General features: G+C 34.9%; 102 protein-coding genes, 3 tRNA genes, 1 pseudogene and 3 other annotated features (2 of these 109 cut by a window edge). Of the genes and pseudogenes, 85 read left to right on the top strand and 21 right to left on the bottom strand.

Features of this window, described 5'->3' with window-relative positions:
• The 4 genes from AC4BC4_RS12190 to ileS all read left to right on the top strand — a co-directional run.
• On the top strand, positions 1-38 hold the 3' portion of the coding sequence (locus AC4BC4_RS12190; protein WP_438757061.1) for a YggT family protein. Its footprint begins 235 nt before the window's first position; only the last 38 of its 273 coding nucleotides appear in the window; the start codon falls outside the window, past its left edge; its stop codon occupies positions 36-38.
• 22 nt (positions 39-60) lie between these two features.
• Positions 61-843, top strand: coding sequence for a YlmH family RNA-binding protein (locus AC4BC4_RS12185; RefSeq protein WP_438757060.1), 783 nt, complete (start codon positions 61-63; stop codon positions 841-843).
• A 19-nt stretch (positions 844-862) separates the two neighbouring features.
• Positions 863-1,567, top strand: coding sequence for a DivIVA domain-containing protein (locus AC4BC4_RS12180; RefSeq protein ID WP_438757059.1), 705 nt, complete (start codon positions 863-865; stop codon positions 1,565-1,567).
• A 370-nt stretch (positions 1,568-1,937) separates the two neighbouring features.
• On the top strand, positions 1,938-4,727 hold the full coding sequence (gene ileS, locus AC4BC4_RS12175; RefSeq protein WP_490475863.1) for an isoleucine--tRNA ligase: 2,790 nt from the start codon (positions 1,938-1,940) through the stop codon (positions 4,725-4,727).
• A gap of 63 nt (positions 4,728-4,790) precedes the next feature.
• On the opposite strand, the gene zwf is transcribed toward ileS, so the two are convergent.
• Together zwf and efaR are read right to left on the bottom strand one after the other, a co-directional pair.
• Positions 4,791-6,308: a glucose-6-phosphate dehydrogenase gene (gene zwf, locus AC4BC4_RS12170; RefSeq protein ID WP_490475862.1), complete on the bottom strand. Its 1,518-nt coding sequence runs from the start codon at positions 6,306-6,308 to the stop codon at positions 4,791-4,793.
• A gap of 62 nt (positions 6,309-6,370) precedes the next feature.
• Complete coding sequence (gene efaR / locus AC4BC4_RS12165) at positions 6,371-7,018, bottom strand: transcriptional regulator EfaR (RefSeq protein ID WP_438757056.1); 648 nt, start codon at positions 7,016-7,018, stop codon at positions 6,371-6,373.
• Between the two features lie 343 nt (positions 7,019-7,361).
• On the opposite strand from efaR, the gene AC4BC4_RS12160 reads away from it, so the two are divergent.
• The 5 genes from AC4BC4_RS12160 (at position 7,362) to AC4BC4_RS12140 (ending at position 11,009) form a co-directional block, all read left to right on the top strand.
• Positions 7,362-7,757 (top strand): hypothetical protein, encoded by a 396-nt coding sequence (locus AC4BC4_RS12160; RefSeq protein ID WP_490475861.1) that lies wholly within the window; start codon positions 7,362-7,364, stop codon positions 7,755-7,757.
• Between the two features lie 123 nt (positions 7,758-7,880).
• A complete protein-coding gene (gene glpK, locus AC4BC4_RS12155; protein ID WP_490475860.1) occupies positions 7,881-9,386 on the top strand; it encodes a glycerol kinase GlpK in 1,506 nt (501 codons plus the stop codon).
• Between the two features lie 30 nt (positions 9,387-9,416).
• Complete coding sequence (locus AC4BC4_RS12150; protein ID WP_490475859.1) at positions 9,417-10,217, top strand: AraC family transcriptional regulator; 801 nt, start codon at positions 9,417-9,419, stop codon at positions 10,215-10,217.
• A gap of 41 nt (positions 10,218-10,258) precedes the next feature.
• Positions 10,259-10,642, top strand: a complete 384-nt coding sequence (locus AC4BC4_RS12145) for a VOC family protein (protein ID WP_490475858.1) — start codon at positions 10,259-10,261, stop codon at positions 10,640-10,642.
• Positions 10,626-11,009: an MmcQ/YjbR family DNA-binding protein gene (locus AC4BC4_RS12140; RefSeq protein ID WP_490475857.1), complete on the top strand. Its 384-nt coding sequence runs from the start codon at positions 10,626-10,628 to the stop codon at positions 11,007-11,009. The genes AC4BC4_RS12145 and AC4BC4_RS12140 overlap by 17 nt, the downstream gene beginning before the upstream one ends.
• 88 nt (positions 11,010-11,097) lie before the next feature.
• Here AC4BC4_RS12140 and AC4BC4_RS12135 read toward each other — a convergent pair whose 3' ends face one another.
• Both AC4BC4_RS12135 and AC4BC4_RS12130 read right to left on the bottom strand, forming a co-directional pair.
• Positions 11,098-11,844, bottom strand: a complete 747-nt coding sequence (locus tag AC4BC4_RS12135; protein ID WP_490475856.1) for a TraX family protein — start codon at positions 11,842-11,844, stop codon at positions 11,098-11,100.
• A 123-nt stretch (positions 11,845-11,967) separates the two neighbouring features.
• Positions 11,968-12,480, bottom strand: coding sequence for an NUDIX hydrolase (locus AC4BC4_RS12130; RefSeq protein WP_490475855.1), 513 nt, complete (start codon positions 12,478-12,480; stop codon positions 11,968-11,970).
• A 274-nt stretch (positions 12,481-12,754) separates the two neighbouring features.
• Positions 12,755-13,032: a binding site (T-box leader), on the top strand.
• A gap of 156 nt (positions 13,033-13,188) precedes the next feature.
• Between AC4BC4_RS12130 and hisZ the strand changes: the two genes are divergently transcribed.
• The 9 genes from hisZ to hisE are packed head-to-tail and all read left to right on the top strand — an operon-like array spanning position 13,189 to position 19,626.
• Positions 13,189-14,379: an ATP phosphoribosyltransferase regulatory subunit gene (gene hisZ / locus AC4BC4_RS12125; RefSeq protein ID WP_490475854.1), complete on the top strand. Its 1,191-nt coding sequence runs from the start codon at positions 13,189-13,191 to the stop codon at positions 14,377-14,379.
• Positions 14,376-15,017, top strand: coding sequence for an ATP phosphoribosyltransferase (gene hisG, locus AC4BC4_RS12120; protein ID WP_490475853.1), 642 nt, complete (start codon positions 14,376-14,378; stop codon positions 15,015-15,017). Before hisZ ends, hisG begins: the two co-directional genes overlap by 4 nt.
• Positions 15,014-16,294 (top strand): histidinol dehydrogenase, encoded by a 1,281-nt coding sequence (gene hisD / locus AC4BC4_RS12115; RefSeq protein ID WP_438757045.1) that lies wholly within the window; start codon positions 15,014-15,016, stop codon positions 16,292-16,294. The genes hisG and hisD overlap by 4 nt, the downstream gene beginning before the upstream one ends.
• 36 nt (positions 16,295-16,330) lie before the next feature.
• Positions 16,331-16,915 carry an imidazoleglycerol-phosphate dehydratase HisB gene (hisB, locus tag AC4BC4_RS12110; RefSeq protein WP_438757044.1) on the top strand — a complete coding sequence of 195 codons (585 nt, stop codon included), beginning with the start codon at positions 16,331-16,333 and terminating at the stop codon, positions 16,913-16,915.
• A complete protein-coding gene (gene hisH / locus AC4BC4_RS12105) occupies positions 16,916-17,542 on the top strand; it encodes an imidazole glycerol phosphate synthase subunit HisH (protein WP_490475852.1) in 627 nt (208 codons plus the stop codon). It begins immediately after the preceding gene.
• Positions 17,520-18,245 carry a 1-(5-phosphoribosyl)-5-[(5-phosphoribosylamino)methylideneamino]imidazole-4-carboxamide isomerase gene (gene hisA / locus AC4BC4_RS12100; protein ID WP_490475851.1) on the top strand — a complete coding sequence of 242 codons (726 nt, stop codon included), beginning with the start codon at positions 17,520-17,522 and terminating at the stop codon, positions 18,243-18,245. Before hisH ends, hisA begins: the two co-directional genes overlap by 23 nt.
• On the top strand, positions 18,235-18,990 hold the full coding sequence (gene hisF, locus AC4BC4_RS12095; protein ID WP_438757041.1) for an imidazole glycerol phosphate synthase subunit HisF: 756 nt from the start codon (positions 18,235-18,237) through the stop codon (positions 18,988-18,990). The genes hisA and hisF overlap by 11 nt, the downstream gene beginning before the upstream one ends.
• Positions 18,987-19,292 carry a phosphoribosyl-AMP cyclohydrolase gene (gene hisI / locus AC4BC4_RS12090; RefSeq protein WP_438757040.1) on the top strand — a complete coding sequence of 102 codons (306 nt, stop codon included), beginning with the start codon at positions 18,987-18,989 and terminating at the stop codon, positions 19,290-19,292. Before hisF ends, hisI begins: the two co-directional genes overlap by 4 nt.
• A gap of 22 nt (positions 19,293-19,314) precedes the next feature.
• Positions 19,315-19,626, top strand: coding sequence for a phosphoribosyl-ATP diphosphatase (gene hisE / locus AC4BC4_RS12085; RefSeq protein ID WP_438757039.1), 312 nt, complete (start codon positions 19,315-19,317; stop codon positions 19,624-19,626).
• 47 nt (positions 19,627-19,673) lie between these two features.
• Here the strand turns inward: hisE and AC4BC4_RS12080 are convergent, their stop codons facing one another.
• Positions 19,674-20,072, bottom strand: coding sequence for a DUF4828 domain-containing protein (locus AC4BC4_RS12080; protein WP_490475850.1), 399 nt, complete (start codon positions 20,070-20,072; stop codon positions 19,674-19,676).
• Between the two features lie 220 nt (positions 20,073-20,292).
• Here AC4BC4_RS12080 and sfsA point away from each other — a divergent pair, with 220 nt between their 5' ends.
• From sfsA to AC4BC4_RS12010, 14 genes are all read left to right on the top strand, one after another.
• Complete coding sequence (sfsA, locus tag AC4BC4_RS12075; RefSeq protein ID WP_438758824.1) at positions 20,293-21,030, top strand: DNA/RNA nuclease SfsA; 738 nt, start codon at positions 20,293-20,295, stop codon at positions 21,028-21,030.
• Positions 21,031-21,038: 8 nt separating this feature from the next.
• A complete protein-coding gene (locus AC4BC4_RS12070) occupies positions 21,039-22,049 on the top strand; it encodes a Gfo/Idh/MocA family protein (protein WP_490475849.1) in 1,011 nt (336 codons plus the stop codon).
• 16 nt (positions 22,050-22,065) lie between these two features.
• The gene (locus AC4BC4_RS12065; RefSeq protein WP_438757036.1) at positions 22,066-23,346 is read left to right on the top strand and encodes a DEAD/DEAH box helicase; all 1,281 of its coding nucleotides are present in this window, start codon (positions 22,066-22,068) and stop codon (positions 23,344-23,346) included.
• 38 nt (positions 23,347-23,384) lie between these two features.
• Positions 23,385-26,099 carry a sigma-54-dependent transcriptional regulator gene (locus AC4BC4_RS12060; RefSeq protein WP_490475848.1) on the top strand — a complete coding sequence of 905 codons (2,715 nt, stop codon included), beginning with the start codon at positions 23,385-23,387 and terminating at the stop codon, positions 26,097-26,099.
• Positions 26,100-26,248: 149 nt separating this feature from the next.
• Entirely contained in the window at positions 26,249-26,569 is a 321-nt protein-coding gene (locus AC4BC4_RS12055) for a PTS sugar transporter subunit IIB (RefSeq protein WP_438757034.1), read from the top strand.
• Positions 26,570-26,605: 36 nt separating this feature from the next.
• Positions 26,606-26,926, top strand: a complete 321-nt coding sequence (locus AC4BC4_RS12050) for a PTS lactose/cellobiose transporter subunit IIA (RefSeq protein ID WP_438757033.1) — start codon at positions 26,606-26,608, stop codon at positions 26,924-26,926.
• Positions 26,927-27,031: 105 nt separating this feature from the next.
• Positions 27,032-28,324, top strand: coding sequence for a PTS sugar transporter subunit IIC (locus AC4BC4_RS12045; RefSeq protein ID WP_490475847.1), 1,293 nt, complete (start codon positions 27,032-27,034; stop codon positions 28,322-28,324).
• Positions 28,325-28,517: 193 nt separating this feature from the next.
• Positions 28,518-29,915: a glycoside hydrolase family 1 protein gene (locus AC4BC4_RS12040; RefSeq protein ID WP_490475846.1), complete on the top strand. Its 1,398-nt coding sequence runs from the start codon at positions 28,518-28,520 to the stop codon at positions 29,913-29,915.
• Positions 29,916-30,137: 222 nt separating this feature from the next.
• Positions 30,138-30,458: a PTS sugar transporter subunit IIB gene (locus tag AC4BC4_RS12035; RefSeq protein WP_438757030.1), complete on the top strand. Its 321-nt coding sequence runs from the start codon at positions 30,138-30,140 to the stop codon at positions 30,456-30,458.
• A 233-nt stretch (positions 30,459-30,691) separates the two neighbouring features.
• Entirely contained in the window at positions 30,692-32,146 is a 1,455-nt protein-coding gene (locus AC4BC4_RS12030; RefSeq protein ID WP_490475845.1) for a PTS sugar transporter subunit IIC, read from the top strand.
• A 76-nt stretch (positions 32,147-32,222) separates the two neighbouring features.
• Positions 32,223-32,441, top strand: a complete 219-nt coding sequence (locus AC4BC4_RS12025) for a hypothetical protein (protein ID WP_490475844.1) — start codon at positions 32,223-32,225, stop codon at positions 32,439-32,441.
• Between the two features lie 23 nt (positions 32,442-32,464).
• Positions 32,465-32,665: a DUF3188 domain-containing protein gene (locus AC4BC4_RS12020; RefSeq protein ID WP_438757027.1), complete on the top strand. Its 201-nt coding sequence runs from the start codon at positions 32,465-32,467 to the stop codon at positions 32,663-32,665.
• Positions 32,665-33,078 carry a DUF3284 domain-containing protein gene (locus AC4BC4_RS12015; RefSeq protein WP_438757026.1) on the top strand — a complete coding sequence of 138 codons (414 nt, stop codon included), beginning with the start codon at positions 32,665-32,667 and terminating at the stop codon, positions 33,076-33,078. The genes AC4BC4_RS12020 and AC4BC4_RS12015 overlap by 1 nt, the downstream gene beginning before the upstream one ends.
• A 174-nt stretch (positions 33,079-33,252) precedes the next feature.
• The gene (locus AC4BC4_RS12010) at positions 33,253-34,446 is read left to right on the top strand and encodes a GNAT family N-acetyltransferase (RefSeq protein ID WP_490475843.1); all 1,194 of its coding nucleotides are present in this window, start codon (positions 33,253-33,255) and stop codon (positions 34,444-34,446) included.
• A gap of 53 nt (positions 34,447-34,499) precedes the next feature.
• On the opposite strand, the gene AC4BC4_RS12005 is transcribed toward AC4BC4_RS12010, so the two are convergent.
• Positions 34,500-34,646 (bottom strand): hypothetical protein, encoded by a 147-nt coding sequence (locus tag AC4BC4_RS12005; protein WP_438757024.1) that lies wholly within the window; start codon positions 34,644-34,646, stop codon positions 34,500-34,502.
• Between the two features lie 177 nt (positions 34,647-34,823).
• Here AC4BC4_RS12005 and AC4BC4_RS12000 point away from each other — a divergent pair, with 177 nt between their 5' ends.
• From AC4BC4_RS12000 to AC4BC4_RS11990, 3 genes are all read left to right on the top strand, one after another.
• The gene (locus AC4BC4_RS12000; protein ID WP_490475842.1) at positions 34,824-34,946 is read left to right on the top strand and encodes a hypothetical protein; all 123 of its coding nucleotides are present in this window, start codon (positions 34,824-34,826) and stop codon (positions 34,944-34,946) included.
• Positions 34,947-35,039: 93 nt separating this feature from the next.
• Positions 35,040-35,113: transfer RNA gene (locus AC4BC4_RS11995), tRNA-Arg, on the top strand.
• 349 nt (positions 35,114-35,462) lie between these two features.
• A complete protein-coding gene (locus AC4BC4_RS11990) occupies positions 35,463-36,317 on the top strand; it encodes a hypothetical protein (RefSeq protein ID WP_490475841.1) in 855 nt (284 codons plus the stop codon).
• Positions 36,318-36,602: 285 nt separating this feature from the next.
• Here the strand turns inward: AC4BC4_RS11990 and AC4BC4_RS11985 are convergent, their stop codons facing one another.
• Positions 36,603-37,841 (bottom strand): aminopeptidase, encoded by a 1,239-nt coding sequence (locus AC4BC4_RS11985; protein WP_490475840.1) that lies wholly within the window; start codon positions 37,839-37,841, stop codon positions 36,603-36,605.
• Positions 37,842-38,096: 255 nt separating this feature from the next.
• On the opposite strand from AC4BC4_RS11985, the gene AC4BC4_RS11980 reads away from it, so the two are divergent.
• On the top strand, positions 38,097-38,666 hold the full coding sequence (locus AC4BC4_RS11980; RefSeq protein WP_438757020.1) for a TetR/AcrR family transcriptional regulator: 570 nt from the start codon (positions 38,097-38,099) through the stop codon (positions 38,664-38,666).
• 87 nt (positions 38,667-38,753) lie between these two features.
• Here the strand turns inward: AC4BC4_RS11980 and AC4BC4_RS11975 are convergent, their stop codons facing one another.
• Positions 38,754-39,197, bottom strand: coding sequence for a flavodoxin (locus AC4BC4_RS11975; protein WP_438757019.1), 444 nt, complete (start codon positions 39,195-39,197; stop codon positions 38,754-38,756).
• Between the two features lie 349 nt (positions 39,198-39,546).
• On the opposite strand from AC4BC4_RS11975, the gene map reads away from it, so the two are divergent.
• The 14 genes from map to AC4BC4_RS11905 all read left to right on the top strand — a co-directional run bounded on the left by map (position 39,547) and on the right by AC4BC4_RS11905 (position 56,308).
• Positions 39,547-40,311, top strand: coding sequence for a type I methionyl aminopeptidase (gene map, locus AC4BC4_RS11970; protein ID WP_438757018.1), 765 nt, complete (start codon positions 39,547-39,549; stop codon positions 40,309-40,311).
• A gap of 18 nt (positions 40,312-40,329) precedes the next feature.
• Positions 40,330-41,244 (top strand): YihY/virulence factor BrkB family protein, encoded by a 915-nt coding sequence (locus tag AC4BC4_RS11965; RefSeq protein ID WP_438757017.1) that lies wholly within the window; start codon positions 40,330-40,332, stop codon positions 41,242-41,244.
• 132 nt (positions 41,245-41,376) lie between these two features.
• Positions 41,377-42,513 (top strand): glycosyltransferase family 4 protein, encoded by a 1,137-nt coding sequence (locus AC4BC4_RS11960; protein WP_438757016.1) that lies wholly within the window; start codon positions 41,377-41,379, stop codon positions 42,511-42,513.
• 283 nt (positions 42,514-42,796) lie between these two features.
• Positions 42,797-43,579, top strand: coding sequence for a glycosyltransferase family 2 protein (locus AC4BC4_RS11955; protein WP_490475839.1), 783 nt, complete (start codon positions 42,797-42,799; stop codon positions 43,577-43,579).
• Complete coding sequence (locus AC4BC4_RS11950; RefSeq protein ID WP_490475838.1) at positions 43,579-44,412, top strand: glycosyltransferase; 834 nt, start codon at positions 43,579-43,581, stop codon at positions 44,410-44,412. Before AC4BC4_RS11955 ends, AC4BC4_RS11950 begins: the two co-directional genes overlap by 1 nt.
• Positions 44,413-45,129 (top strand): glycosyltransferase family 2 protein, encoded by a 717-nt coding sequence (locus AC4BC4_RS11945; RefSeq protein WP_490475837.1) that lies wholly within the window; start codon positions 44,413-44,415, stop codon positions 45,127-45,129. It begins immediately after the preceding gene.
• 120 nt (positions 45,130-45,249) lie between these two features.
• Positions 45,250-46,119 carry a glucose-1-phosphate thymidylyltransferase RfbA gene (rfbA, locus tag AC4BC4_RS11940; RefSeq protein WP_490475836.1) on the top strand — a complete coding sequence of 290 codons (870 nt, stop codon included), beginning with the start codon at positions 45,250-45,252 and terminating at the stop codon, positions 46,117-46,119.
• 13 nt (positions 46,120-46,132) lie between these two features.
• On the top strand, positions 46,133-46,705 hold the full coding sequence (rfbC, locus tag AC4BC4_RS11935) for a dTDP-4-dehydrorhamnose 3,5-epimerase (protein WP_438757011.1): 573 nt from the start codon (positions 46,133-46,135) through the stop codon (positions 46,703-46,705).
• Between the two features lie 21 nt (positions 46,706-46,726).
• On the top strand, positions 46,727-47,755 hold the full coding sequence (gene rfbB, locus AC4BC4_RS11930; protein WP_490475835.1) for a dTDP-glucose 4,6-dehydratase: 1,029 nt from the start codon (positions 46,727-46,729) through the stop codon (positions 47,753-47,755).
• A gap of 77 nt (positions 47,756-47,832) precedes the next feature.
• Positions 47,833-48,669, top strand: coding sequence for a dTDP-4-dehydrorhamnose reductase (gene rfbD, locus AC4BC4_RS11925; protein WP_438757009.1), 837 nt, complete (start codon positions 47,833-47,835; stop codon positions 48,667-48,669).
• Positions 48,670-48,766: 97 nt separating this feature from the next.
• Positions 48,767-50,965 (top strand): GH25 family lysozyme, encoded by a 2,199-nt coding sequence (locus AC4BC4_RS11920; protein ID WP_490475834.1) that lies wholly within the window; start codon positions 48,767-48,769, stop codon positions 50,963-50,965.
• 38 nt (positions 50,966-51,003) lie between these two features.
• Positions 51,004-52,173: a nucleotide sugar dehydrogenase gene (locus tag AC4BC4_RS11915; protein ID WP_490475833.1), complete on the top strand. Its 1,170-nt coding sequence runs from the start codon at positions 51,004-51,006 to the stop codon at positions 52,171-52,173.
• A 553-nt stretch (positions 52,174-52,726) separates the two neighbouring features.
• Positions 52,727-53,677 carry a glycosyltransferase family 2 protein gene (locus AC4BC4_RS11910; RefSeq protein ID WP_438757006.1) on the top strand — a complete coding sequence of 317 codons (951 nt, stop codon included), beginning with the start codon at positions 52,727-52,729 and terminating at the stop codon, positions 53,675-53,677.
• Positions 53,678-53,719: 42 nt separating this feature from the next.
• Positions 53,720-56,308, top strand: coding sequence for a hypothetical protein (locus tag AC4BC4_RS11905; protein ID WP_490475832.1), 2,589 nt, complete (start codon positions 53,720-53,722; stop codon positions 56,306-56,308).
• A gap of 796 nt (positions 56,309-57,104) precedes the next feature.
• Here the strand turns inward: AC4BC4_RS11905 and AC4BC4_RS11900 are convergent.
• The gene (locus AC4BC4_RS11900) at positions 57,105-58,109 is read right to left on the bottom strand and encodes a glycosyltransferase (protein WP_438757004.1); all 1,005 of its coding nucleotides are present in this window, start codon (positions 58,107-58,109) and stop codon (positions 57,105-57,107) included.
• On the bottom strand, positions 58,109-59,083 hold the full coding sequence (locus AC4BC4_RS11895) for a hypothetical protein (RefSeq protein WP_490475831.1): 975 nt from the start codon (positions 59,081-59,083) through the stop codon (positions 58,109-58,111). The genes AC4BC4_RS11900 and AC4BC4_RS11895 overlap by 1 nt, the downstream gene beginning before the upstream one ends.
• Before the next feature lie 285 nt (positions 59,084-59,368).
• On the opposite strand from AC4BC4_RS11895, the gene AC4BC4_RS11890 reads away from it, so the two are divergent.
• From AC4BC4_RS11890 to hflX, 10 genes are all read left to right on the top strand, one after another.
• Complete coding sequence (locus tag AC4BC4_RS11890) at positions 59,369-60,175, top strand: ABC transporter permease (RefSeq protein ID WP_438757002.1); 807 nt, start codon at positions 59,369-59,371, stop codon at positions 60,173-60,175.
• Positions 60,176-60,196: 21 nt separating this feature from the next.
• The gene (locus AC4BC4_RS11885; RefSeq protein WP_438757001.1) at positions 60,197-61,420 is read left to right on the top strand and encodes an ABC transporter ATP-binding protein; all 1,224 of its coding nucleotides are present in this window, start codon (positions 60,197-60,199) and stop codon (positions 61,418-61,420) included.
• Positions 61,410-64,619 (top strand): glycosyltransferase, encoded by a 3,210-nt coding sequence (locus tag AC4BC4_RS11880; RefSeq protein WP_490475830.1) that lies wholly within the window; start codon positions 61,410-61,412, stop codon positions 64,617-64,619. Before AC4BC4_RS11885 ends, AC4BC4_RS11880 begins: the two co-directional genes overlap by 11 nt.
• Before the next feature lie 15 nt (positions 64,620-64,634).
• Complete coding sequence (locus AC4BC4_RS11875) at positions 64,635-66,776, top strand: glycosyltransferase family 2 protein (protein WP_490475829.1); 2,142 nt, start codon at positions 64,635-64,637, stop codon at positions 66,774-66,776.
• Positions 66,777-66,895: 119 nt separating this feature from the next.
• Positions 66,896-68,248, top strand: a complete 1,353-nt coding sequence (locus tag AC4BC4_RS11870; protein WP_438756998.1) for a DUF6056 family protein — start codon at positions 66,896-66,898, stop codon at positions 68,246-68,248.
• 239 nt (positions 68,249-68,487) lie between these two features.
• Positions 68,488-69,792 carry an ISL3 family transposase gene (locus AC4BC4_RS11865; RefSeq protein ID WP_438755906.1) on the top strand — a complete coding sequence of 435 codons (1,305 nt, stop codon included), beginning with the start codon at positions 68,488-68,490 and terminating at the stop codon, positions 69,790-69,792.
• 684 nt (positions 69,793-70,476) lie between these two features.
• Positions 70,477-72,843 (top strand): C39 family peptidase, encoded by a 2,367-nt coding sequence (locus tag AC4BC4_RS11860; RefSeq protein ID WP_490475828.1) that lies wholly within the window; start codon positions 70,477-70,479, stop codon positions 72,841-72,843.
• A 15-nt stretch (positions 72,844-72,858) separates the two neighbouring features.
• Positions 72,859-73,377 carry a hypothetical protein gene (locus AC4BC4_RS11855; protein WP_438756996.1) on the top strand — a complete coding sequence of 173 codons (519 nt, stop codon included), beginning with the start codon at positions 72,859-72,861 and terminating at the stop codon, positions 73,375-73,377.
• 936 nt (positions 73,378-74,313) lie between these two features.
• A complete protein-coding gene (gene miaA / locus AC4BC4_RS11850) occupies positions 74,314-75,234 on the top strand; it encodes a tRNA (adenosine(37)-N6)-dimethylallyltransferase MiaA (protein ID WP_490475827.1) in 921 nt (306 codons plus the stop codon).
• Positions 75,235-75,237: 3 nt separating this feature from the next.
• A complete protein-coding gene (gene hflX / locus AC4BC4_RS11845) occupies positions 75,238-76,467 on the top strand; it encodes a GTPase HflX (protein WP_490475826.1) in 1,230 nt (409 codons plus the stop codon).
• Between the two features lie 107 nt (positions 76,468-76,574).
• On the opposite strand, the gene AC4BC4_RS11840 is transcribed toward hflX, so the two are convergent.
• The 3 genes and pseudogenes from AC4BC4_RS11840 to AC4BC4_RS11830 all read right to left on the bottom strand — a co-directional run bounded on the left by AC4BC4_RS11840 (position 76,575) and on the right by AC4BC4_RS11830 (position 78,694).
• Positions 76,575-78,233: an IS1182 family transposase gene (locus AC4BC4_RS11840; RefSeq protein ID WP_490477378.1), complete on the bottom strand. Its 1,659-nt coding sequence runs from the start codon at positions 78,231-78,233 to the stop codon at positions 76,575-76,577.
• A gap of 117 nt (positions 78,234-78,350) precedes the next feature.
• Positions 78,351-78,495: pseudogene (locus AC4BC4_RS11835) on the bottom strand (transposase); the annotation flags it as partial.
• A complete protein-coding gene (locus tag AC4BC4_RS11830; RefSeq protein WP_490475825.1) occupies positions 78,473-78,694 on the bottom strand; it encodes a hypothetical protein in 222 nt (73 codons plus the stop codon). The gene AC4BC4_RS11830 and the pseudogene AC4BC4_RS11835, both read right to left, overlap by 23 nt.
• Positions 78,695-78,925: 231 nt before the next feature.
• Between AC4BC4_RS11830 and AC4BC4_RS11825 the strand changes: the two genes are divergently transcribed.
• The 13 genes from AC4BC4_RS11825 to glmS all read left to right on the top strand — a co-directional run bounded on the left by AC4BC4_RS11825 (position 78,926) and on the right by glmS (position 96,432).
• A complete protein-coding gene (locus tag AC4BC4_RS11825) occupies positions 78,926-79,309 on the top strand; it encodes a MerR family transcriptional regulator (protein ID WP_438756992.1) in 384 nt (127 codons plus the stop codon).
• Between the two features lie 44 nt (positions 79,310-79,353).
• Positions 79,354-80,694 (top strand): type I glutamate--ammonia ligase, encoded by a 1,341-nt coding sequence (gene glnA, locus AC4BC4_RS11820; RefSeq protein WP_438756991.1) that lies wholly within the window; start codon positions 79,354-79,356, stop codon positions 80,692-80,694.
• Positions 80,695-80,816: 122 nt separating this feature from the next.
• Positions 80,817-81,125: an antibiotic biosynthesis monooxygenase family protein gene (locus tag AC4BC4_RS11815; protein WP_490475824.1), complete on the top strand. Its 309-nt coding sequence runs from the start codon at positions 80,817-80,819 to the stop codon at positions 81,123-81,125.
• A gap of 129 nt (positions 81,126-81,254) precedes the next feature.
• The gene (locus tag AC4BC4_RS11810) at positions 81,255-82,280 is read left to right on the top strand and encodes a DUF3114 domain-containing protein (protein WP_490475823.1); all 1,026 of its coding nucleotides are present in this window, start codon (positions 81,255-81,257) and stop codon (positions 82,278-82,280) included.
• A gap of 203 nt (positions 82,281-82,483) precedes the next feature.
• Positions 82,484-86,167, top strand: coding sequence for a pyruvate:ferredoxin (flavodoxin) oxidoreductase (nifJ, locus tag AC4BC4_RS11805; protein ID WP_490477377.1), 3,684 nt, complete (start codon positions 82,484-82,486; stop codon positions 86,165-86,167).
• Between the two features lie 156 nt (positions 86,168-86,323).
• Entirely contained in the window at positions 86,324-87,211 is an 888-nt protein-coding gene (gene cdaA / locus AC4BC4_RS11800; RefSeq protein ID WP_438756987.1) for a diadenylate cyclase CdaA, read from the top strand.
• Positions 87,208-88,356, top strand: a complete 1,149-nt coding sequence (locus tag AC4BC4_RS11795; RefSeq protein ID WP_490475822.1) for a CdaR family protein — start codon at positions 87,208-87,210, stop codon at positions 88,354-88,356. The genes cdaA and AC4BC4_RS11795 overlap by 4 nt, the downstream gene beginning before the upstream one ends.
• An 87-nt stretch (positions 88,357-88,443) precedes the next feature.
• Positions 88,444-89,799, top strand: a complete 1,356-nt coding sequence (glmM, locus tag AC4BC4_RS11790; RefSeq protein ID WP_490475821.1) for a phosphoglucosamine mutase — start codon at positions 88,444-88,446, stop codon at positions 89,797-89,799.
• A gap of 227 nt (positions 89,800-90,026) precedes the next feature.
• Positions 90,027-90,884 (top strand): SAM hydrolase/SAM-dependent halogenase family protein, encoded by an 858-nt coding sequence (locus AC4BC4_RS11785; RefSeq protein WP_490475820.1) that lies wholly within the window; start codon positions 90,027-90,029, stop codon positions 90,882-90,884.
• 11 nt (positions 90,885-90,895) lie between these two features.
• On the top strand, positions 90,896-91,447 hold the full coding sequence (locus tag AC4BC4_RS11780) for an ECF-type riboflavin transporter substrate-binding protein (protein WP_438756983.1): 552 nt from the start codon (positions 90,896-90,898) through the stop codon (positions 91,445-91,447).
• Positions 91,448-91,571: 124 nt separating this feature from the next.
• Entirely contained in the window at positions 91,572-93,281 is a 1,710-nt protein-coding gene (locus tag AC4BC4_RS11775; RefSeq protein ID WP_490475819.1) for an ABC transporter ATP-binding protein, read from the top strand.
• Positions 93,278-94,111, top strand: coding sequence for an energy-coupling factor transporter transmembrane component T family protein (locus AC4BC4_RS11770; RefSeq protein ID WP_490475818.1), 834 nt, complete (start codon positions 93,278-93,280; stop codon positions 94,109-94,111). Before AC4BC4_RS11775 ends, AC4BC4_RS11770 begins: the two co-directional genes overlap by 4 nt.
• Positions 94,112-94,620: 509 nt before the next feature.
• Positions 94,621-96,432: a glutamine--fructose-6-phosphate transaminase (isomerizing) gene (glmS, locus tag AC4BC4_RS11765; RefSeq protein WP_490475817.1), complete on the top strand. Its 1,812-nt coding sequence runs from the start codon at positions 94,621-94,623 to the stop codon at positions 96,430-96,432.
• A gap of 487 nt (positions 96,433-96,919) precedes the next feature.
• On the opposite strand, the gene AC4BC4_RS11760 is transcribed toward glmS, so the two are convergent.
• The gene (locus AC4BC4_RS11760; protein ID WP_490475816.1) at positions 96,920-97,810 is read right to left on the bottom strand and encodes a C40 family peptidase; all 891 of its coding nucleotides are present in this window, start codon (positions 97,808-97,810) and stop codon (positions 96,920-96,922) included.
• 340 nt (positions 97,811-98,150) lie between these two features.
• On the opposite strand from AC4BC4_RS11760, the gene AC4BC4_RS11755 reads away from it, so the two are divergent.
• The 5 genes from AC4BC4_RS11755 to AC4BC4_RS11735 all read left to right on the top strand — a co-directional run bounded on the left by AC4BC4_RS11755 (position 98,151) and on the right by AC4BC4_RS11735 (position 102,193).
• The gene (locus AC4BC4_RS11755) at positions 98,151-98,732 is read left to right on the top strand and encodes a TetR/AcrR family transcriptional regulator (RefSeq protein ID WP_490475815.1); all 582 of its coding nucleotides are present in this window, start codon (positions 98,151-98,153) and stop codon (positions 98,730-98,732) included.
• 141 nt (positions 98,733-98,873) lie between these two features.
• On the top strand, positions 98,874-99,965 hold the full coding sequence (locus AC4BC4_RS11750; protein WP_490475814.1) for an ABC transporter permease: 1,092 nt from the start codon (positions 98,874-98,876) through the stop codon (positions 99,963-99,965).
• Positions 99,966-99,969: 4 nt separating this feature from the next.
• Positions 99,970-100,644, top strand: a complete 675-nt coding sequence (locus AC4BC4_RS11745; RefSeq protein WP_490475813.1) for an ABC transporter ATP-binding protein — start codon at positions 99,970-99,972, stop codon at positions 100,642-100,644.
• Positions 100,645-100,822: 178 nt separating this feature from the next.
• A complete protein-coding gene (locus AC4BC4_RS11740) occupies positions 100,823-101,113 on the top strand; it encodes a hypothetical protein (RefSeq protein ID WP_490475812.1) in 291 nt (96 codons plus the stop codon).
• A gap of 102 nt (positions 101,114-101,215) precedes the next feature.
• Positions 101,216-102,193, top strand: a complete 978-nt coding sequence (locus tag AC4BC4_RS11735; RefSeq protein WP_438756974.1) for a tetratricopeptide repeat protein — start codon at positions 101,216-101,218, stop codon at positions 102,191-102,193.
• Positions 102,194-102,938: 745 nt separating this feature from the next.
• On the opposite strand, the gene AC4BC4_RS11730 is transcribed toward AC4BC4_RS11735, so the two are convergent.
• Positions 102,939-103,010 (bottom strand) — tRNA-Arg (locus tag AC4BC4_RS11730).
• Positions 103,011-103,069: 59 nt separating this feature from the next.
• On the opposite strand from AC4BC4_RS11730, the gene rpoN reads away from it, so the two are divergent.
• The gene (gene rpoN, locus AC4BC4_RS11725; protein WP_490475811.1) at positions 103,070-104,395 is read left to right on the top strand and encodes an RNA polymerase factor sigma-54; all 1,326 of its coding nucleotides are present in this window, start codon (positions 103,070-103,072) and stop codon (positions 104,393-104,395) included.
• Between the two features lie 65 nt (positions 104,396-104,460).
• Here rpoN and AC4BC4_RS11720 read toward each other — a convergent pair whose 3' ends face one another.
• The 3 genes from AC4BC4_RS11720 to AC4BC4_RS11710 form a co-directional block, all read right to left on the bottom strand.
• Positions 104,461-104,955, bottom strand: a complete 495-nt coding sequence (locus AC4BC4_RS11720; RefSeq protein ID WP_490475810.1) for a GNAT family N-acetyltransferase — start codon at positions 104,953-104,955, stop codon at positions 104,461-104,463.
• A 75-nt stretch (positions 104,956-105,030) separates the two neighbouring features.
• Positions 105,031-105,354, bottom strand: a complete 324-nt coding sequence (locus AC4BC4_RS11715) for a YrdB family protein (RefSeq protein WP_490475809.1) — start codon at positions 105,352-105,354, stop codon at positions 105,031-105,033.
• A 129-nt stretch (positions 105,355-105,483) separates the two neighbouring features.
• Positions 105,484-105,556: transfer RNA gene (locus AC4BC4_RS11710), tRNA-Thr, on the bottom strand.
• A 192-nt stretch (positions 105,557-105,748) separates the two neighbouring features.
• Positions 105,749-105,983 (top strand) — a binding site (T-box leader).
• 97 nt (positions 105,984-106,080) lie between these two features.
• Positions 106,081-106,332 (top strand) — a binding site (T-box leader).
• A gap of 67 nt (positions 106,333-106,399) precedes the next feature.
• Between AC4BC4_RS11710 and AC4BC4_RS11705 the strand changes: the two genes are divergently transcribed.
• The 6 genes from AC4BC4_RS11705 to AC4BC4_RS11680 all read left to right on the top strand — a co-directional run bounded on the left by AC4BC4_RS11705 (position 106,400) and on the right by AC4BC4_RS11680 (position 113,235).
• A complete protein-coding gene (locus AC4BC4_RS11705; RefSeq protein WP_490475808.1) occupies positions 106,400-107,248 on the top strand; it encodes a MetQ/NlpA family ABC transporter substrate-binding protein in 849 nt (282 codons plus the stop codon).
• Entirely contained in the window at positions 107,245-108,315 is a 1,071-nt protein-coding gene (locus tag AC4BC4_RS11700; protein ID WP_490475807.1) for a methionine ABC transporter ATP-binding protein, read from the top strand. Before AC4BC4_RS11705 ends, AC4BC4_RS11700 begins: the two co-directional genes overlap by 4 nt.
• Positions 108,316-108,342: 27 nt before the next feature.
• Entirely contained in the window at positions 108,343-109,023 is a 681-nt protein-coding gene (locus tag AC4BC4_RS11695; RefSeq protein WP_490475806.1) for a methionine ABC transporter permease, read from the top strand.
• A 22-nt stretch (positions 109,024-109,045) separates the two neighbouring features.
• Positions 109,046-109,879 carry a MetQ/NlpA family ABC transporter substrate-binding protein gene (locus AC4BC4_RS11690; protein ID WP_490475805.1) on the top strand — a complete coding sequence of 278 codons (834 nt, stop codon included), beginning with the start codon at positions 109,046-109,048 and terminating at the stop codon, positions 109,877-109,879.
• Between the two features lie 15 nt (positions 109,880-109,894).
• On the top strand, positions 109,895-111,091 hold the full coding sequence (locus tag AC4BC4_RS11685) for an amidohydrolase (protein ID WP_490475804.1): 1,197 nt from the start codon (positions 109,895-109,897) through the stop codon (positions 111,089-111,091).
• Between the two features lie 605 nt (positions 111,092-111,696).
• Positions 111,697-113,235, top strand: a complete 1,539-nt coding sequence (locus AC4BC4_RS11680) for an ABC-F family ATP-binding cassette domain-containing protein (RefSeq protein ID WP_490475803.1) — start codon at positions 111,697-111,699, stop codon at positions 113,233-113,235.
• Between the two features lie 42 nt (positions 113,236-113,277).
• On the opposite strand, the gene efaA is transcribed toward AC4BC4_RS11680, so the two are convergent.
• The 3 genes in view from efaA to AC4BC4_RS11665 are tightly spaced (each overlapping or abutting the next) and all read right to left on the bottom strand, a layout consistent with a single transcriptional unit that may run on beyond the window.
• Positions 113,278-114,207, bottom strand: a complete 930-nt coding sequence (gene efaA, locus AC4BC4_RS11675) for an Mn/Fe ABC transporter substrate-binding lipoprotein EfaA (protein ID WP_490475802.1) — start codon at positions 114,205-114,207, stop codon at positions 113,278-113,280.
• Complete coding sequence (locus tag AC4BC4_RS11670) at positions 114,204-115,061, bottom strand: metal ABC transporter permease (protein WP_438756960.1); 858 nt, start codon at positions 115,059-115,061, stop codon at positions 114,204-114,206. Before AC4BC4_RS11670 ends, efaA begins: the two co-directional genes overlap by 4 nt.
• Positions 115,058-115,343 carry the 3' end of a metal ABC transporter ATP-binding protein gene (locus tag AC4BC4_RS11665; protein ID WP_438756959.1) on the bottom strand. 470 nt of this gene lie beyond the right edge of the window, so 286 of the gene's 756 nt are visible here — the last part of the coding sequence; its start codon lies off the right edge, out of view; the stop codon is at positions 115,058-115,060. The genes AC4BC4_RS11670 and AC4BC4_RS11665 overlap by 4 nt, the downstream gene beginning before the upstream one ends.

The raw sequence follows: 115,343 nt of genomic DNA, 5'->3' as shown, positions 1-115,343 counted from the left end.
GCGGATTAGGACGAATTTTAGAGTCAATCATGTATTAATAAAAGAAAGGATGATTTATCTATGAACGCAAATGTGTATCAACATTTTCGAAAAGATGAGCATCCTTTTATTGATTCTGTTGGTGACTGGTTAGAACAAGTTGAAAGTCAGTACGCTCCATACTTATCGGACTTTTTAGATCCTAGACAGGCGTACATTTTAGAGACGTTGATTCGTCAAAATAGTGAACTTGAATTTCAATTTTATGGTGGGTATGAACAAGCCGAACGAAGACGCTGTCTGATTTTTCCTGATTACTATGAACCAAAACAAGAAGATTTTGAAATAGAGTTACTAGAAATCGTTTATCCTGTAAAATTTTCTACGTTATCTCACGGTAAGGTATTGGGTACCTTAGTCAATACGGGGATCAAGAGAGAATATTTTGGCGATATTATTTCAGATAACGATCGGTGGCAAGTATTTGTTGCAAAAGAGATAGCGAGCTTTGTTTTGAATCAGGTAGAAAAAATCGGGAAAGTCTCAGTAAGACTAGAAAAAAGAAAATATACAGAGATGATTCTTCCAAAAGATGACTGGACACACGAACGAACTACAATAAGTTCGTTACGTCTGGATAATTTGATCTCTAGCGTATATAATATATCTAGACAAAGATCAAAACAGTTAATCGAATCTGGAAAAGTCAAAGTGAATTGGACGGAGAATACAAGACCAGATTTTCTAGTAGATTTGTTGGATATTGTATCTATTAGAGGTTTTGGCCGAATCCAAATTCAGGAGTTAGAGGGGAAGACGAAAAAGGACAAGTTTCGTTTGTTACTGGGAGTACTACGAAAATAATCCAAAGAGGTGAAGGAATATGGCATTAACTCCATTAGATATTCAAAATAAGAACTTCTCTACAAAAATGAGAGGGTACAACCAAGACGATGTCGATGATTTCTTAGATCAAGTAACGAAAGACTATGAAGATTCTCTTCAAAAAACACGTGAACTTGAAAAATCATTAAAACATGCTGAAGAAAAATTACAATATTTTAATGAACTAAAAGATGCGTTGAATCAGTCAATTATTGTAGCACAAGATACGGCAGATAAAGTAAAAACTAGTGCGAATAAAGAATCAGAAGTAATCGTTACTTCTGCAGAAAATACAGCGAACGAGATGATTTCCTCTGCTGAAAAACGTTCAAGTAATCTTATAACATCTGCAGAAGAAAAAGCAAAAGAAATTCTAACAGATGCGACAGATCGTGCACGTCAATTAGCTGCAGAAACAGATGATCTTAAGAAGAAAACCCGCGTTTTCCATCAACGTTTAAGCTTGATGCTAGAAGCGCAATTAGAGCAAGTAAAGAGTGAAGAATGGAATGAATTACTAAAACCATTCTCAAGTTATGTAAGTGATTCACATACAGTGATCAAAGAAGTATTAGCACAAGAACTTGATAAAAGTGATGAAGTTGATACAGAGCCAGTTGCGGCAGTTGAGGAATCAACTCTTGAGCAAGCTGCAATCGATCCAAAAGCAATGCTTGATTTATTAAATAAAGATCCTAAATAATTTTGTAAACAAATAGAACAGAAAAGTCAATTACCATTCTTTTAGCGAGTCAATGATAGTGAAAGTTTGACAGACCCTGGTATTGAAAAGATCCTCTATTTTACTCAAGTTTGAACGTAGTAAAACTTGACGAGTGATTTCGTTATCAATTAACAGAGGAAATAATTGAGTGAATCAATTATTTTAAATTTGGGTGGTAACGCGAGTACTTTCGTCCCTTGGGATGAAGGTACTTTTTGTTTTGTTGTGAATCACTACGATTGGCTTGGCCTAAGTAGTTGATGAACAGGACTAGTACTTCACAATAATTAATTTATCCACAATCAATAGTTCATAATCAATAGCAACAAAAGAAAGCGAGGAAATAATAATGAAAATGAAAGAAACATTACAGTTGGGAAAAACAGCTTTTCCAATGCGTGGGAATTTACCAAATCGTGAGGTAGAATGGCAAAAGGATTGGGAAGAGCAAAAAATCTATGAAAAACGTCAAGAATTAAACGAAGGAAAACCAACTTTTGTTCTTCATGATGGACCACCATATGCGAATGGAAATATCCATTTGGGTCATTCATTAAACAAAATCAGTAAAGATATCATTATCCGTTCAAAATCCATGTCAGGATTCCGTTCACCTTATGTTCCAGGCTGGGATACACATGGCTTGCCTATCGAGCAAGTACTGACAAATAAAGGGATCAAAAGAAAAGAAATGACTTTAGCTGAATATCGTGAAAAATGTGAAGAATATGCACGTTCACAAGTTGATACACAACGTGCGGATTTCAAACGTTTAGGTGTTGCTGGAGATTGGGAAAATCCATATGTTACGCTAGATCCGACTTATGAAGCAGCTGAAATTCGTGTGTTTGGAAAAATGGCTGAAAAAGGCTATATTTATAAAGGCTTAAAACCAATTTACTGGTCTCCATCAAGTGAGTCTTCATTGGCGGAAGCTGAAATTGAATATAAAGATGTTAAATCTGCGTCTATTTATGTAGCATTTAAAGTAGTTGATGGCAAAGGAATTTTAGATACGGATACATCATTTGTAATCTGGACGACAACTCCTTGGACACTTCCTGCAAACTTGGGCATTTCTGTAAATCCTACTTACCAATATGTTGTTGTCAAAGCTTATGGTAAAAAATACGTTGTTGCTAAAGACCTTTTAGACACAGTTAAAGAAGCGATCGGCTGGGATGAAGTTGAAGTTCTTGAGACGATTTCTGGTAAAGACATGGAATACATGACAGCCCAACATCCATTTTACGATCGTACATCTTTAGTTATGTTAGGAGATCATGTAACATTAGATGCTGGTACTGGGCTTGTTCATACAGCTCCAGGACATGGTGAAGATGACTATATCGTAGGTAAAAAATATAATTTAGATGTTCTTTCACCTGTGGATAATCGTGGTGTATTTACGGATGAAGCGCCTGGCTTTGAAGGTGTCTTCTATGATAAAGCGAACCCAATGATCACTGCTCTATTGGATGAAAAAGATGCGTTATTAAAATTGGACTTCTTTACACATAGTTATCCACATGATTGGCGTACAAAGAAACCGGTCATTTTTCGTGCAACACCACAGTGGTTTGCATCAATCGATGATTTCCGCCAAAATATCTTAGATGAAGTTGAAAAAGTTGATTGGATTCTTCCTTGGGGAAAAACACGCCTTTACAATATGATTCGTGACCGTGGTGATTGGGTTATTTCTCGTCAACGCGCTTGGGGTGTACCATTACCTATTTTCTATGCTGAAAATGGTGAAGCAATCATTACACCAGAAACAATTGAACATGTCGCAAATTTATTTGCTGAACATGGATCAAACATCTGGTTCAAACGTGAGGCAAAAGAGTTATTACCAGAAGGATTTACACATCCAGGCTCTCCTAATGGTGCGTTTACAAAAGAAAATGACATTATGGATGTTTGGTTTGATTCTGGTTCATCTCATGAAGCTGTTTTACGTGAGCGCCCAGAACTGACTTTCCCAGCTGATATGTATCTAGAAGGCTCTGATCAGTACCGAGGCTGGTTTAATTCAAGTATTACGACAAGTGTAGCCATCAATGGTGTGGCGCCTTATAAAGCAGTTTTATCTCAAGGATTTACATTGGATGGTGAAGGCCGTAAAATGAGTAAATCATTGGGGAACACAATTTTACCGGATAAAGTGATCAAACAAATGGGTGCAGATATTTTACGTTTGTGGGTAAGTAGTGTGGATTATGAAGCAGATGTACGTGTTTCAATGGATATCTTAAATCAAGTTTCTGAAGTTTACCGTAAAATCCGCAATACGATGCGTTTCTTATTAGCAAATACAAGTGATTTTGAGCCTAAAGAACACACAGTTGCTTATGAAGAGTTGCGTTCTGTAGATAAATATATGGTCGTTCGCTTAAATCAAGTGATTCAAGAAATTCGTGAAAAGGGTTATGAGAAATACAATTTCATGCAAATTTATCGCTCAGTGATGAATTTCTTAACCGTTGATTTATCCTCATTCTATCTAGATTTTGCTAAAGATGTTGTTTACATTGAGGCAGAAAATGACTATCAACGACGTTGCATGCAAACTGTGTTCTACCAAATTGCCGTTGCATTAACAAAACTATTGACTCCAATCATTCCGCATACATCTGAAGAAATCTGGAGCTTCTTAAAAGAAGATGAGGACTATGTCCAATTATCTGAATTTCCAGGTTATGAAGAATTTGCTAATCAACAAGAGTTATTAGACACTTGGGCAGCGTTTATGGACTTTAGAGATAATGTGTTAAAAGCTCTAGAGGAAGCGCGTAATTCTAAATTGATCGGGAAGTCATTGGAAGCCAAAGTAACGGTTTATCCTAATGAACAAATTCATGCATTGCTAAAAGCTGTGGATGCTGATATCGCACAATTATTGATTGTTTCAGACTTTGAGATAGCAGCTTTAACAGCTGTCGTTCCTGAAAATGTTGAAAAATTTGATGATATGTCTATCCTTGTAGAAAAAGCAGCCGGCGAAACATGTGACCGTTGTCGTGCAGTCCGCACGGATGTTGGTAAAGATGAAAAATTACCACACTTATGTGGACGTTGTGCCAAAATTGTTGAAGAAAATTATCCTGATGCAGTGGCTGAGGGGTTCGAAGAATAGTAAAGATAAAAGGTCTCTGGAAAAATTCCGGAGACCTTTTTATACGTATGAATAAAAATACTGTTAAAGTTTTCCACGTTCCCGATACCAAATATCTGGCTGCCAATCCCATGTGAAATTATCTTGTGCGAGTAATTCAAAGGCAGCATCAGGACCCATAGAGCCGGCTGCATAATTAGGAAAGTCAACAGATGTCTTATCCCAAGCGTGGCGAATGATATCAACAATACGCCATGATTGAGCTACTTCATCCCAATGCGAGAAGTTTGTACCATCACCATTCAAACTATCTAATAATAGTTTTTCATAGGCTTCGGGGCTATTTCCTGTTGTTTCTGCGCTATGGCGATAGTCTAATTTTACAGGCGTTGTTGTAAAGCCTTGCCCGATTTCTTTACCGTTTAATGTCATAGAAAAACCTTCTGTTGGTTGGATGTAAATGGTTAGGACATTTGGCGGCAAATCTGTTTTTTCACCACATTTATCGATATCATCTTTAAAGACATTGACTGGTACTTGTTTGAAGACGATATTGATACGTGTTCCTTTTTCTGTTAAACGTTTGCCAGTACGAATGTAAAATGGGACACCTGACCAGCGGAAATTATCGATTAAGAATTTACCAGCAACAAAAGTTTCGGTTTGAGAGAGTTCATCGACATTAGGTTCTTCACGGTAACCAATAAATTCTTGATCATCTAGTTTCCCTGCACCATATTGCCCGCGCACGAAATTTTCCAATGCTTCTTTTTCTGAATAAAGACGGATAGCTTGTAAAGCTTTAACTTTTTCTGCACGAATTTCAGCTTCTGAAAAAGCAACAGGTGGCTCCATCGCTAATAATGCCACAACTTGTAAGATGTGATTTTGGACCATGTCTTTTAATGCACCGCTATGTTCATAATAACCACCACGGTCTTCAACACCAAGGCTTTCAGCAAATGTGATCTGAACATTATCGATGTAACGATTATTCCATTGTGATTCGAAAATGTTATTCGCAAAGCGAATGGCAGAAATATTTTGAATCATTTCTTTTCCTAAGTAGTGATCGATTCTAAAAATATCTTTTTCAGGAAAAACGGCACGAATTTCTTCATTTAATTGATAGGCTGATTTATAATCTGAGCCAAATGGTTTCTCGATGACTAAGCGATCAAAACCTGTGTCTGTTAATATCTCCTGTGATTTTAAGTGTTGTACGATCGTACCGAAAAATTGTGGCGCCATGGCTAAGTAATAAATATGGTTACCACCTAATTCGTATTTATCGTTTAAAGTATCGGATAATTTTTTTAGGGTATCGTAATGCTCAGAGTCATTGACATTATGAGACTGATAATAGAAGTGACTTGAAAATGCTTCAGCTTCTTCAGCTGTTGGATTTAAATCTTGGATCGTCTCACGGACGATCTCACGATAGTGATCGTCAGACCATTCTCTTCTTGCCGTACCGATCACCGCAAAGTGTTCAGCCAAGTTTCCCTTGCGATATAAACGGAACAAAGAAGGATAAAGTTTTCTTTTTGCTAAATCACCAGTGCCGCCAAATATAGTAAATAGAGCGATCTTTTCGTTCATTTCATTTCCCCGCTTTCTTAGTGGAGGCTGGAACAAAATATTTGTACCTGCCTTTTCATTTCTTATAAGATATCAACAAAAATCGTACTTGCTGCTTTATAGCTGATTGCTAACTTTTTGTTTTCACTACTGATACTGATTGGTCCTTCATAAGCGGCAATTTCATCAATAGTGTATTCTTCATGGATTTGCAGATCGATCGAGACTAGATAATCTAGTAATTCTTTTTCATCTAGTACACGAGCAATACGAATCTTAGTTCCAACAGGATAGTCAGTTAAGGTTTGGCGTTTTTCTTCATGTACAGGTTGATCATCATCAGGTATAACACCCCCGTGAGGGCAAAAGTTGGGTTTATTTAAATAGTCAGACAATCGATTTGCTAATGTTTGAGAGGTAACGTGTTCTAAAACTTCAGCTTCATCATGGACTTCATTCCACGAGTAGTTTAAATGTTCAACTAAAAATACTTCCCATAATCGATGTTTGCGAATGAGTGTACTTGCTTTTTTTAACCCTACTTCTGTTAGCTGAACGCCTTGATAAGGTGAATGTTCAACCAGTTTTTCTTTTACCAACTTTGAAATCATCTCGCTGACAGATGCAGCGGAGACATCTAAGCCAGAAACGATTTGTTTATTGTTGATTTTATTTTCATCGCCACCTAATTCAAAAATCAGTTTTAGGTAGTCTTCACGATTCGGGGTCATATAGTTCATCCTTTCAAAGAAGCCATCAAGATAAGTTTATCAGAAAATTGTTTTTTTGACCATTTAATAATTTGTTAATCTTAAAAAAAATGGCTGTTTTATTTTCTGAACCTGAATTAGGCAAACAAACGTACAATTGATAACGTTTTCTGGGAAGTACGACTTTAAAAACGTATGATAAAATCAGGAAATCTATGTTAGTCTAAAATAAATTGTTAAAATAAAATTAGAATTTCTAAATCGCTAAAAAAGGCTTTTTAGCTTAAATACAACAAAATAACTATTGCTTATTTTTTAAATAATCTTTAAACTAATAAGTAAGAAAAAATAAAGGGGTTTTAGAATGAAAGTACCAGGAATATGGAAAGGTTTTGGTTGTTTTTTAATTGTTGTGCCACTGATGGGACTATTTAATTTACTGAAATTGAGTGTGAAATTTGGTTTTGACGATATTTATGCTATTTTAGGTATATTTATGTGGTTCAGTTTACTTAGTGTACTCTTTTCTATCAGTGTCGGTGTATTATTGATTAGAGGAAGTATTTGGGGGTATCATTTAAGTAAAGTTTTACTGGCGATCACAGTCATTAATGGGATTTTTCTGATATTCGATTTTGATCCAGCAACTTTTTATCCGCTACTCCTTAGATTCATCCTTCTCTACAAATTGATTTATTCAAAGACAACCAATTTATATTTGTCAGAGTTAAGATATAATGCGAACAAAATAATGTTATAAATCTATCAAAAGCATGCTGTGACGCTAGACGTCTTAGTATGCTTTTTATTTAAGTTCAGAAGAAGACTTTTGATAGTACTTTGCATTATAATAAAAGTATCATTTTCAAGGAGCGAACAAGACGTGAAACAAACCCACTATATTTTATCAATAGATCAAGGAACAACGAGTTCAAGAGCGATTATTTTTAATCATGAAGGGCAAGAAATTGCTAAAGCGCAAAAAGAATTTACCCAATATTTCCCAAATCCCGGCTGGGTGGAACACGATGCGAATGAGATTTGGAGTTCTGTCCAATCTGTTATCGCAGATGTACTGATCGAGTCAAAACTAAAGCCAATTCAAATCAAAGCAATTGGGATTACAAATCAGCGTGAAACAACGGTTGTTTGGGATAAATATACAGGCGAACCAATTCATCGTGCCATCGTTTGGCAATCAAAGCAAACAAATGAAATAGCCAATGAACTGAAGGAAAAAGGTTATCAAGATTTTATTCAAAAACGAACGGGACTGATCATCGATTCTTATTTTTCTGCAACTAAGGTCAAATGGCTGCTGGAACATGTTGCGGGTGCTAAAGAAAAAGCCCAAACGGGGCAATTATTGTTCGGTACGATCGATACCTGGTTGTTATGGAAATTAACTGGGGGCAAAGTTCATAAGACAGACTACACCAATGCCAGTCGGACGATGTTGTTTAATATCCATTCATTGGATTGGGATCAGGAAATTTTAGATGTTTTGGCTATTCCTCGAATAATGTTGCCAGAAGTTTGCTCAAATGCAGAGATATACGGATTTACTGAAGACTATCATTTTTACGGAGAGAATATTCCGATTGCCGCAATGGCAGGTGATCAGCAAGCTGCGCTTTTTGGTCAGGCTGCTTTTGAAAAAGGAATGGTCAAAAATACGTATGGTACAGGCGCATTCATTGTAATGAACACAGGAGAACAAGCTATTTTGTCTGAGAACGGGTTATTGACAACAATTGGTTATGGCATAGATGGTAAAGTCAATTATGCTTTAGAAGGCAGTATTTTTGTTGCAGGATCAGCTGTTCAGTGGTTGCGAGATGGGTTAAAACTAATCGAAAACGCAGAAGAGTCAGAAGGTCTAGCAAACCAAGTCGTCGATTCGGATGGTGTTTATGTAGTACCAGCATTTACTGGTCTTGGAGCGCCGTATTGGGATCAAGATGCTAGGGGCACAGTCTTTGGTTTAACAAGAGGAACAACAAAGGAACATCTGATTCGCGCGACACTAGAATCGATTGCCTATCAAACTGCAGATGTGATCAAAACGATGGAAAATGATTCTAAAATTGATATCAAATTATTAAGAGCAGATGGTGGCGCGTCAAAGAATGATCTGTTGATGCAATTTCAAGCGGATATCATCAATAAACCAGTTGAAGCAGCAGACTTTTCTGAAACAACAGCTTTGGGTGTAGCCTATTTAGCTGGTTTAGCCGTTGGTTTTTGGAAAGACTTGTCTGAGATAAAAGCATTTATACATCATGGAAAGCACTTTGAGCCTCAAATCAGCGATGAAAAGAGACATGCATTATATAGCGGCTGGAAAAGAGCAGTATACGCCACGATGGCTTTTAAAAATACAGACTGACTCTCAATAAGTGAAGTACGGAGGAAGAGAATGGACTATCGACCCAAAGTTTGGCAAGACTGTGAAACTAATTACCAAGAATTCGCTCCTGATTTACGTTTGCGTTCATATATACAATCTTTTTGGTATAGTTACGTAGCACCCTCAGCTGCACCCAGCAGAATTATTCCAGATTTATGCTCAGATGTAATCATTCAATTAAGTCCTGAATTAGCTATTTTGAGAATTGATATTTGCGGTCCGAGTACACGGTTTTTTTATTCTTATTCAAAACAGCCGACGATTTATTTTGGGATCCGATATTATTTGGGTGGTATGTATCCTTTTTTTGATCAATCATTTAAAGGGTTGAAGGATCAGTCGTTTGACTTAACGTTACTAGAAAAAAGAATGGCCTTTGATTTGATGGATAAACTTTCTGGGAAACATTCTCTCAGTGCATTTATTGAGAGTGCAAATAACTATTTTTTAGAACGTTTGAATCGTTTATCTTCTAAAAAAGTTTCAGTACCCATTCAAACGTTTATTGAAAATCATCATCATGTGGCTACATATGCCGAATACACAAGTAACAATTCTTTATCTGAGCGAAGTTTACAACGACTATTTAGAGAAGAAACGGGTCTTTCTCCCTATGAAGCATTCGATGTCCTACGCTTTCAAAAAATATATTGGGAACTGATCAGTCAGCCAACGGTCAATCATCTGGATTTAGCCTTAAAATATGGATTTTTTGACCAAGCTCATTATACTCGGAAATTAAAAAAAATGACGGGATTAACACCTCAAGCAATTCGTCGGCATGTCGGAATTTTACAAGACAAGAATTGAACAGCTCAGTATAATAGAGAAAAAGAATGGAGGGCATCACGATGAAATTGGATATGATCGGAATCATTGTTGAGTCGATGGACCAAGCAATTTTGTTTTACGAACGTTTAGGATTTAAAGCTGCAGGAGAAAAAAATACTGCGTATGTAGAGCTAAATAATGAAGGAATACGCATTTCATTAAATACTAAAAAAATGATTGAAGGAATTTATGGCTATCTACCAAAAAGTGACGGTGATAAAATTGAATTGGCTTTTCTATGTGATTCTCCTGAAGAAATCGATCAAGTATGTGAAAAAATGGAAGGCTTTGGCTATGAGATTTTTCGAGAACCGTGGCACGCATTTTGGGGGCAGTATTATGCAATCATCAAAGATCCAGATGGGAATTTGTTGAGTTTATTTTGTAATGAGCAGAAAGGATAAAGGAATGAACGATAAAGTCCAGTATTTAAAAAATGAAGCAAAAAAATGGCCAGGAGCAACAGTTGAATATCGGGAAGATTGGGATTGCGATTATTTTGGGGTCGAAAAGAAATGTTTTTGTATGCTTGGAACAAATAAAACGGGTGATTTGGTGATGACAGTCAAAGGGGATCCAGAGGAAAATGAATTATTACGCGAGCAATATTCGGACGTAGTTCCAGGTTATTATGCAAATAAAACACATTGGAATTCTTTCTTATTAAAAAATTCATCATTTACAGAAGAACAGTTAGCTGTTTTCTTAAAAAGATCGTATGAACTAGTATTAAAGAAATTACCGAAAAAAATACAAATGAAGTATAGTTGATTAGCCTCAAGGAATCCGAATAAACGGTGGGAACAGAAGCAACTCTTTCGGAAATAAACGCTTCTGTCCCAACTTCATTTTTCTCGAATTAACCTTGGTGTAGATAAAAATTAAGCAAGGTAATGATCCACAAATGTGCTGGATAGAATACATAAAATAAATATTTAAAGAATGGATTAGCACTTCCTCGTTTACCATTATATAAATGGATAAAAGGAAGTACCGTAATAAATAGAAAATCAGGGTTACCCTCAAGTTGCAATTTAATCGCTTCGAAAGAATAGTTAGATAATCCAAGAATAGGCATTACAAGCAAAAAAATAGCAAAAATCAGATAGGAAATGTCTCGCTTTTTAGCTTTGTCTCTGAAAAAATAACTCAACAACATAAATGGAATAACAACAAATCCTCCTTCAGTAGGTATCAAACCTAGTAAAACGCCTAATGTCAAAATGATAGCTAGAATAATTGTTGAAATTTTAAAGAGAGGCTTTTTCACATTTTTTGAAAAATCAATCAGCAATAAAATAGTCACACCAACAGCAAGCGTTAGAAAAATATTGTTGTATGAAAAATACATCGGATCTTTGATGATCAGTGTGTTGAGCAATGTATTACCGATAAACATGATTGCGGCCCAACCGTAAAGACGAAGCAGATAGTTTTTTCGATTTTTTGTATAATGGACCCCTTCAACTGCCATAAAAGCAAAGAATACAGCAACACAGCGTGTTAGCATGTGAATTGGTACCCTAAATTGTGGTGGTAATAATGGAACAAGATGATCAAGTAGCATCAAGCCCATCATCATTAATTTTAATAGATTTCCGTTCATTTCATTCTCCTAGTAAGTGTTATTTTTGTCACTTTTTACAGTATAAAAAAAATAACGCTTTTTGGCGTGGGATTCAACGAACAAATGCCTTACAAAAGTGAGAGTAAGTGGTAAGGTGATTAGTTAATCGAGATATTCACTTTTGCTACGATAAAAATCAAAAACCGATTTTGCGTAAATATATGGAATGAATTCATTTTGAGCTAGCAGGTTAAAATATTCTTCTTCAGTTACCCATCTCATTTCGCTGACTTCTTCTTTTTGTAAATGCAATTCTTCCAGTTTTATATCTTTTGAAACAACATAAATCTCATCCCAACCTTCTTCAAATGAGACAGTCAAACGACTAGGTATATCGCTTAAATCGATGAGTATCCCAGTCTCTTCTTGCAGTTCACGTTCAGCCGCTTGGTATAATTCTTCTCCTTGTATAACAGCACCACTAGCAGTATAATCCCACCAGTTTGCCCATGATTTTTTGGTAGATTGTCGTTTTTGTATCAGCAATTCATCAGAACGATTAAAGATGAGTACTGTGACGACAAAGCGATAGTGATTATTAGAAAATGGACTGTCACGCAGCTGTTTTTTTCCAGTTCTCTTTTTTGTTGAAGTATAAATATCCATATATTCCATCTAAATTTACCCCCTTTAATGTAATAGTTGACATGAAAAAAAATGGAAATGACAGAAGTTGGATTGTAACATATTTTATATCATCTTATCAATTGGATTTAAATTTGCACCTATTCTCTTTAGTGCGAAGTCAAAATCTAACAATACGTCAGCCACGAGTGTTTCTAAGAGAAAAGTATTAAGTAATCAGATAGATGTATCAAATTTCCTATGAAAACTATTGACTAAATGTCTATTTCATGATAAGTTATTTAGAAATATATGAGAATTAAATGAAAGAACGATGATCAGAATAGTAAATGAACTGATTTATTTTAGAGAGTTTCCGGTAGCTGCAAGGAAATAATGAGTCGTCATTGAACACGCCTGTAAGTTGTTTTTCTGAAATAAGATATTTAGTGTAACGAAGTTTATGTTCGTATTCTAAATAGTAGTAGGAAAAATCGGAGAGCCCGTTATCACTCCTTAGTTTATCTAACTAACAGAGGCTTTTACTGCGAAGTAAAAGTAAATCTGAGGTGGGACCACGTGAAAAAATTTCTCGTCCTCTTGGCTTATTTGCCAAGGGGACGTTTTTTATTCTTTTTTGATTAGAACGGATTAGATTACGCTCCTTCTTTGAAAGATAGTGAGTGGAATGCGCCGACAGTAAAAGTACGAAATGTGTCAAATTGTGATGTTGTTAGTAAAACCCAAGGAGGGAACCTAATGAAATGGAATCGGAGTTTACCATCAGGAACAAAAGATAAGTTATTTAGAGAAGCAAATGGTGCCTATCAGTTAGAAAAGCAAGTCAATTCTATTGTCAATAAAAGAGGCTATCAACGAATCGATACGCCAGTTATAGAGTTTGAAGATGTTTTTTACAGTGAAGACAAAAATGAAAAAGAATTGTATCGTTTTTTTGATAAACAGGGACGATTGCTTGTATTACGTCCTGATATGACGATGCCAATCGGCCGTGTGATTGCAACAACGGGAATTCAACCGCCACTTAAATTATCTTATAGTGGAAAAGTCTTTCGCTCAAACGATGATATGTTAGGAGAACAAAATGAACTGACTCAAGCTGGAATTGAATTGATCGGGTACTCTTCTTTAAAAGCAGAAGTCGAATGTATCACGTGTGCGGTTGAAATTTTAGATGCACTGAATATACCTAACTTTCATTTTGAATTAGGACATGCACAAATTTTCCGACTCATTGTGTCATCACTTGGACTAACTAACGCAGAAAAAGTCGAACTACAACTCTATTTTAATAATAAAAGCTTAACGGATCTCAAACGATTTGTAGCGAAATATCCAAGTGAATTGGATGATTTTATTTGTGCGATTCCAAGGCTATTTGGTGAAGCGGATGAAGTATTACCACAGGCAAAAGCATTATTGCCAAATGACGCGCATATCATGAAAATTATTGATGAATTAGAGACGCTAATGAATAGCATAAAGACATACCATCAAGACGTTTCTTTGACTGTAGACTTAGGCTTAGTAGCTCTGATGGATTATTATACAGGTGTTTTATTCAGTGGCTATGCCGATTTAGTTCCAGATATTTTTTTACGAGGTGGACGATATGATCATTTGGTGGAACAATTTGGTCATCCAATGATTCCAGCTGTGGGATTAGGGATCAATTTAGATACGCTGGTGACTTTACAATATCAGCTCAATAAACTCGCTTCTTTGGATCAGCCATCGACATTGGTTCATAGTACCTTAGCGGACTTGGCAAAAGCAGAATCGCTTGTAAATGAGAATGCTGATTATCAATTGTCCTTATTTGAAACAGTGGAAGAAGCCTTGGAGTATGCAGAAAAATGGCATTATCAGCAGATTATCGAGGTAACAAAAGATAAAAGACGTGTGATAAAGGTAGGGGATAAAACATGACTCAATTGACCATTGCATTGACAAAAGGACGCTTGGAAAAACAAACATTAGCACTATTTGAACAAGCGGGCATTGATGTTTCATTTATGCAGGACAAGCAGCGAAAACTGATTTTTACTAGTCCGGATCATCGGTTTACATTTCTTTTGGTAAAGGCTGCTGATGTGACAACGTATGTACGGCATGGTGTGGCCGACCTTGGAATCGTAGGAAAAGACGTACTGATTGAGCATCCTTTTGGCTATTACGAAATGCTTGATCTGATGATTGGCGTATGTAAATTTTCGGTTGCTTCCACAGAAAATTATCAGCCAGATGATTATAAAAGAAAACGAATTGCAACAAAGTACCCAACCGTTGCATCAGAACATTTTCGTAAAAAAGGTGAAGATGTAGAAATTATCAAAATTGAAGGATCTGTGGAAATTGCTCCTGTTTTAGGGTTGGCGGATGCAATTGTCGATATTGTGGAAACAGGAACAACTTTGAAAGAAAATGGTTTAGAAATTTTTGAAGATATTTGTTCCATTTCAGCGCGAGTAATTGTAAATAAAGCGAGGTTAAAAAGAAAACGTCAAGCAATATTTCAACTGTTTGATGAATTAGAGTCTGTGATTGAAAGGGGAGAAGACACATGAAATGGTTGACAGGAGAAACGTCTGAGATCTTAAAAGCTATAGAAGCTAGTGCTCAAGTGACCCAAGAAGACAATCAGCAAGTAGAAGAACAAGTTCGTAAGATTATTCAACAAGTGATCGAAAATGGGGATCAAGCGTTAAAAGACTATTCTGAAAAATTCGATCAAGTTAAATTACACGAGTTATCACTCTCGAAAGAAACAATCGATTTAGGATACCAACGCGTAGAAAAAGAAGTCATCAAAGCTTTAGAGAAAGCAAAGGAAAACATTGTCAGTTATCATGAAAAACAAAAACAATATGATTTTATGGATACGGAAAAATTAGGTGTGTTACGTGGACAGCTGGTGTTACCATTGGCTCGTGTGGGTGTTTATGTACCAGGTGGGACAGCAGCCTATCCCTCTTCTGTCTTGATGAATGTTCTGCCGGCAAAAATCGCTGGTGTTAGAGAAATTGTTATGGTCACACCACCTTCTATCAATGGTATACCAGATGTAATATTGGCAGCTGCAAAAATTGCAGGAGTGGATAAAATTTTTCAGATAGGTGGAGCGCAAGGCATTGCAGCACTTGCCTATGGCACTGAAACTGTGCCAAAAGTAGACAAGATTGTGGGACCAGGAAATATTTATGTGGCAACAGCTAAAAAACAAGTATTTGGTTCAGTAGGGATCGATATGATCGCAGGGCCTTCTGAGATTGGGATTTTAGCAGATGATGCAGCTGATCCGACTTATATCGCAGCTGATCTATTGTCTCAAGCTGAACATGATACACTTGCTAGAGTGATATTAGTGACCACTTCAGCTAAACTTGCAGAGCAAGTCGAAAAAGAAATTTATCAACAATTACAAACTTTACCGCGTAAAGAAATCGCAGAAAAAGCCATTGAAAACCATGGACTGATCATCATCGCCTCAACAGTTGACGCAATGTTTACAATCATGAATGAGATTGCTCCAGAGCATTTAGAAGTACAAATGGCTAATCCAATCAGTTATCTACATGAAATAAAAAACGCTGGATCGATTTTTTTGGGCGAGTATGCGTCAGAACCTGTAGGAGATTATTTTTCAGGAACGAATCATGTATTGCCGACAAGTGGCACGGCAAAATTTTATTCACCATTGGGCGTTTATGATTTTGTGAAGTATAGTCAAGTAACCTATTATACAAAAGAAGCCTTGGCAGATGCGAAAGAGTCGATCGCTCTTTTAGCAAGAAAAGAAGGACTAGAAGCACATGCTAGAGCAGTTGAATGTCGTTTTGACTAGTGTTATAAAATAGATTTTTTTACAGGAGGGAAAATAATGAGAACAGCCACTTTAAAAAGAAAAACGGCAGAAACAATCATTGAATTAAGCATTGATTTAGATCGACAAGAGCCAGTCACGATTGAAACAGGAGTTGGTTTTTTTGATCATATGCTGATTTTATTTGCGCGTCACAGTCGTATTTCGTTGGAAGTAAAAGTTGAGGGTGATTTGCAAGTAGACAGTCATCATACGGTGGAAGATGTTGGAATCGTGTTAGGTCAATGTATTCGAGAAGCTTTAGGGGATAAAGTCGGAATCAATCGATATGGGACTAGTTTTGTGCCAATGGACGAATCTTTGGGGATGGCTTCACTTGATTTAAGTGGTCGATCTTATTTGGTATTTGATGCAGCATTTGATAATCCTAAGCTTGGCGATTTTGACACAGAGTTGACAGAAGAATTTTTTCAAGCATTTGCGTTTAACGCACAAATGAATCTTCATTTAAAGATTTTACATGGAAAAAATACCCATCATAAAATAGAAGCATTGTTTAAAGCAACGGGACGAGCGCTGAGAGAAGCTATTACTGAAAATCCATTGATTCAAGGGGTCAATTCCACGAAAGGAATTCTGTAGATGATTATTATCATTGATTATGATACTGGAAATACTCGCAATGTCCAAAAGGCATTAGATTATGTAGGTTTAACAAATAAAATTTCGGCTGATCCTACGGAAATTCGAGCGGCAGATGGAGTTATTCTACCAGGTGTAGGGGCTTTTTCCTTAGCGATGAAAGAATTAAATAAACGTGGATTAGTCAAGGTCATCCAAGAAATAGCTCAAAAAGGGACACCCATTTTAGGGGTTTGTCTAGGGATGCAATTACTTTTAGAAGGGAGTATGGAAAATGGCTTTACAGAAGGTTTAGGCTTAATTGAAGGGATTTGTGAAAAATTACCGGATGATCCTGATTTACCCGTTCCTCATATGGGCTGGAACCAACTACTCGTAACAAATGAAACACCACTAACGAAAGCTGTAGATGGAGAGTATGTCTATTTTGTCCATTCTTATTATGTGGATTGTGCACCTGATGTGATTGATGCGCTTGCACAGTATTCTATTAAAATACCCGCAATGATCTCAAAAGGAACTATTTACGGAACGCAGTTTCATCCTGAAAAAAGTAGTGAAACCGGTTTGAAACTATTAAGAGGATTTAAGGAGGTGGTGGAGCATGCACGTTTTACCAGCGATTGATATTAGAGAAGGAAAAGCAGTTCGATTAATTCAAGGTGACTTTCTGCAAAAAACGATTGTCAACAATGATCCAGTGGCACAAGCAAAGGAATTCAAAGAGGCCGGTATTCAGATGATGCACGTCGTTGATTTAGATGGTGCATTGATGGGAAAAGCGTCCAATGCAGAGTTGATCGAGCAGATGAAACAGTCGACTGGCTTAAAAATCGAAGTTGGCGGAGGCATTCGCACATTGGAGCAAATAGATGAGTATGTGGCGCTTGGAATCGATTGGATCATTATCGGTTCAGCAGCTTTGAGAAATCCAGAATTAGTCAAAGAAGCAGTCCGAAAACATGGGGAGAAAATTGCTGTTGGTATTGATGCTAAGAATGGGAAAGTGGCTATTAGCGGCTGGTTGGATGTTAGTGAAACAGACTATTTACAAATGGCTAAGGAAATGGCATTGATTGGAGTCAAGACAATTATTTATACAGATATCGCCAAAGATGGAACCTTGACTGGTCCGACATTTGAAGATTACGTAAGATTATTAGACGTTGTACCAGATGTTCAAATTATTGCTTCTGGCGGCGTCAGTACTAAATCTGACTTAGTAAAATTAGCTGATTTAGGTTTATATGGTGCAATCGTAGGGAAAGCTTTTTATAATGGTGCAATCACTTTAGCAGACATGTTGGAGGTAGAAAAAAATGCTGACTAAACGTATTATTCCATGTTTAGATGTAACCGACGGACGAGTTGTCAAAGGGATTAATTTTATTGATCTACAAGATGTTGGAGATCCAGTAGAAATAGCACGAGCGTACAATGAACAAGGTGCTGATGAGCTGGTTTTCTTAGATATCACCGCTACAAGTGACGATCGTGAGACGATGATCGAAGTCGTCGAACGAACAGCGTCAGAAGTATTCATTCCTTTGACAGTAGGTGGAGGTATTCGGACAGTTTCAGACATAAAAAAAATGCTACAAGCAGGTGCTGATAAAATCTCCCTTAATTCTGCTGCGATAAAACAACCAGAATTGATCAGAGAAGGTGCTGAAAAATTTGGTTCACAGTGTATAGTTATTGCAATCGATGCGAAGCGAACGGGTGACTCTTGGCATGTTTTTGTTAAAGGTGGGCGTGAAGATACTGGATTAGATGCGATAGATTGGGCTGAAAAAGCTGTATCTTTAGGAGCAGGAGAGATTTTGCTGACCAGCATGGACGCGGATGGCACAAAAAATGGTTATGATCTTGCCTTAAATCAAGCAATAAGCACAGCCGTAAATGTTCCTGTAATAGCATCAGGAGGTTGCGGAAGTGCAGCTGATATTGTAGAAGTCTTTGAGCAGACAAAGGTAAGCGCAGCTTTGGCTGCAAGTATTTTCCATTATGGAGAAGTAAAAATCCCAGATCTGAAAAAAGCATTAGCACTCAAAGGAATGGAGGTACGTCAATGAAACCCGATTTTACAAAAGGATTACTGCCAGCAATTATTATAGAAGACAAAACGAATGAAGTTTTGATGCTTGCTTATATGAACGAGCAAAGTTATGAAAAAACACTTAAAACAGGTACTACCTGGTTTTATTCCCGTTCTCGTCAACAATTATGGAATAAAGGCGAAACGAGTGGTAATAGTCAAAAAGTTAAAAGAATTGTCACTGATTGTGACAAAGATACACTCTTAATCACAGTCGAACAAACAGGACACGCATGTCACACTGGTGAACATAGTTGTTTTTTTAATGTAATTATTTGATTGATACAAAGGAGGTAAAGGAATGATCGAAAAACTGTATGAAGAACTATTGGCTCGTAAAGAAGAACCCAAAGAAGGTTCTTATACCACTTACTTGTTTGACCAAGGCTTAGACAAAATTTTAAAAAAAGTCGGAGAAGAGGCTACAGAAGTAATTATTGCAGCTAAAAATGATCAAACAGAACTGATTAGTGAAACTTCTGATCTGATTTATCATATGTTGGTTTTGCTAGTAGAAAAAGATATTTCTTTAGAAGCAATTGAGACTGAATTAAAGAAACGAGAAGGAAAACTCAGTAAAATAACAGGACGTAAAAAAATTGATGAGCTGTAAAAAACAAAAAAAGCGATCCCTTTATAGAAATCGGGGGATCGCTTCTTTTAATTTTCAGTTGGACAGTCTAAAGAATCTGTTGCTTCTAAAACGTAAGTAGCATCATCTGCTTCATCATATAAAGAAGCAGGTTTGCCATTCAGACATTGAACGATCAAATGATACCCATATTCATCTTGAGCTACTAATCGTTTGCTGGTCAATTCGACTAACATATAGCTTAAATTTTTACCGTCAATAATAATTTGTAAATCATCTTCGATTTTTAAAGTATGTTGTGTGGCTTTTAGCTTATTCACGAACCACCAACTACCTAAATAACGTTTATATAAATTAGAAATGTCGATATCAGGCTGCTGCTTTTCCTGTTTCTTTTTCAAAAATAATGATCCAGCAATTCCTGTAATGAGTGATGCACCCAAAAATAATGACCAATGTTTTTTCATACTATCATTCTCCTCTAATTCAATGATAGCACGAAATTAAAAAACAAACTATTCGAAAATCTCATCCTATAAAAAAATTTGATGAACTTAAAACTATTTTTTGTCTAAGTGTATGTTCCACTTGATTTTTCTGTTATGGAAATAGAGTATTGTTTAAAAAGTTTGACGATGCTTTTTAAACCAAAATATGGTATTGTTTTGATGAAAGGGTGTTACAATGATTACATATCCGAACGTGCAGATAGCACATTTTATTGATAGACCTAATCGTTTTATTGCAACGTGTCGCCTGAAAGAAACAGGTGAAATGGTAACGGTTCACGTAAAGAATACTGGGCGATGTAAAGAACTATTATATCCAGAAGTTGAGGTTGCGTTGTCGTATCAACCTTCTCCAAAGAGAAAGACAGCGTATGATCTAATTGCTGTCAAAAAAGGGAGTGCTTGGTTTAACATCGATAGTCAAATTCCAAATACATTAGCGGCTCAAGCAATCCAAAAGGGTACGATTATTTTACCGGGCTTAAAAGGTGAAATACTTTCGGTAAAAAGAGAAAAACGTTTTGCACGATCTCAATTTGATATACTAGTGGAAACGGATAGCGGCACCCAAGCTTTTGTTGAAGTAAAAGGAATGACTTTAGAAAATCATGCAATAGGTGCATTTCCTGACGCCCCAACACTGCGTGGATTGAAGCACGTGACAGAGTTGATTAGTGCGATGAAAGAAGGCTATCAAAGCTACGTGTTATTTATTGTTCAATTTGAAAAAGTTGAACTAGCAACGATCCACACAGTGATGCAACCAGCTTTAGCACAAATGATTTTATCAGGGCAAAAACAAGGATTAAGCGTCATTGCCTACAATTGTTCTGTTACCCCTGATACAATAGCGATAAAACATCAGATACCATTTGATGTCACAAAAACGTTTAAAGAGCCAAATTCAGAAAGGTGAGGGTAAATATGATTCACTTAGGTATAATTGGAACAAACTGGATTAGTCATCAATTTGTCAAGGCAGCATTGGAAACAAATCGCTATGATTTAACGGCGGTCTATTCACGAAAAGTAGAAACAGCTCAAAAATTTGGTAAAAAATATGGTGATGTTGAATATGCAACTGATTTACCTACATTTTTTGGTATTGAACATATGGACACTGTTTATATCGCTTCGCCTAATTCACTTCATTTTGAACAAGCGAAAGAAGGGATTTTAGCAGGAAAAAATATTATTGTTGAAAAACCTGCCTTCTCTACACCAGAAGAAATGGCAGAAATCATTACGTTAGCAGATCAGCAAAAAGTATTCTTTTTTGAAGCAGCCCGTAATATTCATGAGAAAAGCTTTAAAAAAATTCGCGATTTATTGCCTTTGAAAAATCAAATTATTGGTGCAAACTTTACGTATATGAAATATTCATCTCGTTATGATCAAGTACTTGATGGTCAAGAGCCAAATATCTTTTCACCACATTTTTCAGGAGGCGCTATGGCAGATCTAGGTGTGTATTTAATTTATGCAGCCGTGGGTTGGTTTGGTATGCCAAATGAAAGCCATTATTTTGCAAGAAAAATCCCAACAGACGTAGACGGAATTGGTACGGCGATCTTAAGATATGATTTATTTGATGTAACATTACAGACTGGAAAAAACGCGGATTCTTTCTTAGATTCTGAAATTTATTTTGATGGTGGAACGTTGATTCTAGATAGTGTAAATGCAATTTCCAAAGCAGAATTTCATGATCGCAATCATCAAGAACTTGATATCATTGAACTTACAACGGAAGAAAATCCAATGATCGAAGAAGCCAATGATTTTGCAGATGTACTTGAAAATCCTAATGACCCAACTAATGGTTTACGTTACGAAGAATGGGTAGAATTATCCCGTAATGTAAATAAAGTTGTAACAACATTAAGAAAAAGTGCCGGTATCATTTTTGATGCGGATAAAGATAAACAGGTTTAATGAGGAAAGGACTATTATGACAATAATCAACCATTTACCAGAAGCTTGGCAAAAACATTGGCAAGCTTCTGGTTTTAGCGAGCCATCAATGATTCAGCAAAAAAGTTTTCAGCCTTTAAAGGAAAAAGAAAATGTTTTAGGTATCTCGCCAACAGGTTCAGGTAAAACGTTGGCTTATGTATTACCATTACTTTTAAATATAGAAAAAAATCAGGGCAGTCAGTTATTGATTTTGGCACCTTCACAAGAATTAGCAGTTCAAATCAGCCAAGTTGTTCGGGATTGGTCAGCATTACTTGAATTGAAGACCCAAAGCTTGATTGGGGGCGCAAACGTCGGTCGTCAAATCGAAAAATTAAAAAAGAAACCAGAAATTTTGGTAGGAACACCAGGTCGTGTATTAGAATTGATCAAAACAAAGAAAATAAAAAGCCATTTATTACAGACTATTGTCATGGACGAAGTCGATCAACTGTTTCATGAAAAAGAATTAAATTTAACGAAGCAGATCCTAGCAAGTGCACCAACAGATTTTCAATTAGTTTTTTATTCAGCAACGGCCGATCGAGTAGTAGAAGAAGCGCAAAAATTAATCGATCAGTTGACAATAATCGATGTAACGGATGAAGATCAGTCTGGTGGCGTTGTACAGCATTATTACATGGCTCTGTCCCCTAGAAAAAAAAGTGAGTATTTAAGAAGTTTAGCTTATACACCAAATTTTCGGGCGATGGTTTTCTTTAATCAAGTCGTTGATTTAGGTTCAGTAGAAGAAAAATTAATTTATGAAAAATTGAATGTGGTCGGATTAGCCTCAGATCAGAATAAAACTTTACGCAAATTAGCCATTGATCAATTCTCTAAAAAAAGAGCAGTTATGCTTTTAACAACAGATATTGCTGCAAGAGGATTAGATTTTGAAGCAATTCCCTTCGTTGTGAATGCTGAAGTTCCATTATCAGAAGAAAGTTATATTCATCGAGCAGGGCGCGTTGGCCGAATGGGTGCGTCAGGTTCGGTCATTACATTTGTCAATGATGCCACTAAGAGAGACTATCAACGATTAATGAAGAAAATAGATCGATCTTTTCAAGAAATTTTTCTATACGATGGTGCGATCCACTTGACCAGAAAAGAAAAAAGTTTAACTGAAGAAAAAACGACATCTTCAAGTCCGACAGCTAAAAAAGAACCGATAACAAAACAACCATCAGCTAAAAAGACAGCAAAACCAAAAAATCGTCCCAAAAAGACTAAAAATAAAGGGGCTAGGCGGAAATCGTCTAAAACAGAGTAATAAAAATGTAAGAACGTCATGATTTAAGGAGGCTATCCATGAGATCTAGAAAAGACGAGATTTTAGCAGTTTTAGAATCAAAGAATCAAGGAATGACGGCGGCAGATGTCGCAAGTGAGCTGGCAATCGATCGTAGTAATGCCAGTCGTTATTTAAGTGAATTGTTCAAAGAACACAAGATCCTTAAAAGTGATGGCCGTCCAGTTATCTATTCAGTTGTGACAGAAGAAGACAAAGTACATGTGGATAGCTCCAGTGAGGTAACATTTGATAACTTGGTCGGAGCCAATGATTCATTAAAGGTCATTATCCAACAAGCAAAAGCGGCTATTTTATATCCGCCACGAGGCTTACATACCATTATTTTCGGGGAGACTGGAACTGGGAAATCACTATTTGCTGAATGTATGTATCATTTTGCAGTCGATTCTAAGACTTTAGCAGCAGATGCTCCTTTTGTTTCTTTTAACTGTGCTGATTATGCTCAGAACCCTCAATTGCTTTTTGGGCATATTTTTGGGGTCAAAAAAGGAGCGTATACCGGTGCAAATGAAGATAGTCCAGGGTTGATGTCAAAGGCTGATGGAGGGATTCTTTTCCTTGATGAAATTCATCGTTTACCGCCAGAAGGTCAAGAAATGCTTTTCACATTCATTGATAAAGGGATCTATCGACCATTGGGGGAAAGCGGGCAGACCTATGAAGCATCCGTTCAAATTATTGGAGCGACGACAGAATCATCTGAAAGTTTCTTAACAACATTCAATCGCAGGATTCCAATGGCAATTACCTTACCATCATTAGATGCCCGTTCACTAGACGAACGTTATGACATCATTTCTTTATTTATCAAACAAGAAGCAAACCGTTTAAATCAACGAATCGATATTAAAAGAGAAGCGATCCTTGCATTTATGTTATACGATGCAGAGGGAAATATCGGACAAGTGAAACGAGATTTAAAACTTGTATGCGCTAAATCTTTTCTCCATTACCGCACACATGACGAGTCTAGTTTAGTCATCCAAAAACGAGATTTGCCTTTGCAAGTACAAAAAGGGTTATTAAAAATCAAAGAAGTTTCTGATCGTTTAGATCGATTTGTTGATAGTAAAAGTAATTATTTGAGCTTTGAACCAGGAACAAATGAAGTTGTCTGGTCGCAAGATCCAGCCCGTGATATGCAAGTCTACAATGAAATCGAAGAAAAAGTGGCAAACTTATCAGCAAATGAGCTAGAAAACGTTAATTTAGAACAACTGATCTCAAGCGATATGGATGCCTATTTCCAAACATATGTTGATGAATTGACGCAAAATCCTGTACACAAAGAGTTATTGCCGGAACCAATTTGGAAACTGACAGATCATTTATATGATATAGCAGAAAAAAGATTAGAGCGTAAGTATAACGAAAAAGCCCGTTTTGCCTTTGCCTTACACTTACAAAGTACAATTGATCGAGTAAAAGACGGACACATCATTATTCATCCTAACTTAAATAATGTCCGAAAGAAAATGAAAAAAGAATTTCAAGTAGCGATGGATTTATCTGCCATTATCGAAGAAGAAAACAATATCGAAATTCCTTTTGATGAAATTGGATTTATCAGTATGTTTTTATCGATCAATGTTGGAAGTGTTGAAAAAGTCCATGCCAATAATGTTGGCGTAGTTGTTTTGATGCATGGTGATTCCACTGCTTCAAGTATGCTTAAAACAGCACAAGAGTTACTTGGAACACAAACAGGCATAGCTATGAACATGCCACTTACAATGGAAGTTCAAGCTATGTATGAGCAGTTAAAGAAATTTGTTTTAAGTCATCGTGAAAAATTATTGAATGGTATGTTACTTTTAACGGATATGGGTTCTTTGAATTCTTTTGGAAATCTGATTTTTGAAGAAACAGGAGTCCGGACGAAAGCAATCACAATGACGAGTACGATGATTGTTTTAGAAGCGATTCGGATGGCTAGTGTGGGACGAAGTTTAGAAGATATCTATCAAAACATCCAAATGTCTTTTGAAAGCATTATCAGAGAACAGTTTCGTACGAGTCCTCAAAATCGCGAAGATGTAAAAAAGGCAGTAGTTGTCACTTGTTTCACCGGTGAAGGCGTTGCAGCCAAATTATATCAACGAATTTTACCTGTAATAGATGAAAACAAAGTAGAAATCATCCAAATGCAGTTTTTAGAGCGTGAAGCATTTAAAAAACATATTGATAGTTTGATGGAAGAGTATGAAATCAAGGCCATAGCTGGAACTGTTGATGTAGAATACCAGAACATTCCATTCTTTTCAGCCTATGACATCTTTGATGATGAAAAATTAAATGTTTTGAAGCGGATTGCTGGCGATGAAGTGCCAACGGAAAAAATTGTGAAATCATTAGGTGGAACGATCACAGCGGTGGATTCATTACAAAAATTAATCGTTTTACTGCAAAAAACAGTCCATCAAATCCAAACGGATATGCATATTATTGTAGAACCAGGTGTTGATGCAGGAATCGTGATCCACTTAGCATTCTTGGTAGAGGCTATTTTAAAAGGGGAGAAATCAAAAGAATTTGAAGAGCTTCCAGAATTTATGAAAAAGAACCGTCTAGAAACAGATGTTACGAGAACAAATTTGATGGTCATCGAAAAAGCCTACCGTATGGTCTTTAGCGAGTCGGATATCGCACATTTAACGCAACTGTTTTTGGACAATAGAATCAAATTAAGTACAGAAAACAAACAAAAGTAATTAGTGTGTAATTTTAAAAACAATAGTGTGTACACAATTTGTATAGACCAAAACCGTATCATTACAAGGTTTTGGTCTATATATTTTTTGGCACGCTTCTTGCTTTATATAAAAGTGTAAATACAACAAAAATAAAAGGAGTGGCAAAAATGGCTAAAAAAACAATTATGTTAGTATGTTCAGCAGGGATGAGTACAAGTTTATTAGTAACAAAAATGCAAAAAGCAGCAGAAGATCGTGGAATGGAAGCAGATATCTTTGCAGTATCGGCATCTGATGCAGATAATAACTTAGAAGCGAAAGATGTAAACGTATTATTGCTAGGTCCACAAGTTCGTTTTATGAAATCACAGTTCGAACAAAAACTAGCACCTAAAGGAATTCCATTCGACGTAATCAATATGTCAGACTACGGTATGATGAACGGCGAAAAAGTATTAGATCAAGCAATTGCTTTGATGGAAAAATAACCAAATAAGAATAAAAAATGAATGGAGTTTTCGGATATGGAAGAGCAACAAAATTTAGAAGCAATTATGGGATTGATCATGTATGGAGGTAACGCTAAAAGCGATGCGATGGAAGCGATTGCTGCAGCGAAAAAGGGAGATTTTGAATTAGCAGACCAAAAAATTGCTGATGCTGAGGAATCTTTAGTTCAAGCACACCATTCTCAAACAGGAATGTTGACACAAGAAGCACAAGGGAACCATATTCAAGTAACGTTATTGACAGTTCATAGTCAAGATCACTTAATGACATCAATCGCGTTTACTGATTTAGCGAAAGAAATCATCGATCTTTATCGTCGCATGGATAATGAATAAGAAAAAAAGAAAATCGACCGTCTAGTCAACTAGACGGTCATAATCATCGATTTGAAGAGCATCAATGCTTTTTAGATAAATATTATCAAGGGGGATTTATAAGAAATGGACGGATTTGTTCAATGGATGGAAAAGCATTTTATGCCAAAAGCATCAGTAATTGCGGCTCAACGCCACTTAGTAGCAATACGTGATTCGTTTGTCGTTACGATGCCATTAATGATTTTAGGAGCATTAGCGGTACTGATTAACAATTTACCAATACCTGGATTTTCAGAATTAATGGATAGATTATTTCCAATGATCGTCAATGATGCACCGATTTGGAAAAGTTTCGGTGGAAATATCTGGAATGGAACATTCGCGATTTTTTCAATTTTAGTTGCATTTTTAGTAGCGTATAATTTAGTAAAATCTTACGGTAAAGATGGAATTGCAGCAGGAACTGTTTCAGTGGCTTCATTCTTTGCAGTTGGCGGATTAAGCGGAACAGATGCTACAGGATTATTTATTGCTTTAGTTATTGCACTTATTTCAGGAGAAATGTTCCAAAGATTAGTTGGAAACGATAAATTAGTCATCAAAATGCCGGATGGTGTTCCACCAGCAGTTGCTAAATCATTTGCAGCATTATTACCTGCAATGATCACAATCAGTTTCTTTAGTTTGATTACATCAATTTTATTTGGCTTTGGGATTAATAACATTGTAGTATCCTTCTACGAAGCAGTTCAAAAACCATTTATGGGACTAGCAAATAGTTATCCATCTGCGTTACTATTAGCATTTATCACACCGTTTTTATGGTTCTTTGGATTACATGGAGCGAATATGGTTGAGCCATTGATGCAAACGATCAATTTACCAGCGATTGATGCAAATATCAAAGCATTAGAAGCAGGAGAAAAAATTCCTTATATTGTAAATAAGCCTTTCTTTGATTCATTTGTAAACTTAGGTGGAACAGGTGCTACGTTAGGACTATTGATTGCTATCTTTATAGTAGGACGTAAAAATAAACCATTTAAAGTCATTACAAACTTAAGTTTAGCACCTGGTATTTTTAATATTAATGAGCCAGTTATGTTTGGACTACCGATCGTATTGAATCCGATTATGTTTATTCCGTTTATCATTACACCAATGATTCTTGTAACAATCGCATATGTTGCAACTGCAGTCGGTCTTGTTCCAGCTGCAACAGTTATTGTACCTTGGGTAACACCTCCGATTATTGGTGGTTTCTTGGCGACAAAGAGTATCGCAGGTGGAGTGTTAGCAGCGGTGAATTTATTGATCTCTGTATTGATTTATATTCCGTTTGTTAAAATCGCAACCGATCAATTTTTAAAACAAGAATCAGCAGCACAAGCGCAAGAAGAAAAAATTCAAGCTTAATAAATAGATAAAATTTTCTCAAGAGAATGGGTGTGGGACCAAAGTAAAAGTTACCTTGGTTTCACACCCTAAATGCGAATAAGTCGTGGAAGCAGAAGCACCTATTTGGGTCTGATCGCTAACTGTGTTTGCTGCAATCTCTTTGAGGAATTTTATCTATTTTTAAATAAAATTATTTTAGGAGATGACGAATATGAATTATCAGTTTCCAGAAGGTTTTTGGTGGGGTTCCGCTGCTAGTGGGCCTCAAACAGAAGGGGTTTTTGCAGGCGATGGAAAAGAACAAAATATCTGGGATTTTTGGTATGAAGAGAAACCTGAAAAATTTTTTAATGAGGTAGGACCAGATAAAACGTCCCGATTCTATAAAAAATATCATGAAGATATTCAGTTAATGAAAGCAACCGGTCATAATTCGTTTCGAACATCTATCCAGTGGAGTAGACTGATCCCTGATCCGAAAACTGGAGAAGTTAATTCAAAGGCAGTCGATTTCTATAATGATGTAATTAATAGCTTGATAGAACAAGGCATTGAACCTTTCATGAACTTGTATCATTTTGATATGCCGATGATCTTACAAAAAGAAGGTGGTTGGCTGAATCGCGCGGTTGTTGATCACTATGTTTATTATGCCAAAACCTGTTTTGAACTATTCGGAGATCGTGTAAAAAAATGGTTTACACACAATGAGCCGATCGTACCTGTCGAAGGGGGTTACTTATATGGCTGGCATTATCCAGAAGAGGTAAACTTGAAACACGGTATTCAGGTGGCCTATCATGAAGCCTTAGCCAGTGCTAAAGCCATCGAAGTGTATCATGCTATGAATGTAACTGGAGAAATCGGAATCATACTTAATTTGACCCCAAGTTATCCTAGAGACGCTCAAAATGAAGAAGATGTTAAGGCTGCTCGTTTAGTGGATGGATTATTTAATCGTTCCTTTTTAGATCCTGCGGTAAAAGGCCATTTTCCAGAAGATATTGTAGCATGGATCAAAGAACAAGATTTGATGCCGGAAACAACTCCTGAGGATCTAGCAACGATTGCTGAGAATACAATCGATCTTTTAGGGGTGAATTATTACCAACCTCGCAGAGTTAAAGCGAAAGAAACCCCTATAGAAATAGCTGGAAATAGCATATTGCCAGAAGATTTTTATGATGTATACGATATGCCGGGGAAAAAAATGAACCCCTATCGTGGCTGGGAAATTTATGAAAAAGGTATTTATGATACTCTGGTGAATTTGAAAGAAAATTATGGCAACATACGGTGTTACATTTCTGAAAATGGTATGGGCGTAGAAGGTGAAGAGCGTTTTGTAAATGTTGAGGGAATGATCGAAGATGATTATCGAATCGAGTTTGTAAAAGATCATTTAAAATGGGTGCATCAAGCGATTCAAGAAGGAAGCCACGTTCAAGGCTATCATATGTGGACATGTATGGACAATTGGTCATGGTTGAATGCTTATAAAAATCGTTACGGGTTTATTGCCGTTGATTTAGAGCAAGAGGCTAAAAGGACTATCAAGAAAAGTGGCTATTGGTTCAAAGAACTAACGGAAAATAATGGTTTTAACTAGAAAATAAAATAGTAAACAATTTTTAGGAATTAATGAAAATGCCTTTATAGCAACGAAGAAAGCGCACACAAAAAATAGTGTGTAGAGTTTTGAAAAGTAGTGTGTACACAATTTGTATAGACCAAAACCCTATCATTATAAGGTTTGGTCTATATATTTTTTGGCACACTTCTTGCTTTATATAAAAGTGTAAATACAACAAAATTAAAGGGAGTGGCAAAAATGGCTAAAAAAACAATTATGTTAGTCTGTTCAGCAGGAATGAGTACAAGTTTATTAGTGACAAAAATGCAAAAAGCAGCAGAAGATCGTGGAATGGAAGCAGATATCTTTGCAGTATCGGCATCCGATGCAGATAATAACTTAGAAGCGAAAGATGTAAACGTATTATTGCTAGGTCCACAAGTTCGTTTTATGAAATCACAATTCGAACAAAAATTAGCACCTAAAGGAATTCCATTCGACGTAATCAATATGTCAGACTACGGTATGATGAACGGCGAAAAAGTATTAGATCAAGCAATTACTTTGATGGAAAAATAGCTAAATAAGAAATATTAGAAACGATCATGAGATTGAGCCTATACGAGGAAAGTTATAGAGTAGTATGAAAGCGATTTCTTTTTCGTGTCGACAATGAATAAGCTGTGTTATTTTCTTTTTTGAACGGGAGAAAATAGACGTTAGAGTTTTTTGAACGGAACTTTAACAACTACTTTGTTTTAAGGAGTTTAACCGCTCTTTAAATAAATATTATTTATAGGAGGAATTAACAAATGGATGGATTAACAGCCTGGATGGAGAAGTACATTCTACCTGTGGCCGGTAAAATCGGTGCGCAAAAACACTTGGTTGCACTGCGTGATGCCTTTATCGGGACAATGCCGGCAACGATGGCAGGGTCAATTGCAGTAATGATCAATGCGATTATTCGTGACTTACCGCAACAGTTTTTCTCTGATTATGCAGCGAACCTTGCTGCAGATAAAGGAATCTTTGCAGTTATTAATGTGATTATTGGGATTAATGGATTTGTTTGGAACGGGACTTTGGCTATTGCTGGATTGATTTTTGCCTTTTCTTGGGGCTATAATCTTGCTAGAGCATACAAAGTAAACGACTTAGCAGGTGGTATCGTTGGTTTAGCGACATTGATTCAAGGAATCGCGTTTGCTTATTCCAATACATTAGAAACAGCTGTTCCTAAAGAATTGATGAACACAATTAATGCGGGAACTGCAGATTCTGGTTGGTCAGCAACGGCTGAAGGTTTAACAGCTGGAGGTTGGGGTTGGTTAAAATTAGATCATTTAAATGGTAACGCTTACTTTACGGTGATGATCATGGGTGCTATTTCAGTAATTATTTTTTGTAAATTAATGTTGGCGAACATTACGATCAAGATGCCTGATTCAGTTCCGCCAGCAGTATCAAAAGCGTTCGCTGCGATTTTACCAGCAACGATTGCATTATATGTTATTGCAATTATCAACTTTGTAGTAGGTAAATTGACAAACGGACAATTGATTATCGATCTAGTTCAAAAATATATTGCGGAACCTTTCTTGGGACTATCACAAGGGTTAGGTGCTGTATTGATCGTAACGATTTTCGTTCAAATTTTCTGGTTCTTCGGTATTCATGGTCCAAACGTTTTGGCACCAGTTTTAGAGGGGATTTGGGGTCAAGCGCAATTAATCAATATCGATATTTTCCAAAAAGGGTACAAAGGGTTGACAGGGACACCAGCGGTCTTAAAAGCCATTGATGATGGAAAAGCATATATGTGGGTTCGTGGTTCGTTTGATGCTTTTGCATGGTTTGGCGGATCTGGTGGTACGATCGTTTTGATCATCGCTATTTTGTTATTCTCTAAACGTGCCGATTATTTAACGGTTGGTAAATTGTCATTGGGACCTGGTATCTTCAATATCAACGAACCGATCATGTTTGGATTGCCTATCGTGTTAAATGCCATCATGTTTATACCATTTTTAGTAGCACCTGTTGTAGCAACTACAATCGGCTGGTTAGCAACATACTTCGGTTTAGTAGCACCCGTTTCACAACAAGTAACGTGGGTTGTGCCTCCCATATTACTATCTTTCTTGGCGACAGGAGCAGACTGGAGAGCACCAATTGTTACAATCGTTTGTATGGTCGTGACGTTCCTTATTTGGACACCATTTGTTATAGCAGCTAACAGAATGAAACCAACTGATTTCGAATAAATTAAAATTTAATAGCGTGTTGCTTTCATTTCCAATCGGATGAAAGCAACAGCTTTATTACTAAGGAGAGAGTACCATGATCACAATTGCCAGTGCAATGAAACAAGAAGAAATAAAAAAAATATTAGAAAACTATGATGAGGGTGATTTCACCTTTACATTCAAAGAAAAAAAAGGAATTAAATTAGCATTTGATGTAACGGGAGACAAAGAAGAAGCTGCTAAAAAAGCAAAAGAAATAATCAAAGCACAACCTTGGGGCAGCGTCTTGTTCTTCCAAGCGGCAGCACTTTAGAAAATAGATTGGATGGATGAAAAATGATTAGAAACGGCTTGTTTATGTGTAGTATCGGTTTTATAATAATTTTGTATACAGTAAATCCTGCTTCAATGAAATATGATTTGTTGAGTATGACAACAGGAGTTTTTTTAGTAATGGTTGGCGGTTATTTCTTTTTCAAAGGGAGAAAGATTGAAGAATCCAAAGTCAAAAAACAACATAATGAGGTGAAGAAATAATGGAAATTACAAAAAAACTCAATATTCCGGCGCCTTACTTTTATGAAAAAGTGATTGATTCTGTTCTTTTTGATATTCGCAAACATACTGGGAAAAGTTTGACAAAAAAACAATTGAACAATTTTGAATATGTGAAATCATTTTCTAAAAATAGCCGAGCAAAAATCAAAGTCGAAAAAATCATCGACAATTCATCCTATCATTTTCAGACATCAACGACTAAAAATAATTTTTCTGTAGGATATGAAATTGTACCCATCGATGATAAATCTTGCGAAGTACGTTACACAGAAAAAATGGAATCGTTTGGATTTTTGCAAAAAATGAATGACGCAATTTTAGGTACGATTCTAATGTATTTTAAAAAACGTCAATTTAGTAAAATGTTGCAGATGATAGAAGAATCATATTGAGACTGAAACACAAAGGGGTGTTTTTATCCCCATCGTTTATCCGCCTGTAGGGTGTGAAATAAAAGTGAGTGTTCCTTTTGTTTCACACCCTACATTTCTAAAAAAAGCCAAATCTATTTAAACAATCCCTTTTTTGCGTTATGCTTAAATGTGAAAGACAAGGGGGGAAAAGCAATGAGTGAAGTCATAAAAATGGATAAAGACGACACAGAAGAAATGTTTCAATTAGCCGCTTATGCATTCAATGCCGAAACGAATGAAAAACGCAAAGCACGCTTTAGAATGATTGTTGAGCATTCAAGGAATTATGGCTATATTTCAGGGGATCACTTAACCAGTCAAGTGATTTCTACGCCGTTTACTGTCGCTTTTCACGGAGTGAGTTATCAAATGGCTGGAATTGGTTGTGTTTCATCTTATCCTGAATATCGTGGTCAAGGGGGCATTTCAGCTATTATGAAACAGTTGTTAGCAGAATTAGCTGAAAATAAAGTTGAATTAGCATACTTAGCGCCGTTTTCATATCCTTTTTATAGAAAATATGGTTTTGAGCAATTATTCGAACAAATTAGCTACACGATCAAAGCGGCAGATTGGCCGAATATAAAAGCGAGTAAAGGCTCGATGAAACGGGTCAGCTATGAAGACGCAAAAAAAATCTGCCAGGACATTTATGCTATTTTACCTGATAATCAAAGAGGAGCCGTGATTCGGGAGTCTTGGTGGTTTGATTATTCAGTTGGTCTGGATGAAAAAAATCTTTTTGCGCTTTACGAAGACGAACAAGGAAGTCCTCAAGGATACTTGATTTACCAATCTAGTGCTGAACGTTTTGTTATTAAGGAATGGGGCTATTTAGACAATCAAGCCTTCCAATCAATTATTCGTTTTATTGGTTCTCATAACGGTTCATCTCAGAAATTTCATTTTGAAACAGGTTTTGGTGGTGAAAATCTAAGTTATTTAATGTCCTCTCCATTAGCTGAGATGAATGTTACCCCTTTTATGATGGGAAGAATTGTAAGTTTAGAAAGTTTTTTAAGCAAATATCCATTTACAACAGGATATAAAGAGGACTACTATTTTAAAGTTGAAGACGATTATGGTTCATGGAATAAAGGGATTTGGTCATTGTCAATAGATGAAAATGGACACAGTAGTATAAGAAAATTAGATTCACTTCCTGACTCTCTTAGAGAAGATGATTTAATCATAAGTACGATTCAAGCATTGACACAACTTTTTATGGGGTATAAAACAGGAACTGAATTAAATTTTTATAGTAAAGTTAAAGGAAATAAATACCTGATACAGTCATTAGATAAACGTTTAGTAAAAGGGATACCAGTTTTAGCAGATTACTTTTAAAAAATAGGCTAAGTGAGTTGATTCTGTAACATACTCACTTAGCCTATTTAAATTTATGCGTTATGATTGTCATCTTCTGTTGTTTCTCCTGAATCATCCTCATGATATTCTTCTAGAGCTTCTTTGAAAATCTCTTCTTTTTCTTGCTTATAGTTATCTTGACGCTCAGCAAAAACTTTTTCTTTCGTTTTATCAGTCATACAAGGTCCCTCCATTTCTTTATTTACCTTAAATGGTATAGTTCAAGCGTAACATCCGTGGGCAAACTTTACGAGTATTTTGATTATAAGCAAATGATTAGCACAACCAGTTAAAAGTCCTTATAATATAAGATAAGAACTCAAATAAACGTACGAAAATGAAAGGCAGTGGAGAGCATGAGTAAAACCAAAGAAGAAAAAGTTGCAAGAAATGGTAAAATCGGCAAAACATTAGCAGTTGTTATAGGCAGCCTTTATTTAGTCAAAATGTTAAAAGGAAAAAAGAATAGTAAAAAATAAAAGATGAGAAAGTAATGCTGATTTTTATATCAGTGTTGCTTTTTTTATTTTTATTGACACTGAATGAAAAGACTTCTAAAATAAATAAAGAATGTTCTCGTAGCTCAGTAGGATAGAGCGATCGCCTCCTAAGCGATAGGTCGCTGGTTCGATTCCAGTCGGGAACGTAAAAAAGGCTTTTGAAACGTTGATTTCATGGGCCTTTTTATTTTTTTGTGCCAAATAGGTTATAAGCATTTCAATCTATTACTAATTTTCATTAGGTCTCGATTTCTAATCTCTTTTACGATATGAGAGTAGATTTTTTGTGTTGCAGTTTTATTTTTACAGCCTAAAATACCTCTTAAGGTGTTTTTTTACCTATATAATTTAGTTGTAGATCGTTTTAATTAATTATCAAAAGTGAATAAAATTGATTAAAAGTTGCCTATTTATCAATATTTTTAAACTAGCTATTGAAAGATAGTGAACTTATATTATATAATTATGATGTTACGAAGAAAGGAAAGTGAGAAAATGAAAAAAGTTAGTTTATTTTTGTTAGCTGTTGTCGGTGCTTTAACGTTTCTATCAACACCTACACAAGCGGCAGAAGAAATCATTGCGACACCTTACGGGGGTCTGGGAGATGAAAGCGTTCTTCAAAGTGAAGAAAATGAAGAGATAGTTGCTGAACCATTTGCAGCTGCAGCACCAAGTGTTACTTATCGTACACATGTTCAGTCTTTTGGTTGGCAAGGCTGGAAAAGTAACGGTCAAGCCTCAGGAACATCAGGTCAAGCAAAAAGATTAGAGGGTATTGAATTAAAAGTTCAAAATTCAGGACTTACAGGGGATATTCAGTACCGTACACATGTACAATCTATTGGATGGCAAGGCTGGAAAAGTAATGGTCAGATGTCTGGGACATCAGGTCAAGCGAAACGTTTAGAGGCTATTCAAATTAGACTGACTGGTCAATTAGGTCAAAAATACGATGTATTTTATCGTGTCCATGCCCAAAGTTTTGGCTGGATGGGTTGGGAAATGGGAGGGATTCCTTCAGGAACGGCTAAGTATGCTTATCGCTTAGAAGCAATAGAAGTAAAACTCGTACCTAAAAAAGCGTATAATACAATTGATTATGCATCGAAAATTTCTTTTAGAGAGAATAAAGCATATCCTGGTGAGCTAGATCCTAAAAAATATGGTGTGCCAAATTCATTATTAAAAAATGGTTTAAAACTATTCAAAGACTCAAGTTCAGTTGAAAAATTTGCTTGGGCTGAAATAAATGATCTTAACCGTAAAACAATGTACGCAGAAACGTATAGAATTACGCAAGGACTTAAAACAATCGGTTATAGTGTCGAGTTGTTCGGACCTTACTAAAAAACAGATTAATATTAGAGAGGAAACTTATCGACAGATAAGTTTCCTCTCTATTTTTTTGATTTAATAGTCAAGAAGTGAAATATCGTTGGAAACAAGACAAAATATGACTAGATGTAAATAGCTTTTTTTACCCCCCAAGGGAACTTTTTTATACTAATGACTATATTTCTAAGGAAATACCTTCTTAAATAGATCAGTGAATAAAGATGATCCACATAAGCATTTAAAAAGTAGATGGCTAAAAACACTTTTTACGATTTTTTATTTTTTGTTTTTTTTTGTTTATGCCCAATCACCATTACGGAATATAGGAACACGAGAACCATCTTCTCTGATACCATCAATATCCATCTGGTCTGATCCAATCATGAAATCAACATGAGTATGACTGCGGTTTAGACCTGCGTTTTGTAATTCTTCTTCACTCATTTCAGTTCCGCCTTGTAAATTAAAGGCATAAGCAGATCCGAATGCTAAGTGATTTGAAGCATTTTCGTCGAATAAAGTATTATAGAAAATGATTCCAGATTGAGAAATCGGGGATGGATCCGGAACTAAAGCCACTTCGCCTAAGTGACGTGCACCTTCGTCGGTTTCAAGTAACTTTGCTAATACTTCTTCACCTTGTTTAGCAGAAAAATCAATAACTTTACCGTCTTTAAATGTAAATTTCATATCAGAAATAGTTGTTCCAGCATAACTTAATGGTTTAGTACTAGAAACAACACCATCGACATGACGACTATCAGGCGCAGTAAAAACTTCTTCTGTCGGCATATTAGCCATGAATTTTTCACCGCGACTATTGTCACTACCAGCACCTTCCCATAAATGATCTTTTGGTAAGCCGATCACTAAGTCTGTACCTGGTGCAGTATAATGTAAAGCTTTAAATTGTTCTTTGTTTAATTCATCCGCTTTGGTTGCCAATTTATTGTCATGAGCTTTCCAAGCAGCCACAGGATCTGTTTCGTAAACACGTGTTGTTTTAAAGATTTCATCCCAAAGAGCATCGACTTGTTGTTCATTGGTCTTTAAATCTGGGAAAACTTTAGCTGCCCATTCTTTTCCAGCAGCAGCTACAACAGTCCAGCTGACTTTATTGGCTTGAGTCGCTTTTCTTAGGTTGACTAGAGCTTTACCTGAAGCTGATTGGAAAGTCGCAACTCGATCAGTATCGACGCCAGAGAGTGCGTCAGGATCAGCGGAAACAACACTGATTCTACTTGCCCCTTTATTTACCCAATCATCTGTTTGATCTATTTTGTATTGAGGAATAGTTTCTAAATATTTTTCATCTGCATGAAGCAAAAATTCACGTTGAACAATATCATCAGTCCATTGAACAGTCATTTCACCAGCCCCTAATTTATATGCTTCTTCTGTAATCAAACGTGCTAAAGGTGCTTGATCAACACTGATTTGTAAAACAATACTTTGTCCTTTTTGAACATTGACCCCTGTTTCAACAATCAATCGAGCATACTTTTTTAATGTCTCATTAAAATTTGGTAATGTCATAGAATAACCTCCTAGTTTTTCATTTGCATAATCGGGAATATCATAACACGTAGCGTGTATGAACTCAAATAATCGAGTAGGGTTAGTTTCGTATTTAATTGTGTGTAAAAGTGCTGGAAAGTCCCGTGTAATCAAATAAATAAAATAATATAAATCGAAGGACTAGTATTTTGCAGAATAAACAAATCATGTTACAATAACTGTAGTATTTATATGGAAGCGTTGTAAAGGATAGGTAGAGGGGATTGAAAGATTATGGCAAGAAAAAAAACAATTACTAAAGATCAGATTTTAAATGCTGCATACGAAGTAGTGGCCACTGAAGGCTTTTCGAAATTCACCGCACGAAACATTGCAACCAAAATGAAATGCTCAACGCAACCCATTTATTTAGAATTCAAAAATATGGATGATTTAAAAGAAGAATTATTTGAAAAAATCCATCAATATTTGGCAAAAGAAGTATTTCCTGTCACGCATACAGACAATACAATTGTGGATTTAGCATTGAATTACATTCACTTTGCTAAAAACGAAAGTAAATTATACCGAGCGCTATACTTAGAAGAATATGGTGGCGGAAAAAGAATGCAAGAATTTTCGTATAGTTATTTTTCAAATGCAGTTAAGAAAGATTCTGATTATGAAAAATTAAATGATACAGAAATCAATTCGCTTCATATGGGAACGTGGATTGTTGCCACAGGAATTGCAGCATTGATGACTTCTGGCATCATTCATCCAAGTGATCAACAAATTGAACGTTTGATGAGAGAAGCAATTGATCAGATACTAGAGCGAGATCACCCAATCGATATCGAATAGCTAAAATGAATTAAAAAAGGAGACTATAAGAAAGCTCAGAGAGTTTTCTTATAGTCTCTATTTATTTACGTTTAATCAGCTCAATACTTATTTTACCGCTTCTGCTAATTTTTTAGCAAAGGCTTCAAGGTTTTGAATATCTTCTTCTTCAGCAGCAAGATCGACTTTTACGCTATCTGCTCCTTTTTTTGCCCCGATTTTTGTAAAAGCTGCATCAAAGTCATCCACTGATTTACAGAATTCGTCGTAAAAAGTATCGCCGGATCCGCACACACCATATGTTTTTCCCGATAGATCGATTTCTTGTAATTCTTCATAGAAGTCTACTATTTCATCAGGTAATTCGCCATCGCCATATGTGTATGTTGCAATAACACATATGTCTGCATCTTCAAAATCTTCAGGATCGACCTGTGTACATTCATTGATTTCAACTTCAATATCTAAATTTTCAAGAGCTTCAGCGACGATATCCGCGATTTCTTCTGTATTTCCAGTCATACTTGCGTAAACGATTTTAGCTAAGGTCATTAGATTTCCTCCTTCAAATAATACAATTCTGATTATATCAGAAGAATGAAGGTTGTGTAAATTACAAAATTGAGCGAAGAAATTAATAGGTTGCTTTTATACCGCTGTTTATGAGCAGTAATAGTATTAAAAAAGAATGAAATCTATTTTTTACAACTACTTTTCAGTGAAATTTTCACAAATTATGATAAAATACACTTATATAAAGATTACCTAGCTTCAAAAGCTAGCCATTACGCTTTGCTTCGATCGCATCAATTTCTAAGAGCTAAAGTTCTAAGGATTGAAGGTTTCGGGAAAAAGCTGACTATGCTATTTCAGCTTTTAAATTTTAGGAGGACGATATTGAATGATTACACTAAAATCACCAAGAGAAATTGAAATGATGGATGAATCTGGAGAGTTATTGGCAGATGTTCATCGTCATTTACGTAGCTTTATCAAACCAGGTGTTACAAGTTGGGACATAGAAGTGTTTGTGAGAGATTTTATTGAAAGTCATGGCGGAATTGCCGCACAAATTGGCTTTGAAGACTATAAATATGCAACGTGTTGCAGTATTAATGATGAAATTTGCCACGGTTTTCCTCGAAAAAAACCATTAAAGGACGGCGATTTGATCAAAGTAGATATGTGTATTGATTTAAAAGGTGCAGTATCAGATTCTTGCTGGGCTTATGTAGTCGGAAACTCGACGCCTGAATTGGACCACTTAATGGAAGTGACTAAAAAAGCGTTATATCTTGGAATCGAGCAAGCCCAAGTCGGTAATCGTATCGGTGATATCGGACATGCAATTCAAACCTATGTTGAAAGTGAAAACCTTTCTGTTGTAAGAGATTTTGTAGGACACGGTATTGGTCCAACGATTCATGAAAGTCCTGTTATTCCTCATTATGGTGAAGCGGGAAAAGGCTTACGTTTAAAAGAAGGAATGGTCATTACGATCGAACCTATGGTCAATACGGGGACGTGGCGCATGAAAATGGATCCAAATGGTTGGACAGCATACACTTTAGATGGCGGGATCAGCTGTCAATTTGAACATACACTGGCTATTACCAAAGATGGTCCCAAAATTTTGACTTCTCAAGGAGAAGAGGGAACCTACTAAACATTAGAGGAGAATTTTATGAAACTGGTGGACAAAGTAAAGAATAATGAAAAATTAATGCGTTTCATTGAAACAACGCAACATCGCATGATTGATTCAGAGATTGGAAATACCTCAGTGGTTGTGGCGTACTACTTACTTTTGTCCCTGTTTCCTCTATTGATTGCGGTAGGAAATCTTCTGCCGTACTTACATATTGATCCAAATGAAGTATTGCCCTACATAGCAGAAGCAATTCCAGAAGCTATTTTTAATGACTTAAAACCAGCGATCCAATCCTTGTTGACACAGCGTTCGGGTGGATTGTTATCGATTTCTGCTCTAGCAGCATTATGGAGTGCTAGTCAAAGTATCAATGCGTTGCAAACAGCTATGAATAAAGCGTTTGGTGTTGAGCCGCGTAAAAACTTTATTATTGTCCGTATCATGTCCTTGCTTGTGATTCTATTGTTTATGATTGCAATCGTGGGTGTTGTAGGTGTTTTAGGTTTAGGTAAATCGATTTTAGATTTTTTACAGCCTATTTTTCATTTTTCAACTGATTTTATAGATAACTTTCAGACCTTGAAATGGCCCATTACTTCATTTGTTTTACTTGTTATCATGTGTTTGATTTATCGTGTAGTTCCGAATGCGAAGCTGACTTTTCGTTCAATCATTCCTGGAGCGGTCTTTGCGACAGTCGGATGGATGTTGTTATCACAAGCCTTTGGGATTTATATTAAGTATTTCAGTTCAAAAATTGCTAGTTATCAAATCATAGGAAGTTTCATTATATTGATGTTATGGTTGAACATTGCCGCAACGATTATTATTTTAGGTGGAATTATCAATGCAGTTGTTAAAGAATACATATCCAATGAAAAAATTCAGCACCGCTATGGAGTGATCAACCGACTAGCAGATAAAATAAAAGAAAAATTCAAGAAGTAGGCTAAATACTATTACTTTAAATAAACAAGTAAGTCTTTTGAATTTTTTTAACGGTGGAAACACTTGTTCCAACTTGTAAATGTGGAATGATTCGGTATAATATACGTTGTACATTAAGAAAGTGGGTTCATCATGTCTATGTTTATTTATGAAATTGTTATCCGTCTATTTCTGACGTTTATTTTATCATTGATTACAACGCCAATCGTTAAATTACTGGCGTTTAGAATAGGAGCTTATGATGCTCCAGGTGAAAGAAGAGTAAATACTAAGAATATGCCTACAGCTGGTGGATTAGGAATTTATTTTGTCTTTTCATTTTCCTGTCTAATCATGTTTCAATCGATTATACCGATTGACTATATATGGCCAATTATTTTAGGCGCAGGAATTGTTGTCGCAACAGGTTTGATCGATGATATTTATGAATTGTCTCCGAAGAAAAAAACGCTCGGTATTCTACTTGGGGCATTAGTTATTTATTTTGTAGCAGAAATTAGGATCGATGTTGTAACGTTACCTTTTTTTGGACATATTGATTTACGTTGGTTTAGTTTACCTTTGACTTTATTTTGGATACTGGCAATTACGAATGCGATTAATTTGATCGACGGCTTAGATGGACTTGCTTCTGGCGTTTCGATCATTAGTTTAACAACGATCGGTGTAATTGGGTACTTTTTTCTTCATGCCAAAACAGTCTATATTCCAATCGTAATTTTTGTTTTGGTAGCCAGTATTGCAGGGTTTTTCCCGTATAATTTTTATCCAGCTAAGATTTTTTTAGGGGATACGGGTGCTTTGTTTTTAGGCTTTATGATTGCAGTGATGTCCTTACAAGGATTGAAAAATGCTACGTTTATCACGGTGATTACACCGATGATCATCTTAGGTGTTCCGATTACCGATACTGTGTATGCAATTATTCGTCGTTTGATGAATAAGCGGCCGATTTCATCAGCTGATAAAATGCATTTACATCATCGCTTGCTTTCTCTTGGATTTACGCATAAAGGCGCAGTGATGACGATTTATGGTTTAGCCTTGGTCTTTTCATTTGTAGCATTGTTGTTTAGTTACGCAAGTAATTTGGCATCGATTCTACTGATTGTTTTTAGTGCGATCGGCTTGGAATTGTTTATTGAAATGATTGGATTAGTTGGTGAAAATCATCAACCATTGATGTATATTTTACGTATGTTTGGAAATCGTGAATTTCGTCATCAACAATTAGAAAAAAGATTAGGCAAACATTCTAAAAAAAAGTAAATAATCAAAGAGAATCTTTTATGAGATTTTAAGCTGTGTTATAATTCATTGATTGAGTAAAAAGAGAGAGCGGGACAAGACTCAGTAAGTTTTGCCCCGCTTTCATAGAGTTCAGCTAAGTAACAAGTGACTATGTTCCTGGTCTATTTTCTTTCACAAGGAACCAGTGTCTGAATTAGCGAATCTTAGTACCTAAAATTATAGGCAGCGATTGCTTTATTTTTGGTGAGGGTCAGCCTGTTACAGGCTGGATTTATTTTTAGTTTAAATGAGGTGCAAAAATATGAATGATAGAATAACGATTTCCATTGTTACTCATAATAGCCGTCATATTTTTGATGTGCTTGATAATTTGAAAAATGAAGTAGGTCTAGAATCGAACTACGATATACATATATTTGACAATGCTTCTGAGCAAAGCTATATTGACAAACTGGAACGTTACGGCTCTTTTATTTTTTTACATAGATCTGGAGAAAACAAAGGCTTCGGTTACGGGCATAATCAGGTGTTAAAAAAGGCCTCTACATCTTATGCCGTCATTTTTAATCCAGACGTTTTGATTACAAAAGATGCATTGGATCAAATGATTCAACGGATAAAAGAAAATGACCAGTTGGCCGCAGTTTGTCCTAAAGTGTTGAACTCGGATGGTACAACACAGTATTTAGTACGCCAAAAACTAGATGTGTTTGATTATATGTTGCGATTTGTTCCTTTTCAATCGATCAAAAAGTTATTTGATAAGCGCTTAAGTTATTATGAATGCCGCGATTTACCAGAGGATCAAACAACGTATATTAAGATGGGCTCCGGCTGTTTTATGGTTATTGATATCAATAAATTTAACCAGATCGATGGTTTCGATGAACGGTACTTCATGTATTTTGAAGATAATGATCTTTGTATGAGCTTTGGAAAAGCAGGCTATAAAATTTTGTATACACCTTTTGAAACGGTGATTCATTTGTATGAAAAAGGTGCACATAAAAACAAGAAACTATTTAAAATATTTTTACAATCAATGATTAAATTTTTCAATAAATGGGGCTGGAGGTTTTTCTAGTGGAGAATAAGTTGGTTATTACAATTGTTTTATATCAAACTGAGTTCTCAAAAACACCCAGTTATCCTTGCCTAAAAAGAGTGGTATCAGAAAAAAAGTCAGCCTATCTGTTTATTTACGATAACAGTCAAAACGCGCAAGATGATGAAGTATTTCATCAGGAAAATGTTCGTTATATACATGATGGAGCGAATCCAGGATTGGCCAAAGCCTATAACGCAGGAGCGCAGTATCTGAATGAAATTCAAGGTACGTTGATGTTATTGCTGGATCAAGATACTTTGCTTGATGAAAAGTACGTTGAGACACTTTTAGATTTGCCGTTAGATGAGGCGATTGGAGCTTATGTGCCAATTGTCAGTTCTCATGGTAGACAAATATCTCCCGTTTTTTCTGATGAATATGTTGGAGGAAAGTCTGAGTTGCCAAAAGCAGGTATCTATTCCAAAAGACTTATGGGCATTAATTCTGGAACAGTGATTCCTTTTACCGTACTGAACAGTATTGGCTCATTCAACGTAGAGTTTCCTTTGGACTTTTTAGATCATTGGCTTTTTTGGAAGATTCATCAATTAGATAAAAAAATCAGCGTTTTAGATCATCATCTGGCACATGACCTATCTGTGCTGGATTACCAAACGATCAATAGCAAACGATATGAATCAATCATAAATGGGGAAACGCTATTTTATAAGAAGTATGAACAAGATAAATTTTACAATCACAGAAGACATTTGCTTTTAAGAACAGCTAAACAATTTTTGCGGGTCAAGAATCGTAAAATTTGGCGGCGGACGTTTTTAGAGTATCGATCACTAATGAAAGGAAAATAAATGATCTCAGTTTGTATTGCCACATATAATGGAGAAAAGTATTTAGAAGAACAACTTAATAGTATTTTGCCTCAAATGAACTCAGAGGATGAGCTGATTATATCAGATGACGGTTCTAAAGATGCAACGGTGGATATCATCAAGCGATATACAACACAAGATCAGCGGATAAAATTCTTTAAAGGTCCTGGCAAAGGGGTGATTGCTAATTTTGAATTTGCTATCAATCAAAGTCAGGGAGATTTTATTTTTTTGGCAGATCAAGATGATGTCTGGCTGCCTGAAAAAGTTCAAACAATATTAGATTTTTTTCAAAAACATGATGAAATAAATCTAGTAATCAGTGATTTGGTAATTGTCGACGAAAAACTAGAAGTTATAGAAGAATCGTATTTTGATTATCGTAAAGTTAAACTTGGGATTTTTCAGAATATTTTGAAAAACAACTATATAGGTGCTGGAATGGCGTTTCGTGGGCTATTAAAGAAAGAAATATTGCCAATCCCTGATAAGATCCCGATGCATGATATGTGGTTTGGTTTAATTGCAGATAGTAATAAAACCAGTGCAATGATCCCGCAAAAACTTGTGCTCTATCGTAGACATGACTGTAACACAAGTGAAATTAATACAAAAGCTAGCCGTTTACAACAATTGAAGTGGCGAAAGGCACTTATTGTGGCACTTATACGTCGAAAAATATTAAAAGTTAAATGAGAGTTATTTTACAGTTTTGTAAAATAACTCTAAAAAGCATGACAAGTCTCTATGATAATGCGATAATGTTAATGGTGTAAGTAATTAAACGAAATAATTAAATTTGAAGGAGTTTTCCCATTGAAAGGAATAATTTTAGCTGGTGGCAGCGGTACTAGACTGTACCCTTTAACAAAAGCCACGTCAAAACAATTAATGCCCATTTATGACAAACCAATGATTTATTACCCTATGTCAACATTGATGTTAGCAGGTATCAAAGAAATTTTGATTATCTCTACTCCTGATGACACGCCACGTTTTGAAAGTTTATTTGGCGATGGAAAAGATTTTGGCATTCATATTGAATATGCAGTGCAAGAAAGCCCAGATGGCTTAGCGCAAGCATTTATTATCGGTGAAAATTTCATCGGTGACGATAGTGTTTGTCTTGTTTTAGGCGACAATATTTATCATGGTGGTGGGTTGTCTGAACTACTACAACGTGCGGCATCAAAAAAAAGTGGAGCAACTGTTTTCGGCTATCATGTAAATGATCCAGAACGATTTGGTGTAGTGGAATTTGATGGTCAGATGAAGGCTCTTTCAATTGAAGAAAAACCTGAACAACCAAAATCAAATTATGCAGTTACGGGTCTGTATTTTTATGATAACGAAGTAATTGAAATCGCTAAAAATATCAAACCCTCTGATCGTGGAGAATTAGAAATAACAGATGTAAATAAAGTTTATTTAGAAAAAAATAAACTATCCGTTGAAGTGATGGGACGTGGCTACGCTTGGTTAGACACAGGAACTCATGAATCACTTCTAGAAGCATCGACATTTATCGAAACAATCGAGAAACGTCAAAATTTAAAAGTCGCTTGTTTAGAAGAAATCGCTTATCGGATGGGTTATATCACAAAAGAGCAACTTATTGAATTGGCCCAACCATTAAAGAAAAATGGCTATGGACAGTACTTATTAAGATTGGCAGAAACAGATTAGGAGCGAATAGACAATGAAAGTTATTGACACAAAACTAAAAGATGTAAAAATCATTGAAATGGACGTGTTTGGCGATCATCGAGGTTTTTTTACCGAAAGCTATTCCAAAGAAAAATTTGCTGAACAAGGGTTGGATTTTGATTTTGTACAAGATAATCACTCTCTTTCAAGTGAAGCAGGCGTCTTGCGTGGCTTGCATTTTCAAAAAGGGGAAGCGGCTCAAACAAAACTGATTCGTGTTGTGACGGGTGCGGTTTTAGATGTGATCGTGGATATCCGTAAAGGCAGCCCTACTTATGGACAGTGGGAAGGGTATATTTTATCGGAACATAACCATCGTCAATTATTGGTACCTAAAGGCTATGCACACGGTTTTGTAACATTGACACCAAATGTTAATTTTATGTATAAATGCGACAATTATTATAATGCACCTGCAGATGGTGGTATTGCCTTTGATGATCCGGAACTAGCAATTGATTGGCCGATCGATATCCAAAAAGCAATCACGTCTGAAAAAGATACAAATCATCCGACATTAAAGGAATTTGAATCAGAGAATCCTTTTGTCTATGGTGAAATCTAAAAAATAGGAGAGATCTTGAAGATGAAAAACATCATTGTTACTGGTGGAGCTGGATTCATCGGATCAAACTTTGTTCATTATGTAGTGAACAACCATCCAGAAGTTCATGTAACGGTATTAGATAAATTAACGTATGCGGGAAATAAAAAAAATCTTGAAGGACTACCAACCGATCGTGTTGAATTAGTTGTCGGTGATATCGCGGATGCTGAATTGGTCGATCGTCTAGTTCAAAAAACAGATGCAGTGGTTCATTATGCGGCAGAATCTCACAATGATAATTCGTTAAATGATCCGTTTCCTTTTGTACAAACCAATATTATCGGAACCTATACGTTGATTGAAGCTTGTCGCAAACATGATGTACGTTATCATCATGTTTCTACAGACGAAGTTTATGGTGATCTACCCTTACGTGAGGATTTACCAGGGCATGGTGAAGGAGCTGGCGAAAAATTCACAGCTGAAACACCTTATAACCCATCTAGCCCATATTCTTCCACAAAAGCAGGTTCAGATCTGTTAGTAAAAGCGTGGGGACGTTCATTTGGCTTGAAAGCTACGATCTCCAATTGTTCCAATAATTATGGCCCTTATCAACATATTGAAAAATTTATTCCACGCCAAATTACCAATGTATTAAGCGGGATTACGCCGAAATTATACGGTGCGGGTAAAAATGTTCGTGACTGGATTCATACAAATGATCATTCCTCTGCTGTTTGGACAATCTTGACCAAAGGAAAGCTCGGTGAAACTTACTTGATCGGAGCTGACGGTGAGGAAGATAATAAGACAGTTATGGAACTTATCTTAGAAATAATGGGCCAACCAAAAGATGCATATGAACATGTAAATGATCGTCCTGGACATGATTTACGTTATGCAATAGATTCTTCAAAATTACGTGAAGAACTAGGATGGACGCCCGAATTCACGAATTTCCGTGATGGTTTAGCAGATACAATTAAATGGTACACGGAAAATCCAGATTGGTGGGAAGCAGACAAAGCAGCTGTTGAAGCCAATTATGCGAAAAACGGTCAATAAAAATTTAGCTGACAATAAATGAATAAGCAAGTGTAAGGCGGGACAATTCCTGCCTTTTTTCAGAAGGAGTAGATAAAATGATTTTAATCACAGGTGGAAATGGACAACTAGGAACAGAATTGCGTCACCTTTTAGATGAGCAAGGTTTAGACTATATTTCAACGGATGCGAGCGAAATGGATATTACGGACGCAAAAGTGACTTTGCAAAAAATCAAAGAAATAAATCCAGATGTGATTTATCATTGTGCTGCTTACACGGCAGTCGATAAAGCTGAAGATGAAGGCAAAGAATTAGATGAAAAAATCAATGTAAATGGAACAAAAAATGTTGCTGAAGCAGCTAAGATTGTTGGTGCTACATTAGTTTACATTAGTACTGACTATGTTTTCGATGGCACTAAAAAAGCGGGTATGTATTCAGAGGATGAACAAACAAATCCGCAAAATGAATATGGCCGTACTAAATTATTAGGAGAAAAAGCGGTTCAAGCTATTTTGGAAGATTATTATATTATTCGAACGTCATGGGTGTTCGGTCAATATGGACATAATTTTGTCTTTACTATGCAAAAACTTGCTGAGACACGTGATCAATTAACTGTAGTGGATGATCAGTTTGGCCGTCCAACTTGGACTAGAACCCTAGCTGAATTCATGACCTTTGTTGTAAAAGAAAAAGCGCCATTTGGTGTTTATCACTTATCAAATGAAAATAGTTGTAATTGGTATCAATTTGCAAAAGAAATTTTAAAAGATACAAAGGTGGAAGTATTACCTGTAGATTCAACACAATTTCCGCAAAAAGCGAAGCGTCCACAATATTCAGTAATGGATTTGAGTAAAGCTGAAGCATTGGGCTTTAAAATTCCAACTTGGCAAGAAGCTTTAGCGAAAATGTTGGAAAAAGTTTAAAATTAGTGTAGCATAGTATTACTTTGTTGAGTGATCTATGCTACGTATATTTAAAAGGATGATTTTAGCTATGTTGATACTATTTTAGGAGGTAAGGATGAAAAACAAGAAATTAATGATTATTGCCACATCAGTTATTTTGTTAGGAGGATCTTTTGGAGGAATTATAGGCCTGGCACAAGAAAATTTACAAGAGCAAACAACGGAGTACATAGATAGTACAGAATCAACTTCAGCCACTAAAGAAAGTTCAACTTCAGAATCAATTAACGATTCTAAAGAAGAAGCAGTTAAGGAAAAAGAAGAAACTCCAACAAGCTCTACGCTCAATGAACCAAACATAACGGAAGAAAACAATAAAGAATTAGGAGCTCAAAGTAAGGATAGAGAAGGTTTTTATGATTACATACCAAACAAACGCTCTGATTTGTCACCTGCTATTTCTGCTAGGGCAGCTAGTGTTGATGCGTACGTAGGTGCAGGTGATACAACACGCCCTGCAAAAGATTTTGTAGACGTATCATCTCATAACGGAAATTTAACCGTTGCGAATTATAATACGATGAAACAATATGGTGTTAAAGGAGTAATCGTAAAATTGACCGAATATACAACCTATGAAAATCCATATGCAGCATCACAGATTGCAAATGCTAAAGCTGCAGGTTTAAAAGTAGGAGTTTATCATTACAGTTGGTTTAATACAGAAGGTGGTGCTAGGGCTGAAGCAAATTATTTTGCAGCTGTGGCTAAACGTTTAAACTTACCAGCTGATACGCTAATGGTCAATGATGCGGAGCAAGGAGAGATGGCTGCAGGCAATGTAACCAATAATTCCTTAGTTTTTGCTAATCAATTAAAAGTAAACGGTTATAGTAGAACGATGCATTATTCGATGTTAAATTGGTTTAATACAGGTGTTATGAATGCCAATACATTAGGCTACAATAATATATGGGTAGCTCAATACCCTTACAACCCTCTAGCCAGTAATTTGTTAAATAGAAATTATGGAGCATGGCAATGGTCATCAGAACTAACTTTCCCAGGAATTAAAGGTGTATTTGATATTAGTATAGACTATAATGATATCTTTAATGGCGGAATAGTTTATGATAAAGTTCAATATAACAATCCAGTGAATTTTAATGCAAAAATAAAAAATAATGGAGAAGCAGCGAGACATACTATTTACGACGATATTTTGGACACTAAACCAGGTGTAAATGTCTTGGGACAAGCTTCTTTATATGCGGGGCAAACTGTGCAAATCACTCGTATTGCTAAAACAGTAAAAGCAACGTGGTATCAATTTGCAATTAACGGTCGAACGATTGGCTGGGTAAATAGTAAAACATTTGATTTAACTACAGGTAGTGTTTATTATTCTGCTTATGTTGCAGGAAATGAATGGCAATATTCTGCTTTTGATGGTCAAAGCGCTGGAACAAGCAGTGAAAGGAAAAGAATAGAAGCACTCAAGTTATCTTTAAATAACAGTAACACTGGTTATAGTGGTGACATAGAATACCGCGTTTACGCGCAATCATCTGGTTGGGAACCAAACTATCAAAAAAACGATGCGATTTCTGGGAAAGTTAATAGCGGGAAACGTGTAGAAGCTGTTCAAATTAGATTGACAGGTGAAATGGCAAAACAATATGATGTTTATTATAGGACTCATGTTGCTAAACTTGGTTGGCTAGACTGGGCCAAAAATAACGAGAAGGCTGGGTCAGTAAATTATAGTTATGCAGTTGAAGATATTCAAGTTCTATTAGTAAAAAAAGGAGCACAGCCACCAGGAGCTACAGCAACTCCATACAAAGCACCTGTTGATATTGTATATGAATCACATGTTCAATCAATTGGTTGGCAGTCCCAAATTATTAGTAATTCTGGCGATTTTTCAGGAACTATAGGGGCTCAAAAGCAGATAGAAGCGATAAAAATAAATACAAAAAATACAGACTTGACTGGAACTATCCAATATCAGTTATACCTTCAAAAAAAAGGATGGGCTGATGTAACTGAAAATGGGGAATTAAATGGTACTATTGGTGAGAAGCGTCGAGCTGAAGCCATAAAAATTAATTTGACAGATCAGTTAGCTAAAAGATATGATATATACTATCGAGTTCATTCTAGAAGTTTTGGTTGGCTAGATTGGGCAAAAAATGGTCAAGAAGCAGGAACTGCTGGCTACTCATTGCGTATGGAAGCTTTGCAAATTAAAGTAGTTGAAAAAGCAAAAACCGCTCCAGGAGAGACTGCCAGACCTTATGTTACAAAATAAAGTATTAAAAATAATTATATAAGAATAGAGGTTTTTTTGTGAAAAACGTTTCTATATTTGGTTTAGGATATGTTGGATTAGCAAATGCGCTATTGTTAAGTCAGAAAGAAAATGTTATGGCTTATGATATAGTAGATGAAAAAATTGATCTGTTAAATCAAGGAATATCTCCATTAGAAGATAAAGAAGTAAAAGAATTTTTGTCAAAAAAAGACTTGAATCTTAAATTTACTAAAGACTTTGAAGAAGCTGTCAAATTTGCTGACTATCTAATCGTGTCTACACCAACAGATTACGATGAAAAGAAAAATTATTTTAATACAGCCACCGTAGAAGATGTTATCGAAAAAGCATTGTCGATAAAACCAGAAGCTATTTTAATTATCAAATCTACTGTACCAGTTGGATATACGGATAGCTTAAGAGCAAAATACAACACGAACAATATTATCTTTTCACCTGAATTCTTAAGAGAAGGAAAGGCGTTGTATGATAATCTTTATCCTTCTAGAATCATTGTAGGAGAGTGCTCTAAGAAAGGCGAAGAAATTGCTAATATGTTTTTAGAAAATACAATGGATAAAAATTCACGAATTTTATTGACTCATTCAACGGAAGCCGAAGCAATAAAACTTTTTTCAAACACTTACTTGGCTTTGCGTGTCGCATATTTTAATGAATTAGATACGTATGCTGAATCAAGAGAATTAGATGCAAAACAAATCATTGAAGGTGTGGGATTAGATCCTAGAATTGGGACGCATTATAATAATCCATCATTTGGATATGGCGGTTACTGTTTGCCTAAAGATACAAAGCAGTTGCGTGCAAATTATGATACTGTTCCAAATAATATCATTAGTGCGATCGTTGATGCGAATACAACACGTAAAGATTTTATAGCAGAACAAATTTTAGCTAGAAGTCCAAAAGTAGTGGGAATTTATCGCCTGACAATGAAATCAAACTCTGATAATTTTAGATATTCATCCATACAGGGTATCATGAAGCGTTTGAAAGCAAAAGGTGTTGAGGTAATTGTTTTTGAACCTACTATGGATGAAACAACATTTTATAATTCACGTGTAGAAAAAAATTTAACTCAATTCAAAGAGCTATCTGATGTCATTGTTACGAATAGAATGGAAGAAGAATTATCAGATGTTGAAAAGAAAGTTTATACACGGGATATTTTCAAAAGAGATTAATAGATGTAGTTTTTGATTTCTATTATTTTTTATTCAGAACTGATGTGCTAAACTAATCAAAAGTCAGAATGGAGGATCACTCGTCATTCTGACTTTTTTTGGTTTTATACGTCGATTACCTTATTGAAAAGCAAAATATAGGTTTCTATACTCTAGTGAGGATTGTGAAAAAGACATCAGTATAAAAGTAATTCAAATAGTTGCTTCGGATATAATTGTGAAGCATAATATAAGGCAATATATAAGAGTGATAAACTCAATTGAATGCTGCTAACCGCAATTATTTTCACAGATATGTCAGATGAAAAATCAAGTAACTTTCAATTTTTGAATATATAGATAAAAAATACAAAGAAAAATTGTATATAAAAAGTGACCCATACTAAAAAAAGTAAAATAGAAATAGTTAAAGTAAATGATAGTAGCAAATGAATAGTTGTTTTCACAGAAATGCATAAAAATTAGGGTAACTTGAAAAATACTTATGAAAATGCTATACTTTCTTGTGGTATTCTATTTTTAGATTCGAACTAAATGGAAAAGGACGAACGTAATGAAACTAATAATTCAAATTCCTTGTTATAATGAAGCAGAGACACTAGAAATTGCATTAAACGATTTACCGAAAAAGATTGAAGGTATTGATGATATTGAAGTTTTGATCATTAATGACGGTAGTAAGGACAACACTGTAGAAGTTGCTAAAAATTGGGGAGTTAATTATGTCGTTGATTTTAAACGGAATAAAGGATTAGCTAAAGGATTTATGGCAGGGATAGATGCATGTTTGCGTAATGGGGCAGATATCATCGTTAATACGGATGCTGATAATCAATACAATGGAGCGGATATTGAAAAATTAGTACGACCAATTTTAGATGGTAAATCAGATATTGTTATTGGTGAAAGACCAATTTCTGAAACTGAACATTTTTCTCCGCTGAAAAAGAAATTACAAAAATTTGGTAGCTGGGTGGTAAGGAAAGCATCGAAATCAGATATTCCTGATGCACCGAGTGGTTTTCGTGCGTATAGCAGAGATGCCGCTCTAAAGCTAAATGTAGCGAATGAATATACCTACACATTAGAAACGATTGTACAAGCAGGAAGAAATAAGATTGCTATGACCTCTGTACCGATCAGAACTAATAGTGAGTTAAGACCATCAAGGCTGTTTAGCAGTATGTTTGGCTATGTAAAAAAATCAATGCTAACGATTTTCCGAGCATTTATGATGTATAAACCATTAATGTTTTTTACTATTTTAGGTAGTGTAATGTTTGCTCTGGGAGCCATTATTGGGATTAGATTCTTAATATTTCTAGCACAGGGAGCTGGCTCAGGTCATATTCAATCATTGATTTTGGCAAGTACTCTTTTATTAATTGGTTTTCAAACATTTGTTATTGGACTACAAGCCGATTTGATTTCTGCAAATAGAAAAATTTTAGAAGATATTCAATATCGTGTCAGAAAAATGGATTACGATAAAGATGAAAAATAGTATTCTAACTTAATCAGTGAGTGTTAGCGAGAGGAAATGTAAATGAGTAAAATTTATTCTAAGAAATTTATTATAAATAGCATTATAGCTACAATATCGTTAGTTCTGATAGTTTTTATATTTAAAATGAATATCTCGTCTTCAAGCATTTATTACGAATTCCAGTTCGATAGTGAGACGACGAAACTTGAAAAATTACCAGTTACGTTGGATATAGATGTTTCAAGTAAATACGACAATATTCCGATTGATAAACAGTCTACTAATTATGTCTTATCAAATAAGGTAAAGTTTCCAATAGATCCAAGAAGTATGGAATCTAATTCAATGATGTTATTTTCTCCTGATTTGTCAGTGTTTGAGTCAGTCCATTTAAATAAAATAAATATTTTAGAAAAAAAAGGGAACGGATTCAAATTAAAAGGCAGCATAGTAAAATCTGAGTTTGAGAAAGGAGTCTCTTATTCAGATGGGGAAATTATTATTGAAAAAGGTGTATCCAAACAATTAGCAGATATCGCATATCAAAATTGGAATGTGAAAATATTGTTAGCCGCGATTGTAATTGCAACACTTTTGATCTTCTTTTTTTTAAGTAAAAACAGATTTTTATACACATCAATAGCCGCGTTTTTCTTGTGTATTTCTTTTTTCGCATTAAGTGCACAAGGAAATTATTTTTTTGGTAAATCCTATTATTATAATTCTGGAGAATTAAATAAGTTTGAGCTATTACCAAGTCAGAAATTTACACAAAACTTTGAGACTCCAAGAAAGAGATTTTCTAGTGTAGACTTCAATTTGTTTTTTCCAAACGACAATGGTAAAGAATCAGAAGAACTATCTACTAAACCACAAGCTTTTGTTAAATTAATTGATAAAGCAAATAATGATGTAATCGATGAACAATATGTTTTCGATAGTGAAAACGAAGACGGCATTATTGTTTCTCTAGGTATAAATGATAGTACAAAAAATTCTAAGAACAAAAATTATGAAATAGTAATTGAAAATATTTCTACGGATAATCAAAATATTCAATTGGAAACTGCTACAGAAAGTTCCAATATAATAAAAGAATCTTCACTTTCAAACGAAAAATTGAAACTAACTCTCTTATTCAATACTTATCCTGTTAATGTCATTGGAATGTTAATCATTGTTTTAGTGATATTAGTGTATTTACTAGTTGTTGTATTGTCAAAATATGTCAATAATCCAGCATTTATAATTGTACCGATTTATATCATTGGAATATGTATTTTTGGAATTCAAATGAAAGTTGAACAAAATGTACTTGAAGGATATTGGGATCCTAATGCTCATTTATCTTTTGTTGCTTCGTTAGAAGATACAAAAACCAATATTTTGCCTGATTATGGCAAACAATTTATGACTAAAAATGATTTTGCTTCGTCAGCAAAAAAATTAGGGAAGTCTGACGAATTATCTGGTATTGTTGAACTAGAAGATGGTAATACAAATTATCAGGGACACCCGCCGTTGTACCATCAAATATTAAGATTTTTAGGTGGTACGAAAAAAATAGATGATAAACGTGTCTATGTGAATTTTTCTAGACTGTTGCTTATTTCTAATATAATTTCGTTGCTATCCGTTTCTATTTGGTTTGTTATTGGTTACTTGTATATAAAGAAAGATCCAATTTTCCATTGGCTCTATGTCTCTATCATTACAGGATCTTCGATTTTAATCTATGCAAGTTCGCAATTAGGGAATGATGTCATTGGATTATTAGCTGTAGGATTAACAATTTTTGCATTATTTGGACTTTCAAATAAAAAATATACATTAGTGAATTACATTGCACTAGCACTGGGCATTAGCATTGGCTTGCTAACAAAAGTGAATGTTGGTGCAGTGGTAGCTATAACAACTGGACTATTCTTTATACACCAACTGATACAAAGAAATTTTAAAATCTTATTTAATTGGAAATTTTTTGCTACGCTATTAATATATGTTGGCCCATTATATTTTTATTTAAAAATGTATATGGTGTATGGTGTATTCATGCAATCTTTTGCTAAAATTGATCCGGTTGGTTTTTATCAAGGATCGTTTTATCAAGAGTTTATTTATAGAGAATCTGTAAAGAGTATTAGTGAGTTTATTTATTGGTTTTATGCAACTTTGGTTGATAATTTTTCTTTTCAACCTTTAAAAAATAATAATGGCCTTTTGACAATTATTTGGAAGACCCTTACACAGTTATCTATTTGTATTTATCTTGGTTCTTTTTTAATTAGAATGAAGTCATGGGGAGATAAATGGTTGATTATACGTTTTACATCATTCGGAAGTTTTATATTTTTAATAAATCTTTATTTAAATACGTATAATAGGTACTATCTAGACGGTTATTTGGGTGGTGTACAAGGAAGGTATTTCTTGTATGCTGTTCCGATCATTGCGCTATCGTGTACATGGTTTATACAAATGTTAGTTGAAAAAAATTCTGAATTAAAAAATAATAATTTTGTTGGGAATAAAACAAGGGGAAGTTTATTGAGACCAATGACAGAATTATCAACAGTGCAAACACATCTTCTATTTTTTAGTTCGACGATTATTCTTTTTGGTGGATTCTTGTTTGCATATATACTATAGAAAAGTGCCTTTGAGTAATTTCAGAAGCATTACCTTAAAAAAGTTCTGTGTCAACTAATGTTGGTGAAGAAAATCCATGATGACTATCAACTTTACCAAACAGAATGAAAATAACAAAGTAATCGACTTACAAGTTATTTCCTTTCATACTTTCTGATGTTGGTGAGAAATCACCGACATCTTTTTTAATGCAAAATAATAGAAAAGACATCCTGATATCCTTTAAAATTAAGTCGACGAAAACCAATCAAAAGGAAAAATCAAGATGTCTTACATCACTCTTATCAAAAATACCTTAGATATTCTAGATTTAAATATTACTTTTACTGAAAAATTTTTAGAAAAAGAACGCATTAAAGGGCGAATTTGTTAGGTGTTTTCTGGTAGATTAGACTATTTAGCCCACTCCTGTCCTCATTTTAGAGAGAAAGAAAAAGGGAAGAGTGTTCGTTGGGAATATACTATTTGTCTTATTTTGATGAATTTAAATTGGTTAAACAGGAAAAAATTGTTTCCTCTGGCTCAAATCATTCTTGATTGCTTTCACATTGTCCAACACATTGGACGAATCTTTTTAAAACACCGCATTCAACGAATGAATCTGTTTCTCCAGTAAGGAAATATAGAGCAAAAAATATCGACACTTTTAATTAAATAGAAAAACCTAGAGGAATTTTCCTGTAGGTTTTTTTCATCATTGATTTAATTCTGTAGATATTCTTCACTAACATTAGTTGACAAAGGATTAAAAATATATTACGAACTCATTACGTCTTTGATATTCTAAAGATATATGCTATTCTAACTCATTTTTACTGATCTTTTTGATTTTTTCTGCTAAAGCAGTTGGGTTACCACGTTCAACATAGAAGTTATTCTTGTTATCTTCTTTGAAAAGTTCTCTGTTGGCTTCAGAATCTCCTAATATCACTGGTTTGTTCATTGCTTTATAGATATATGTTTTACCGGCAATTGTCCGATTTGCTTTTCCAATAGTAGCGCTAAAATGTCCAGCTAATGCTAAGTTTGAATTAGCTATTTGCAACGCTAATTGTTCTTGTGTCAACCATTCGATAAAAGTTGTATTAGGAAAATCATTACTATCAAGCTGATATTTTTTTATAATAGGACCTACAATAGTAAATTTTATTGAAGGATCATCTTTTAACTTTTTCATGGCATCAAGTATAATCTCTATTCCTTGAACGGGTAAAATACTACCAAAATAAATAACTTCAAAAGGTTGTGAATGTTTTGTTTCAGCTATTGTCCTATTGTTTTGGTAGATACTAGTATCAGCTGATATATAAATAGTTTCAATTTTATCAATTGGAAATTGGAATTCTTTTGAGAAGTAGTTTCCATGTGTTAGAGTATCCGTAATGACCAAATCTGCTTTGTGAATTGTTTTAGTATCTAGCCAATGAGTTAAGTTTGAAAGGATACCACCATTTTTGAATTTTTTTCTATCATCGACAAGCGTGTCATAGACAGAAATAAAAAAATCTATAATAATTAATTTATTTTTAGGAAAAAAAGGAAATAGTAGAAAAAGTAATTGTGGTGAAAAACCTAAAAATAGAACATCATATTTTTTCTTAAAAAGAACAGGAATTAAATGGAAATAAACTTTTAAAACCCGAAGTAAATAGTTTTTTGTGGAAAATGCAATAATTTTTATAGAATTACTATATTTACTTATTAATTCTATTTCTTGTGTATTTCTTATATAATCAATATTTTTTGTAGATACGAAAACAGTATCTTTTCCTTTTAAAGAGTCGGTTAAATTTTGTGTCATTATTGATTGCCTCCATCAATAATTGTTTTTGTGGTAGTCTCTTCTTTATTGATAAATTTGTCCCAAAAAATGATGATAATAAATGCCAAAGCATCTGATATAGTTGTTAGAACTCTTAGAATGACCATGGAAAGAGTAATTGTCGAGATATTCAGTAAGCCACCTGTTACACCAACCATTACGGCTTCTTTAATACCAATGCCTGCGGGAGCTCCTGGAGTGATAAAACCAACAAGCCAAGAAAGAGTATATGCAGAAAACAGTTTTAAAAATAATGAAAAATCAAGTGGGACATCTAAAATATAAACAAGTGTAATAATATACATCAAACTTGAAATCATCATTACTATAATATAGTAAAATAGACAGATGAAAATAGTTTTTAAGCTTCTTGGATGTAGCAAATATGCATACTTACTAAAGTATGAAGTTACTTTCTCTTTAAACAAAAAGAAGAGTATTGCGAGAATAACTAAAAAAGCTAAGATACCAAGAAGAATATATAGGACATAGTTATTTTTTACGATAAACGTGAAAATGTAGTCGTACAGGAAAAAAATGGATATTAGTAATGCTGATAGAACAGTCATGCCCACGTCAACTAGAGTTGCTGAAGCAACTTCAATATGTGGGATACCTTTTTTTACTGCCAAGCCATTTCTACCGACGTACTGAAAAACGTTACCAGGAACATATTTTAATAAGTTGGATTTAACATAAACTACAATGCTATCTTTAAAAGGAATGCTTACATTAGAAAATAATTCGACTAACTTTTTCCAAGGATTGTTATTCGTAATAACAATAATAGATTGTATGATTACTATAATGAGAACAGGAATGATATTTTTGAACTGGAATAATGTGCTATAATCGATGTCACTGCTAATCAATTTTTTTAAGACAAAGAAGATTGCTAAAACAGTTACGATATTACCTATAATCTTTATAATATTTTTTGTATCAACTTTCATAAATACCTCACTTTCTTTTTTACCAAAATCAAGTTTACTCTATATAGGTGAATTAATCAATTTACTTCTATATAATAGTAACTTCATATTAACTTCCTTAAAAAATTATACAAAACTTGATTTGTGTGTCTCTTTTAAGTAGAATAGTAGTGTTAAAGTTTTATTGAGGTTCATGCACCGCTTCTTAATTATAGAATAAAATAGTCTATTAGAAAGAAGGATGATAATTAACAAGTTAGAAACTCTGCGTAAAAATACATTAGTGTCGGAAGGAATAAAATTCAAATGATTAAAGATCTATTTTCTTTTATAATGGATATCTACAGAAATAAAAAATTAGTATTACAATTTTCAATAAACGATTTTAAGGCTAGATATGCTGGTTCATTTTTCGGGATATTTTGGGCTTTTATAAATCCTTTAGTTACAGTATTAACTTATTGGTTTGTTTTTGGTTATGGAATCAAGGCTGGTTTAACGGACGGAAAATATCCTTTTATAGTTTTTCTGATTACTGGGATTGTTCCTTGGTTCTTTTTTTCAGACTCACTCACATCAGCAACGAATGTTTTTAGAGAGTATACTTATTTAGTAAAAAAAGTTGTGTTTAATATTCGAATTTTGCCAACAACAAAAATATTAGCAAATTTGTATACACATTTATTCTTTATCTTTATCACATTGGTTATTTGTATTCTTAATGGATTTGCACCTACTTTGCAAACCTTGCAGCTTTTTTATTACTTAATTTGTTTAGGTGCTTTTTTAACAGGTCTTACATGGATTACTACTTCAATTCAGCCGTTTTTGCCTGATGTGATGCAGTTTATAAGTATTATTTTACAAACAGTTATGTGGACACTGCCAGTTCTTTGGTCGCCAAGCCAATTTTCTCCAAAAGTTGTTCAGTTTTTGAAATTTAACCCCCTTTACTATGTCATTCAAGGATATCGAGAATCTTTCTTAAGCGAAGGTTGGTTCTGGGAACATTGGGCACTAGGACTTTATTTTTGGATATTTACTTTAGGAATGTTATTGATCGGTTCAATTATTTTTAAACGATTGAAACCTCATTTCTCAGATGTTCTATAAGAAACTTAAGGAGAATCAGTTATGTCAGATTATGCAATTAAAATAGACAAAATTACTAAGACTTATAACATGTATGCTAAACCAACAGATCGTTTTAAAGAAGCTTTGGATCCAAGACGTAAAAGTTACCATGATTTATTCTATGCATTAAAAGATGTTGATATTCATGTAAAAAAAGGGGAAATGATTGGGTTTATCGGAGAGAATGGTTCTGGTAAATCGACAATGTTAAAAATCATTACAGGTGTTTTAACACCTACTTCTGGTTCAATTGAAATCGAAGGTAAAATTTCTGCTTTATTAGAATTAGGTTCAGGATTCAATCCAGAATATAGTGGCTATGACAATATTTATTTGAATGGAATGGTTTTAGGTTTTTCAAAAGAGGAAATTGATGGAATGGTTGAAGACATTATTACGTTTGCAGATATCGGAGATCACTTATATCAGCCAGTAAAAACATACTCTAGTGGAATGTTTGTTCGCCTTGCCTTTGCTGTTGCAATCAATGTTGATCCAGATATTTTAATTATTGATGAAGCTTTGGCTGTAGGTGACTTGGAGTTTCAACTGAAATGTATGGATAAATTTACTGAAATAAAAAATTCTGGAAAGACTATTTTATTTGTTTCCCATGATATCAATTCTGTCCGTCGTTTTTGTGATAGAGTCTATTGGTTAAAGAATGGTGAAGTGGTTGAAGAAGGCGATGTAATGAACGTCTCATCAAATTATGAAAATTTCTTAAAGAAAAAATCTATCAAAACTATTGATACTGAAAAATCAAAGCAAACTGATCAGGAAAATACTGTTCCAGACATTGTTGAAGTAAATAGTGCAGAACTTTTAAACTCTGATTTGTCTCCAATTGAAATAGTTGAGCAAGATCAAAAAGTAATTGTAAAAATTAATTATACAGTAAAAAGAGAGTCAATAAAAAATCCGGTTTGTGGTGTGGCTATTCGTACAGTTGATAATCATTATGTTTGTGGTTTGAATACATTATTAGATAAAGTGACTATACCTTGGCGAAAAGGAGAGAATACTTTTTATATTGAGTATGAGAAGATGTCATTGCTAACAGGTGAATATTATTTTGATATTGCTTTTTTTGAAGAACATGCAACTGTTCCATTGGAATACAAAACAAAATATTTGAAAATGTTCATTAGTGGCCAATATACAGGCGAGGGAATTGTTATATTAGATCATGAGTGGAAGGATACCATAAAAAATGAAATATGATTTTGAAATGGATATTGATGAAAGTACTAGTGTAGGAAAAATTGCTTCTTACATCGAAAACCAAAGTTCTGTATTAGAATTTGGACCAGGAAACGGACGAATGACTAAATACTTAATAGAGGCTAAAAAATGTGAAGTGTCAATCGTCGAGTTAGATAAAGAATTGTATGACTATGTCATCTCATTTTCTAATGACGGATTTTATGGGAATATAGAAGAGTATACATGGGCAGATTATTATGCTGGGAAAAAATTTGATTATATCGTATTTGCAGATGTATTGGAACATTTAATGGACCCAATTAAGACATTGGAAATTGTAAAACAATTTTTGAAAGATGATGGAGAAGTATTGATTACTTTTCCAAATATCGCTCATAATTCAGTACTTATCAATCTGTTCAACAATAAACTTAATTGGACAAAGTATGGTTTGTTAGATGCCACACACAAGACATTTTATACACAGTCTGGATTTGAAAAAGTATTTGATTCAATAGGTTTATACATTAATAAAGAAGATTTTACGATAAATGTAGTTGGAAATAACGAGATTGATGCTCACTATGAAGACTTACCTATAGAAGTGGTGGATGCGTTTAGAAAAAGACCTTTTGGTGAAGTATACCAGTATTTTTACGCACTTAAGAAAAGCCCAGTTGAATCTCCTATACGAGTAATACCTGAAAACTCATATTACCATCGACGAGTATTACTTCAGTATGAGTTAGAAGATAATATTGAAGAAATTGTGATTTCAGTCAATAATTTTACTGGTGAAAACAAAAGTTTGCCTATTGAAGTTCCTTTAGGTGTGAAATCGTTAAAAATTATGCCTTTCCCAGAGAACATTGGTGGAATTATTCGATTTTTTGTCGATGTAAATGGAGAGCAAAGTCATAATGTTGAAACTAGTGCTGTCTTTGAACATAATGAAAAATATATTTTCACTAATATGCAACCAGCATATTTTTCTCTTTCTGGAGAAGATGTTGCTGGGAAGGACCTTGTTTTGAATTTTGATTTTATTTATCAAGGTCAGTATTTGTATGAAATGAACCTAATGATGGAAAGATTAAAAGAAGTTGAAGCAGAAAAGCAAATGGTTATAAATAGATATTATGATTTAGTATCTAGTGAAAAATGGGAACCTGCTAGACGTAAATCAGAGAGAGCTTTCTCTCAGACGTCTGTCGAAGAGTTGAATAGAGTAATGGCGCTAAACATTGATGGTACAGTGAGAAATGAACTAACCAAGACATCTACTATTAAAGGTTGGGGAGTCTCTAATGTAGATAAAATGCCACTAAATTTTGAATTAGAAGCGAACAACGCACCTTATTTCAAATTAAAGAGAATACATCGTACTGAAATAAATGAAGGATTTGGTTTTCCAGAAAATCTGGATTATGGTTTCGAAATTGAAGTAGCAGATTACAAATTAGAACAATTTTTTAATTTTGTCGTATCTACTGAAGATGGTGAATCATGTGATGTGATTATTAATCGTCATATTGGTTTATATTTCCCAGCTAAACCTTCTTCGAGAATACGTAGGATTTTAGGTGCTGTGAAACGTAAAGGAATAAAAGGCTCAGTTAAGTGGCTATTAAATAATCAAGTACAAAAGAATAGTTATGAAAAATGGATTGCTCAAAATGAAGTGTTTGACAAGGAGAAAATACTCACGGAAATAATGAGCTTTGAGTATCAACCCAAAATATCAATTGCAGTACCAGTATATAACGTTGAAGAAAAATGGTTAGATGCATGTATAAGTTCCTTAAAAAATCAATTTTATACTAATTGGGAATTATGTTTAGCAGATGATGCTTCCCCAAAAAAATATATCCGACCGTTACTTGAAAAATATGCTGCTAGTGATGAAAGAATAAAATTAGTATTCAGAGAAAAAAATGGGCATATCTCAGAGGCAACTAACTCAGCGTTGGAAATTGCGTCTGGCGATTATGTTGGTTTTATGGATAATGATGATGAATTAGCACCCAATGCGCTATATGAAATTGTAAAAGCGCTGAACAAGGATAGAGATATAGATTTTTTCTATACAGATGAAGATAAAATGACTCTCGAAGAAAGAAGGTTTGATGCATTCTTTAAGCCCAATTGGAATCGTCAATTAATTTTACAACATAATTACATCACACACTTTGTTGTTGTAAAAAATGAACTTTTAAATCGAGTAGGTGGTTTGAGAACGGAATATAATGGTAGTCAAGATTATGATTTTGTTTTACGTGCGACTGAGAAAGCAAAAAAAATTCACCATATCAAAGGTATCTTGTATCATTGGCGGGCAATTGAGACTTCTACAGCACTAAATCCTGAAAGTAAAACATATGCTTATGTAGCTGGACAACGTGCACTTGAAGCTGCACTAAAACGAAGAAATCTAAAAGGAAATGTTAAAATTGCTGAGTTTTATGGATGTTATAAAATTGATTTTATCCATGATACGACGCCAAAAGTTTCAGTTGTATTTGTTGGGAATAGCAAAAATTTTAATAATAACTTAGAGTCATTATTGAGAAAAACTTACTATCCTAATTTTGAAATTTTGGTTCCTACATCCTCAAAATTTACTATGTCCATTAAAGATGCTAGAGTTCGATTTGTAGATGGTGATATCAATGCACGTGTGAAACAAGCTACAGGTGAATTTATTTTATTACTAAATGAAAATCTGTCACCACTATCTGGCACATGGTTAAATGAACTAATGAATTTTGCTCAATTAGAAGAGAGTGGTATTGTTTGTGGAAAAATTAGTAGCAATGATAACTTAATCTCAAACATTGGTGTAACTTATGATATAGAAAATAGCAAAATCATTTATCCAGAAAGGAACAATCCAGCACAAAATCTGGGTTATTATTATCGTGCTGGACTTCCAAGAGGAATCCATGCTGCAACTGAAGATTGTATGATATTTAGAAAAAATGATTTTGAACAAGTAAATGGAATATCGGAAGAATTTGGTTCTCAAGTGATGGGATTTGACTTTAGTTTGAAAGTAAGAAAATTGTTAGAAAAAGATATTGTTTATGCGTCATATGCTAAATTAAAAGAATCTGAATCAATCGATTTTCACTTTGTTCCAGAAATATTGATTGAACTAGAGAAGAAGTGGACAAAAGATGGATTGATTGATCCATACGGAAATCCATTATCATTTTAAATTTTGGAGGAAATTATGACAAATAAAGTAACAATCACTATTGATAGTATTCTCCGAAATGGGAAAGATAAAACAATTACTGTAAAAGGCTGGGCTTTTGATCAGAAAAACAAGGTAGCACCAATCATTACTGTAAAATCAAGTCCAAATGCAGAAGTTGAAATTACTCAGTTTTACCGAATAGATGTGAATATTTTGTTTGATTTACCTAATGAAATGTGTGTTGGATTTGAAATTAATATCAAGCCTAAATCATTAAAAGGAAAAGTTACGATTCAGTTTACTACAAATAAAGTAGTATCCGACTACACGATAAAACTTGGTAAAAAGTATTCGATTGAGCTAGGAACAGAAACACCTACTCAACTGAAAATTAGTAAAATTCGGAAAGGACTAAGTTACTTAAAACGCAATGGAGTAAAAAATGCTTTAAATCGCTACAAACTAGAAAAATTTATCAATGGTGATGAATATCGAGCATGGATTACGCAAAATGAGAATTGGAATATTGCTGAATTACAAGAAGAGTTAGATCAATTTAAGGTTCAACCGCTTATTTCTATTGTTATGCCTGTTTATAATGTTGAGCCGAGATGGCTAGCTAAATGTATTGAATCTGTACAAAAACAATTATATGAAAATTGGGAGCTATGTATTTGTGATGATGCATCTACTAATAATGAAGTTAAAAAAACCATAGAACGATTTTCTTTAAAAGATGATCGAATAAAAGTTGTCTATCGTCAGAAGAATGGTCACATCAGTGCAGCAAGTAATGATGCATTGAAATTAGCTTCAGGTGAATTTGTTGCGCTATTAGACAATGATGACGAACTTGCAATCAATGCACTTTCAGAAGTTGTCAAGATTATAAATCAGACTCCAGATGTTGATCTCATTTATAGTGATGAAGATAAAATCAACGAAGATGGAAATCGATTTGAGCCTGCATTTAAACCAGATTGGTCTCCTGATTTGTTGATGGGAACCAATTATATTTCACATTTAAGTGTTTACCGCCGTAGTGTACTAATGGATTTAGATGGTTTTAGAACGTGTATTGAAGGTTCTCAAGACTATGATTTAGTCTTACGTTTTACTGAACAGATTCCAGAAAAAAATATTAAACATATACCAAAAGTTTTGTACCATTGGCGCACAATCCCTGGTTCAACTGCATTATCGGCTTCAGAAAAAACATATGCTAACGATGTGGGTATAAAAGTCTTGAAAGATGCTTTGTATCGCAGAGGTATAAAAGGGAGTGTCTCTAAAGGGATTGCACCAGGTTTCTATACCATATCTTATGAAGTGATAAGTGAAGAATTAGTAAGTATTATCATTCCAACTAAAAATGGCTATGAAGATGTCAAAACATGTGTTGACTCTATAATTGATAAAACTAGCTATTCAAATTATGAGATAATCATTGCAGATAATGATAGCGATGACCCTAAAATGGATGAATTGTATTCTAGTTATAAAAAAAGGCTTGGAAGTCGGTTTATTGTGTATGAAATTGATATCCCGTTTAATTACTCGCGTATCAATAATATTGCTGCTAGTAAAGCAAAAGGAAAATATTTATTATTTTTGAATAATGATACCCAAGTTATTTCATCTGATTGGATGACACGTATGGTTTCTTATGGTCAATTTGATCGTATTGGTTGTGTTGGTGCCAAATTATATTATCCAGATCGTACAATTCAACATGCGGGAGTTGTTATGGGATTAGGTGACGTTGCTGGTCACGGACATCACTATTTCCCAGACAAAGACTTAGGATATTTTGGGCGTCTATATTTGGATGTTGATTATTTAGCTGTTACTGCAGCGTGTGTATTAGTGAAAAATGCTGACTTTGAATTAGTTGGTGGTTTTGATGAGGAATTTACTATTGCATTTAATGATGTTGATTTATGTATGAAGATATATGAATTAGGACGCTATAACGTATGGGTTCATCAAGCTGAATTATATCACTTTGAATCAAAGTCTAGAGGATATGAGAACACTCCAGAAAAAATAACACGTTTTGATGGTGAAAAAAAATTATTGCAAAAGAAATGGCGTAAGTATATTGATAATGATCCATTTTATAGCCCAAATTTGACAAGAGGGACTGGTAATTTTACGATTCGTATCGAGTCTTAAAAGTTAGTCGTACAATAAGATATAAGAATTAAAAAGTATTTGATAGTCAAGACAAGAGGGCAGGATTTATTATTTTTAGTCTTTGATAAAAAATGTTGTGTGGTCAAAAGGAGGTAAAAATGGATAAAATAAAGAAAGATCAGGTTAAAAATTGGCTTGTGAAAAATCAATCTATGATTGCTCTTGTCATTTTATTTTTAAGTATTACTTATTATTTATCTTTTTTTGGTTTACAAAAAGGGACAGATGATGAATGGTTTCAAAGAATAAGTCAGCAACAAAATTATTTTGATTATATATCAAATCGTTATATGACTTGGTCTGCAAGGTTTTTCCCTGATAGCGTAATGTATTTTGTTTTTTCTGTACCTATGATTATGTATTGGGCAATTACTTCTTTGGCCGTAATTTTAACTTCTTATTCAGTAGTTCGTATAATTAAAAGTGAAGTAAAGACTTTTGATATTTTTGTTGTCTGTACTTTATTTGGATTTATGAACTTTGAAATGTTTTTCCATTCTTTCTTATGGATTACAGGAGCAGTCAATTATTTATGGCCATTAGCCTTAGGATTGTTTTCAATGATACCTTATGCAGATTATGTGTTTAGAGGAGATAAATGGGGTAAAAATCGTTGGATTTTCTTCAGTATACTATCGACAGTATTATTTTCATTGAGCAATGAACAATACTTAATGGTTGGATTTTGTGCTGCATTGACTGGACATTTGATGTTATTTATAAAAAAAGAAAAGCAATTATTTTTTCTTTTATTTAAAACAGTACTTATGTTTTTAGGGATTTTATTCATGTATTTTGCTCCTGGTAATGCTTTGCGCCTTCAAAGAGAAACTGAAAAGTGGTATCCTGACTTCAATGAATTATCAGTTTTTTCACATATAAAAGTAGGTTTAAACTTTATGGTCATGGGAATTTACAATAATATCTTTTCTCTATTTCTTTTAGTTATTCTGTCATCCTTACTTTTATTGAAACTAAATAGGTCTTCATTTTTTATAATAAGTATCGTTATTGCTTGTTTGTCTTGCATGTATCTGTTTCCAGGATTTTCAAGTGGACTTGGTCAAATTTATAATTACTCAATAAAGCAACTTTTTAGTATTGATGCATTTACTGTAGTGATAAAGAATTTCTTTGTTGCTTTTCTTCTGTTTATTATTACAGGAATTGCAGTTTATAGAAGTGCTACTTATAAAAAATTCTCATTATTGTGTATGATAGCTTCTTTATTTTCAATTATCATGTTATGGTTTTCGCCTACTCTTTTTGCTTCTGGTAGTAGAGTATTTGTTTGTGCGGGAGTGTTATTTGTTATTGTCGCATATGACTTGGTGAATAAAAAGATTAATGATATACAAATTCCCAAAAATATGCTGTTAATAATGCTTGCTATTTATCCAATATTTAACCTATTATTACCAGTACTTTTAGGAAGTATTGAAAAAATTTGATTTAAATAGTAATATAAAAATAGAAGTTGAAATCTACTATAAATAGATAGAGATCTAAGCTCTTTATCAACGAATGTTGGTGAAGAAAATTCAAAGAATTAAATCAAATATTGGCTCTATACTTTCTGATGTTGGTGAGAAATCACCGGCATCTTTTTTTAATGCAAAATAATAGAAAAGACATCCCGATATCCTTTAGAATTAAGTCGACTAAAACCAATTAAAAGGAGGAAATCAAGATGTCTTACACCAATCTTATCAAAAATACCTTAGATATTCTAGACTTAAACATTACTTTTACTGAAAATTCTTTAGAAAAAGAACGCATTAAGGGACGAATTTGTCAGGTATTTTCTGGTACATTAGACTATTTAGCCCACTCCTGTCTTCATTGTGGAGAGAAAGAAAAAGGAAAGATTATTCGTTGGGGCTATACGACTTGTCTTATTTTAATGAACGATGTGTCTGAGTATCAAACGTATTTACGCTTGAAGAAACGCCGTTTCTTCTGTTATTCCTGTGAAAGAACGTTCGTCGCTGAAACAAGTCTGATCCAAAAAGGGTGTTCGATTTCTAAGAAAGTGAAGCTATCCATTGCCGATCGATTAAGAAAGGTCACGTCTATGAGTGAGATTGCGCGTCAAAAGAAGGTCTCTGTTTCTTCTGTCTATCGCGTCTTGAAACAATTTTATGAACCGAAAAAAATCAATCGCCTGACCTTGCCTGAAGTCCTTTGTTTTGATGAATTTAAATCGGTTAAACAGGTCGCTGCTTCTATGAGTTTTATCATGATGGATGGTCAAACAAAGCAGTTAATTGATGTCATTGAAAACCGTCAATTGTCCTTTTTACAACGTTATTTTTCACGATTCTCTTTGTCTGTTCGTGAACGTGTAAAATATATCGTTTGTGATATGTACGCTCCTTATTTTTCTCTCGTCAAAAAATTGTTTCCTATGGCTCAGATTATTCTCGATCGCTTTCACATTGTCCAACACATTGGACGAACCTTTTTAAAACACCGCATTCAACGAATGAATCTGTTTCTCCAGAAAGGAACTGTAGAGGCAAAAAAATATCGACACTTGAAGAAGTACTGGAAACTTCTTCAAAAGAACCAATCGAAGCTCGATTTTGAAAAACGCCAATGGCGTCCTTCTTTCCGCACCTATTTAACAGAAACAGAACTCGTTGATCGACTCCTTGCATATGATGAGGAGTTAAAATCTGGTTACACCTGTTATCAGAACGTTCTTTATGCGGTACAAACACGAGACTACACAAGATTCCACTCGCTATTAGAACAAGATTGTTCTGGACTTCCCGTCTATTACCAAACAGTTTTTTCTACCTTTAAGAAAGTTCAAAATGAAATTAAGCATGCTCTAGAATTATCCTATTCCAATGGCCCATTGGAATGCTTGAACAACCATATCAAAGTGTTAAAGAGAAATGCGTATGGGTTTCGTAACTTTTATAACTTTAAATTGAGAATTGCTTTATGCTTTGGTAACGTTCTTTTTCAGCCAAATAGAAAAACCTAGAGGTATTTTCCTCTAGGCCTTACAATAATTGATTTAATTCTTTGGATTTTCTTCACCAACATTAGTTGACAAAGAGCCCAAATATTGTGAGAGCTTGGGACGTAAGGTCCCAAGCTCATTTTTTTTCAAAACTCAGTATTGATTTTTGCTGGTTCATGAAACTGTTTCAAGGCACGATAAATAGGAGAAACAGATATCTTCTTTTGACAAGCAATTACACTTATATGGGTGACTTTTCTGAGCTGTTTAGGAATGAATAGCGTCACCCTTATTCGAAATCAAATACTATTTTTCAGTAAGACTCATTTCAGTAACAAAAACTCTGTCACAGGATTCGTAGGAAACAGATTGTTTCTATAGACTTAAATAGGTTTGTTACTCAGAAACATCTTTCAGTGAAATCAGACAAGATATAAAAATATAATGGTTAAATCTATTCACTTATTTTCCTTTAAGAGAATATCGAAAAGATTCTCCTTTTAGTCTGTTCTATTTTTTTGAAATAATTTAATCGAATAAAATATAGAAATGATTCCATGTATTCTAAGAAAATATTGAGTGATTCATTTTGTTTTCTGAAATTTTTCAGTTAGATGATAATTAGATATAGCAGGAGATTTGCTCATAGACAAAAAAAAAATACTTTGCTACAATCAAGCTAATATGATAAGAAGGGGTGTAAAATTGAAAAAAAAATTAGGATGTTTATTTGTTGGTATGATGATATGTATGATGGTTACGCCATCATCTGTTTTAGCAGAAGAAATAAGTGAGTCGACTAGTACTATTGAAAGTCAATTGACGCAAGAAAGTACTGAAAATGAAGAAAAGAGTAACACTGCTATAGAAGCAAGTACAATTGACGATACAAATGAAACAGTTGGATATGAAGATTCTGAAACAAAGGATAAGGAAGTCAAATTAAGCTATTCAGTTTACAATAAAAAAACAGGTTGGCAATTTGGAGAGGAAGAAGGCGGGCCTAGTTTAATTCAAGATAACAGAATTGAAGCTTTTAAAATTAATTTAGACGGTATAGAGCCAGAATTAGGTACAGTTCAATATCGTTCACATGTGGCGAGTATTGGCTGGCAAGATTATGTAGATGCTAATGAAATTAGTGGTGTAGCTGGAAAAAGACTAGAAGCTATTTCGCTTCAATTAACGGGAATTTTAAAAGAAAGATATGATCTTTATTATAGAGTTCAAGTTCAAAATGTTGGTTGGTTGGATTGGGCCGTGAATGGACAGAATGCTGGAACTATTGCTTTTTCGTATGAAGTTCAAAGGATTCAAGTTAAACTAATCGAAAAAGGATTAGCGGCACCAGGAGAAACAACGCGACCTTCATTAGACTTTAAGCAGCCGAATGTTAATTATCAAAGTCACATACAAAGCATCGGCTGGCAGACTGTAAAGTCTAATGGACAGACTAGTGGAACGATTGGCCAATCCAAACGTATGGAAGCAATGAGAATAGCACTTGATAATTTGCCAGTTGATGGAGGAGTTGAATACAGAAGTCATGTGCAAAGCATTGGTTGGCAAAACTATGTATCAAATAATTCTATTACTGGAACGGTTAGTCAGGCGAAGCGTATGGAAGCAATCAGTATCAGATTAATCGGGGATATCGCTAAACACTTTGATGTCTATTATCGTGTACATGCTAAAAACTTTGGTTGGTTAGATTGGGCAAAAAATGGAGAAGATGCTGGCACGGCTGGGTTTGGATACCAGTTAGAATCGGTAGAAATCAAATTAGTCAAAAAAGGTATAGAGGTTTCGGAACCTTCAACAAGACACTTTGTACAATTTAAGCAACCTGAAATTTTATATCAAAGTCATATTCAATCTATTGGTTGGCAAGCAACTAGTAAAAATGGTCAAGAAAGCGGTACAACAAATCAGCGTAAAAGAATTGAAGCGATTAAGATAAATGTTGAGAATGCTCCGGTTTCAGGTGGAATTGAGTATCGTAGCCATGTTCAAGGCATCGGCTGGCAAAACTATGTTTCTAATAATCAATTGAGTGGTACTGTTGGTCAATCAAAACGTGTTGAAGCTTATGATGTTCATTTGACTGGAGAATTAGCAAAACATTTTGATATATACTATCAAACACACACAGAATACTTTGGTTGGTTAGGCTGGAATAAAAATGGTGGTGTCAGTGGTACTTCTGGTTATGGTTTTAGAATGGAAGCTTTTAAGATTATTATAGTTAAAAAAACATCTTCTGGGCCAGAAGTTTCAAATAATTATAAAAAGGCACCATCCAATATTAGTAATTATTACCTTGATGTTCCTGCGAAAATTGAATTGAAGACGAAGCACTATTATACAGACCAAGCATTACGAAGAGGCAATGATATTGCTGCCGGAACCGTGATAAACGTAAGAGGAAAAATTTTAGATAGAAATGGTTATCCACTTTTAGTCACTCCCTATGGTAATGTTACAGCTAATAGAAACATAGTTGTATCTACAAATAAAGGACAAAAAACATTTATGGATGTACCATTTTATAATCAAAATACTTATGGCTATCCAAATGGTTGTGAAGAATTTTCTTTGTACATGGCACTGCAGTATTTAGGTGCCACGAAGGGACAAAACGTTCATCAAGTTACAAATGCTGTTCCTAAAGTTCCTTCATCAGGAAATCCGCATGATGGGTTTAATGGGAACCCGACAGACAGATACGGATTCCATACTATTTACCCGAAAGCATTTACACCATATGCGAAAAGATATGCACCTAATTCTAAAGATATTAGCGGAGTTAATACCGCTCGATTTAAAGAAGAATTAATGAAAGGAAATCCTCTAGTTGTTTGGGGAACATATCCATATTTGGCGCCGCCTATTATTGATGGAACTTATTATGGATCTTTGAAAGTTGCGAATCTTCATGTTTGGCTAATAACTGGATTTGATGGTAATACTTTTTATGTGGCGGATCCAATTTATGGTAAGCTTACGGTTAGTGAAGGAACGGTGGGACTGTCTTATAGTCCTAATAAAATGGCAGTTGCTATTGATAAGTAGAATAGAGGATGGATAATGAAAAATAAACAGATTTTGATATTGTCTGCTATCATCATTTTAGTAATTGGTCTATTTTTCTTTGTTAAAACGAATAATAAGAAAAAAGTAGATAGTCAAAGTTCAGAGACAACATTATCTAAGGTTGTTGAACAATCAGTACAGTCAGTGATTGATTATTCTAGTGAGACAGAAACGTCATATAGCTATGAGAAGATCACTCTCAGTATAGAAGAACTAAAAAATTACAGAGAAAAAATTGAAAAAGCTGGTTTTGATAGTACCTTATTTTCAGATCAGGAGATTCAAATAATGGATTTAGAACTAGATAAAAATGACCAATCTATTTCTGATTATTTGAAAAACAAACCAGAAAAAATTTTTGATGAATCTGAGATTGAAAAAGTTCGTAAAGAATTAGAAGCAGCGGATATTGATCCAAATAAGTTTCATAACAATGAAATCGTTGATTTTATAAAACAAGCCAAAAAAGAGAAAAAAACAATAGTAGATGTTGTGAAAGAGTACAAAAGATAAAAAAATAATCATCAAAAATAAGGATTGAAAGCTTTTTAAATCCCAAAAACCCGCACAATACATTTATGCATCGTGCGGGTTTTAGTTCAACCATTCCCTTTGTCACAAGCTCTCATTTATAAACAGAAATACTTCTAATTGTTTGATACTCGCTCTTAAGAGTGATACAATAATTCCGATTGAAGGGACTATTGTGACAAAAATGATCGCCTATCGCGGCATTAAAGGAACCCATCTTAAAATACTTTAGTTGCTTTTAAAGAAGCTGTTCAATTTAAAATTACCGGGATCGAATTAGACGTCCAACTATCAAAAAACATCTGCTTGTTTTGATTCATGATGAAATTGTCGATCGTACGACCAACGGTCATGGAAAAGTGGGATGCTTGACATTAGTCGGATTAAAATAGCTGGATGTTGGCAGTTAGTTTGAAAAAATTCGATTTTCCAGGGAATTACGATTAGACAAGAAGTATTGATCGCGTTAAAAAAAGAATTTTCAAAGATTATTAACTATTGAAATCAAAACTGAAAAGATACAATATGAAATAATTGAGTAGCAAATAATTCAGTTACTACATTTCCAAGTCAGAACGTTTAACTAGATGTATTCAAGTTTTTATTTTAAAAGTTTAGAAAAAATTTGGAAAATAGAAAAAGAACAAAAGATCATTTCATTGTTTAAGTAATCAGAAACAGATAAAATAAAAGCTCTTCAATCAACATTTGTCGAAGGAATTCATCCTGAAATCACATGGGTGTTAGAGCATTTGAATTACTTGGCTGATTATCCTAAAGTAATTCGACCTTGGACTGTTAATGACAAGGAAAAGATGAAAATTTGTTTTAACTATCATATTTAGTAGGTATCTACACAGATTTTCCAGAGTTTGCATTGAAAATACGAGAAAACATACAAAATAAAGGATGAACAGATTGAAAAAAGTATTAGTGATTGCAGGTCCAACTGCAGTTGGAAAAACCTCTTTAAGTATTTCATTAGCCGAAAAATTTAATGGAGAAATAATCAGTGGTGATTCTATGCAGGTTTATAAACAATTAGATATAGGAACTGCAAAGGCAACAGAAGAAGAGCGTGCTGGTATTGTGCATCATTTGATCGATTGTCGTGAATTAACACAAACCTATTCCGTAGCTGATTTTCAAAAAGAAGGTCGTCAAGCAATCGATTCGATCATAGAGAAAGGCAAATTGCCGATCGTTGTTGGTGGAACAGGTCTTTACATTCAAGCACTGCTGTACGACTTTGAATTAGGTGTTAAAGATGAATCAGCAGAAATTCGAGAGAAGTATAATTTGTTCGCTGAAGTTCATGGAAATCAGTCCTTATGGGATTTGTTAAAGGAAAAGGATACAGCAGCTGCAGAACGTATTCATTTTAATAACCGAAAAAAGATAATTCGAGCCTTGGAAGTGTTTGATAAAACAGGTTATAGTATCTTAAGCCCTAAAGAAACGCCTAAACCATTATATGATTACTTTTTAGTAGGATTAGAGACAGATCGTACTATTCTTTATGATAGAATCAATGAGCGGGTGGACACAATGCTCAATCAAGGGCTTCTAGATGAAGCAAAATTACTGTACAAAAAACAAACACAACAATCGATTCAAGGAATCGGTTATAAAGAATTTTTCCCTTACTTTGAAGGTGAAAAAACGTTAGAAGAAGCAATCAATCAAGTAAAGCAAAATTCAAGAAGGTATGCGAAAAGACAATTAACCTGGTTTAAAAATCGCATGAATGCCAGTTGGTGGGATTTAGTACAAGCATCGGCTAGTATTTCGGAGTTAGAAAATAAAATAGAGATCTGGCTAGATTCTTCGAAAGGATAAATGATGAAAAAAAAAGCAGAAAAAGTCATATTGGTAGGGGTAGAAACAGAGGAAAATTATACTCGATTCGAAGGTTCTATGAAAGAATTGAAAAATTTAACTAAAACCGCACAAGGAGAAGTCGTATTTTCTTTAACGCAAAAAAAAACTCGAATTGATTCGAAAACAGTGATCGGTAAAGGAAAATTAGAGGAATTAGTACAGTTGGTTGATGCATATGAAACCGATATCGTCATTTTCAATCATGAGCTAACGCCGAGACAAACTCAATTGATCATTGAAGCTGTCGGAGTGAAAGTAATTGATCGAGTTCAGTTGATTTTAGATATTTTTGCGATGCGGGCTCGTTCAAAAGAAGGAAAGCTACAAGTTGAGTTGGCTCAGCTGAATTACTTGCTCCCCCGACTGATTGGCCAAGGGAAACAATTATCTCGTTTAGGCGGAGGAATCGGTACAAGGGGACCAGGAGAAACCAAACTTGAATCAGACCGAAGACACATTCGAAATAAAATTATTGCAATCAAAAGAGAATTAAAAGAAGTGACTGCACATCGTGAACGAAGCCGAAAAAAGCGTCGTTTGTCAGATATTTTTCAGATTGGGTTGATTGGATACACCAATGCAGGAAAATCAACAATTTTAAACTTATTGACCACGGCTGGAGCCTATTCAGAAGATCAACTATTTGCAACATTAGATCCATTAACTAAAAAATGGCAATTACCTCAAGGAATGATTGTAACATTAACTGACACGGTAGGGTTTATTCAAGATTTACCTACGCAATTGATTGAAGCTTTTCAATCAACACTAGAAGAAAGCCGCAACATGGATTTATTATTACACGTGGTGGATGCCAGTGCAGAAGATCGTTTACAGCATGAACAAACGGTTGTAGAATTACTTAATGATTTAGATTTAGAACAAATTCCCGTTTTAACTGTGTATAATAAAAGTGATCAAATTGATGAAACTGAATTTGTTCCGACCTTGTTTCCAAACGTGTTAGTTTCGGCTAAAAGTACATTGGGAAAAGAAGAACTTACTAGATCTGTGCGAGAAAAAATGATGGAATTGCTAGTGCCTTATGAATTCGATATACCATCAGATCAAGGATTGGAGTTGAGTCAATTAACTCGCTATACATTACTTCTGTCTAAAGTTTTTGAAGAAGATAAAAATGTGTATCATGTAAAGGGATTTGCATCGAAAACTGCTAAGTGGGCAAGATAGATTTTTGATCATTCAAAATTTTATTTGAGGCTATTTGTCAGTTAATATTGGTGAAGAATACCCAAAGAATTAAATCAATAATGAAGAAAGAGCTTGGGACATAAGTCTTAAGACAAATAAAACAGAAGACCGAAAATCATAAAAATGTTTTTCAGTCTTTTATTTTTTAGATTATTGGGAGAATCCTTCATGTTTTCTAGCTTACTTAGCCTATATTTCCTTAAATTTACTGCGATTAACGCGAATCCAATTTCATTGTGTGCCTGTTGTTTCCCTCGAACAGAGAACCGAGTGAACCCTAAACAAGCCTTCAAATGTCCGAAAGCTGGTTCGACGTCAATTTTTCGTTGACGATAGAGTTTACCTGTTTCTTCTTCTGAAAGCAGCTGTTGAATTCTTGCTTTAAAGTATTCCCAATTCATGTTCTTTTGAATCTCACGATTCTTGTCACTCTTCGCTTTTGTACACTGGCTTCGAAGAGGACAATTCGAGCAGTCTTCACATTCATACCGTTTTAAATAACGTTTAAAGCCATATTTATCTGTACGAATAGAATAGTTTCGAAAATTCATTTTTCGTCCGTTTGGACAAAGAAACGTATCATCTAATTCCTGATACGACCAGTTTGCTGGAAGGAACGGATTTTGTTTAAACTTTTTCTTCTGTTCTTTATGGTACATGGCATAAGTGATGAGTGGTGTTCGCTCGTGATCCTCTAAAACCGCTTGATAGTTTTCTTCTCCTCCATAGCCGGCATCTGCGACAATATAGTTTGGCAGATCAAAGAAACGCTCTTTTAAAGTGGTTAAAAAAGGGCGCAATGTTCGTGTATCTGTTGGATTTGAGAAAAGATCATAGCCTAAAATATACTGACTGTTCGTGGCGATTTGAAGATTATAACCTGCTTTCAACTGACCATTTTTCATATGATCGTCTTTCATGCGCATAAAAGTGGCATCTAGATCAGTTCTAGAGTAACTGTTTCGTTGCCCTAAAATCTGTCTATGTTTTTGATAAGCGAGTTTTCGCTCTTTAAAGTCCTTGAAAAGTGTCCTTAATTTTTTAGGAATTTTTCGTTTAGAACGGATTGATTTGCGCGTAATTCCATCCTCTGCTTGTTCGATTTTTTCTGTAAACTTTTCGACAACATGCGCGAGATTTTCTTCAATCTTACCTAATTCAGTGACAGATAATTCTTTTGAGGACTCTCGCTCAATTTCAGGAATAATTTGATTCTTTAACAATTCATCGTAGAGAAAATTTGATTTTTCAGTAAGCTTTTTATCAAAGTTATCAATGGATTTTCTCCAAACAAAGGTGTATTTATTGGCGTTGGCTTCAATCTTTGTACCATCGATAAAAATGGCTTCTTCATCGATTAATTGTTCCTTGACTAATTGGCTACGGAACTGGACGAAGCACTCCCGAAGGAGTGCATTCACTAAAGGATTCACTCGAAAACGATTGATGGTTCGATAACTAGGTTGATAACTTTGAGTAAGCCACATCATGCGAATACTGTCTTTCGTCAAGGCTTCAATCTTGCGACCAGAAAATACAGATTGTGTGTAGGCACATAAAATCATCTTCATCATCATTTTCGGATGATAAGAAGAAGGCCCCATTTGATGATGAAAAGGAAGAAAGCGTTCCTCCGGAATACTTTCAACTAATTGATCAATGGCAAACGCAATATCGTTTTTTTCTAACTGAAAACTAAAATCTAGAGGAAGAACGACTTGATTTGTGGTATAATTTTTAAACATAAGAACACCTCGCTGACTTATTTGTTTAGTCACTTTTATTTTAGCAAAGGTGTTCTTATTTTTGTACAAAAAAACAATCCAGATGCCAATCAATTTGACTGGTATCTGGATTTTTCGTTAGGACTTATGTCCCAAGCTCTTTCTATTCGATTGAAAAAGAACGTTACCAAAAGCAGAAAGCAATTCTTAATTTAAAATTGTAGAAATTACGAAATCCATACGCGTTTCTCTTTAATACTTTAATATGGTTGTTCAAGCATTCCGAAAATTGGTTTCAAGACACTATAAACAGAAGAGACAGAGACCTTCTGTTGACGCGCAATCTCACTCATAGACGTAACCTTTCTTAATCGATTGGCAATGGATAACTTCACTTTTTTAGAAATCGAACACCCTTTTTGAATTGTTTTAGACGACTTAATTCTAAAGGATATCAGGATGTCTTTTCTAATATTTTGCATTAAAAAAAGATGTCGGTGATTTCTCGCCAACATCATAAAGTATAGAGCTGATATAAATCGTAGAGTTATATCCTAACCTCTTTTTTGTTTTAATCCAAATTTTGTGAAGAATACTTGATTTAAAGGTTTTTCAATAGCTCTTTTATTTTTATGTCAGAAAACCTTACATAAATCATTGACAACAGAAAAAAGTATTGATATTCTATATTTATCTAAGAGAGGGGGGTGGATATGAGAGAAAAGGAACTGAGAAGATCAATGTCAGTTTTTCCAATTGGTACAGTTATGAAACTGACTGATCTATCGGCACGTCAAATCCGTTATTATGAAGAGCAAGATTTGATTCATCCTGAAAGAAGTGATGGAAACCGACGCATGTATTCACTAAATGATATAGATGTATTGTTGGAAATCAAAGATTATTTATCTGATGGTCTAAATATGGCAGGGATCAAGCGCGTTTATGAGATGAAGTTAGAAGAACAAATGCATGCGCAAGAATCAAACAAACCATTGACTGATGAAGACGTTCGGAAGATTTTATATGATGAACTGATTTCTCAAGGTGGGCTTACTCAACAAAATCCATTCCAATCAAGAGGACCAAAATTATAATAGTTGCGCTTTAGACAAAAAAAATGAAGGACGTGAAGGATACAATGACGAATAAACAAACCACAGTAGAAGATATCAAACGAATAGCAGATGAAGAAAATGTTCGATTTTTAAGATTAATGTTTACAGATATTATGGGAACAATCAAAAATGTGGAAGTTCCAGTGAGCCAATTGGACAAAGTGTTAAGCAATAAAATGATGTTTGATGGGTCTTCTATTGAAGGTTTTGTGAGAATTGAAGAAAGTGATATGTATTTGTATCCAGACGTATCGACGTGGATGATTTTTCCATGGGAAAGTGACCACGGGAAGGTTGCTCGATTGATTTGCGATATTTATAATCCAGACGGAACACCATTTGCTGGAGATCCTCGTGGCAATTTAAAACGAGCATTGGCCGATATGGAGGCGCTAGGTTTTACTTCATTCAATCTTGGGCCTGAACCAGAATTTTTCTTATTCAAATTGGATGAAGACGGTAAAATTACTACGGATTTAAATGACCGAGGTGGCTATTTTGATTTTGCACCAACAGACCTTGGTGAAAATTGCCGTAGAGATATCGTCCTTGAATTAGAAAGTCTTGGTTTTGAAGTAGAAGCCTCTCATCATGAAGTAGCACCAGGGCAACATGAGATTGACTTTAAATATGCAGATGTCATTGAAGCTTGTGATAATATTCAAACCTTTAAATTAGTGGTTAAAACAATTGCTAGAAAACATGGATTACACGCAACCTTCATGCCAAAACCACTGTATGGGATCAATGGCTCTGGTATGCATTGCAACATGTCTTTATTTAAAGAGAATGAAAATGTCTTTTACGACGAAAATGGTCCGATGCAATTAAGCCAAACCGCTTATCACTTTCTTGGTGGCTTGTTGAAGCATGCGCGTGCCTACACCGCAATATGCAATCCTACTGTTAATTCGTATAAACGTTTAGTACCAGGATATGAAGCACCCGTTTATGTTGCATGGAGCGGCCGCAATCGTTCGCCTTTAGTACGAGTTCCTGAGTCACGTGGGTTATCGACTCGTTTAGAATTACGATCTGTTGATCCATCAGCAAACCCCTATTTAACAATGGCAGCTCTTTTGCAAGCTGGTTTAGATGGAATTAAAAATGAGATTACGCCACCTCAAGCAGTTGACCGCAATATTTATGTGATGAACGAGGAAGAGCGAAAAGAAGCAGAAATTCATGATTTACCTTCGACACTCCATAATGCAATCAAAGAATTACGTAAAGATGAGGTAATGATGGACGCATTAGGTGAACATATATATGTAAATTTTGTTGAAGCCAAACGTATGGAATGGGCTGCGTTTCGCCAAACGGTTTCTGAATGGGAAAGAGAACAATATTTAGAATTATACTAAGAAATGTGTGGATAAACCGAAAATTGGTTTATCCATTTTTTTAAACTTTCAGTCAAAAATGGTGAAGTATGCTATAATTTTAAGTGAGAATCATTATCAATTAAATGAAAGGAGCTAGAAGGATGATTGTTCAAACCGTTACTTTTATTATAAAAAAAGAAGGCAAAGAAATTTTCGAAACCAAAACAAATAAGGATGTTACTTCAATGTTGGAATTTTCAGGTTGTATATCAAGTGAATGCTGGTTTTTAGAAGAAAAAAATACTTGTGAGTTTATGTTGGTTTCTAAATGGGAAAGTAAAAAAGATTTTCAAAACTGGCTGAAGCGTCCTGAACATTTACAAGAACATCGAGAAGCACATAAAAAGAAAGAAACTAAGCCGTCCTTTATAATAGAGAAAATTAGAAAAAGCTACGAAGTTTCATTTTAAAAAGAATATGTTAGAATCTGAGAGTGACCTATCTACTTTGGATTCTTTCTTTTTATTTGCTCAAATAAATATGGACTTGGAAAGAAGATTGGTATCCTAGCTCTTATACGAATTCTAAGGAGAAAAGACGTGAAAGAATTAAATTTTTCTTCAACTATCCTAGAGAAAATAGAAATACTTCGACAACATGGATGGGATAAAGACGCTTTGAATGTATACATAAGGAATATAAGTGAAAAAAAAATGAACACGGATCATGAGATTTTTTTAGTTGGTTCTGAAATTTACACAGAAATGTTAAAAAAAAGTCAGCTGTCTGATCAAGAAAAAGTCATGCTTGTTATTGATCATTTGGGTGGTCATTTAGATAATTCAGGCGATTTACAGTTTGTATCAACAGAATATAAATTTTCTGATGAAATGCCACCTGGGGCTCCTTTTTTTGATTGTTACTCAAAAGTCGTACAGCGAGCTTATCCTGATGGCTTGGTCATAGATCCTGCAGACAAAAAATTAACAAAGATCGCTCTTAAGAAAAAATACGCAAATGAAACAAAAATCCATCAATTTAGAAATTATTTAGATAAATGTACGATTGAATACGTGGAAAACTATAAAAATAAATACGGTTTAAAAAATGACGAAACGGCAATAAAAATGATTCTTGGTAATGATTGGTTTTATGCAGATCCACAATACCATAATCGTGCTCAATTAGGCTTCGATATAGCGATGGAAGATCTCAAAAAGGGATCTAGAAGTCTTACAAACAAAGGATTACTAAAAAAAGTCAGAAAACATGGATTTTATCGAAAGATTCTATCTAAGGATTATCATAGTGAGTTTATTGTAGACGAACAAGGACAGCTTTTAAGCCAATGGAAAGACGATATTAAAGCAAGAGATTTCTTAGAAAATGCAATCGCAAATGGCGAAACATTTAATTACGGAGAACGGCCGAGAGCAGATCAACATCATACACATGATAAATTAGACGGAACCCCACCTAGATATTTTGATACAAACAAGCGAAATGAAGTGAAACGTACCTGGCTTTCACCAACGGATAATTGGGTTTACCAAATTGTTAGAAGACTATCAGAAAAAGGGATCAAATATAAAAAAACAACGGAAAAAAATTTGACCGAAAAATAAGCTAAGTCAGCATTCTATTTCTACTGACTTAGTCTTTTTTTTCACAAAAATCGTTTGTATTATAGGAAAAGAAACATAGCCCAATTAATAAGTTTGTGAAATATTTTCACAAAACATTTCAAATTTGGTGTATTTCCGTTATAATAGAAAAGAATATGCGTGCAACTATTCTACTTTTAGATAGAAGGATGATGACTATTATAATGCGAAAAATGAAGACAATGGATGGGAATACAGCTGCTGCGTACATCTCATATGCGTTTACTGAATTAGCCGCTATTTATCCAATTACACCTAGCTCGACAATGGCGGAACTTGTTGATCAATGGTCGGCAGAAGGAAAGCAAAATATTTTTGGACAACCTGTTAAAATTGTTGAAATGCAATCAGAAGCAGGTGCTGCAGGTGTGGTCCACGGATCGCTAAAAACAGGTGCACTTACAACTACATATACAGCTTCACAAGGACTATTATTAATGATTCCAAATATGTATAAGATTGCAGGAGAACTCCTTCCGTCCGTCTTTCATGTAGCGAGTCGAGCGGTAACGACAAATGCGTTAAATATTTTTGGTGACCATGGTGATGTTATGGCTGCTCGTCAGACTGGGTTTGCGATGCTATGCGAAAGCAGTGTACAAGAAGTTATGGATCTATCTGCGGTAGCTCACTTGGCTTCAATTGAATCGAGTGTACCGTTTATCAACTTCTTTGATGGTTTTAGAACAAGTCATGAAATACAAAAAATCGAAGTATTGGACTATGACGAATTAGCCCCGTTATTGGATCAAGAAAAAGTGAATGCGTTTCGTAGCAGAAGTATGAATCCTAATCATCCTTCTGTTAGCGGAACAAACCAAAATCCAGATATTCATTTTCAACAACGTGAAACGATCAATCGCTACTATGAACAAATTCCAACTGTTGTGAAAAAATATATGGATGAAATCAATTTGCTTAGAGGAACATCGTACGATCTAGTTACCTATTATGGTGCAGAAGATGCGCAAGAAGTGATTGTTTCGATGGGATCAGCTGCACAAGCAATCGAGCAAACCATTGATTTCCTAACGAAACAAGGGAGAAAAGTTGGTTTCTTAAATATTCATTTGTATCGTCCGTTCCCAATTGAAAACTTTTTAGAAAAAATGCCTAAAACGGTTAAAGCAATCGGCGTGATGGATCGTACGAAAGAACCTGGAGCAGGTGGAGAGCCTTTACTTTTAGATGTTCAAAGTGCGATGTATGAATCTGACTTGCGTCCGATGATTATCGGCGGACGTTATGGATTGGGTTCAAAGGATGTTTTACCAAATCAAATCGTTGCAATCTATGATGAACTATTAAAAGACAAAAAGACAGCGAAATCTCGTTTTACGATCGGAATTGTAGACGATGTGACCTACACGTCTCTTGACTGTGGAGATGCACTTGATTTAACCAATCCTAAAACCTATCAAGCAAAATTCTGGGGTTTTGGTTCAGATGGTACCGTTGGTGCAAATAAATCAGCAATCAAAATTATTGGGGATCATACAGATAAATATGCCCAAGGGTTCTTTTATTATGATTCAAAAAAATCGGGTGGCTTAACGGTGTCCCATTTGCGTTTTGGGGATTCAGCAATTCGTTCGACTTACTTGATTGAGCACGCAGATTTTGTTGCGTGTCATACAGCCGCGTACCTAAATACGTATGATTTAGTTAAAGGGTTGAAAAAAGGCGGAACCTTTTTACTGAACACGGTTTGGAATGATGAGCAATTAGAACGCTTCTTGCCAAATAAATTAAAACGTTATTTAGCTGAAAATGAGATTGATTTTTATACGATCAATGCCGTAAAATTAGCCAGTGAAGTAGGTTTGGGCGGACGAATCAATACAGCAATGGAAACAGCATTTTTTAAATTGGCGGACATCATGCCATTTGATGAAGTTTTACCAATCTTAAAAGAAGAAGCATTCAAAAGTTATGCTAGAAAATCTATGTCAGTTGTTGAAAAAAATATTCAAGCAATTGAACGCACGGTTGAACTTCTGCATAAGGTCGAAGTGCCAGCTGCTTGGAAAACAATTGAAGTTAAACCAAAAGTCCGTAAAGAGAATATTACTGACTATGTTCATGAGATCGTAGAGCCAATCAATCGACAAGAAGGAAATGATCTTGCGGTCAGTGCTTTTATCAAAAATGACATGACAGATGGACGTATGCCGCTAGGTACAACAGCTATAGAAAAACGCGGTATCGCTGTAGAAGTTCCTGAATGGAATAGCGATCGTTGTACGATGTGCAATGAATGTGCGTTTGTTTGTCCCCATGCAGCGATCCGTCCATTCTTGGCAGATGATGAAGAAATGGAAGAAGCACCTGCAGGATATATCGTAAGGGAAATGCGTGGTGCTGACGGATTGAAATACCGTATTCAAGTTTCTGTGGAAGATTGTACAGGCTGCGGTCTTTGTGTGGATGCCTGTCCCGCAAAAGGCAAAGCTTTAGTCATGAAACCTTACGAAGAGCAAAAAGAACAAGCGATGAACTGGGCCTTTTCTATGACCTTGAAGCAAAAAGAAAATCCAGCTAAAACAAATACCGTTTTAGGAACACAGTTCAACAAACCCCTATTAGAATTTTCAGGTGCTTGTGCTGGCTGTGGAGAAACGCCTTATGTAAAATTATTGACTCAAATGTTTGGTGATCGCATGATGATTGCAAACGCTACTGGATGTTCATCTATTTGGGGTGGTGCGGCGCCTGTTTCTCCTTATACGACAAATATTGAAGGACAAGGTCCTGCTTGGTCTAACTCGTTATTAGAAGATAATGCCGAATTTGGTTATGGCATGCTATTAGCTAGCCAAACACGTCGTGAACATTTAGCAATGAAGATGAGTGAAGCGATGAATATTGCTTCTCAAGAATTGAGACTATTAATGGAAGACTGGATCAATCATATGCACACGGGAGAAGGAACACAGCAACGTGCTGCCAAATTAAAAGCTGCATTACTTGATGAAAAAAATGGTCAACCGCTATTAGAAGCAATTTTTGCTGATAAGGATTTATTCGTGAAAAATAGTCAGTGGATGATTGGTGGAGATGGCTGGGCGTATGATATTGGTTATGGTGGGATCGATCATGTTCTTGCTAGTGGAGCAGATGTTAATATGCTCGTTTTAGATAATGAAGTCTATTCTAACACTGGCGGGCAAACTTCAAAAGCTACACCAGCGTCTGCAATTGCCAAATTTTCTGCAAGTGGAAAATATGTCTCTAAAAAAGATTTAGGCATGATGGCGATGACTTATGGTAATGTTTATGTCGCACAAATCGCATCAGGAGCGAATCAAATGCAGACAATTAAAGCCTTTGAAGAAGCCGAACGGTTTCCTGGACCCTCCATTATTATTGCGTATACGCCATGTATCACACATGGATTAGCTGGTGGGATGAGTAAAACATTAGAAGAAGCCAAAGAAGCAGTTAATTCTGGGTACTGGTCATTGTATCGTTATAATCCTGAATTAAGAGAGTCAGGAAAAAATCCAATGACATTAGATTATAAAAAACCGAATTTTGAAGAAATGCAAGACTTTATGAAAAAACAAGTCCGTTTTTCTTCGTTAGAATCTACACAGCCTGAATTTGCAGGTAAACTTTTTGAAAAAACAGTTGCTGATGCAAAAAATCGTTTTTACAATTATGCACGCATGGCTGGACAAGAAGAAAAAATTCGAGCAAAATTAGAAAAGACAACGGATAAAATCGAGGCTGAAAAAGCCTCTCTACCACGACAAAAAAAAGAACGTGTGGTTGATCCAGAAGCAGATGCAAGAAGAGCTGCCAGACGAGCAGAACGTGCAGCAAAACGCGGGAAAACAGACGAATAATTGAATTAGGTTAGAATGAAAGAAGTGGATCACTGAGGTCTTCTTCTTTCATTCTTTTTTATTTAAATTTTTATATCATTTGTTCTCAGCCTGTAACCAAGCAAAAGATTATGGTATACTTATTTAAGAAATCTTGAGAGAGAAGTGAGGTTTATGATGTCTTTTCAACTTAGTCAATTATTTCATTTAGATTATTGGCGGCAATTGATCTCATCAGATTTCTTGTCGCGTGATTTTATCATCAATATTATAGATATTTTAGTAGTATGGTATCTTGTTTACAAATTAATCATGCTCGTTAGAGGAACAAAGGCTGTCCAGCTGTTAAAGGGAGTCGCTGTTTTTATTGTGATTCGCATACTTAGTGAAATTATCGGACTGCATACATTGTCTTGGCTAATGAACCAAGTCATTATGTATGGTGTTATTGCCGCTGTCGTGATTTTCCAGCCAGAAGTCCGGCGAGGCTTAGAACATCTTGGTAGAAGTTCATTTTTCCGTCCGAGTCGATCAGAACAGCAAGAAGATGAGAAAATGATTCTTGCCTTTGATAAAGCTATTCAGTACATGGCTAAACGAAAAATTGGCGCACTGATTACAATTGAAAAAAATACCGGATTAGATGAGTACATTGAAACAGGTATCGATTTAGACGCTGATATTTCAGGAGAATTACTGATCAATATCTTTATACCAAATACGCCGTTGCATGATGGTGCAGTAATCGTAAAACAAGGGAAAATCGCCGTGGCAAGTGCCTATTTACCTTTGTCAGAAAGTAACTTGATTCCTAAAGAATTCGGGACTCGTCATAGAGCAGCCGTTGGTATTAGTGAAGTAAGTGATGCTGTAACAATTATCGTATCAGAAGAGACAGGTGACGTTAGCCTGACATTGAATAATGATCTGATTCCTCGATTAACACAAGAAGAATATCTAAAAATTCTTCGAGCAGAATTGGTTCCAAAAGAAGATAGTAAAGATAAAAAAAATCTTTTGCAACACTTTATTGAAGGTGTATCGAAAGGGGCGAAAAAGAAATGAAAAAAGCCTCTCAAAGCAATTGGTTCTCAAGGTTGCTTGCATTACTTTTTGCCTTGTTGTTGTTTTTCAATGCTAATTCTTCTGGGAATATAGGTACTATGTCAGGGACCAGCCAAGTATATGATGAAATGTTGTATAATGTTCCTGTTCAATTAGATTATGATCAAGATAAGTATTTTGTTTCTGGTTATGAAGATACAGTCAATGTCCATTTAACTAGTGCTAATCGAATTCAACTGGATTTAGAATCGAATGAAGATACTAGAAACTTTCAGGTAGTTGCAGATCTGACGGAAATACCACTTGGAACATCCGAAATTCAGTTGAGAGTAAAAGGATTGAGTACAGCCGTAACGGCCGAAATTGAACCCAAAACAATAACGGTGACAATGGAGAAAAAAGTAACAAAAACATTTAATGTAGAGGCACAATTGCCTGAATCAATCGAGACAGAAGGGTACAAAGTAGAAAAAACAACTTTAAGTCCTGAAAAAGTAGAAATTACAACTGGAGAAGAAACAGCTAAAGCTATTACCCGTGTGATTGCCCCGCTATCAAATGTCAAACAATCCGTTGATACGATCAAACAAACGGTTAATGTTCAAGCTATCGATGCAAAAGGACAAGTATTGAGTATTGAAAATCCAGCACCTCAGGTAAAAGTTGTCGTTGATTTGATATTGCCTTCAAAAGAAGTAGGATTAACAATTACTCCGACGGGTTCGCCCCCATCAGGTATTGAGTATTATACCTTCAATTTTTCAGAACAAAAAATCGAAATTAGAGGGAAAAAATCAATTTTAGATGCAATCGACACAATAGAATTACCTGTTGATGTGAGCAACATAAAATCATCAACGAAACAAAAAATAAAGATTCCAACAAATTCAGAGTACATTGTTTCACCTGAGGAAGTAGAAGTGACAATCAATCCAGTCTTTTCAGGAGCGAATACCAGTTTTTCTGAAACTAGCGGACAAGGCTCAACGACATCGAATTCGGGTCAAGGAGTACCGACGCCAGTGCCTTCTAGTGAAAAAACAACCAGTTCTTCTAGTACATCAAGTTCATCAAGTACGTCTAGTTCAAAACCTACTGAGGAAGATGAGACAGAAATTGGGAGTAATTCAGTTCCAGAAAATTAAGTTGATTGACTAAGTTAATTGATTATTTTCTGAGTTGTAAGCAGTAAAATAATTGAGAACGTCTTAGTAAGTAGAAGGAGAGTTATCATGGGTAAATATTTTGGAACAGATGGTGTTAGAGGGATTGCCAATAAGGAACTAACACCAGAATTAGCATTTAAATTAGGTCGCTTCGGCGGATATGTATTAAGTCAACATGAAGATTCCACACGTCGTCCAAGAGTTTTAGTCGGCCGTGACACACGTATTTCAGGTCAATTATTAGAGCAAGCTTTGATTTCAGGTCTTTTATCTGTTGGAATCGAAGTATTTCAATTAGGTGTGATTTCAACGCCAGGCGTTGCTTACTTAACAAGGCTGCAAAAAGCTTCAGCTGGTATCATGATCTCGGCTTCTCATAATCCGGCAGAAGATAACGGAATTAAATTTTTCGGTTCGGACGGTTTTAAGTTAGTAGATGAGCAAGAACTTGAAATCGAAGCGTTACTGGATGCAGAAGAAGACAATTTACCACGTCCTTCAGCAGAGGGCTTAGGTTCACTTGATGAGTTTCCAGAAGGTTTATTAAAGTATTCTCAATTCTTAGTACAAACGATTCCAGGTGATTTATCTGATCTAACCGTGTGCATCGATGCTGCAAATGGTGCTACAGCAACTTCTGTAAATCGATTGTTTGCTGATTTAGAAACAGATTTTTACACGATGGGTACAAGTCCGAATGGATTGAATATCAATGATGGTGTGGGATCTACCCATCCTGAAAAATTAGCAGAGATGGTCGTTGAAAAAGGTGCTGATGCAGGGCTTGCTTTCGATGGAGATGGAGATCGCATCATTGCAGTAGATGAATTAGGGAACATCGTGGATGGCGATAAGATCATGTTTATCTGTGCAAAATACCTTGCTGAAAAGAACCGTTTGAAAAAAGATACAATCGTTACTACAGTTATGAGTAATTTAGGTTTCCGTAAAGCGGTAGAAGCGGCAGGAATGAAAGATGTCATCACAAAAGTTGGCGATCGTTATGTTGTTGAAGAAATGCGCAAAAATGATTATAATTTTGGTGGAGAACAATCAGGACATATGATTTTCTTAGATTACAACACAACAGGTGATGGAATGTTATCTGGTATCCAGTTGTTGAATGTAATGAAACAAACTGGGAAAAAATTATCCGAATTGGCTTCAGAGCTAACAGTTTATCCACAAAAGCTAGTCAATATTCGAGTAACAGACAAACACGGGGCAATGGATGTTCCAGCTATCAAAGAAATCGTCGAATTGATGGAAACTGAAATGAATGGCGACGGTCGTATCTTGGTTCGTCCATCTGGAACCGAACCATTACTACGTGTGATGGCTGAAGCACCAACACAAGAAAAAGTTGATTACTATGTAGATACAATCGCAGAGGTTGTAAAAGCTGAGATTGGCATAGGCTAAAAAAAATTAGAATAACCTGTTTGCATGGGAACATGTTGCAGGTTATTTTTCTATTTATTTAAAAAGACGAATAATCATTTCTATAAATTGAGAATTGTTCGATACTGTTATTGACAGAATAACCAGAAAAAGGTACGATGTTTTAGAATTGATAGGAAAATAATCAGAATCCAACCTATTTTTTCACAAAATATGATAGATATAAATAGTTAGAGAGGGATAATCAGATGGGAAATTATTTAGTTTTACAAACAGATTTTGGGCTTGGCGATGGAGCAGTGAGTGCGATGTATGGTGTCGCTCATATGGTAAGTGATGAGATCATCATTGGCGACTTGACCCACGAAATTCCTCCTTATGATATTTGGGCGGCATCATATCGCCTGTATCAAACAGTAAAGTACTGGCCTAAAGGAACTGTTTTTGTTTCTGTTGTCGATCCAGGTGTAGGTAGTACAAGGCGAAGTCTCGTAGCGAAAACAAATTCTGGACATTATATTATTACGCCGGATAATGGATCATTGACGCATATTTCCCACTATCAAGGAATTGCAGAGATTCGTTCGATTGATGAAGTAACAAGCCGCTTGCCTCATTCAGAGGAAAGTCACACGTTTCATGGTAGAGATATCTATGCTTATAATGGGGCGCGTTTGGCTAGTGGTGAGATTTCGTTTGGGGAACTTGGCAGTATTGTTCAGAATGATTCGATTGAACGGTTGCACTTGATTGAAGCGAAACATGGTGAACATATTTTAGAAGGCAGTATTGATGTTTTAGATATTCGTTTTGGCTCATTATGGACAAATATCCCATTAGCTTTTATGAAGGAAGAAAAAATTGTTCATGATGATCAATTACAAGTAACGATTTATCATCAAGGAAAAAAGGTGTATCAAAATATTATGAAATTTGCGAAATCTTTTGCAGATGTAAATATTGGAGAACCTTTAGTATACGTCAATTCTTTGGTAAATATCGGTGTCGCAGTCAATCAGGACTCATTTTCTAAACTGTATCATATCGGTACGGGAACAGATTGGACGATCCAATTAAGAAAAGCGCCAAAAATTATTTTTGAATAGGAGTGGAGAATATGAAGAAAGATTTTTCAGTTAAAACAATTGTAGCAATCGGTATTGGATCAGCTGTATTTGTCATTTTAGGCCGTTTTGTTGTGATTCCGACAGGATTTCCTAATACAAATTTAGAAACAGCCTATCCGTTTTTGGCATTGATTTCCGTTATTTTTGGTCCAGTCGCTGGTGGCTTGATCGGCTTGATTGGTCATACATTAAAAGATTTTACAACTTATGGCAGTGCATGGTGGAGTTGGATCATTTGTTCTGGTATTATAGGAGTAATCTATGGTTTTGCGGGTAGAAAGATTGATCTTCAACATGGCGAATTCCATAAAAAAGACATTATTTATTTTAATATTTATCAAGTGATTGGAAATGCCGTAGTTTGGGGACTGATTGCACCCACATTAGACGTACTGATTTATAGCGAACCAGCCAGTAAAGTTTACACACAAGGTGTGATCGCTGTGGTGTTGAATATTATCGCAGTAGGAATCATTGGTACATTATTAATGGCAGCTTATGCTGGAACGCGTACGAAAAAAGGTAGTTTAACAAAAGATTGATTATGTAGTAAAATGAAAATAGTACAACTATACTTACTGAAATAAAATTAAGGGCGAGAAAAAGCAAGCTTGATTTAATAGCCTTTTCTTGTCCTTTTTTACATAGAATAAGGGAGCGTCATCGATGAAAAAACCACTGATAACTTTCGAAAATTTTACTTTTCAATATCATAGTCAGGCTGAACCAACATTGCATACTATTGATTTGACGATTTATGAAGGAGAAAAAGTCTTGATCGTCGGCCCAAGCGGAAGCGGTAAATCAACGTTTGCCCAATGTATCAATGGGTTGATTCCGTATAGCTATGAAGGGAAAATAACTGGGAATGTAATGATTGGCGGTAAAGATTTAACAAACACTAGCCTGTTTGATTTATCTTTTGACGTTGGAACGGTCTTACAAGATACAGATGGTCAATTTATTGGATTAACAGTGGGAGAAGATGTTGCGTTTGCTTTAGAGAACGATGAAGTGCCGCAAAAAACAATGAAAGAAGAAGTGGATCATTGGACGAAGATCGTCGGACTGAATGACTTTTTACAACATCGTCCACAAGATTTATCTGGTGGGCAAAAACAGCGAGTATCAATGGCAGGTGTTTTGATCGATGAAGCACCAATCTTGTTATTTGATGAACCATTAGCTAATCTTGATCCAAAAGCCGGGAAAGAAACCATTGATCTGATTGAAAAAATCCATCAAAAGACGAGGACAACTATTTTGATTATTGAGCATCGTTTAGAAGATGTTTTATATCGTTCAGTTGATCGTGTGATTGTTTTTAATGAAGGGCGAGTAGTCGCAGATTTACCTGCGGATGAATTGCTTAAGACGAATACATTGACCGAACAAGGCATTCGTGAACCGTTATATGTAACAGCGATGAAATATGCTGGTGTGGATTTAGAAACAGTTGAGCATTTATCTGACATTGAAAAAGTCCGAGCACCTAATTTGAAAGAACAAATGGAAAAATGGATGAAAAATCAATCCCAAGCGACAAAGCAAAAAATAGTATCACCTTTATTGGAGCTAAAAAGTATTACGTATCAATATAATCGAAATAATCAGTATGTTTTAAACGATGTTTCCATTGAATTCAATCGTGGAGAAATGTTGAGTATTGTTGGCAAAAATGGAGCGGGTAAATCTACTTTGAGTAAAGCTATCTGTGGGTTTATTACACCTCAATCAGGTGAAATGAGTTGGGCAGGACAAGATCTTACTCAATTTTCAATCAAAGAACGTGCCGATAAGATTGGTTTTGTTATGCAAAACCCGAACCAAATGATTTCTAAGAAGATGATTTTTGAAGAAGTAGCTCTAGGTTTGACATTAAAAGGAATTCCAGAAACAGAAATCAACGAGCGAGTTGAAAAGGTTTTAAAAATTTGTGGCTTGCATTCATTTCGTCATTGGCCAATCTCAGCACTTAGTTTTGGTCAAAAGAAGAGAGTTACTATTGCATCGATTTTAGTTCTGGAACCGGAAATGATTATTTTAGATGAACCAACTGCAGGCCAGGATTTCAAACATTATACTGAAATGATGACGTTTTTAGAAAAATTAAATAAAATGGGTGTGACGATTGCAATGATCACGCATGATATGCATCTAATGTTAGAATATACGGATCGGGCAATTGTTTTACATGATGGTAAAATTATCGCGGATACAACGCCAGTGAAAGTATTGACTGATTCTAAGTTAGTGGAACACGCATCATTGAAAGAAACAAGTTTATTTACATTTGCACAACATTTAGGAATGAAGGATCCATTTTTGTTTACAGAAAACTTTATGACATATGATCAGGAGGTGCGTTTGAAATGAATGAACATCAAATGTTAGGTTATATTCCTGATCATACAGTGATTCATAAATTGAATGGGACCGCTAAATTAATTTTTTTGATTCTATTGTCTGTGGCTTGTATGACAACGTATGATACCCGTTTTTTGATTGGTATGACGCTATTTTCATTCGTTTTATTTAAACTATCGAATATTAAGTGGCATCAAATTTCATTTGTGGTAAAATTTATTTTTGTCTTTTCTTTATTGAATATTATTGCGGTTTATTTGTTTGCACCTGAGTATGGTGTAGAACTTTATCACTCAAGAACAGTAATTTTTGAAGATTTGGGTCGGTTTACCCTTACACAAGAGCAGTTATTTTATGAATTTAATTTAGTGTTAAAATACTTGTGTACGATTCCTTTAGTATTGATTTTTCTGTTGACGACGAATCCAAGTGAATTTGCTTCTAGCTTGAATCGAATAGGTGTTAGTTATAAAATCAGTTATGCGGTAGCTTTGGCTATTCGCTATATTCCAGATATTCAAGAAGATTTTGTCAATATCTCACTTGCGCAACAGGCACGTGGGTTTGAAATGTCTAAAAAAGGGAAACTGACACAACGATTGAAAGGAACTGCTCAAATTGTTTTCCCTTTAATTTTATCTAGTTTAGATCGCATTGAGACGATCAGTACAGCGATGGAACTGCGTCGATTTGGTGAAAAAAAGAGAAGAACATGGTACGCACAACAGCCGTTTCATGCTTCTGATTTTCTTGTGATCGGATTCGGCGTTTTATTGACCGTCCTAAGTTTCTTGCTATTTAAAGTCAACGGTGGGAGATTTTACAATCCATTTAATTAACTAGTTGAAATAAGATCAAGATAGATGGCTTCTGATTCTGAAATTAGTGTGTGGAATAAAAGTGAACGTTACTTTTATTTCACACTTTTTTTATTTTATTTGAACTATACCAATTTATTTTTTTGTGAAAATGTTGACATTTGTATTTTGTTTATTGTATTATTAATAAAGTTTCTATTGATAAAAAAAGAAGGAGAGTTGGGTAGACCAATATGGAATAGCGCCAGGCCTGATTAGTCAGGTGACGAGGAAAGAGCTTATCGAAAGATTCGGCGGATAGCTCTAGGGACTGCACTCTACAAGTTGAAGAGAAAAAATAATTGCGAAATTATAACAAAAATCCAACTATGCAGAATAGAAACCTATGATGAAGACTTGAGAGAATAAGATATTGGGTTAATAAAGGACAAGCCTTTATAACAGGAAAAGGCTTTAGAAATATTTTTTATTGATCCATTTTTATTTATCGAGTTATGACCTAATACAATCGCGAAAGTAGGAAAAATAGTATGTGTGGAATCGTAGGAATTATTGGAAAAGAGAATGCAACAGATAGTCTGATTCAAGGATTGGAGAAATTAGAATATAGAGGATATGACTCAGCTGGAATTTTTGTAACAGGGAAGGATAAGAAGGATTATTTAGTCAAATCCATAGGAAGAATTGCTGATTTAAAGAGTAAAATAAGTCCAGAGGTGCAAGGAACAGTTGGAATTGGTCATACACGCTGGGCAACGCACGGAAAGCCAAGTGAAAGAAATGCTCATCCCCATTCATCAAGCAATCACCAATTTATTTTAGTGCACAATGGGGTTATAGAAAATTTTGAAGAAATAAAACAGGAATTTCTTCAAAATAAGCAGCTTGAAGGTGAGACGGACACTGAAATTGTTGTCCATTTGATTGAGTATTTTGCTGAAACGGGTATGACAACAAAGGAAGCGTTCAAAAAATCTCTGACAGTGATCGAGGGTTCGTATGCATTTGCGTTGATTGACAAAAACAATCCAGATATCATCTATGTGGCTAAAAATAAAAGTCCATTATTAATTGGTTTGGGCGATCATTTTAATGTAATATGTAGCGATGCGATGGCGATGCTTGCTGAAACCAATCATTTTGTCGAAATTGCTGATGGTGAAATGGTCATTGTCAAAGCGGATAAAATTGAAATTGAAGATAGAAAAGGCAATCTTGTTTATCGTGAATCGTATGAAGCCCAACTCGACTTGAGTGACATCGAAAAAGGCACATATCCATATTATATGCTAAAGGAAATTGATGATCAGCCGACTGTTATGCGTCGAATTATTCAAGAATACACCGATGCGCAGGGCACTACAATTGTTGATAAACACATTGTCGAAAAGATAACGGATAGTGATCGTATTTATATCATCGCCTGCGGTACTAGCTATAATGCTGGGTGGGTAGGGAAAGCGATCCTTGAGAAAATGACCAACATCCCCGTTGAAGTCCATCTTTCAAGTGAGTTTGGTTATAATATGCCGTTATTATCAGAAAAACCATTTTTTATTTATTTAAGTCAAAGTGGAGAAACAGCTGATAGCCGTCAAGTATTGGTTCAGACGAATGAACTAGGATTACCGTCATTGACATTAACGAATGTAGCAGGTTCTACCTTATCTAGAGAAGCTGATCATACATTACTTCTCCATGCTGGACCGGAAATCGCTGTTGCCTCAACAAAAGCATATACTGCACAGATTGCTGTATTAGGAATCCTTGCTAAAGCCGTAGGTGACAATAAAGGGAATCAATCATCGTTAGCCTTTGACATTGCACATGAACTAAGTGTGATTGCTGCAATCATGGAAACAATCATCGATGAAAAAATGCTGATCAGCCAGTTAGTAGAAGACTATTTGTCACATACAAGAAATGCGTTTTATATCGGTCGAGGCGTTGATTATTATGTATCGATGGAAGCTTCGCTAAAATTAAAAGAAATTTCCTACATTCAAGCAGAAGGGTTCGCAGCAGGAGAGTTAAAACATGGTACGATTGCGTTGATTGAAGAAGGAACACCGGTTTTCGGTATTATTACAGACAACATTACAGCAGCTCATACTCGTGGCAATCTAAAAGAAGTTGAAAGTCGTGGTGCTCATAATTTTGTAATTGCGTTGGCATCTCTTGCAAAAGAAACAGATCAATTGATCATACCCGATATGCATCCTTTACTAACACCGCTAGTAAGTATTGTTCCAACACAATTGATTGCTTACTTTGCAACATTACAAAGAGGCTATGATGTTGATAAACCACGTAATTTAGCGAAAAGTGTTACAGTGGAATAAAAAGGAATCAAAGAACACAGCTGACAGTATTCTTGCGAGTACGTTTGGCTGTGTCTTTTTATTCCGTTTTACTTTTCAGATAAAAGGTTGTTCTAGCTTTGTTCTCATAGCAGATATCGAAATCAAAATGATAGTATGGAGTGAATTAGTCACTATTGCTAAGCTTAATTCAGTAAAATCTAATGGATTTTATAAGGAAGCTAGATGAAGTAAGTAAATTTTTGTAGACAAATAATGATGTGCAGTAGAAAAAATGTAATTGATAGCATAGTAAATAAGTAAAAAAATATTTCCCCCATCAGAGAGACGGAGGAAACACAAATCAAATTACACACAACCATAAAATACCATAATTTTTCTTAATTCTCAACAATTTCGATGTTCATTTAAAAAAATGAGAAAGCTTTCAATAGAAAAGTATAGTTTACTACAATCGTGAAGCTTTGCTGGTGAATCAATGGACATTTTGAAAAAATGAACTAATAGTTTATAAAACTCTTACAGCAAAATCAGGTGTATAAGAAGCTACAGTGGCTACTTGCACAACATCACCAGGAACAGGTGCATGAATGTATGAACCGTCGCCAGTTGAAATCCCCACATGATACGTTCCACCTTGGCTACCCCAAAAAACTAAATCACCCGCTTGAGCTTCTGCCACAGAAATCGTAGTACCGGCACTTTCTTGGTCAACAGTTGTTCGACCAAGATTGCGTCCAGCACTAGCAAAAGCGACTTGAACTAAACCAGAGCAATCAAATGCGTCTGGTCCAGCAGCACCATAGACGTATGGTTTACCTAAGTGAGCTTTTGCAGCATCAATAACAGCGGAACGTGTATCTGTTTGTTCTGTTTGTTCCACTTTTTCCTTATTTAGTTGTGCAATTTTCTCGGATAACTGGTTTTCTTGTTTCGTTGCTTCTAACTCTTGTTTTGAAAGGGATTGGCTGTCTAGCTTTAATGAAACTTGGGTTTGTTTTAATTCAGTTAGTTGCTCTTTTTTCTTGCTTATTGAACTTTCTTGAATGGCTAGTGGGGACAAAGAAGAAACAAGTGTTGCAGCTTGATCAATATCTGATTTTGCTGTTTCAGTAATAGTAGTGATCGATTTTAATTCCGCTAACTGATCAAGGTCACTTTGAATGGTTTCAATATTTTTTTCTATCCTAGATAGTTGGTTGTTTTTTTCATTTTTTTGTTCTGAAAATTTTTGTTTCACTTCTTTTAATTGAACTAATTTTTGTGAATATTCGGTAACGATTTTTTCTTGTGCATCCGTTTCTATAGAGGTAGCAAAGACGTCATCACTTAGCAATAAACCGGCAGAAAGTGTTAGGCAACTGAGGAATAATTTAGTTATCAATATATTTTTTTTCAAAAAAACGCTCCTTAAGTATTTAAATTTTCTAGATTAAAATTGTCAATAGTGTCTAAAATATAGTTCCACTATTTTAAGACCAGCTACTATTTAAACATAGAGGGATCAAAAAGTCTGTAAAAGGTGGGTTAAATGTTTGTTTCTTGATTTACAAAAAAGGTTCTTTTATTTCAAAATAGGACTTCATTGTAATATTAAGCAGGATTAGATTTCGATAACACCTGTTTTCAAATCTAAGATTACGAACCTTCAATTTTTATAGCTATCTTTTTTACAGGTTTTGATTTAAAATAGTTCATACAGTAACAGAATGTAATCAAGGAAAAATGGAGGAAAGACAATGAAAAAAGAAAAGGTTTTTGAGATCACGCATCAATCGATTTTAGAAATCGCTAAGGAGCTTTTTTTAAAAAATGGTTATAAAAATACTTCAACTCGTGACATTGCCAAAGCTGTAAATATTACACAGCCAGCTTTGTACTATCACTTTTCTAATAAAGAAGTTTTGTTTATTGAAATCAATAAACAAATTGGCAGCCAACTTAAATATGAGATAGAACAAATAAAACTTCAGTCTGATTCTCTGGACAATCAATTGATCAAATGTACGAATGCATTGTTAAATGTTTACCATAGAGATATTTTTTCTTTTATCCACCAAAGCGCAGCCGAAATGGAACAAGAAAACAAACAACAGTTGTTCTATATACTGAATGATTATTATTTAAAACCATTGCAAGCTATTTTTGAGTCAACTCAAACAACCTTAAACAGTAAAGTGTCATCGAAAAAAGCAGCTCAATTTTATCTTATGAGTTTGTCGTTACTATTTTCAACAGTTCACCAACTTTCAACAGAAAAAGAGCGTTCAGAACAGATTGCTGAATTGATAGATATGGTTTTGAATGGTGTATCAATGTAAAGAATTAAATTGTTTTTTATCATTTGATAAAAAAATATTGTTTAATTCTTTTTTTCATGGTAATATTTTTATCAAGCGATAAAAAAGTGTCTTATTTTTTAAGTATTTTTTTATCAGTTGATAAAAAAAGAGGTGGAATCAATGTTTTTAGGTTTAGAAGAGATGAAGTATTTTAAGCTTAGGTACACATTAGTAATAGGTGTCATTGTATTGGTTGCTTACGTGGCTTTTATGCTGTCTGGTTTGGCTAATGGACTTGCTGAAGGGGTAAGACAAGGTGTTGATCAGTGGGATGCTACGAGCATTATTTTATCTGAAGATGCGAATAAAAGTTTAAATGCTTCAAGTTTGACAATGGATGACTTGAAACAAGTAGAAGCACAGCAAAAAGAACCGCTTGGACAATATGCTGGTGCATTAAACAAAGCGAATGCAAACAAAGATACAGACAAAATCAATATTTCTCTTTTTGGTGTGACTGAAAATAGTGCCATCAAACCCAAAATAGTTGAAGGACGATATTTTAAAAACATAGGAGAAATCATCATTCCACAAAATTTAGTAGATAAGGGAATCAAGCTCGGAGATCGTGTAAAAATCGGTAAGCTAGATAAAGAGCTAAAAGTTGTGGGTATCACGAAACAAAATAGCTTTAGTATTGTCCCATTGATTTATACCTCACTTGATCAATGGCAAGAGCTTAAGTTTGGCAAAGTCATTGAAGGTTCAAAAGCACCGATCAATGGCATCGTTGTACGCTCTACTAAAACAAATAACATCAAGCTAAAAGATACAGATGGTCATTTAGCTAAATACGATATTGACGCATTTATTGATAAATTGCCTGGCTACAGTGAACAAAATCTTACCTTAAATGCGATGATTTACTTCTTGTTTGTCATCACAGCAGCAATCATTGGGATTTTTATCTATGTGATGACGCTACAAAAAACAAGTTTATTCGGCGTAATGAAAGCGCAAGGGATTTCTAACGGATATATTATCAAATCGATCATTGCCCAAACCTTTATTTTAGGAGTTATCGGCGTCATGATTGGTGTGGTCTTGACCTTACTGACAAATCTTGTTTTACCGTCAGCTATGCCGTTTGAATTAGATAGTACAAATCTGTTTATTTATAGTATAGTGTTGATTATTGTTGCAGTATTGGGCGGCGTATTCTCTATTCGAACAGTGACACACGTTGATCCCATGAAAGCGATAGGAGGGTAATAAAATGACTGATATTTTATTAATGGATGATATTCGTAAAATCTTTGGTAAAGGACATGCAAAAGTTGAGGCACTAAAAGGGATCAACTTAAAGGTTAAAGCAGGGGAATTCGTCAGTATCATCGGTCCTTCTGGTTCTGGAAAGAGTACGTTTTTAACAATTGCAGGTGGACTACAAACGCCAACCTCTGGTACTATTATGATCAACGGAAAAGACTTTACACATTTAAATGAAAAAAAACGATCAAAATTACGTTTTGAAGAAATTGGGTTTATTTTACAATCCTCAAACTTGATTCCATTTTTAACTGTGGAGAATCAGTTCAGATTAGTTGATAAAATTGAAAAGAAAAAAACGGAGAAAAAACGAATCAATGAGCTATTATCTTCTTTAGATATTGCCAATTTAATTGACAAATTCCCAAGAGATTTATCTGGTGGAGAACGTCAGCGAGTTGCTATTGCTCGGGCTTTATTCAATGAACCAAGTTTGATTTTAGCGGATGAACCAACAGCTAGTTTAGATACAGAACATGCGTATGAAGTTGTAAAAATTTTAGCGAAAGAAGCGCATGAAAAACAAAAAGCAACAATCATGGTCACTCATGATCCTAGAATGATTGAGTGGAGTGACAATGTTTATCGTATTGAAGATGGCGAATTGACAAAAGAGTCTTAAAAATATAAAGAAGATAAGAGAAAACTATTTTTAGTTTTGTCTCATCTTCTTTTTGAATTTTGAGTATTATAAAAATCAATTTTAGGTTATGATAATAGTGGAGAAAAATTAGAGGTTGGATATACATGTATTTGGTATGAAAAATAAAGGTTAAAATAGTAGAAAGTGAGGCAGTAGAATGGATAATAGAGTGGAAGTAATGACATTTTCGCAATTGAAAAAAATTGTAGAAGAACTTGAAACAAATAATGTAATCAATGATAATACAAAAGTATTTATTGATACTGGATGGGACAGTGTTCAAGAAGTTGAACCAAACGCCTTTCATGTAGAAGAGGTCATAGAATTTAAAGTACAAGATGAATTGACAAAAGATTTCTATGTAGGCTATTCATTGACAGAAAAAGCAGAACGGATGCAGGCACAAGGTCAAACAGAAACGGCTGTCATTATTAGAAATTTATATTAAATGTTAATTGATTTTTAAGTAAAGGTTTTCCCTTTTTAAAAGATACACACTGTTTCTTTTTGATAGTATACTATATCATGGGAAATAATCATTAGGAAGGTGGTGTTTCTTCTGACAAATCAAATTCCATTTCCAAAAAACTATGAACGGTTTATTGAGCTGGGACAAGAAGCCATAAAAAAGAATAATTTGATTGAAGCAGTTGACTATTATGAACAAGCTTATGCAATTCAACAAGATTTTCCATTGAATTTGGTGTTAGTAAATATATATTTAGAATTAGGAGAGAATGAGCAGGCATTGTCATTGGCTTCAGAAATGAAAGAAAAGTATTTTGCTAATTTAGATTATATGGAGATTTACATTCAAATTTTGATCCAAAATCATATGTTTATTCAAGCACATAGTCTTATAAATGAACGAATTTTGAAGGAACAAAGCGGGGAAATGAGAAAATTGATTTCTTTGAAGAAGAAAATTCGTCATGTTGAATTAATGTATCAGGAGTTTGAAGTTGGTAAAATCAAAGAATTACAAAAAGAATTAGATCATTTAAATACACACAATTACTATGAGCAGATAGCCATTGTAAAAAAAGCGGGACAACTACCTCATGATGAATTTATTGTGATTGGGAAAAAGATTTTATTAGATGCCCATGTACATAATTTGGTTCGTTCTTGGATACTTGAAGAACTTGCAAGTCTTCATTTAAAAGAAGAGGTTCAATTTTTGTGGAGAGATAACAAAAAATATACTGTTATTCCAGCGTGCATTGGAACGCCGTTAGATAGTGCTGCATACCAAAGAATACTGTTATTTTTAGAAAAAGAATTGATCAATGATGACCCTATTTTATTGGTTGATATCATGGAAGAAATTCGCTTGCATTTTGCGTTACTTTATCCTTTGGCAGATGAAATCATTAAAGATCCTAGGTTGTGGGCCATAAGCTATATTAGTTCCTATAGCCATTCAACTGCACAAAAATATCAAGTAGACGAAGAGCAATCTGAAATTGAAAAAATAAAAAAGATCCAGAACCAGATTCGTTTAGAATTAGAAACGATGATTTTATAGAGGTAAAAAGAGATTGGGATAGAAGGGTTTATTCGGATTCCTTAAGGCTAGGACATAATTCGTAGAGTTATGTTCTAGCCTTTTTGTAGGTATCTATTGTCTCATCTTGTGATTAATAAAGACTTGCAGTACAAATGAGAGTAGGAAGTAAAGAAAAAGAGCACCTTGAACACAAATAATAACTAAAAATAAGAGCTGATAATCAATAATTGAAAATTGATTAAAATAACGGCTGATAATAAATTCAGTGAGAGCTAAAATAAGCGAAACAAGTAGTAACCTTGTGTGACGATGGCTCAATGTTATCCACTACCTAACTAAAGTATTTTTCAAAAGATAATAATAACATAAAAAAACAATTTTTTTCCATCAATTTTTCCATGGAATCGATAGAAAAATGATAAATATATATAAATTACTAGTCGTATTATAGTATTCTTAGCTATTTCAGTAATAACTATGAGTTGCATTGCTGACGTGACGAAGGCCGATGTACGGTCAGTTAATGATGTAGAAATAATAGCTGGAGTATTAAAAATGGAATCGTATAAAATAAGGTTCCATTTTTGCAAGAAAAAAACTCTCTTGAAATAACAAGAAAGTTCAATAAGTTCAAGTTTGTCGCTAACCTATTTATATCTCAAAGATTCAACTAAATAATCATTATAAAAATATGTTATAATCAATTTTAGAACGGATTTATTAGTGATCCTCACGATGTAACGTATAGTGAAAAAATAAAAAACGCGCCCTGAGGGAATCGAACCCCCGTCTCAAGAACCGGAATCTTACGTGATATCCACTACACTAAGGGCGCAAGCACGAATACTAGTTTAGCTGATATTTCAATAAATTACAAGGGGAAGGACAAAAATAATGAAATTTGAACAACAGCTATCGCAGCAACAAAAACAAGTCCAAAAACTTGCAATGACCCAACAATTACAGCAATCAATACAGATTTTACAATACAATACAGAAGAACTTTCTGCGTACATAAAAACTAAATCGTTGGAAAATCCTTTGATCGACATTCAGACAGAGACAAATTACGGAGATTTTCCCGATTCAGGCAGTCGAACCTATACAAATGAAGAAACTAATTATTTAAATCAAATTCCTGACAACCATATGTCGCTTTTTGAATATTTGATTGACCAGATTCATTTGAACTATCGAGATACTTATTTGCGAACACTGATTTTATTTTTAGTTGAGTATATTGATTTAAATGGTTATTTGATGATCGACTTAGATGAAGCTACTGAAAAAACAGGTGCAAAAGCAATTGAAATGCTAGATGCTTTGACGTTGATCCAACAATTAGATCCAGCAGGTGTTGGTGCAAGAGACTTGCGTGAATGTTTGTTGCTGCAAATTGAACGGGATGATACTGCACCTGATTTAGCTTATATTGTTATTGAAGAAGAATTCGATCATTTGGCTAATCGAAAATGGGGATTGATTGCAAAAAAATTTGATGTAGAATTGTCAGAGATCCAAACGATTTTTGATTATATTCAGATGTTGACACCAGCTCCAGGAAGTATTTTTGAATCAACTTCTGGGTTGTATATCCGTCCAGATTTAACTTTACGCATCAAAGAGAATCAACTGAAAGTTCTTTCTAATAAAACGGCTACGCCAACAATTCAATTTCAACAAGCTTATTTTGACCGAATGCAAGCAACAGATGACAAAGAAGTTCAAGAGTATATTAAAGAAAAGAAAAATGAATTTGAATGGCTAAAAAAAACGATCATTCAACGGGGTGATACGATTTTAAGAGTCGGGATAGAAATTGTTCAACGTCAACAAGAGTTCTTTTTTAAAGAAGATCGCCCCCTAAAACCAATGACGCTTAAAGAAATTGCAGACTCTTTGAACATCCATGAATCAACGGTCAGTCGGACAGTTAATGGTAAATATCTAGAAACAGAATTTGGTGTGTTTGAACTTCGCTCATTTTTTTCTCATGGTTTATCAAATGAGAGTACAGGGGAAGAAACGTCAACCAGCAGCATAAAAAAACAATTGCAAGTTTTAGTTGATAACGAAAACAAAGCCAAACCTCTTTCAGATCAGAAACTTGTAGACTTGTTAAAAGAAAAAGGAATCGAAATTTCCCGCCGTACGGTTACGAAGTATCGAGAAGCATTAGGGATTCCAGCGTCTTCTAAACGAAAGAGGTACGATGAATAGAACGAGAAGAGACAAAACTAACAATAGTTGCGTCTCTTCTCCTCTATTTAATAAAGGATCAAGGACTAAGACTGCAAAACTAAATGTTCAGAAGGTAATCCATCTTCAATTCCTTGCCAAACAGATACAAAGTGATATTTTTTTAAAAGATGTTTTGAAGCACCATTATTTGGATCGATAATAGCATAAACTTTAGCCTGAGATAATGCTTCAGAATGCTTTATTATATCCAACAAAGTAGCAATAATTTGGTTAGCATAGCCTTGCCCCCAGTATTCTGGCAATAGCATATAGCCAATCTCAATTTTCTTATCTTGATCCCAGGATAATTTAGCAAAACCAATATAATTTTTTTGATCGAAGACTTTGTAATAACCAGTTTGATCATGATAAGTCGCATTATATGCTAAAATTTTGTTGAAATTTTCAGCAGCTTCTCTTTGAGATTCTGCCCTTTCAGTGATATAACGCATGACACGAATATCTTTGGTCAGGATTGAATAGAGTTCTTGATCAGGCTCCTGATAGAATTTGAGCATTATATTTTTATTAGTAGACATTATTTTCACCTCTTAAGGAATATAGTTTCTTTTAGTATAATTGTTTTTAGATAAAAATAGAATATATTCATATAGTTAAAGTATATGATCAAAAATTGTATTGAATGTTATCATTATCAAATAAATCAAGGCAATTTTTTGATCTCCGATGAAGTAGGTCAAAAAGCCAATGCCTCCGAACAAAATAATTTCAGTTATTATTCGTTGCATGTTATTGAAACGTTTTGGTGCTAAAGGAGCCATATAGTTGCTCCAAAAAAGAATGGTACAAATTGGAAAACCGAAACTAAATATAATTTTTAAAATAAGAGGATCTACTTTAAGAGCGATGGTGATGATTAAACCAATCGAAATTAATTCAAGCAGGAATCGGATGCTATTGTTGAGTGCTTTGATCATTTTAGACACCTATTTTCTCTGGCGATTTTTTGTTTTGTTTAATGATAACAGTTGTGTTAGGTTGTAGGTCAATAAAACGATAAAAAAACTGTATCCTTCTATTCTCTAAGGATACAGCATGTTTTGATAAGCCACCTGACGGATTCGAACCGTCGACCCCCACCTTACCATGGTGGTGCTCTACCAGCTGAGCTAAGGCGGCAATAATCACAATACAGATATCAGATTACCTTAGTTCCAAATATTTGTCAACGTTTTTTCAGTCTGGAGAGAATAGCGAATTTGATTTGAGACATACTTAATAAACCTTTTTTAGTCTTTTTCATTTTTATAATAAAAAGTGTTTGACATAGTATTTATTTTCCAGTAGAATACAACGTAACAACAAAAGAATAACAGTCCGTTGAAGAGAAGAGTAAATTTGGACGTGCTTTAGTAGAGAGTCTCGGTTGGTGAAAAGAGATAAGCATATAAGAGTTGAAGATGGTCTCATGAGGATAAGCTGTTGATAGGTAAGCAGCTTCGGGAAAGCACCCGTTATCAAAGCGACAAGTTATAAGACTTGGTCTAAGAAAAGTAATAATCATTACTTTAAAAAAAAGGTGGTACCGCGATTATTCGCCCTTTACTAGCATAAGCTGGTGAAGGGCTATTTTTATGTTCATTACAACTAGTACAACAATACAAAAGAGCGAAGAACATAGTGATTCTTCAAACAACTAAATAAACAAAGCAATGAGATGGAAAGTACAGATGAAACGATATCTAACAGAGAGCTTGGGTAGCTGAAAACAAGCGATAAACGAAATCTGGAAAATGGCCATTGAGCAGCGCTTCGAGTGAGTAATTCATAAGACAGCGACGGATGCACCCGTTACTATGCTAGAGTATAATCGATTATTGATCGACGTACTTGACGAGGATATCCATGTGAGTGGATATCAAGTAGAGGTGGTAGCACGCAAAAGCGTCCTCAAATGTATAAACTTATACATTTGAGGACGCTTTTTTCTTTTTATAAATAACAATGATGGAGGAATGATACATGAAGAAAAAGTTTTTGAATATAGCATTTATCTTGCTAGGGTTCGTTGTGATTGCAGCATGCGCTAAGAGTGAAAATTCTGCAGCAAACAAAGAAAAAGAAGTGAAAATTATTCGAGTCGGGACTTCACCTGGGCCATATAGCGAATTATTTTTAGAAGCAGTCAAACCCATCTTAGAAAAGGATGGCTATCGAATAGAACAAACTGAATTTACAGAATTGATCCAAGCAGATGTAGCGTTGACAGAAGGCGCAATTGATTTAAATGTCGACCAACACACCGCATATCTAACTAATTTCAATGAGAATAAAGGAACTCATTTAGTTGGAATTACAGCGATTCCGACTGTTCCAGCAGGACTGTTTCCAGGAAAAAGAAATACATTAGATGAAGTAGTAGAAGGCAATAAAATAGGAATTCCTGATGACGCTTCAAATACCGCACGAGCCTTCAATCTTTTACAAAAAGCTGGCTGGATCAAATTAAAAACAAGAATTGATCCAGTTAAAGCAACAAAAGAAGATGTTGTTAGTAATCCTAAGAATCTAGAGCTTATCCAAATGTCATCGGCGCAAATTCCTAGAAGTTTGCAGGATTTAGATTATGCAGTAATCCCTGGAAGTATTGTTTACAGTGCGAAGCTTGATCCAAATGACAGTTTATTTTCAGAAGATGTGTCAAAAGAATATGAATTAGTCGCAACGGTCGATCAAAAAAATCAACAGAGTGAGTGGGCACAAGCTGTAGTGAAAGCTTATCATTCAAATGAATTCAAAAAATATTTGAAAGAACATAACCAAGGAGATTACTGGTTTATACCAAAAGAATTACAGGAGGAACAAAAATGATCGAATTAAAAAATATAGATGTCACCTTTTATCAGAAAAAACAACAAATCGATGCAGTGAAAAACGTCTCTCTAACGATCAAAAAAGAAGATGTATTTGGCATTGTTGGTTATTCAGGAGCCGGGAAAAGTACTTTAGTTCGCGTGATCAACTTACTACAACGACCAACAGCAGGAGAAGTCATTATCAATGGCAAAAATATTCTTAGTTTTTCACCGAAGCAACTGCGAGCACAGCGTAAAAATATCGGGATGATTTTCCAACATTTTAATTTGATGAAAGAACGCACGATTTTTGCTAATGTTGATTTTTCTCTAAAATATTCTAATCTTTCAAAAGAACAACGAAAAGAAAAAATTGAACGATTGCTTGAACTGGTAGGTCTTTCAGATAAAAAAGAGGCTTATCCGAGTCAATTATCTGGCGGACAAAAACAACGAGTAGCTATTGCTAGAGCGTTGGCGAATGATCCAGAGATATTGTTATGTGATGAAGCAACAAGCGCATTAGATCCTAAAACAACGATTCAGATTTTAGACTTATTGAAGAAGTTAAATAAAGAATTAGGTTTGACGATTGTTTTGATTACCCATGAAATGCAAGTTGTGAAAGAAATTTGCAACAAAGTCGCTGTGATGGAAGATGGACAAGTGATCGAACAAAATGATATTGTCTCGATTTTCAGTCAACCAAAAGAAACCTTGACGAAGGACTTTATAAGAACAGCAACACATATCGATCAAGCGCTGGAAACTATTATTCAGCATCCAAGTTTGACGAATCTGAGTGGAAATGAAGTATTGGTAGAATTTTCTTATGTAGGGGAGCAGACAAGTGAACCGCTGATTGCTCAGCTTTATAGCAAATACCATGTAGTTACGAATATTTTATATGGAAATGTGGAAATCTTGCAACAGGTTCCAATTGGCAATTTGATCGTAATTCTTTCTGGAGAAGAACATCAACGAGAAAAAGCATTAGACTTTTTACAAAAACAAGGTGTAAAAATCAAAGTGCTGAAAAAGAATGAACCAGAAGAAAATATCCAACCATTACATGTTATATAAACGGAAACAAAAGAAGGAGTGATCATTATGCAGCATTTTTTACAACAATATTTTCCAAATGTCTTATTACTAAAACAAGAATTTGTTGATAGCACGATTGAGACCTTATATATGGTCTTTTGGACAGCAATTATTGCTGGAATTTTAGGAACATTACTTGGCGTTGTTCTAGTAGCAACCAGTCCTAATGGGATTTTAAAAAATAATGTTCTCTATAGTATTTTAGAAAAAATCATCAATATTTGTAGATCCATTCCTTTTATCATCATGTTGGCATTGATTCAGCCAATCACTCGTTTTTTAACAGGAACAACGATTGGAACCACGGCTGCTTTAGTGCCACTAGTGATAGGGGTGATTCCATTTTTTGCTCGTCAAATCGAAAACGCCTTATTAGAAGTTGATTCAGGTGTGATTGAAGCCGCAGAATCAATGGGAACAAGTCCTTTAGGAATTATTTTTAGAGTGTACTTAATTGAAGGCCTACCAAGTATTATTCGAGTCTCATCTGTTACGATCATCAACTTGATCGGTTTAACCGCTATGGCTGGTGCAATCGGCGCTGGTGGGTTAGGAAACTTAGCGATCACCAGAGGCTATAATCGGTTCCAAACGGATGTGACAGTTGTTGCGACATTGATTATCTTAGTTTTAGTATTTGCCAGTCAATTTATAAGTAATACATTGATCAAGAAAACATCCCATTAAAAAATGAAAAGAGGAATTTTAAATGAAAAAGACAATTAAAATTATCGGATTAGCGTTAACCATTGGATTTGTATTAGCAGGCTGTTCTGCTGGAAATGCTAAAAGTGAAAAGAATGAAACTGTAAAAATAGGTGTTGTTGGTGCGAATAATGAAGTACTAGAATCAGTAAAGGAACGTTTGAAAGATGACGGAATAGACCTGCAGCTTGTTGAGTTTTCTGATTTTACACAACCAAATGCTGCATTAGCAGAAAAAGAAATAGATTTAAATTCATTCCAGCATCAAATTTTCTTAGATAACTACAATGCAGAACACAAAACGGATCTTGTTTCGATCGGTAATACGGTCAGTGCGCCATTAGGGATTTATTCTTCCAAAATCAAAGATGTAAAAGAACTTAAAAATGGTGCTGAAATCGCGATTCCAAATGATACGACGAATGGCGGGCGCGCATTATTGTTATTACAAAGTGCTGGGCTGATCAAAGTAGATCCTGTGAAAAAGCAAATACCAACCGTAAGTGATATTACAGAAAACAAATTAGATTTAAAGATAACGGAATTAGATGCATCACAAACGGCTAGAGCACTTCAAGATATCGATGCCTCTGTGATCAATAGCGTAATGGCTATAGATGCTGGCTTAATCCCGACAAAAGATGCGATTTTCTTAGAACCTGTGGATGAGACCTCTAAACCTTATGTCAATATCATTGTTGCCCGTAAAGAGGATGAAGACAATAAAACGTATAACAAAGTAGTCGACACCTATCAACAAGAAGCGACAAAAAAAGTCATTGAAGAAACAACAAAAGGGTCAAGTATTCCAGCTTGGGAAACATTTGGCAGAAAATAAGAGGAGGATGATCATATGACTACACTGACAAAACAAACGATTCAAGAAGAAATTCAGCAAAATGCAGACGAAGTGATTGCTCTTAGACGTCATTTCCATCAATATCCTGAAGCAAGTTTAAAAGAATTTGAAACAATTAAACGAATCAAAGAGGAACTGAACAAGCTAGATATTCTATTTGAAGAAGTAGGAGAAACAGGAGTACTGGGCACTATTGTAGGAAAAAAGCCTGGTAAAACAATCATTTTAAGGGCAGATATCGATGCGTTGGAATTAGAAGATGCAACCGGAAAAGAGTACCAATCTAAAAATCCCGGATTAAATCACGCATGCGGTCATGATGGTCACGCGGCAGCTTTGTTGGGTGCCGCAAAAGTGTTGAAAAACCATCAGGATGATTTTGCTGGAACGATCAAACTAGCGTTTCAGCCAGCAGAAGAAATCGGTGCTGGCGCTTGTCAGTTTGTCGAGGGTGGTTTTGTAGAAAATATCGATCAAGTATTCGGGATTCATTTAGATTCAAGTGTTCCTGTAGGGAAATTAGTTGCAACTAAAGGAGCCACTAATGCTTCTTGTGATATTTTTAAAATCGAAGTGGAAGGATTAAGCAGTCATGTGGCGCAACCAAATGTTGGGCGGGATGCTGTATTAGCTGCGGCAAGTATCGTTGTGGAATTACAGAAAATAGCAGCAAGAGAAGTTAGTCCATTGGATCCTGTTGTTGTTGGAATCGGTGTACTTGATGCTGGAACCAGATATAATATTGTCGCCAATCATGCAAGAATTGAAGGAACTGTTAGAGCGTTCAGTCATGAAACGCGGGCATTCGTTTTAAAACGTGTGCAAGAGATAGCCAATCAAATTGCTGAAGCCCATCGAACAAACATTTCGGTTTTCCATATTCATGATGCGGCAGGCCCTTTGATAAATGATGATACGGCAACTGAATTGGCACAAAACGTAGCAGCTGAAATTGTTGGAAGTCAAAATGTCGTAACGGATCATACAAAGAGCTTAGGCGCGGATGATTTTGCTGATTTTTTACTAAAAGCACCTGGCGTTTATGGTCGAGTAGGAACTCGAAATTTAGATGATCCGGAGACACACTATGGCCATCATCATGAAAAGTTTGATATTGATGAAGCAGGATTGGCGTTGGCGACAGAGTTTCATGTGCGCTATGCATTAACGTATTTGAATTCAATCGGATAGCAACATGTAAAAGTATAATTATTGAAGTAGTATAAACTTGAATAATTATACTTTTTTATTGCACTCGCTAAAAAACTCCTTAAATTGTACAAAGAGGATAGAGAGTTTAGCAATATTCTTGCTTTTCAAAACAATTATGTTAAACTATTTTTGTAAAGAAAGGTGATTAAGAATGTTTTTTCTTTCAGATAAATTTGTAAAAAGAAGCAGCTCCCAACAAATGAATGTGATGAAGCATTGTTGTGGAGCCTAATAAAATGAACGCTTCATCGTCTAAACAAATACTGAATTTTTGAGACTAAGCGGTAGTCTTATTTAGTGTTGCTTTTGACGATGACCTTGATTTTTATAGAGCTGATTGAAGGACAACGTGTTTCGTGCGTTGTCCTTTGTTATTAACGACAAGGGATGAGATAGGTGGAGCCTATTTGATTCCTTGTTTTTTTGTTTGATAAGCAAATGACCTTTTAACTAAACGTACGAAAGCATTGTTTGAACAACGTTTAAATGTTGAATAGATAAAACAGAAACTTACTAAAATTTACAATAAAAGAACAGCAAAAAGAGCAAAAAAATCTTTGTGGAAATGGAAAAGAGGAAAAAATATGAGTCTATTAACAATCGAACACTTAACCCAACGCTTCGGCGAAAAAATTCTTTATGAAGATGCATCTCTTCGTGTCAATAAAGGAGATCACATGGGATTAACTGGACAAAATGGAGTGGGAAAATCAACCTTAGTTAAGATTTTGACAGGTGAAATCTTGGCAGATGATGGAACGATTACGTGGCAAAATAATACTAAGATCGGTTATTTAGATCAATATGTAGAACTTATTGGAAATAGTACGATCAATGAATTTTTACACCAAGCATACAAACCATTATACGAAATCGAAGATAAAATTAATGAGTTATATGCAGAATATGGCGAAAGTGGTGCAGACAAATTATTAGAACGAGCAGGAAATTTACAAACACAACTCGATGAAAGTGATTTTTATCAAATCGATACAATCATCAATGATCTTGCTAATGGTTTGGGAATTGAAGCGATTGGATTAGATCGTCCAATGAACGAATTGAGTGGTGGACAACGATCTAAAGTTATTTTAGCAAAGCTTCTTTTAGAAGAACCGGATGTTTTACTATTGGATGAACCAACCAATTATTTAGATGACACGCATATTCAGTGGCTGATCAATTATTTAAATGATTTTGCTGGAACCTTTATTTTAGTTTCTCATGATTATCACTTTTTAAATGCTGTAACGAATTGTATTTGTGATATTGAATTTGGCAAATTAACAAAATACACGGGGAATGTGGAAAAATCGTTTGCTCAAAAAGAACAAAACAAAGAAAGCTACTTAAAGCAATACCATGCCCAACAAGCCAAAATTGAAAAAGCGGAAGCGTATATCCGTAAATACAAAGCAGGAAATCGTGCGACCATGGCGAAAAGTCGTCAAAAGCAATTAGACCGGGTAGAACGCATGGCGCCGCCAGGTAGTTTAATAAAACCACAAATTCAATTTCCTTATCAACCAATCGTCGCGAGTTTGGCATTGATTACGGATGAATTAGTGATCGGCTACTCAGACCCATTATTAGCACCGATCGATCTATCTGTTCACAGTGGAGAAAAAGTGGCGATCAAGGGCTTTAATGGAATCGGAAAATCGACATTGATCAAAACTTTAACGGGGAAAATTGAGCCAATTAGCGGTGAATATCAGTATCCAGCAAATACAAAAATTGCTTATTTCTCACAAGATTTGACGTGGGAAAATGATTATTTGACTCCGTTAGCCTATTTAAGTGATTGCTTTCCGAAAAAAACAGTAAAAGAAATTCGCACGTATTTAGCCAAATGTGGATTGCCTGATAAATTAGTGAATCAACAGCTACGACTATTAAGTGGAGGAGAGCAGACGAAGGTAAAACTAAGCGAGTTGACGATGGATTCTAGCAATATTATATTCTTAGATGAACCAACGAATCATATCGATGCAGCAGCAAAAGAAAGCTTACGTCAAGCGATTCAGCAATTTCAAGGAACGATCGTCATTGTTTCTCATGAAGAAGAGTTTTATCTTGATATCACAGATCGTGTGATCAATATTGAAGAAATGATCCAATAAAAAATTGCTTCTAACATTTTAAACAATGTTAGAAGCAATTTTTTATTTCATTAAGCCATCATGGATTTTATCTAAATTCCACTTCATCATGGCATAATAACTATCGCCATCTTCTCCTTTTTTCGCAATGGAATCAGTGAAAATCGTACTGTAAATCGGTAGATTCGTTTCTTTTGACACACGCTCCATACTACGTTTGTCTACACTTGTTTCAACAAATAAAGCAGGAACTTTAGTTTCATGGATTTGATCGATGATTTGTTTCATTTGATCAGGTGTTCCTTGACTTTCTGTGTTGATTTCCCAAATATAGGCAGCTGTTAATCCATAGGCTTTAGAGAAATATTTAAAGGCGCCTTCGCTTGTGACCAGTAGTTTTTTATTTTCTGGAATATCTGCAAATTTTTCTTTCGCTTCTTTATCCAAAGTGGCAAGCTTTTCAGTGTATTCTTTGGCATTTTTTTCATAAGTCGCTTTATTTTTGGGATCTTTTTCACTTAAGGTATCTCTGATTGAGTCGACATAAGAAATGCCGTTTTGAATATCTAACCAAGCATGTGGATCTTGTTCGTCTTCTTGTCCAGCGCTGGTTAAGTACATAGGTTCGACTTTTTTACTTACGGAGAAAAAGTCTTGATCTTCCTTTTTATTTGCTGTTTCCATCAGCTTGTTGAACCAACCGTTGCCGCCTGTTTCTAAGTTTAGTCCATTGAAGAATAAAACATCTGCTTCTGATGCTTTGGCAACATCTTCTGGCAGTGGTTCATATTCATGGGGATCTGTTCCGACAGGGACGATACTGTGCAGATTGACTAAATCTTTCCCTACATTATCGATCATATCTGCAAGAATCGAATTAGTAGCAACAACATTGATCTTTTCTTTGTCTGAGGTATCTGTAGACTTAGATTGACAAGCTGCTAATAAAAATAAACTAGCTAAAGCGGTGATAATTAGTATTTTTTTTCTCATAAAGTTGGTTCCTCCGTTTTCTGTTTATTGACAAAAAATAGTCCTTTTTTAGGTGAGAATAAAAAGGCTAAAATGAAAAATGCTGCGGCAGTCAAAACGATCGTAGCGCCTGATGCCAGGTTATACGAATAGCTAAAGAATAAACCGATGATTGAACTAGATATCCCAAAGAGAGAGGCTAAAGCGATCATTGTCGGTAAGTGATTCGTCAATAGATAAGCAGTCGCAGCCGGAGTAATCAACATAGCGATCACTAAAATCGTTCCGACTGTTTGTAAAGATGAAACAGCCACTAACGTTAGCAAAAACATTAATGCATAATGGAAAAATTGAACATTTAGACCATAAGCTTGTGCCATAGTTGGGTCAAAAGAGGTGATTTGCAATTCCTTGTAAAAGATTCCCACAAAGAGCAATACAATGATTCCAACGACTGCAGTAATCAAAATATCAGAATCTCGAACAGCTAAAACATTTCCGAAAAGAATATGATAAAGGTCAGTTGAACTTTTTGCGAAAGAAATCATAATGATTCCTAAAGCGAAAAATGAACTGAAAACCACACCGATCGCCGTATCATTTTTTAATTGACTTTTTTGTGTAATAAATCCGATCAATAAAGCAGCCAGAATTCCGAAAATCGATGCGCCAAAGATATAATTGACACCAAACATATAAGAAGCGGCAACTCCTGGCAGTACTGCATGTGAAATCGCATCCCCCATCAAGGACATTCCTCGTAAAACAATAAATGAACCAATGATTCCTGAAACCAACCCAACAATGATCGAAGTGATCAAAGCATTTTGTAAAAATTGGTAACGAACCAAACCATCAATAAAATTCGCAATCATGTGTCAGCCACTCCTTTGATAATAATATCGCCCATTGTGTCTCCATAGGCCAATTGAATATTTTTGTTAGTAAACGTTGTTGCGACAGGACCATTTGCAATCAGTTTTTTCTTCAAAATAATCACTTCGTCAAAATAATGAGTGACTTTATGAAGATCATGATGAACGATCAAAATTGTTTTGCCAGCTTCTTTTAATTGTTTAAGAATATCCATGATAACTCTCTCACTTGTCATATCGATTCCCACAAAAGGTTCATCCAAGACGATGATATCTGCTTTT

It is taken from the genome of Enterococcus sp. AMC1086 (assembly GCF_058216575.1).
This window is presented reverse-complemented; position numbering and strand designations above follow the sequence as displayed.

Excerpts from the sequence above, each read along its gene's own strand:
- AC4BC4_RS12185 (WP_438757060.1), top strand. The coding sequence starts at position 61 with ATGAACGCAAATGTGTATCAACATTTTCGAAAAGATGAGCATCCTTTT.
- AC4BC4_RS12180 (WP_438757059.1), top strand. The coding sequence starts at position 863 with ATGGCATTAACTCCATTAGATATTCAAAATAAGAACTTCTCTACAAAA.
- ileS (WP_490475863.1), top strand. The coding sequence starts at position 1,938 with ATGAAAATGAAAGAAACATTACAGTTGGGAAAAACAGCTTTTCCAATG.
- zwf (WP_490475862.1), bottom strand. The coding sequence starts at position 6,308 with ATGAACGAAAAGATCGCTCTATTTACTATATTTGGCGGCACTGGTGAT.
- efaR (WP_438757056.1), bottom strand. The coding sequence starts at position 7,018 with ATGACCCCGAATCGTGAAGACTACCTAAAACTGATTTTTGAATTAGGT.
- AC4BC4_RS12160 (WP_490475861.1), top strand. The coding sequence starts at position 7,362 with ATGAAAGTACCAGGAATATGGAAAGGTTTTGGTTGTTTTTTAATTGTT.
- AC4BC4_RS12150 (WP_490475859.1), top strand. The coding sequence starts at position 9,417 with ATGGACTATCGACCCAAAGTTTGGCAAGACTGTGAAACTAATTACCAA.
- AC4BC4_RS12145 (WP_490475858.1), top strand. The coding sequence starts at position 10,259 with ATGAAATTGGATATGATCGGAATCATTGTTGAGTCGATGGACCAAGCA.
- AC4BC4_RS12140 (WP_490475857.1), top strand. The coding sequence starts at position 10,626 with ATGAGCAGAAAGGATAAAGGAATGAACGATAAAGTCCAGTATTTAAAA.
- AC4BC4_RS12135 (WP_490475856.1), bottom strand. The coding sequence starts at position 11,844 with ATGAACGGAAATCTATTAAAATTAATGATGATGGGCTTGATGCTACTT.
- AC4BC4_RS12130 (WP_490475855.1), bottom strand. The coding sequence starts at position 12,480 with ATGGAATATATGGATATTTATACTTCAACAAAAAAGAGAACTGGAAAA.
- hisZ (WP_490475854.1), top strand. The coding sequence starts at position 13,189 with ATGAAATGGAATCGGAGTTTACCATCAGGAACAAAAGATAAGTTATTT.
- hisG (WP_490475853.1), top strand. The coding sequence starts at position 14,376 with ATGACTCAATTGACCATTGCATTGACAAAAGGACGCTTGGAAAAACAA.
- hisD (WP_438757045.1), top strand. The coding sequence starts at position 15,014 with ATGAAATGGTTGACAGGAGAAACGTCTGAGATCTTAAAAGCTATAGAA.
- hisB (WP_438757044.1), top strand. The coding sequence starts at position 16,331 with ATGAGAACAGCCACTTTAAAAAGAAAAACGGCAGAAACAATCATTGAA.
- hisH (WP_490475852.1), top strand. The coding sequence starts at position 16,916 with ATGATTATTATCATTGATTATGATACTGGAAATACTCGCAATGTCCAA.
- hisA (WP_490475851.1), top strand. The coding sequence starts at position 17,520 with ATGCACGTTTTACCAGCGATTGATATTAGAGAAGGAAAAGCAGTTCGA.
- hisF (WP_438757041.1), top strand. The coding sequence starts at position 18,235 with ATGCTGACTAAACGTATTATTCCATGTTTAGATGTAACCGACGGACGA.
- hisI (WP_438757040.1), top strand. The coding sequence starts at position 18,987 with ATGAAACCCGATTTTACAAAAGGATTACTGCCAGCAATTATTATAGAA.
- hisE (WP_438757039.1), top strand. The coding sequence starts at position 19,315 with ATGATCGAAAAACTGTATGAAGAACTATTGGCTCGTAAAGAAGAACCC.
- AC4BC4_RS12080 (WP_490475850.1), bottom strand. The coding sequence starts at position 20,072 with ATGAAAAAACATTGGTCATTATTTTTGGGTGCATCACTCATTACAGGA.
- AC4BC4_RS12070 (WP_490475849.1), top strand. The coding sequence starts at position 21,039 with ATGATTCACTTAGGTATAATTGGAACAAACTGGATTAGTCATCAATTT.
- AC4BC4_RS12065 (WP_438757036.1), top strand. The coding sequence starts at position 22,066 with ATGACAATAATCAACCATTTACCAGAAGCTTGGCAAAAACATTGGCAA.
- AC4BC4_RS12060 (WP_490475848.1), top strand. The coding sequence starts at position 23,385 with ATGAGATCTAGAAAAGACGAGATTTTAGCAGTTTTAGAATCAAAGAAT.
- AC4BC4_RS12055 (WP_438757034.1), top strand. The coding sequence starts at position 26,249 with ATGGCTAAAAAAACAATTATGTTAGTATGTTCAGCAGGGATGAGTACA.
- AC4BC4_RS12050 (WP_438757033.1), top strand. The coding sequence starts at position 26,606 with ATGGAAGAGCAACAAAATTTAGAAGCAATTATGGGATTGATCATGTAT.
- AC4BC4_RS12045 (WP_490475847.1), top strand. The coding sequence starts at position 27,032 with ATGGACGGATTTGTTCAATGGATGGAAAAGCATTTTATGCCAAAAGCA.
- AC4BC4_RS12040 (WP_490475846.1), top strand. The coding sequence starts at position 28,518 with ATGAATTATCAGTTTCCAGAAGGTTTTTGGTGGGGTTCCGCTGCTAGT.
- AC4BC4_RS12035 (WP_438757030.1), top strand. The coding sequence starts at position 30,138 with ATGGCTAAAAAAACAATTATGTTAGTCTGTTCAGCAGGAATGAGTACA.
- AC4BC4_RS12030 (WP_490475845.1), top strand. The coding sequence starts at position 30,692 with ATGGATGGATTAACAGCCTGGATGGAGAAGTACATTCTACCTGTGGCC.
- AC4BC4_RS12025 (WP_490475844.1), top strand. The coding sequence starts at position 32,223 with ATGATCACAATTGCCAGTGCAATGAAACAAGAAGAAATAAAAAAAATA.
- AC4BC4_RS12020 (WP_438757027.1), top strand. The coding sequence starts at position 32,465 with ATGATTAGAAACGGCTTGTTTATGTGTAGTATCGGTTTTATAATAATT.
- AC4BC4_RS12015 (WP_438757026.1), top strand. The coding sequence starts at position 32,665 with ATGGAAATTACAAAAAAACTCAATATTCCGGCGCCTTACTTTTATGAA.
- AC4BC4_RS12010 (WP_490475843.1), top strand. The coding sequence starts at position 33,253 with ATGAGTGAAGTCATAAAAATGGATAAAGACGACACAGAAGAAATGTTT.
- AC4BC4_RS12005 (WP_438757024.1), bottom strand. The coding sequence starts at position 34,646 with ATGACTGATAAAACGAAAGAAAAAGTTTTTGCTGAGCGTCAAGATAAC.
- AC4BC4_RS12000 (WP_490475842.1), top strand. The coding sequence starts at position 34,824 with ATGAGTAAAACCAAAGAAGAAAAAGTTGCAAGAAATGGTAAAATCGGC.
- AC4BC4_RS11990 (WP_490475841.1), top strand. The coding sequence starts at position 35,463 with ATGAAAAAAGTTAGTTTATTTTTGTTAGCTGTTGTCGGTGCTTTAACG.
- AC4BC4_RS11985 (WP_490475840.1), bottom strand. The coding sequence starts at position 37,841 with ATGACATTACCAAATTTTAATGAGACATTAAAAAAGTATGCTCGATTG.
- AC4BC4_RS11980 (WP_438757020.1), top strand. The coding sequence starts at position 38,097 with ATGGCAAGAAAAAAAACAATTACTAAAGATCAGATTTTAAATGCTGCA.
- AC4BC4_RS11975 (WP_438757019.1), bottom strand. The coding sequence starts at position 39,197 with ATGACCTTAGCTAAAATCGTTTACGCAAGTATGACTGGAAATACAGAA.
- map (WP_438757018.1), top strand. The coding sequence starts at position 39,547 with ATGATTACACTAAAATCACCAAGAGAAATTGAAATGATGGATGAATCT.
- AC4BC4_RS11965 (WP_438757017.1), top strand. The coding sequence starts at position 40,330 with ATGAAACTGGTGGACAAAGTAAAGAATAATGAAAAATTAATGCGTTTC.
- AC4BC4_RS11960 (WP_438757016.1), top strand. The coding sequence starts at position 41,377 with ATGTCTATGTTTATTTATGAAATTGTTATCCGTCTATTTCTGACGTTT.
- AC4BC4_RS11955 (WP_490475839.1), top strand. The coding sequence starts at position 42,797 with ATGAATGATAGAATAACGATTTCCATTGTTACTCATAATAGCCGTCAT.
- AC4BC4_RS11945 (WP_490475837.1), top strand. The coding sequence starts at position 44,413 with ATGATCTCAGTTTGTATTGCCACATATAATGGAGAAAAGTATTTAGAA.
- rfbC (WP_438757011.1), top strand. The coding sequence starts at position 46,133 with ATGAAAGTTATTGACACAAAACTAAAAGATGTAAAAATCATTGAAATG.
- rfbB (WP_490475835.1), top strand. The coding sequence starts at position 46,727 with ATGAAAAACATCATTGTTACTGGTGGAGCTGGATTCATCGGATCAAAC.
- rfbD (WP_438757009.1), top strand. The coding sequence starts at position 47,833 with ATGATTTTAATCACAGGTGGAAATGGACAACTAGGAACAGAATTGCGT.
- AC4BC4_RS11920 (WP_490475834.1), top strand. The coding sequence starts at position 48,767 with ATGAAAAACAAGAAATTAATGATTATTGCCACATCAGTTATTTTGTTA.
- AC4BC4_RS11910 (WP_438757006.1), top strand. The coding sequence starts at position 52,727 with ATGAAACTAATAATTCAAATTCCTTGTTATAATGAAGCAGAGACACTA.
- AC4BC4_RS11905 (WP_490475832.1), top strand. The coding sequence starts at position 53,720 with ATGAGTAAAATTTATTCTAAGAAATTTATTATAAATAGCATTATAGCT.
- AC4BC4_RS11900 (WP_438757004.1), bottom strand. The coding sequence starts at position 58,109 with ATGACACAAAATTTAACCGACTCTTTAAAAGGAAAAGATACTGTTTTC.
- AC4BC4_RS11895 (WP_490475831.1), bottom strand. The coding sequence starts at position 59,083 with ATGAAAGTTGATACAAAAAATATTATAAAGATTATAGGTAATATCGTA.
- AC4BC4_RS11890 (WP_438757002.1), top strand. The coding sequence starts at position 59,369 with ATGATTAAAGATCTATTTTCTTTTATAATGGATATCTACAGAAATAAA.
- AC4BC4_RS11885 (WP_438757001.1), top strand. The coding sequence starts at position 60,197 with ATGTCAGATTATGCAATTAAAATAGACAAAATTACTAAGACTTATAAC.
- AC4BC4_RS11880 (WP_490475830.1), top strand. The coding sequence starts at position 61,410 with ATGAAATATGATTTTGAAATGGATATTGATGAAAGTACTAGTGTAGGA.
- AC4BC4_RS11875 (WP_490475829.1), top strand. The coding sequence starts at position 64,635 with ATGACAAATAAAGTAACAATCACTATTGATAGTATTCTCCGAAATGGG.
- AC4BC4_RS11870 (WP_438756998.1), top strand. The coding sequence starts at position 66,896 with ATGGATAAAATAAAGAAAGATCAGGTTAAAAATTGGCTTGTGAAAAAT.
- AC4BC4_RS11865 (WP_438755906.1), top strand. The coding sequence starts at position 68,488 with ATGTCTTACACCAATCTTATCAAAAATACCTTAGATATTCTAGACTTA.
- AC4BC4_RS11855 (WP_438756996.1), top strand. The coding sequence starts at position 72,859 with ATGAAAAATAAACAGATTTTGATATTGTCTGCTATCATCATTTTAGTA.
- hflX (WP_490475826.1), top strand. The coding sequence starts at position 75,238 with ATGAAAAAAAAAGCAGAAAAAGTCATATTGGTAGGGGTAGAAACAGAG.
- AC4BC4_RS11840 (WP_490477378.1), bottom strand. The coding sequence starts at position 78,233 with ATGTTTAAAAATTATACCACAAATCAAGTCGTTCTTCCTCTAGATTTT.
- AC4BC4_RS11830 (WP_490475825.1), bottom strand. The coding sequence starts at position 78,694 with ATGCAAAATATTAGAAAAGACATCCTGATATCCTTTAGAATTAAGTCG.
- AC4BC4_RS11825 (WP_438756992.1), top strand. The coding sequence starts at position 78,926 with ATGAGAGAAAAGGAACTGAGAAGATCAATGTCAGTTTTTCCAATTGGT.
- glnA (WP_438756991.1), top strand. The coding sequence starts at position 79,354 with ATGACGAATAAACAAACCACAGTAGAAGATATCAAACGAATAGCAGAT.
- AC4BC4_RS11815 (WP_490475824.1), top strand. The coding sequence starts at position 80,817 with ATGATTGTTCAAACCGTTACTTTTATTATAAAAAAAGAAGGCAAAGAA.
- nifJ (WP_490477377.1), top strand. The coding sequence starts at position 82,484 with ATGCGAAAAATGAAGACAATGGATGGGAATACAGCTGCTGCGTACATC.
- cdaA (WP_438756987.1), top strand. The coding sequence starts at position 86,324 with ATGTCTTTTCAACTTAGTCAATTATTTCATTTAGATTATTGGCGGCAA.
- AC4BC4_RS11795 (WP_490475822.1), top strand. The coding sequence starts at position 87,208 with ATGAAAAAAGCCTCTCAAAGCAATTGGTTCTCAAGGTTGCTTGCATTA.
- glmM (WP_490475821.1), top strand. The coding sequence starts at position 88,444 with ATGGGTAAATATTTTGGAACAGATGGTGTTAGAGGGATTGCCAATAAG.
- AC4BC4_RS11785 (WP_490475820.1), top strand. The coding sequence starts at position 90,027 with ATGGGAAATTATTTAGTTTTACAAACAGATTTTGGGCTTGGCGATGGA.
- AC4BC4_RS11780 (WP_438756983.1), top strand. The coding sequence starts at position 90,896 with ATGAAGAAAGATTTTTCAGTTAAAACAATTGTAGCAATCGGTATTGGA.
- AC4BC4_RS11775 (WP_490475819.1), top strand. The coding sequence starts at position 91,572 with ATGAAAAAACCACTGATAACTTTCGAAAATTTTACTTTTCAATATCAT.
- AC4BC4_RS11770 (WP_490475818.1), top strand. The coding sequence starts at position 93,278 with ATGAATGAACATCAAATGTTAGGTTATATTCCTGATCATACAGTGATT.
- glmS (WP_490475817.1), top strand. The coding sequence starts at position 94,621 with ATGTGTGGAATCGTAGGAATTATTGGAAAAGAGAATGCAACAGATAGT.
- AC4BC4_RS11755 (WP_490475815.1), top strand. The coding sequence starts at position 98,151 with ATGAAAAAAGAAAAGGTTTTTGAGATCACGCATCAATCGATTTTAGAA.
- AC4BC4_RS11750 (WP_490475814.1), top strand. The coding sequence starts at position 98,874 with ATGTTTTTAGGTTTAGAAGAGATGAAGTATTTTAAGCTTAGGTACACA.
- AC4BC4_RS11745 (WP_490475813.1), top strand. The coding sequence starts at position 99,970 with ATGACTGATATTTTATTAATGGATGATATTCGTAAAATCTTTGGTAAA.
- AC4BC4_RS11740 (WP_490475812.1), top strand. The coding sequence starts at position 100,823 with ATGGATAATAGAGTGGAAGTAATGACATTTTCGCAATTGAAAAAAATT.
- rpoN (WP_490475811.1), top strand. The coding sequence starts at position 103,070 with ATGAAATTTGAACAACAGCTATCGCAGCAACAAAAACAAGTCCAAAAA.
- AC4BC4_RS11720 (WP_490475810.1), bottom strand. The coding sequence starts at position 104,955 with ATGTCTACTAATAAAAATATAATGCTCAAATTCTATCAGGAGCCTGAT.
- AC4BC4_RS11715 (WP_490475809.1), bottom strand. The coding sequence starts at position 105,354 with ATGATCAAAGCACTCAACAATAGCATCCGATTCCTGCTTGAATTAATT.
- AC4BC4_RS11705 (WP_490475808.1), top strand. The coding sequence starts at position 106,400 with ATGAAGAAAAAGTTTTTGAATATAGCATTTATCTTGCTAGGGTTCGTT.
- AC4BC4_RS11700 (WP_490475807.1), top strand. The coding sequence starts at position 107,245 with ATGATCGAATTAAAAAATATAGATGTCACCTTTTATCAGAAAAAACAA.
- AC4BC4_RS11695 (WP_490475806.1), top strand. The coding sequence starts at position 108,343 with ATGCAGCATTTTTTACAACAATATTTTCCAAATGTCTTATTACTAAAA.
- AC4BC4_RS11690 (WP_490475805.1), top strand. The coding sequence starts at position 109,046 with ATGAAAAAGACAATTAAAATTATCGGATTAGCGTTAACCATTGGATTT.
- AC4BC4_RS11685 (WP_490475804.1), top strand. The coding sequence starts at position 109,895 with ATGACTACACTGACAAAACAAACGATTCAAGAAGAAATTCAGCAAAAT.
- AC4BC4_RS11680 (WP_490475803.1), top strand. The coding sequence starts at position 111,697 with ATGAGTCTATTAACAATCGAACACTTAACCCAACGCTTCGGCGAAAAA.
- efaA (WP_490475802.1), bottom strand. The coding sequence starts at position 114,207 with ATGAGAAAAAAAATACTAATTATCACCGCTTTAGCTAGTTTATTTTTA.
- AC4BC4_RS11670 (WP_438756960.1), bottom strand. The coding sequence starts at position 115,061 with ATGATTGCGAATTTTATTGATGGTTTGGTTCGTTACCAATTTTTACAA.